The organism is Duganella sp. FT27W (assembly GCF_009295655.1).
GTDB classification, from domain to species: domain Bacteria; phylum Pseudomonadota; class Gammaproteobacteria; order Burkholderiales; family Burkholderiaceae_D; genus Rugamonas; species Rugamonas zoogloeoides.
This window is the reverse complement of record NZ_WHIV01000003.1, coordinates 749,139-864,481: the sequence shown is the minus strand read 5'-3', so window position 1 is coordinate 864,481 and position 115,343 is coordinate 749,139. Positions and strand designations below refer to the sequence as shown.

100 protein-coding genes and 2 riboswitches (2 of these 102 cut by a window edge) are annotated in these 115,343 nt (G+C 64.0%); of the genes, 52 read left to right on the top strand and 48 right to left on the bottom strand.

Annotated features, from left to right (window positions below):
• Positions 1-773 carry the 3' portion of a diacylglycerol kinase family protein gene (locus F8197_RS15640; RefSeq protein ID WP_152882648.1) on the top strand. The gene continues 217 nt to the left of window position 1, outside the view, so only the last 773 of its 990 coding nucleotides appear in the window; its start codon lies off the left edge, out of view; its stop codon occupies positions 771-773.
• Positions 774-778: 5 nt separating this feature from the next.
• Here the strand turns inward: F8197_RS15640 and F8197_RS29185 are convergent, their stop codons facing one another.
• The 7 genes from F8197_RS29185 to F8197_RS15610 form a co-directional block, all read right to left on the bottom strand.
• The gene (locus tag F8197_RS29185; RefSeq protein WP_255472977.1) at positions 779-910 is read right to left on the bottom strand and encodes a hypothetical protein; all 132 of its coding nucleotides are present in this window, start codon (positions 908-910) and stop codon (positions 779-781) included.
• Between the two features lie 8 nt (positions 911-918).
• Entirely contained in the window at positions 919-1,164 is a 246-nt protein-coding gene (locus tag F8197_RS15635) for a type II toxin-antitoxin system prevent-host-death family antitoxin (protein ID WP_373996903.1), read from the bottom strand.
• Between the two features lie 186 nt (positions 1,165-1,350).
• On the bottom strand, positions 1,351-1,824 hold the full coding sequence (locus F8197_RS15630; RefSeq protein WP_019920306.1) for a hypothetical protein: 474 nt from the start codon (positions 1,822-1,824) through the stop codon (positions 1,351-1,353).
• Between the two features lie 92 nt (positions 1,825-1,916).
• A complete protein-coding gene (locus F8197_RS15625; protein WP_152882647.1) occupies positions 1,917-2,921 on the bottom strand; it encodes an FHA domain-containing protein in 1,005 nt (334 codons plus the stop codon).
• Positions 2,918-4,402 carry a serine protease gene (locus F8197_RS15620; RefSeq protein WP_152882646.1) on the bottom strand — a complete coding sequence of 495 codons (1,485 nt, stop codon included), beginning with the start codon at positions 4,400-4,402 and terminating at the stop codon, positions 2,918-2,920. The genes F8197_RS15625 and F8197_RS15620 overlap by 4 nt, the downstream gene beginning before the upstream one ends.
• 28 nt (positions 4,403-4,430) lie before the next feature.
• A complete protein-coding gene (ribA, locus tag F8197_RS15615) occupies positions 4,431-5,084 on the bottom strand; it encodes a GTP cyclohydrolase II (protein WP_056143739.1) in 654 nt (217 codons plus the stop codon).
• A gap of 121 nt (positions 5,085-5,205) precedes the next feature.
• A complete protein-coding gene (locus F8197_RS15610; RefSeq protein WP_152882645.1) occupies positions 5,206-5,907 on the bottom strand; it encodes a pirin family protein in 702 nt (233 codons plus the stop codon).
• 160 nt (positions 5,908-6,067) lie between these two features.
• On the opposite strand from F8197_RS15610, the gene F8197_RS15605 reads away from it, so the two are divergent.
• The 3 genes from F8197_RS15605 to F8197_RS15595 all read left to right on the top strand — a co-directional run bounded on the left by F8197_RS15605 (position 6,068) and on the right by F8197_RS15595 (position 8,162).
• Entirely contained in the window at positions 6,068-7,000 is a 933-nt protein-coding gene (locus F8197_RS15605) for a LysR family transcriptional regulator (protein WP_152882644.1), read from the top strand.
• A gap of 136 nt (positions 7,001-7,136) precedes the next feature.
• Positions 7,137-7,733: a YSC84-related protein gene (locus F8197_RS15600; RefSeq protein ID WP_152882643.1), complete on the top strand. Its 597-nt coding sequence runs from the start codon at positions 7,137-7,139 to the stop codon at positions 7,731-7,733.
• 63 nt (positions 7,734-7,796) lie between these two features.
• Positions 7,797-8,162: a glutaredoxin gene (locus F8197_RS15595; protein ID WP_152882642.1), complete on the top strand. Its 366-nt coding sequence runs from the start codon at positions 7,797-7,799 to the stop codon at positions 8,160-8,162.
• 4 nt (positions 8,163-8,166) lie between these two features.
• Here F8197_RS15595 and F8197_RS15590 read toward each other — a convergent pair whose 3' ends face one another.
• Entirely contained in the window at positions 8,167-8,379 is a 213-nt protein-coding gene (locus F8197_RS15590; protein WP_026636996.1) for a DUF3820 family protein, read from the bottom strand.
• A 29-nt stretch (positions 8,380-8,408) separates the two neighbouring features.
• On the bottom strand, positions 8,409-10,568 hold the full coding sequence (locus tag F8197_RS15585) for a TonB-dependent siderophore receptor (protein WP_152882641.1): 2,160 nt from the start codon (positions 10,566-10,568) through the stop codon (positions 8,409-8,411).
• A gap of 210 nt (positions 10,569-10,778) precedes the next feature.
• Between F8197_RS15585 and F8197_RS15580 the strand changes: the two genes are divergently transcribed.
• Complete coding sequence (locus tag F8197_RS15580) at positions 10,779-11,990, top strand: MFS transporter (protein WP_152882640.1); 1,212 nt, start codon at positions 10,779-10,781, stop codon at positions 11,988-11,990.
• Positions 11,991-12,073: 83 nt separating this feature from the next.
• Positions 12,074-13,708, top strand: a complete 1,635-nt coding sequence (locus tag F8197_RS15575; protein WP_152882639.1) for an ATP-binding domain-containing protein — start codon at positions 12,074-12,076, stop codon at positions 13,706-13,708.
• Positions 13,709-13,739: 31 nt separating this feature from the next.
• On the opposite strand, the gene F8197_RS15570 is transcribed toward F8197_RS15575, so the two are convergent.
• The 6 genes from F8197_RS15570 to F8197_RS15540 all read right to left on the bottom strand — a co-directional run bounded on the left by F8197_RS15570 (position 13,740) and on the right by F8197_RS15540 (position 22,852).
• A complete protein-coding gene (locus tag F8197_RS15570) occupies positions 13,740-15,056 on the bottom strand; it encodes a hypothetical protein (RefSeq protein WP_193333446.1) in 1,317 nt (438 codons plus the stop codon).
• Positions 15,057-15,223: 167 nt separating this feature from the next.
• Positions 15,224-15,430 carry a hypothetical protein gene (locus F8197_RS28605; protein ID WP_193333445.1) on the bottom strand — a complete coding sequence of 69 codons (207 nt, stop codon included), beginning with the start codon at positions 15,428-15,430 and terminating at the stop codon, positions 15,224-15,226.
• Positions 15,431-15,569: 139 nt separating this feature from the next.
• Positions 15,570-19,379, bottom strand: a complete 3,810-nt coding sequence (locus tag F8197_RS15555; RefSeq protein WP_152882637.1) for a tubulin-like doman-containing protein — start codon at positions 19,377-19,379, stop codon at positions 15,570-15,572.
• Positions 19,380-19,412: 33 nt separating this feature from the next.
• Complete coding sequence (locus F8197_RS15550) at positions 19,413-19,850, bottom strand: hypothetical protein (RefSeq protein WP_152882636.1); 438 nt, start codon at positions 19,848-19,850, stop codon at positions 19,413-19,415.
• 39 nt (positions 19,851-19,889) lie between these two features.
• A complete protein-coding gene (locus F8197_RS15545; protein ID WP_227012267.1) occupies positions 19,890-21,377 on the bottom strand; it encodes a hypothetical protein in 1,488 nt (495 codons plus the stop codon).
• On the bottom strand, positions 21,374-22,852 hold the full coding sequence (locus F8197_RS15540; protein ID WP_152882635.1) for a hypothetical protein: 1,479 nt from the start codon (positions 22,850-22,852) through the stop codon (positions 21,374-21,376). The genes F8197_RS15545 and F8197_RS15540 overlap by 4 nt, the downstream gene beginning before the upstream one ends.
• Before the next feature lie 385 nt (positions 22,853-23,237).
• Between F8197_RS15540 and F8197_RS15535 the strand changes: the two genes are divergently transcribed.
• The 6 genes from F8197_RS15535 (at position 23,238) to sppA (ending at position 31,505) form a co-directional block, all read left to right on the top strand.
• Positions 23,238-26,336 carry a TonB-dependent receptor gene (locus F8197_RS15535; protein ID WP_152882634.1) on the top strand — a complete coding sequence of 1,033 codons (3,099 nt, stop codon included), beginning with the start codon at positions 23,238-23,240 and terminating at the stop codon, positions 26,334-26,336.
• Between the two features lie 69 nt (positions 26,337-26,405).
• Positions 26,406-27,002 (top strand): DUF6088 family protein, encoded by a 597-nt coding sequence (locus F8197_RS15530; protein WP_152882633.1) that lies wholly within the window; start codon positions 26,406-26,408, stop codon positions 27,000-27,002.
• The gene (locus F8197_RS29180) at positions 26,980-27,597 is read left to right on the top strand and encodes a nucleotidyl transferase AbiEii/AbiGii toxin family protein (RefSeq protein ID WP_373996889.1); all 618 of its coding nucleotides are present in this window, start codon (positions 26,980-26,982) and stop codon (positions 27,595-27,597) included. The genes F8197_RS15530 and F8197_RS29180 overlap by 23 nt, the downstream gene beginning before the upstream one ends.
• A complete protein-coding gene (locus F8197_RS29175) occupies positions 27,597-28,007 on the top strand; it encodes a nucleotidyl transferase AbiEii/AbiGii toxin family protein (RefSeq protein ID WP_255472974.1) in 411 nt (136 codons plus the stop codon). Before F8197_RS29180 ends, F8197_RS29175 begins: the two co-directional genes overlap by 1 nt.
• A 117-nt stretch (positions 28,008-28,124) precedes the next feature.
• On the top strand, positions 28,125-29,597 hold the full coding sequence (locus F8197_RS15520) for a sodium:solute symporter (protein WP_152882632.1): 1,473 nt from the start codon (positions 28,125-28,127) through the stop codon (positions 29,595-29,597).
• A 24-nt stretch (positions 29,598-29,621) separates the two neighbouring features.
• Positions 29,622-31,505: a signal peptide peptidase SppA gene (sppA, locus tag F8197_RS15515; protein ID WP_152882631.1), complete on the top strand. Its 1,884-nt coding sequence runs from the start codon at positions 29,622-29,624 to the stop codon at positions 31,503-31,505.
• A gap of 3 nt (positions 31,506-31,508) precedes the next feature.
• Here sppA and F8197_RS15510 read toward each other — a convergent pair whose 3' ends face one another.
• Both F8197_RS15510 and F8197_RS15505 read right to left on the bottom strand, forming a co-directional pair.
• A complete protein-coding gene (locus F8197_RS15510) occupies positions 31,509-32,810 on the bottom strand; it encodes a HAMP domain-containing sensor histidine kinase (RefSeq protein WP_152882630.1) in 1,302 nt (433 codons plus the stop codon).
• Complete coding sequence (locus F8197_RS15505; protein WP_019920285.1) at positions 32,807-33,550, bottom strand: response regulator; 744 nt, start codon at positions 33,548-33,550, stop codon at positions 32,807-32,809. Before F8197_RS15505 ends, F8197_RS15510 begins: the two co-directional genes overlap by 4 nt.
• Before the next feature lie 247 nt (positions 33,551-33,797).
• On the opposite strand from F8197_RS15505, the gene F8197_RS15500 reads away from it, so the two are divergent.
• From F8197_RS15500 to F8197_RS15460, 9 genes are all read left to right on the top strand, one after another.
• Positions 33,798-35,123, top strand: a complete 1,326-nt coding sequence (locus tag F8197_RS15500) for an MdtA/MuxA family multidrug efflux RND transporter periplasmic adaptor subunit (RefSeq protein ID WP_152882629.1) — start codon at positions 33,798-33,800, stop codon at positions 35,121-35,123.
• A gap of 10 nt (positions 35,124-35,133) precedes the next feature.
• A complete protein-coding gene (locus tag F8197_RS15495; RefSeq protein ID WP_152882628.1) occupies positions 35,134-38,265 on the top strand; it encodes an efflux RND transporter permease subunit in 3,132 nt (1,043 codons plus the stop codon).
• Entirely contained in the window at positions 38,262-41,558 is a 3,297-nt protein-coding gene (locus F8197_RS15490; RefSeq protein ID WP_373996888.1) for an efflux RND transporter permease subunit, read from the top strand. The genes F8197_RS15495 and F8197_RS15490 overlap by 4 nt, the downstream gene beginning before the upstream one ends.
• Entirely contained in the window at positions 41,555-42,991 is a 1,437-nt protein-coding gene (locus F8197_RS15485; protein ID WP_152882627.1) for an efflux transporter outer membrane subunit, read from the top strand. Before F8197_RS15490 ends, F8197_RS15485 begins: the two co-directional genes overlap by 4 nt.
• Positions 42,992-43,113: 122 nt before the next feature.
• Positions 43,114-45,699 (top strand): CheR family methyltransferase, encoded by a 2,586-nt coding sequence (locus tag F8197_RS15480; RefSeq protein ID WP_152882626.1) that lies wholly within the window; start codon positions 43,114-43,116, stop codon positions 45,697-45,699.
• The gene (locus F8197_RS15475) at positions 45,686-47,455 is read left to right on the top strand and encodes a PAS domain S-box protein (protein WP_152882625.1); all 1,770 of its coding nucleotides are present in this window, start codon (positions 45,686-45,688) and stop codon (positions 47,453-47,455) included. The genes F8197_RS15480 and F8197_RS15475 overlap by 14 nt, the downstream gene beginning before the upstream one ends.
• Before the next feature lie 67 nt (positions 47,456-47,522).
• Positions 47,523-49,655 (top strand): S46 family peptidase, encoded by a 2,133-nt coding sequence (locus tag F8197_RS15470; protein ID WP_227012266.1) that lies wholly within the window; start codon positions 47,523-47,525, stop codon positions 49,653-49,655.
• A 33-nt stretch (positions 49,656-49,688) separates the two neighbouring features.
• On the top strand, positions 49,689-50,333 hold the full coding sequence (pnuC, locus tag F8197_RS15465; RefSeq protein WP_152882920.1) for a nicotinamide riboside transporter PnuC: 645 nt from the start codon (positions 49,689-49,691) through the stop codon (positions 50,331-50,333).
• Positions 50,330-50,869, top strand: a complete 540-nt coding sequence (locus tag F8197_RS15460) for an AAA family ATPase (RefSeq protein ID WP_373996887.1) — start codon at positions 50,330-50,332, stop codon at positions 50,867-50,869. Before pnuC ends, F8197_RS15460 begins: the two co-directional genes overlap by 4 nt.
• Here the strand turns inward: F8197_RS15460 and F8197_RS15455 are convergent.
• Positions 50,866-53,001: a TonB-dependent siderophore receptor gene (locus F8197_RS15455; protein WP_152882624.1), complete on the bottom strand. Its 2,136-nt coding sequence runs from the start codon at positions 52,999-53,001 to the stop codon at positions 50,866-50,868. The genes F8197_RS15460 and F8197_RS15455 overlap by 4 nt on opposite strands.
• Before the next feature lie 58 nt (positions 53,002-53,059).
• A riboswitch (TPP riboswitch) is annotated at positions 53,060-53,156 on the bottom strand.
• A 149-nt stretch (positions 53,157-53,305) separates the two neighbouring features.
• On the opposite strand from F8197_RS15455, the gene F8197_RS15450 reads away from it, so the two are divergent.
• Complete coding sequence (locus F8197_RS15450; protein WP_227012265.1) at positions 53,306-53,839, top strand: immunity 26/phosphotriesterase HocA family protein; 534 nt, start codon at positions 53,306-53,308, stop codon at positions 53,837-53,839.
• A gap of 13 nt (positions 53,840-53,852) precedes the next feature.
• On the opposite strand, the gene F8197_RS15445 is transcribed toward F8197_RS15450, so the two are convergent.
• The 3 genes from F8197_RS15445 to ompR are packed head-to-tail and all read right to left on the bottom strand — an operon-like array spanning position 53,853 to position 56,652.
• Entirely contained in the window at positions 53,853-54,560 is a 708-nt protein-coding gene (locus F8197_RS15445; RefSeq protein WP_227012264.1) for a hypothetical protein, read from the bottom strand.
• On the bottom strand, positions 54,557-55,936 hold the full coding sequence (locus F8197_RS15440) for a sensor histidine kinase (RefSeq protein WP_152882622.1): 1,380 nt from the start codon (positions 55,934-55,936) through the stop codon (positions 54,557-54,559). Before F8197_RS15440 ends, F8197_RS15445 begins: the two co-directional genes overlap by 4 nt.
• Before the next feature lie 14 nt (positions 55,937-55,950).
• Positions 55,951-56,652: a two-component system response regulator OmpR gene (ompR, locus tag F8197_RS15435; RefSeq protein WP_227012300.1), complete on the bottom strand. Its 702-nt coding sequence runs from the start codon at positions 56,650-56,652 to the stop codon at positions 55,951-55,953.
• A gap of 246 nt (positions 56,653-56,898) precedes the next feature.
• On the opposite strand from ompR, the gene F8197_RS15430 reads away from it, so the two are divergent.
• The 3 genes from F8197_RS15430 (at position 56,899) to F8197_RS15420 (ending at position 61,380) form a co-directional block, all read left to right on the top strand.
• On the top strand, positions 56,899-57,300 hold the full coding sequence (locus F8197_RS15430; protein WP_156368669.1) for a hypothetical protein: 402 nt from the start codon (positions 56,899-56,901) through the stop codon (positions 57,298-57,300).
• A 215-nt stretch (positions 57,301-57,515) separates the two neighbouring features.
• A complete protein-coding gene (locus F8197_RS15425) occupies positions 57,516-59,447 on the top strand; it encodes a flagellar assembly protein A (protein ID WP_373996886.1) in 1,932 nt (643 codons plus the stop codon).
• An 85-nt stretch (positions 59,448-59,532) separates the two neighbouring features.
• Positions 59,533-61,380, top strand: coding sequence for a flagellar assembly protein A (locus F8197_RS15420; protein WP_152882620.1), 1,848 nt, complete (start codon positions 59,533-59,535; stop codon positions 61,378-61,380).
• Here F8197_RS15420 and F8197_RS15415 read toward each other — a convergent pair.
• On the bottom strand, positions 61,377-62,300 hold the full coding sequence (locus tag F8197_RS15415) for a LysR substrate-binding domain-containing protein (RefSeq protein ID WP_152882618.1): 924 nt from the start codon (positions 62,298-62,300) through the stop codon (positions 61,377-61,379). The two genes, F8197_RS15420 and F8197_RS15415, sit on opposite strands and share 4 nt — an antisense overlap.
• 71 nt (positions 62,301-62,371) lie before the next feature.
• Here F8197_RS15415 and F8197_RS15410 point away from each other — a divergent pair, with 71 nt between their 5' ends.
• Positions 62,372-63,148 carry a sulfite exporter TauE/SafE family protein gene (locus F8197_RS15410; RefSeq protein WP_152882617.1) on the top strand — a complete coding sequence of 259 codons (777 nt, stop codon included), beginning with the start codon at positions 62,372-62,374 and terminating at the stop codon, positions 63,146-63,148.
• A 2-nt stretch (positions 63,149-63,150) separates the two neighbouring features.
• Here F8197_RS15410 and arfB read toward each other — a convergent pair whose 3' ends face one another.
• On the bottom strand, positions 63,151-63,552 hold the full coding sequence (arfB, locus tag F8197_RS15405; RefSeq protein WP_152882615.1) for an alternative ribosome rescue aminoacyl-tRNA hydrolase ArfB: 402 nt from the start codon (positions 63,550-63,552) through the stop codon (positions 63,151-63,153).
• A gap of 127 nt (positions 63,553-63,679) precedes the next feature.
• On the opposite strand from arfB, the gene F8197_RS15400 reads away from it, so the two are divergent.
• On the top strand, positions 63,680-64,180 hold the full coding sequence (locus tag F8197_RS15400) for a chemotaxis protein CheW (RefSeq protein ID WP_152882614.1): 501 nt from the start codon (positions 63,680-63,682) through the stop codon (positions 64,178-64,180).
• Between the two features lie 21 nt (positions 64,181-64,201).
• Here F8197_RS15400 and F8197_RS15395 read toward each other — a convergent pair whose 3' ends face one another.
• The 8 genes from F8197_RS15395 to dapC all read right to left on the bottom strand — a co-directional run bounded on the left by F8197_RS15395 (position 64,202) and on the right by dapC (position 72,487).
• Positions 64,202-66,196, bottom strand: a complete 1,995-nt coding sequence (locus tag F8197_RS15395; RefSeq protein WP_152882612.1) for an ATP-binding cassette domain-containing protein — start codon at positions 66,194-66,196, stop codon at positions 64,202-64,204.
• A gap of 9 nt (positions 66,197-66,205) precedes the next feature.
• On the bottom strand, positions 66,206-67,093 hold the full coding sequence (prmB, locus tag F8197_RS15390; protein ID WP_152882610.1) for a 50S ribosomal protein L3 N(5)-glutamine methyltransferase: 888 nt from the start codon (positions 67,091-67,093) through the stop codon (positions 66,206-66,208).
• Positions 67,094-67,140: 47 nt separating this feature from the next.
• Complete coding sequence (dapE, locus tag F8197_RS15385) at positions 67,141-68,274, bottom strand: succinyl-diaminopimelate desuccinylase (protein WP_152882608.1); 1,134 nt, start codon at positions 68,272-68,274, stop codon at positions 67,141-67,143.
• 1 nt (position 68,275) lies between these two features.
• Positions 68,276-68,629, bottom strand: a complete 354-nt coding sequence (locus tag F8197_RS15380; protein ID WP_056143839.1) for an ArsC family reductase — start codon at positions 68,627-68,629, stop codon at positions 68,276-68,278.
• 81 nt (positions 68,630-68,710) lie between these two features.
• Complete coding sequence (locus F8197_RS15375) at positions 68,711-69,262, bottom strand: glutathione peroxidase (RefSeq protein ID WP_152882607.1); 552 nt, start codon at positions 69,260-69,262, stop codon at positions 68,711-68,713.
• Positions 69,263-69,269: 7 nt separating this feature from the next.
• Positions 69,270-70,406: a PilT/PilU family type 4a pilus ATPase gene (locus F8197_RS15370; RefSeq protein ID WP_152882606.1), complete on the bottom strand. Its 1,137-nt coding sequence runs from the start codon at positions 70,404-70,406 to the stop codon at positions 69,270-69,272.
• Positions 70,407-70,432: 26 nt separating this feature from the next.
• Complete coding sequence (gene dapD / locus F8197_RS15365; protein ID WP_019920257.1) at positions 70,433-71,260, bottom strand: 2,3,4,5-tetrahydropyridine-2,6-dicarboxylate N-succinyltransferase; 828 nt, start codon at positions 71,258-71,260, stop codon at positions 70,433-70,435.
• Between the two features lie 12 nt (positions 71,261-71,272).
• On the bottom strand, positions 71,273-72,487 hold the full coding sequence (gene dapC / locus F8197_RS15360) for a succinyldiaminopimelate transaminase (RefSeq protein WP_056144681.1): 1,215 nt from the start codon (positions 72,485-72,487) through the stop codon (positions 71,273-71,275).
• A 142-nt stretch (positions 72,488-72,629) separates the two neighbouring features.
• Here dapC and F8197_RS15355 point away from each other — a divergent pair, with 142 nt between their 5' ends.
• Complete coding sequence (locus tag F8197_RS15355) at positions 72,630-74,447, top strand: DUF4153 domain-containing protein (RefSeq protein WP_152882602.1); 1,818 nt, start codon at positions 72,630-72,632, stop codon at positions 74,445-74,447.
• Here F8197_RS15355 and F8197_RS15350 read toward each other — a convergent pair.
• On the bottom strand, positions 74,431-74,802 hold the full coding sequence (locus F8197_RS15350) for a MerR family transcriptional regulator (protein WP_152882600.1): 372 nt from the start codon (positions 74,800-74,802) through the stop codon (positions 74,431-74,433). The two genes, F8197_RS15355 and F8197_RS15350, sit on opposite strands and share 17 nt — an antisense overlap.
• A gap of 78 nt (positions 74,803-74,880) precedes the next feature.
• Between F8197_RS15350 and F8197_RS15345 the strand changes: the two genes are divergently transcribed.
• Positions 74,881-75,282 carry a hypothetical protein gene (locus F8197_RS15345; RefSeq protein WP_152882598.1) on the top strand — a complete coding sequence of 134 codons (402 nt, stop codon included), beginning with the start codon at positions 74,881-74,883 and terminating at the stop codon, positions 75,280-75,282.
• A gap of 58 nt (positions 75,283-75,340) precedes the next feature.
• Positions 75,341-76,582 carry a DEAD/DEAH box helicase gene (locus tag F8197_RS15340; protein ID WP_056143849.1) on the top strand — a complete coding sequence of 414 codons (1,242 nt, stop codon included), beginning with the start codon at positions 75,341-75,343 and terminating at the stop codon, positions 76,580-76,582.
• Positions 76,583-76,715: 133 nt separating this feature from the next.
• Here F8197_RS15340 and F8197_RS15335 read toward each other — a convergent pair whose 3' ends face one another.
• Genes F8197_RS15335 through F8197_RS15305 form a run of 7 tightly spaced genes read right to left on the bottom strand, consistent with a single transcriptional unit; the run spans position 76,716 to position 81,968 of the window.
• Entirely contained in the window at positions 76,716-77,066 is a 351-nt protein-coding gene (locus F8197_RS15335) for a translation initiation factor Sui1 (protein WP_152882596.1), read from the bottom strand.
• On the bottom strand, positions 77,063-78,046 hold the full coding sequence (locus F8197_RS15330; protein ID WP_227012263.1) for a nucleoside hydrolase: 984 nt from the start codon (positions 78,044-78,046) through the stop codon (positions 77,063-77,065). The genes F8197_RS15335 and F8197_RS15330 overlap by 4 nt, the downstream gene beginning before the upstream one ends.
• 57 nt (positions 78,047-78,103) lie before the next feature.
• Positions 78,104-78,601 carry a DUF2867 domain-containing protein gene (locus F8197_RS15325; RefSeq protein WP_152882594.1) on the bottom strand — a complete coding sequence of 166 codons (498 nt, stop codon included), beginning with the start codon at positions 78,599-78,601 and terminating at the stop codon, positions 78,104-78,106.
• A complete protein-coding gene (locus tag F8197_RS15320) occupies positions 78,598-79,263 on the bottom strand; it encodes a hypothetical protein (protein WP_152882592.1) in 666 nt (221 codons plus the stop codon). Before F8197_RS15320 ends, F8197_RS15325 begins: the two co-directional genes overlap by 4 nt.
• The gene (locus tag F8197_RS15315) at positions 79,260-80,240 is read right to left on the bottom strand and encodes an MlaD family protein (protein ID WP_152882591.1); all 981 of its coding nucleotides are present in this window, start codon (positions 80,238-80,240) and stop codon (positions 79,260-79,262) included. Before F8197_RS15315 ends, F8197_RS15320 begins: the two co-directional genes overlap by 4 nt.
• A gap of 8 nt (positions 80,241-80,248) precedes the next feature.
• A complete protein-coding gene (locus tag F8197_RS15310; RefSeq protein WP_193333444.1) occupies positions 80,249-81,049 on the bottom strand; it encodes an ABC transporter permease in 801 nt (266 codons plus the stop codon).
• Between the two features lie 52 nt (positions 81,050-81,101).
• Positions 81,102-81,968, bottom strand: coding sequence for a LysR family transcriptional regulator (locus F8197_RS15305; protein ID WP_152882589.1), 867 nt, complete (start codon positions 81,966-81,968; stop codon positions 81,102-81,104).
• A 109-nt stretch (positions 81,969-82,077) separates the two neighbouring features.
• Here F8197_RS15305 and F8197_RS15300 point away from each other — a divergent pair, with 109 nt between their 5' ends.
• On the top strand, positions 82,078-83,463 hold the full coding sequence (locus tag F8197_RS15300; RefSeq protein WP_152882588.1) for an MFS transporter: 1,386 nt from the start codon (positions 82,078-82,080) through the stop codon (positions 83,461-83,463).
• Here F8197_RS15300 and ribB read toward each other — a convergent pair.
• Positions 83,460-84,128 carry a 3,4-dihydroxy-2-butanone-4-phosphate synthase gene (ribB, locus tag F8197_RS15295; RefSeq protein WP_152882586.1) on the bottom strand — a complete coding sequence of 223 codons (669 nt, stop codon included), beginning with the start codon at positions 84,126-84,128 and terminating at the stop codon, positions 83,460-83,462. The genes F8197_RS15300 and ribB overlap by 4 nt on opposite strands.
• A 104-nt stretch (positions 84,129-84,232) precedes the next feature.
• Positions 84,233-84,383, bottom strand: a riboswitch (FMN riboswitch).
• 96 nt (positions 84,384-84,479) lie between these two features.
• On the opposite strand from ribB, the gene F8197_RS15290 reads away from it, so the two are divergent.
• Together F8197_RS15290 and F8197_RS15285 are read left to right on the top strand one after the other, a co-directional pair.
• Positions 84,480-87,302 carry a pitrilysin family protein gene (locus F8197_RS15290; RefSeq protein ID WP_152882584.1) on the top strand — a complete coding sequence of 941 codons (2,823 nt, stop codon included), beginning with the start codon at positions 84,480-84,482 and terminating at the stop codon, positions 87,300-87,302.
• Positions 87,303-87,369: 67 nt separating this feature from the next.
• Positions 87,370-87,570 carry a hypothetical protein gene (locus F8197_RS15285; RefSeq protein WP_056143877.1) on the top strand — a complete coding sequence of 67 codons (201 nt, stop codon included), beginning with the start codon at positions 87,370-87,372 and terminating at the stop codon, positions 87,568-87,570.
• 11 nt (positions 87,571-87,581) lie between these two features.
• Here F8197_RS15285 and F8197_RS15280 read toward each other — a convergent pair whose 3' ends face one another.
• The 4 genes from F8197_RS15280 to F8197_RS15265 form a co-directional block, all read right to left on the bottom strand.
• Positions 87,582-88,940, bottom strand: a complete 1,359-nt coding sequence (locus F8197_RS15280) for a diguanylate cyclase domain-containing protein (protein ID WP_152882583.1) — start codon at positions 88,938-88,940, stop codon at positions 87,582-87,584.
• A 340-nt stretch (positions 88,941-89,280) separates the two neighbouring features.
• On the bottom strand, positions 89,281-90,474 hold the full coding sequence (locus F8197_RS15275; protein WP_152882581.1) for a PLP-dependent aminotransferase family protein: 1,194 nt from the start codon (positions 90,472-90,474) through the stop codon (positions 89,281-89,283).
• 60 nt (positions 90,475-90,534) lie between these two features.
• Positions 90,535-91,005, bottom strand: a complete 471-nt coding sequence (locus F8197_RS15270; RefSeq protein WP_019920238.1) for a RidA family protein — start codon at positions 91,003-91,005, stop codon at positions 90,535-90,537.
• Between the two features lie 95 nt (positions 91,006-91,100).
• A complete protein-coding gene (locus F8197_RS15265; RefSeq protein ID WP_193333443.1) occupies positions 91,101-92,036 on the bottom strand; it encodes a DMT family transporter in 936 nt (311 codons plus the stop codon).
• 97 nt (positions 92,037-92,133) lie between these two features.
• Between F8197_RS15265 and F8197_RS15260 the strand changes: the two genes are divergently transcribed.
• The 4 genes from F8197_RS15260 (at position 92,134) to htpG (ending at position 96,559) form a co-directional block, all read left to right on the top strand.
• Positions 92,134-93,870 carry a PLP-dependent aminotransferase family protein gene (locus F8197_RS15260; RefSeq protein ID WP_193333442.1) on the top strand — a complete coding sequence of 579 codons (1,737 nt, stop codon included), beginning with the start codon at positions 92,134-92,136 and terminating at the stop codon, positions 93,868-93,870.
• A 57-nt stretch (positions 93,871-93,927) separates the two neighbouring features.
• A complete protein-coding gene (locus tag F8197_RS28910; protein WP_227012262.1) occupies positions 93,928-94,284 on the top strand; it encodes a DUF1016 N-terminal domain-containing protein in 357 nt (118 codons plus the stop codon).
• Positions 94,268-94,495 (top strand): PDDEXK nuclease domain-containing protein, encoded by a 228-nt coding sequence (locus tag F8197_RS28905; RefSeq protein WP_227012261.1) that lies wholly within the window; start codon positions 94,268-94,270, stop codon positions 94,493-94,495. Before F8197_RS28910 ends, F8197_RS28905 begins: the two co-directional genes overlap by 17 nt.
• Before the next feature lie 150 nt (positions 94,496-94,645).
• Positions 94,646-96,559 (top strand): molecular chaperone HtpG, encoded by a 1,914-nt coding sequence (gene htpG, locus F8197_RS15250; protein ID WP_152882579.1) that lies wholly within the window; start codon positions 94,646-94,648, stop codon positions 96,557-96,559.
• Between the two features lie 74 nt (positions 96,560-96,633).
• Here htpG and F8197_RS15245 read toward each other — a convergent pair whose 3' ends face one another.
• Positions 96,634-98,730: a toxin-antitoxin system YwqK family antitoxin gene (locus tag F8197_RS15245; RefSeq protein WP_152882577.1), complete on the bottom strand. Its 2,097-nt coding sequence runs from the start codon at positions 98,728-98,730 to the stop codon at positions 96,634-96,636.
• Entirely contained in the window at positions 98,731-99,279 is a 549-nt protein-coding gene (locus F8197_RS15240; protein WP_152882575.1) for an alpha/beta hydrolase, read from the bottom strand.
• Between the two features lie 575 nt (positions 99,280-99,854).
• Here F8197_RS15240 and flhD point away from each other — a divergent pair.
• The 15 genes from flhD to F8197_RS15165 all read left to right on the top strand — a co-directional run bounded on the left by flhD (position 99,855) and on the right by F8197_RS15165 (position 113,714).
• Complete coding sequence (gene flhD, locus F8197_RS15235; protein ID WP_026636987.1) at positions 99,855-100,172, top strand: flagellar transcriptional regulator FlhD; 318 nt, start codon at positions 99,855-99,857, stop codon at positions 100,170-100,172.
• A gap of 42 nt (positions 100,173-100,214) precedes the next feature.
• The gene (gene flhC / locus F8197_RS15230) at positions 100,215-100,784 is read left to right on the top strand and encodes a flagellar transcriptional regulator FlhC (protein WP_152882574.1); all 570 of its coding nucleotides are present in this window, start codon (positions 100,215-100,217) and stop codon (positions 100,782-100,784) included.
• A gap of 34 nt (positions 100,785-100,818) precedes the next feature.
• The gene (locus tag F8197_RS15225; protein WP_227012260.1) at positions 100,819-101,619 is read left to right on the top strand and encodes a bifunctional 2-polyprenyl-6-hydroxyphenol methylase/3-demethylubiquinol 3-O-methyltransferase UbiG; all 801 of its coding nucleotides are present in this window, start codon (positions 100,819-100,821) and stop codon (positions 101,617-101,619) included.
• Positions 101,620-101,748: 129 nt separating this feature from the next.
• The gene (motA, locus tag F8197_RS15220; protein ID WP_019920228.1) at positions 101,749-102,609 is read left to right on the top strand and encodes a flagellar motor stator protein MotA; all 861 of its coding nucleotides are present in this window, start codon (positions 101,749-101,751) and stop codon (positions 102,607-102,609) included.
• Between the two features lie 36 nt (positions 102,610-102,645).
• Positions 102,646-103,602 (top strand): flagellar motor protein MotB, encoded by a 957-nt coding sequence (motB, locus tag F8197_RS15215; RefSeq protein ID WP_056143903.1) that lies wholly within the window; start codon positions 102,646-102,648, stop codon positions 103,600-103,602.
• 56 nt (positions 103,603-103,658) lie between these two features.
• Positions 103,659-104,207 carry a hypothetical protein gene (locus F8197_RS15210; RefSeq protein WP_026636985.1) on the top strand — a complete coding sequence of 183 codons (549 nt, stop codon included), beginning with the start codon at positions 103,659-103,661 and terminating at the stop codon, positions 104,205-104,207.
• A gap of 74 nt (positions 104,208-104,281) precedes the next feature.
• Positions 104,282-104,647, top strand: a complete 366-nt coding sequence (locus F8197_RS15205; protein ID WP_026636984.1) for a response regulator — start codon at positions 104,282-104,284, stop codon at positions 104,645-104,647.
• Positions 104,648-104,692: 45 nt separating this feature from the next.
• Complete coding sequence (cheA, locus tag F8197_RS15200) at positions 104,693-106,906, top strand: chemotaxis protein CheA (RefSeq protein ID WP_152882572.1); 2,214 nt, start codon at positions 104,693-104,695, stop codon at positions 106,904-106,906.
• A 12-nt stretch (positions 106,907-106,918) separates the two neighbouring features.
• A complete protein-coding gene (locus F8197_RS15195; RefSeq protein WP_019920223.1) occupies positions 106,919-107,407 on the top strand; it encodes a chemotaxis protein CheW in 489 nt (162 codons plus the stop codon).
• Between the two features lie 130 nt (positions 107,408-107,537).
• Positions 107,538-109,307 (top strand): methyl-accepting chemotaxis protein, encoded by a 1,770-nt coding sequence (locus F8197_RS15190; RefSeq protein WP_152882570.1) that lies wholly within the window; start codon positions 107,538-107,540, stop codon positions 109,305-109,307.
• 32 nt (positions 109,308-109,339) lie between these two features.
• The gene (locus F8197_RS15185) at positions 109,340-110,206 is read left to right on the top strand and encodes a CheR family methyltransferase (protein WP_152882569.1); all 867 of its coding nucleotides are present in this window, start codon (positions 109,340-109,342) and stop codon (positions 110,204-110,206) included.
• A 9-nt stretch (positions 110,207-110,215) separates the two neighbouring features.
• Complete coding sequence (cheD, locus tag F8197_RS15180) at positions 110,216-110,812, top strand: chemoreceptor glutamine deamidase CheD (RefSeq protein WP_019920220.1); 597 nt, start codon at positions 110,216-110,218, stop codon at positions 110,810-110,812.
• Between the two features lie 18 nt (positions 110,813-110,830).
• On the top strand, positions 110,831-111,907 hold the full coding sequence (locus F8197_RS15175; RefSeq protein ID WP_152882567.1) for a chemotaxis response regulator protein-glutamate methylesterase: 1,077 nt from the start codon (positions 110,831-110,833) through the stop codon (positions 111,905-111,907).
• Positions 111,908-112,041: 134 nt separating this feature from the next.
• Positions 112,042-112,431 (top strand): chemotaxis response regulator CheY, encoded by a 390-nt coding sequence (gene cheY, locus F8197_RS15170; RefSeq protein ID WP_008450066.1) that lies wholly within the window; start codon positions 112,042-112,044, stop codon positions 112,429-112,431.
• Positions 112,432-112,487: 56 nt separating this feature from the next.
• Positions 112,488-113,714, top strand: coding sequence for an EAL and HDOD domain-containing protein (locus F8197_RS15165; protein ID WP_152882565.1), 1,227 nt, complete (start codon positions 112,488-112,490; stop codon positions 113,712-113,714).
• 17 nt (positions 113,715-113,731) lie between these two features.
• Here F8197_RS15165 and panC read toward each other — a convergent pair whose 3' ends face one another.
• Together panC and F8197_RS15155 are read right to left on the bottom strand one after the other, a co-directional pair.
• Entirely contained in the window at positions 113,732-114,571 is an 840-nt protein-coding gene (gene panC / locus F8197_RS15160; protein WP_019920216.1) for a pantoate--beta-alanine ligase, read from the bottom strand.
• Positions 114,572-114,591: 20 nt separating this feature from the next.
• Positions 114,592-115,343 carry the 3' portion of a ScpA family protein gene (locus tag F8197_RS15155; protein WP_152882563.1) on the bottom strand. Its footprint extends 103 nt past the window's final position, so only the last 752 of its 855 coding nucleotides appear in the window; its start codon lies off the right edge, out of view; it ends in the stop codon at positions 114,592-114,594.

Here is a 115,343-nt window from a genome sequence, read left to right as displayed (position 1 = left end):
CCGACAGTGGCGGCGTGCTGGTGGCAGCCGGCGGAGATGGGACGATCAACGCGGTGGCGCGGCAGGCGGTGGCGCATGGTTGCCAGTTCGGCGTGCTGCCGCAGGGGACCTTCAATTATTTTGGCCGCACCCATGGCATACCCGAAGACTTGAGCGAGGCGGTGCACGCGCTGCTGGCCGCGCGCGTGCATCCGGTGCAGGTAGGGGTGATCAACGACCGCGTGTTCCTGGTCAACGCCAGCATCGGCTTGTATCCGAAAATGCTGGAAGAACGCGAGGCGGACAAGAAGCAGTTCGGCCGCAGCCGGCTGGTAGCGGCGCTCTCGGCCCTGAAGACGCTGCTCAGTCCTCATCAACGATTGCGCCTGGTGCTGCAGATCGACGGCAAGCCGCAACGCCTGCGTACCGCCACTTTTTTCGTCGGTAACAACCGCCTGCAAATGGAGCAGATCGGTATTCCCCCGCTGAGCGATGCGCTCGAAGATGGCCGCCTGGCGGCTGTGGCGCCGCGTACCAAGGGCAAGCTGGGCATGTTGTGGCTGATGCTGCACGGCGCGCTGGGCCGGATGGGGCGGCTGAACCAGGCCGACGAGCTGACCACCTTCAGTTTCAAACAGATGGAAGTGCAAGTGCGCAGCCTGTCGCGGCGGCGCCAGGTCAAGGTCGCCACCGACGGCGAGATCACCATGATGGACAACCCTCTGGAAATCCACGTGATGGATGAGCAGTTGCTGTTGTTAAAGCCCGAGCCCAAGCCGGCCGCCGCCGACTAAGCGTCTCAGGCGATCCCTGCCAGGTCGTTGCCGAGCAGGCGGTGCAGTTCGGCGATCAACACGTCGGGTCCGTGGTACAGCGCGCCGCTGCTGACCGGCACCACGGCGTCGCCGACACGCACGATCAGTTGCGGCACGCCGCGCACTACGAGAAATCAGCGGGCCGAGCTTTGATAACCGCGCGGTTGGCTTCGAACTCGATGTCGGTGGCATCGGGCATTGCCAACGCCTCGGCAATATTGCGCCGCTGTTTAGTCAGCCGCTGGTAGTGCTCAAAGCTCATCAGTACATAGGCAGGGCGGCCGTTAAGCGTAATGAATACCGGCTGCTTATTAGCAGCGCGTTGTGCTTTGCCCACATGCCGGGTGAACGCGCGGTTAGAGATGACAATAGTCACGGGGCAACCTCGACAAATTTACCCGGGAATTCTTCTCTCAGCGCCTGGGCCAACTGGACACGCTGTTGCGTGCTTTGTGCTGAATCCAGAGATTGACCGTTTGCCCATTCTCGACCACCGACAGGCGATACGACGAACGGCAGAACAGCGGCCGGCCGGCGCTGGCTTCCGACGCTCCGCTTATTCCTTGTTGGAACTTGTCGCCAGCGCCACGATCGCAATTCCCGCTGCGACAATCAGCGCATCTTCGATCAGGCCGCTGCGGGTCTGGCCGATGCGCGCCATGCCTTGTTTGCGGCCGGCAAGCGTCAGGTAGGCCATCGGCACGGCGGTGGCGACGGCCACTGCGGCGCCCGCGCCTTCGCGGCCCTTGGGAGCGAGGGCGGCGCCGGCGATGCCGGCACTGGCGACGCGGGCGATCAGGCCCAGGGCGACGGTGCGGTCGGGGGCGGTTTTCATTTTGTCGCCGTACAGTTCGCCGGCGCCCATGGCCAGCGCGCCGAATTTGAAGATGGGGCGGTCAAGCAGGAACAGCTCGCCCGGGGTGCGGCGGCCGGCCAGGCGGGCGGCGGCGATGGTGGCCATCGGGGTCATCGAACGGGCGCTGGCGACAGCGCCGATCAGGACGGAGGAGAGCAGGCTGCGGATAGTCATGTGGTTTCCCGGTGAGTTAAATGATGGTCGAATCGACATCAATATAGCCCACCGCTCACACAAGCGCCGTCTCCTTGCCTTGCCGACACTGATTAGTCGGTCACCTCGCCATCGCTGTCGTCATCGCCGTCGCCAAAACCGTCCCTGACCGAACGCGCCCGCGCTGCATCGGCGCCTTCCTTGAGCTTGGCAGCATTGGTGAGGAATTGCTCGAGGTTGCGATCCGGGCTTTGCCGTACTTCGGGCGGCAGCAGCACCGACATGTACAGCTCGTCGGACGTGCGGCCCGTCGATTGCGCATTGTTGAGCAGCGACAGCGCCGAACCGACCACCAGCATCACCCACGCCGTGATGGCGAAGCGGCGCGGGTGGTGCGGCTTGATCGTAATGAGGTGGAAGAACAGCATCGCACACACGATGGCCAGCGTGACCAGGCTGCCGTAACGGGTGAACACTTCGGCCGACCAGGCGTAGGCGATGACGTTGCTGAGCGCGCGCCAGATGAACACGGCTGCCATGCCGCTGCCGAGGATGAACAGGTGGCGGCCCATGCGCGCATGGCTGCCGAACAAGCGGTTGGCCAGGCCCCAGGCGCCGGCCCACAGCAGGCCCAGGCCCAGGCTCGACGCCAGCACCAGCAGGTAGCGGATCAGGGCGAATGGTTCGATGTCGGAAATCCACGTACCGAGGCAGCTGAACACGGCGATCAGCGCCAGGCCGATGGACGCCGGCACCGTGCCTTCCCAGCCGTGCATGGTGGTGTCGGCCACTTCGGCCGGCACCGGGAAGTCGGCCGAACGGATGCGCAGGCGCGTATGGCCCAGGCGCACCACGGTATTGCCCTCGACGACGATGCCAGCACCATCGGCGCGCTTGCCGTGGGCGAAGGTGCCGTTCTTGCTGCCGAGGTCGCGCAGCAGCAGCTTGCCGTTCTCGTCCAGGTCCACGATCGCGTGCGACGCGGCGCTGTGGGCATCGTCGAGGATGACGTCGTTGTCGTAGCCACGACCGATGCGGATCGGCAGCGATTGCACCTTGTGCCGGTTCAGCACGTCGCCGTTGCGCGCCAGGATTTCGATGAAGTACGGGGAGGTCATCGTGCACCTCCTGCTGCCGGTTTGGCCGGCACGGCTTTCTTGGGCGCCACAGGTGGGGAAATCGAGAAGGAATTGAGGAATACTTGCGTGAGGCGCATGCCGTTGTCGTAGGAGACGCCGCGCGCGTCGAGCCGGCTTTGCAGGCTCATCGCGCCCTGGTCGGTAGCGGCGGTGAGCAGGGCGAAGTCGTACAGGCCGGCAAACTTGCGGTAGGCGCGCACGCACAGCACCGCGCGCAGCGGCACGTCCTTGCTCTTGACGAAGTCTTCTGTGCAGTTGGGGCCGGTCAGGCGGCTGTCCTTGAAGCTGCCGAAGTGCTCGTTCTTGAACGACGCGGAAGCCAGCTGCGAAAAGCGCAACTGGTCGAGGCCGTTACTGCGCATGAACTGGTGACGGATGTTGATCTGGCCGGTCTGCAAGGAGCCGCTGATGAAAATCGCCGACTCCATCGCGCAACTGGCGTCATCCACCGTGAACGGTTTGTCGGCCTTCACGCTCGAACGGCCCCAGCAACGCATCTGTTCGGACTCGCGCACCGGCACCATGTACGGCCCCATCGGTTTCAGGCTCAGCGGAGTGGCCAGCAATTGATCGACCATGGCGCGCTGATGGCTGAGCAACTGGCTTGCCACCACGGCGTTGAAGTCGGCCGGCGGCTTCGGCTGCTGCTCGACCTTTCTCAGCAGGTCCTGGGCGAAGCGGGCCGGCACCAGAAAGCTGACCAGCTCGCCGTCGAGGCGCTTGGACACGTTGATGCCGGCCACCGAGCCATCCACCGTCACGCTGGGACCGCCGCTCATGCCGGAGTTGATCGGGCCGGTAAACATCAGCTGGTCGTAAAAGCTGCGGGCGATCACGCCGTTGTAGGCGCCTTCCGAAATGGCAAAGCCGAGGTCGAGCGGATTGCCCATCGAATACAGGTACTGGCCCTGGGTCAGGCCGGCCAGTTTTTCGGGCATCTTGAAGAAGCCGGTGCCGTTGCGGCTCACGCGCAGCACGGCCAGGTCATGCAGCACATCGACCGCCAGCAATTCGACATTGCCGCGTTTGCCGCTGGTATCGACCCATTCGCCGACATAGGTGTCCGGATCAAGCGCGAATTGCGAGACCACGTGGTAGTTGGTCACCACCAGATTGCTGGTGCCGATAAGGAATCCCGAGCCCACCGACGACTGCGTGCGGCCGCTTTTGAGCAGCGAGCGCACTTGCAGGATGTCGTTCTTGGCGGAGGCGTACAGGTGCTGGGCAGCAGAGGAGGGCGGCGGCAGCGGCGCGGAGTCGGCAGTGGCGGCGACCTCGCCGGGGGCACTCGGCTTGCCAGCAGCACCCGCCGTGAGCGGCGCCGCCGGGGCGGCTTTCGCAGCAGGAGCAGCGGCGGGAGCATTCGCCGGCGCAGCCGCTGGCGTATTGGCTGGCGCTGCCAGCGCGCCGGCGCTGGCCCAGGTCATGGCAAGTGAAGCAACAATTACGGTGAATTTCATGCAGTTCCTGGACGGTTGATACTTGATGCTACAGCGCGCCGTCTTCCACCGGCGCCGGTGTGAGCGGCTTCATCATGTGTCCGAGCTTGGCGGCCTTGGTGTCCAGGTAATGCTGGTTGAAGGCATTGCGGTTCACCAGCAGCGGCACGCGTTCGGCCACTTCGATGCCGAGCTTGGTCATGGCGTCGATCTTACGCGGATTATTGGTCATCAGGCGCAGGCTTTTCACGTCGAACTGGTCCAGCATCGGCTTGACCAGGCCATAGGTGCGCTGGTCGGGTTTGAAGCCCAGTTGCTCGTTCGCCTGCACGGTGTCGGCGCCGGCTTCTTGCAGGCGGTAGGCGCGGATCTTGTTGACCAGGCCGATGCCGCGGCCTTCCTGGCGCAGGTACAGCAACACGCCACGGCCTTCGTCGGCGATGCGCTTGAGCGCGCCTTCAAGCTGGGCGCCGCAATCGCAGCGCTGCGAATACAGCACGTCGCCGGTCAGGCATTCGGAATGCACGCGCGCCAGCACCGGCGCGCCGTTGCTGATGTCGCCCAGTACCATGGCCAGGTGTTCCTTGCCCGTTGCCTTCTCCACAAAAGCGTGCAAGGTGAACTGCGCCCACGGGGTAGGGAGCGCGCACGAGGTCATGTAGTCCAGTTCATCCTGGACCGGGATTTCTGCGCTCTGCGACATAGCTATGCTCAATTCTTATTCAAATAACGTAAAAAAGGCGCGCCGGGCTGTTCTGACAGACCCGGCGCGCCCTTCATCATACCAAAACTGGCGGAAAATTATTTCTGCCCCTCGGTATCCCTTAGTTAGGCAAATCGAAGACCAGTACTTCGGCATCGGTGGCGTTACCGAGCGTGACCAGTTCCTCAGCCGTGAGCTTGAGGGCGTCGCCGCCTTTGAGCGCAGTGCCATTCACCGTCACGTCGCCACGGATCACGTGGACATACGCAATGCGACCGGCTGCCAGCTTGTGCTCCACGGCGTCGCCGCTGCGCAGGATGGTGGCGAAGATCGAGGCATCCTGGTGGATCAGCACCGAGCCTTCGCGGCCATCGTTGGAAGCGATCAGGCGCAGGTTGCCCAGTTTGCTCTCGACGGTAAAGTTCTTTTCCTCGTAGCTCGGTGGAATGCCTACCTGGTTGGGCTGGATCCAGATTTGCAGGAAATGCACTTTCTCGTCAGCGTTGTGATTGAACTCGCTGTGGCGCACCCCGGTGCCGGCGCTCATGCGCTGGACGTCGCCGTAGTGCAGGACCGAACCGGTGCCCATGCTGTCCTTATGCTCGAGCGCGCCGCTCAGCACGTACGAGATGATTTCCATGTCGCGGTGACCGTGGGTACCGAAGCCCTGGCTGCCTTGCACGCGGTCTTCGTTGATCACCAGCAGGGGACCGAAGCCGACGTGATCGGGATCATGGTAGCTGCCGAACGAGAAGCTGTGTTTGGAATCGAGCCAACCATGGTTGGCGGCACCGCGGGCTTCACTTTTACGAATTTGCAACATGATAGGGCTCCATTTCTTGTGTAGTTGATTAATGTGCGATAATTTTGAACGCTGTTTTGCTGGTTCGTTTCGTTATCGCCGCATCCATGAATCAAAGTATAGACCTCGGAAGCGGATTTAAAAAACGGAAAAATTACCCCTCTATTATCGAAAAAATCGAATGCTCAGATTAAGCCTGGAAGCCCTGCAAATCGTCGATGCCATCGACCGCCGTGGTTCGTTTTCCGCCGCGGGCAAGGAACTGCACCGCGTACCATCGACCATCTCGTACACGGTTGGCAAGCTCGAGGATGATCTGGGCGTGCAGGTGTTCGAGCGCAACGGCCCGCGCGTGGTGCTCACCGCTGCCGGCGCCGAGCTGCTCAAGGAAGGGCGCTACCTGCTCAAGGCCGCGCAAGACCTCGAACACCGGGTGCGGCGGGTGGCGTCGGGTTGGGAAACCGAGCTGGCCATCGGCAGCGATTCGATGTTCTCGGCCTGCATGTTCTTCGAGGATGTGAAGGCGTTCTACGAGGTGGCCCAGCAGACCCGGCTGCGCGTGGTGCAGGAAGCGTTATCGGGTACCTGGGAAGCGCTGCTCGACCGCCGCGCCGACTTGCTGGTCGGCGTGGCCGGCGATGGGCCGGCCGGCGGCGGTTATGTGTCCGAGCCGATCTGCAAGATCGGCTTCGTGTTCGCGGTGGCGCCCTCGCACCCGCTGGCCGCCATCGACGAAAAGCTCGACCGCTCGCACTTGCAGCAGTACCGCGCCGTGAGCGTGGCCGATTCGGCCCGGCGCATGGCGGCGCGCACCGTCGGCCTGCTGCTGGGGCAGGATACCCTGAGCGTGCCGGACATGAAAACCAAGCTGCAATACCAGTTGTCGGGCGTGGGTTTCGGCTTCCTGCCCGAGCCGTGCGCGCGCGCGGCGATTGCTGCCGGTTTGCTGGTGGAAAAACAGGTGGCCGAACCGAAGCCGGACGAAACGTTCTACCTGGCCTGGCGCACCGGCGAGAACGGCGCCGCCCTCAACTGGTGGATCGCGCGCATGCGCGCCGCCAGGCTGGCCGAGCGCCTGGTGCAACATCTGCCCCACCACGCCTTGTCGGTCTGACAGGGCATGGCCCGCAAGCCGTCGCGTCATTGGTACGCACCGCTGCGGCACAGTTTGTGTGCTTCTGGCGTGGGCGCGGCAAAGGTGACAGAATCGGCAGGCACTGTTGCAGTATTGCCTACCCGAGGAGACTACCATGCAAAAATCGAGCTTTCTGAGGCGCGCGACCGCTACCGCCACGCTGGCGCTGGCCGGCCTGGCGCTGAGCGGTTGCACCACCACCACGCAAACGGGCGGCGCCGTCCGCACCGAGCCGGCGGCCGTCAAGACCGAGATCGAACGCGGCGCCTACGATACGCTCGAGCGCCTGTACAAGGAAGTCAAAGGCTCGCGCGAGCTGGTGCGCAAGGCCAACGGCGTGCTGGTCTTCCCCAACGTGCTGGCGGCCGGGCTGGTGGTGGGCGGCGAATATGGTCGCGGCGTGCTGCGCACGGGCGGCCAGACCGTCAACTACTATAGCCTGACGACCTTGTCGGTCGGCTTCCAGGCCGGGGCCCAGTCGAAGGCGGTTGTGATCCTGTTCATGAGCCGCGATGCGCTCGACAAGTTCCGCAACAGCAAAGGCTGGACCGCCGGTGTCGACGGCTCGGTGGCGGTGATCAACGTGGGTGCCAATGGCGAGGTGGCCACCAACAGCATCAACAGCCCGGTACAGGCGCTGGTGCTGACCAATGCGGGATTGATGGCCAATTTGAGCCTGGAAGGCACCAAGATCAGCAAGCTCGATCTATAACACTTGGCGAGACTGCGTGTTGCGGCTACCCTGTGGTCCCGAACCACTACCGAGGTAGCCGCGATGAGCCGTCACATCCTGGACCAAGCCCGCATCCATCCCGCCATCCGTGGCACGGTGGGCAATTATCACCGCGAACTGGTCGCCGAAGTGGAGGCTGCCGTGGCTGCCCACAAGATCGTGGTGGTCGGCATGGGCTTCAATCCGTTTCCGCGCAAGGCGCGCAAGATCCTCGATGGCCTCGGTGTGCCGTACCAGTACCTGAGCTATGGCAATTATTTCTCGCAGTGGCGGCCGCGCTTGGCGCTCAAGCTGTGGAGCGGCTGGACCACGTTTCCGCTGGTGTTCATCAACGGCGTGCTGATCGGCGGGGCCAGCGAGCTGCAAGCGCTGGTGGCCAGCGGAGAGTTCGCGCGGCTGACTACCTGATCAGCTAGCGCGGGCGCAGGGGATCGAGCAGGCTGCGCAAGTCGTTGTGATCGAGCTCGTACATCAAGGCAAGCAACGCTCCCAATTCCCCGGCAGGAAATCCCTCGCGCGCAAACCAGCCCAGATAATGCCCCGGCAAGTCCGCCAGCTTGCGCCCCTTGTATTTCCCATACGGCATTTCACGCGTGACCAGCAAAGCAAGTTTTTCAGAGTTCATGCCGCATGATACAGGGGTAACAGCGAAGGTCAGAAGTTGGTGACGACGCGCAGCATCACGGTGCGGGGATCGCCCAGCGGCAGCACGTTGTTGTTCAGTACGCCCGCATAATAGTCGCGGTCGAACAGGTTCTTGATGCTGAGGCTGACCCGGTAGGCCTTGGCTTCATAGCTGAGGTAGGCGTCCACGGCGGTGTAGCCGGGGACCGTGTACGACACGGCCGGTCCCGTCTTCTGCGCTTCGTAGCGCACACCCAAGCCGCCACCCAGGCCGGTCAGGGCGCCGTCGCGCACGCGGTAGTTGGCCAGCACGCTGGCGCTCTGACGCGGCACGTTGAGCAGGCGCTTGCCGACGTTGCCGCCGTTATCTTGCGTGATCACGCCGTTGATCAGCGACAGCGCCGTTTGCACGTTCCAGCCGTTGCGCAGGTCGGCGTTCAGTTCGGCTTCGAAACCCTTGGTGCGTTCCTCGCCGGTCTGCACTTGCGCGCCGGGCAAGACGGCGATGTGGTCCGGGTCGGGATCGGCCGTGGTGACGTTGCGGCGTTTCAGGTCGTACAGCGCCAGTGCGCCGGTGATGCGGCCGTTCAGGTATTCGAACTTGGCCCCCACCTCCGCCTGCTTGCCTTCTTCCGGCTTGAACTGCACGCCGAAGAAATCGGTGCCGCTCACCGGCAGGAACGACGTCGCATAGCTGACGTACGGCGAGATATTGGGCGTAGCGCGGTAGAGCAGGGCGGCGCTGCCGGTGGTCTTGTTGTTCTTGAGTTTGGTCGTGGTGTCGCGCAGTTCGTTGTACGACTTGTTGCTGCTGCGGTCGTGGCGGGCGGCCAGGCTCAGGTTCAACCGGTCGGTCAGCGCGATCTGGTCGCGCAGGTACAGGGCGGCGTATTCGACGGTGGCAGTGGTCAGGCTGCCCGGCGTGGCGTTGCAGCTGTAGGGCTGGTGGTACACGGGATTGAAGATGTCGAGCGAGGCGATGCGGCAGGCGGTGGAGCCGTTGCGGATCTTGTCGCTGTTGAGGTCGATACCGGCCATGATGGTGTGGCGCTGGCCGCCCAGGTCGAACGCGCGTTCGGCATAGGTGTCGAGCGCGCGGTTGTTGCCTTGCACGTCCTGGATCGAGCCGCTGCGCGCCTGCAGGCGGTCATTGGTCAGCGCGCCCAGCGAAACGAAACGCCCGTCCATGTCCAGCTTCTGGAAACGGAAATTCTGCGCCAGCTTCCAGCCGTTGTCGAAGCGGTGCGTCAGGCTGTAGCCCACCGCCGCCTGGCGCGAGTGGTACGGGCCGAAGCCGGGCTCGCCGGTGAATTCGTCGCGGTTGAAGGTCCCGTTGCGGTTGGGCAGGATGGTGCCCCGCGTGGGGGCACCCTGGCTGCGCAGGTATTCGCGCTCCATGTACGACGACAGGATGGTGAAGTCGGTGCGCGGGCCGAAGTCCAGCGTGACCGACGGCGCGATATAGCGCTTCTTGAAATACACGAAGTCGATCGGATCGTCCTGGTCCGACCACATGCCGTTGATGCGGAACGCGGCTTTACCATTGTCCGAGATCGGCCGTCCCAGGTCGAAGTCCACCTGCTTGAAATCGTTGCTGCCATAGGTGGCGCCGATGGTGTTGAAGGCCTGCGCGCGCGGACGCTTCGAGACCATGTTGACCAGTCCGCCCGGCTGCACCATGCCGAAGTTGATCGATGCCGGCCCTTTCAATACCTCGATGCGTTCCACGCCGGACACGTCCTGGCTCACGTACTGGTTCTGGCCGCGCTTCAGGCCGTCGATGTACAGCGACTCGGACGCGCGCTGGCCGCGAATGATGAAGTCGTCCCAGCCGCGCCGGCCCCAGCTGCCCGAGGCGACACCGGCGGTGGTTTGCAGCGCTTCGTTGAGGTTGGTGACGGCGCGTGCATCGAGCAGGTCGCGCGTGAGCACGGTGACCGATTGCGGCGTTTCCAGCAGCGACAGGTCCGACTTGGTGCTGCTGCCGGCGCGGCGGGCAGCAAAGCCTGCATCGTCGCTGCGGGCGCCGGTAATTTCCACCACCTGCGGCGCAGCTTCTGCAACGGCGGCCTCGGCAGCGGCGGACGTGTCGGCATGCGCAGACGGCAGCAGGGCGCCCGAACAGACGATGAGCGAGCACAGGCGGGCAATCAGCGTGCGGCGGGGAAGGGCAAAGGCGGACTCGGTCATTGATCAATCTTTTGATTGTTGATAATGATTCTCATTATACTTGTCAGGCAACTGACCTGCCCACCCTAAAAGTCCAGTATCTACTGCGTAAAAACACGTAAATTTTGCTTATATTTGCTTTTGCGGCAAATATGTTGTGCCGATTCGTGTCTTTTTCTCAGCAAGCGTAGCCGCGATACTGCATGCCATCAACCTTCATGGAGTTATGTCATGCCTATTGCCCTGCTTGCGCTGACCATCAGCGCGTTTGCCATCGGTACTACCGAGTTTGTCATCGTCGGGCTGCTGCCCACCATTGCCGCCGACCTCGGCGTGAACCTGCCTTCGGCCGGGCTGCTGGTGAGCCTGTACGCGCTGGGCGTGGCGATCGGCGCGCCGGTCCTCACCGCCTTGACCGGCAAGTTGCCGCGCAAGGCGCTGCTGCTGTCGCTGATGGTGTTGTTCACGCTTGGTAACCTGCTGGCCTGGCAGGCGCCCGGCTACACGTCGCTGGTGGTGGCGCGCATTCTGACCGGCCTGGCGCACGGCGTGTTCTTCTCGATCGGTTCCACCATCGCCACGTCGCTGGTGCCGCGCGAAAAAGCGGCCAGTGCGATCGCCATCATGTTCACCGGCCTGACCGTGGCGCTGGTGACCGGTGTGCCGCTGGGGACCTTCATCGGCCAGCACTTCGGCTGGCGCGAAACCTTCCTGGCCGTCTCCGCGCTGGGCCTGGTGGCCTTTATCGGCAGCCTGTTGTACGTGCCGAAAAATATCGCCCACAGCGCGCCGGCCTCGCTGCTGCAACAGGTCAAGGTGTTGGGCGAGCCGCGCCTGCTGCTGGTCTATGCGATGACGGCGGTCGGCTACGGCGGCAGCTTTATCGCCTTTACGTTCCTGGCGCCGCTGCTGCAACAGGTGTCGGGCTTTACTGCCGGCGCAGTGGGGCTGGTGATGCTGGTGTATGGTGTGTCGGTCGCGGTGGGCAATATCTGGGGCGGCAAGCTGGCCGACCGTAGCGGCCCGGTCGGTGCGCTCAAGATCATTTTTATGGGGCTGGCCGTGGTGCTGCTGGCGGTGACCTTTGCGGCGCCGTTCAAGTGGCTGATGCTGGCGGTGGTGCTGGCGTGGGGTGCGTTTGCCTTCGGTAACGTGGCCGGCTTGCAGGTGTACGTCGTGCAGCAGGCCGAGCACTACACGCCGCGCGCGGTCGATGTGGCCTCGGGCCTTAACATTGCCGCCTTCAACCTCGGCATTGCCGGTGGCGCGTGGGGTGGCGGCCTGATCGTCGAGCACCTGGGCCTGGTGCACACGGGCTGGATCGGTGCGCTGGTGGTGCTCGGTGCGTTCGGCCTGACCGTGCTGAGCGGCCAGCTCGACGCCCGCAACCCGCGCCCGGTGGCAGCGGGCGCCGAGAAGCGGACGCGTGTGGCAGCGCACTGATAGGGCGGATTTTTTGCAGGGGAGCGGGCCGTTGCCAGCCACAGGCTGGCATACAATAAGTTTTTCCCTACACCGCTCCCACCATGGCCCACATCCACCCGACCGGCTGGCAGGAAATGTCCGTCACCGGCACCGCCGCGCGCGAAATCGAAACCCTCACCTATCTCGAAGCCACGCTGGCCGACCTGCCGTACCGGGTCTATCACGGCGTGCACTGGACCAACGTGGAGCAGGGCTTTTCGGTGTACGGCGAGATCGACTTCATCCTGGTGGCGCCCAATGGCCGGCTGCTGCTGATCGAACAGAAGTCGGGCTTCCTCAGCGAAACGCCGGACGGCTTGATCCGCAATTACGAAGGCAAGCCGCGCAAGGTGGCCAACCACATCATGCGCTCGATCAAAGGACTCTCCGAGCGCTTCGGCAGCGAGCTGTCGATCGATTACCTGCTGTACTGCCCCGACTACACGGTACGCAACCCTAACCAGGCCGGCATCGACCCGCGCCACATCATCGATGCCGGCAACAAGGGCAAGCTGGCGCAGGTGATCCGCGAAACCTTGCCGGTCGATGGCGCGCCGCCCGGCGACAAGTTCGACAAGGTCACGCGCTTCCTCTCCAACATGCTCAGCCTGCGGCCCGACCCCAGTTCGATGATCGGCAATGCCGCCGGCCTGGTGGCGCGCCTGTCGGGCGGCCTGTCCACCTGGGCGCGGCGGCTGGACTTCTCGCCGTTCCGCCTGCACGTAAAGGGCACGGCCGGCAGCGGCAAAACCCAGCTGGCGCTGGCCGAATACAGCGACGCCATCGACGCCGGCTTGAAATCCCTGTACGTCTGCTACAACCGGCCGCTGTCGGACCACATCGAAAAACTGGTGCCGTCCGGCGGTCGGGTGACATCGTTCCACATGCTCAGCGACGCGTTCGCGCGGGCCCAGGGCCAGATTCCCGACTATACCGCGCCCGACGTCTGGGACAAGATCGAAGCGCACATGACCACGTCCGAGCTGCCGCCCGAGTGGCAGTACGACGTGCTGATCGTGGACGAGGGCCAGGATTTTTCGCCGGCCTGGCGCGACATCCTGCTGCGCATGCTCAAGCCCGAGGGCCGCGCCATCTGGCTGGAAGACCCCAACCAGAACCTGTACGGCCGCGAACCGGTGCCGCTGCCGGGCTGGGTGACACTGCATTCGGACACCAACTACCGCAGCCCGCGCCAGATCATCGACATGCTGACGTCGATCGGCGCCGTGCGCGAGCCGGTGGAGGCGGGCAGCCCGTTCCGTGGCGCCGACATCGAGGAACTGATCTACCCGGACGGCGACACCGACGCCATGCTGGCGCAAACCCGGCGCGCGGTGACCAGCTGCCTGGCGGCCGGCTTCGCCCGCCACGATATCGCGATTGCCTCGTTCCGGGGCCGCGACAACTCGGTGATCCTGCACATGGACCAGTTGAGCGATGCCCATACCCTGAAGTCTTTCACCGGCGAATACGACCTGTTCGGCACCCCCGAGTACCGGCCTGGCGGCTTGCTGGCCGAGACCGTGTACCGCTTCAAGGGCCAGTCCGCGCCGGCCATCATTTTTACGGAAATCGATTTCGAGCGCATCGACGAACGAGTGCTGCGCAAGCTGTTCGTGGGCATGACGCGGGCGCGGCTGAAGCTGGTGCTGGTGCTCAGTGAGCGGGCCGAGCAGCAGTTGCTGGACCGGATGTAGAGGCTGACCCGCTCAGCCCCGGCTGCGTGGGTCAGCGGATCGTGGTTTCCTGCTGCATCATTTGCCTTTCGCGGTCTCGGATCTGGCGCCCTACGGTATCCAGGCGCGGGCTGTTCGGGTCCATGCGGCGGGCGCTGTCGAGATAGGTGCGGGCAGCGTCGAAGCGGCTTTGCGACAGCGCCGTTTCCGCATCCTGGATAAAGCTCACCGCCATCTCTGCCTTGGCGTTGTGGACTTCCTGGCGGACGGCTGGCGCTGGCTGCGACCGGGCCAGGGTGCTTGCCGCTGGCGTGGCTATCTGCGGCGTGGTACTAGTCACCTGGGGGGCTGGCGTTGTTGCACGGGTGAGCGCTGGCGTCGTCGCCCGCGTTGCCGCTGACGTTTGTAGCGGCGCAGAGACTTGCGCCGATGCCGGAGTTTGTGCCTGGGCCTGTCCGGGGGACTGAACCTGTGCTGGTGCTTTGACCTGTGCGGCTGCACGTGCAGATTCAGGTGCCGGCGCAGCGGCCACTGCAGCAGCCTGCTCGGCCTGCAACGACGCCAGCATCGCGCGCAAGCCGGGCAGGTCGGCCGAGTCGCGGTTCAGTCCGGTCAGGCGATCGAGGGCCTTGGCGGCGGCGCCGGCATCGCGCTGGTTCAGCGCGCGCCGTACCGCGTCGGTGGCGCTGTTGGCGGCGCTTTGCGCGGTGGACAGGCGCTGGCGCAGTTTTTTGGCGCCGGCATCGGCGGCGCACTTCTTGTCGAGCTTGTCGAGGCGGTTGCGGGCGCTGTCGAGTTGATGGTTGTCGAGCAGACCGTCGATGGTCTTGAGCGCGCGCGAGCAGGCTGTACCGGAGTTTTCCGCCTTGGTCACCGCCGTCTGCAATTCTTCCGCCTTGGCGCGCGTGTCGCCACGGCAGTACGCGTTGGCATTGGCGCTCTGGATGCCGGCACCGGCCACGTCGCCCCTGGCCAGCAGCTTGTTGCCCTGGCCGAGCGCGGTCAGGCACGCCTTTTTATCCTCGGGCGAACCGCCGCCGCAGCGCGACAGGATGACCAGCAGCCCGATCAAGATCAGCAGCACCTTGAACCATCCCAACTTGAATTTGGGCTTGCCCCGGCCTCGCGGCGCACCTGCGCCTGGCGGTGGGCTACCGGTATTGCCAGCACGCGGGTTGGCGGGGGCGGACACCGGCGCCGGCCGCGCAGCAGCTTTCGCAGCCGGAGCTTGCGTGGAAGAGGCTGCACTGCCGCCAGCCGTATAGCCAGCCGCAGCCGCGTTGCCGCCAGCACCGGAGCCGGCACCAGCCGTCGCAGCACCAGCCCCAGCCGCGTTGCGGCCAGCACCGGAACCGGCACCAGCAGCCATAGCGCCAGCCCCGGCCGCGTTGCCGCCAGCACTGGCATCAACTGCCGCAGCGCCGGCCCCCGCCACGTTTCCGTGAGCGGCGTTGCCGACAGCGCCAACACCGGCACTGGACGACGCCGCAGAATCAGCGTGGTAAGCAGAAGCACTGGCAGCCGCCGGTGCCGGAGTTAAGTTTTTAGCAAGCACCGGCCCGACGCCCGGCGTCGGCGCGGAAGCGGCCGCAGCCGACGGCGATACTTGCGCAGCACCAGCACCAGCACCAGCACCAGCACCAGCACCAGCACCAGCACCAGCACCAGCACCAGCACCAGCACCAGCACCAGCACCAGCACCAGCACCATGAGCGCTACCCGGCGCACCGACAGCAGCCGCACCCGCAACTATCGCTGGACCAGCACCTGCCGCTGGCCCAGGCACAACACTACCGGCCACCGCCACGCCACAAAACGGGCAGTGCGGCACCAGCGTAAATAACGGCTTCTGACAACTCTTGCAATTCATTGCTGCATGTCCTTAATCGGGTGGCATGGCCGACGACTGCTGCGCCGGTGACGCCAGCACGTGCGCCAGTTCCAGCATCAACGGCATCGCGACCCAGTCCGTCATGCCGGCGCGCCAGACTTGCGTGTGGGCCGGCTGCAGTTGCTGCGCCTGCGCCATCTGGCCCACTTGCAGGGCGGTGAAGGGGCCGAATTTTTGGCCGTTTACCTTCAGGTGGTACTCGTGGACGACCGGCGCTTCCGCCTTGGCCAGGCCCACACCGCCGATCGGCGCGCCGCCGAGCATGGTGCCCGGAGCGGGCATGGCTGCCGACGTTGGCGTACCCATGGCAGCCTGCACGCCATGCACGCCATGCGCGCCCGGCGCGGCAAACTCACCGCCAGCCGTGGATGCCGAAGCATAAAACCCGCCGCCAGCCGTGCCTGCCGACGCCGCAGCGCCAGTGCCCAGCAAGGCATCGATACGGCCGGCAACCAGCATCTCCGGCTTGAGGGCATACTTCAAACGCGGCAGGCCTTCGCCCGGTTCGCGCACTTCCCAGTCGTAGGCGTCTTCGTCGGAATCGGGCACCACGTTGGCCCAGGTCTTGTGCTGGGCCAGCAGCTGGGTGGTGAACTTGTCGATTTCGCTGTCGGTCAGGCCCTTGCGGCGCGCTTTTTCGATCAGTTCGCGCTTCGCTTCGCCGGCCAGCGCGCTGGCAAAGCCTTTTCGCTCGTGCTGGTTGCCGGTGGCGTCGTCGACCAGCTTGGACGTATACACGGCGCTCTCGTAGTAGCTGGCCAGGGCGGCCAGCGCCACGGTCTGCATGGCGTCCAGTTCGGCCAGGCGCTCCTGCACACGGGCCACGATGGCGTCGCGGTAATTCGCCGGCAAGCCGTTCTGGCGCATCGCCCGTTCGTTGCCGATGCGGCGCAAGTCGCCTGCCGCCACCGCGAACTGGTACTGGCCCGGCGGCACGATACGCTGGCTCGAGCGCGTGAGCACGCCCAGCATTACCGCCAGCAGGAATTGCTTGAAGTCTTCGGCCAAGCGATTGAGTTCATCGGTGGTGGGCACCATCGGGTGGCTGAACTGGGTGGAATCGATGTGGGTGTGGGTAGGACTTTTTTCCGCTTCCTTGCGGTAGCTGGTGCGCCAGCCTTCGAGCCCGCGCAGCACGGTCATCGGCACGCCCGACAGCTCGCAGTAGCACACCGCGCGGCCCGGGATGCCGGTCTCCACGATCGACAATTGGCCGGCCGTGATGCCGGCCTGGGTGGGCACGCACGATTCGAGCTCGGCGCGGAACTTGCGGCTGAACAGTTCGGCATTGGCCACGCCGATAAAGCACTTGAACTGGTCGGCGCGCACCGTGAAGTCCCCCGACAGGTTGGCGTCGATCCACGGCATGGCGCAGGCCAGCAGCTTGCGGAAGCGGTCGAGCCGCTCGGTGATCGACATTTGCTCGAGCGACTCGATCAGCGGATCGGTGCGCATGGCTTCGCCTTCGACGGCGGTAGCGAGCGACAGCTGGCGCTCGGCCATGCGCTTGACCTTGACCAGGATGACGGTGCGCTCGCCGGCATCGGACAGCATCGGGAACAGGGTCTTGGAGCCGCCCAGGTCGCGGAACGCCTCGTCGGCCCACTCGCGCAGTTGCAGCGCACCGGGCAGCGGTTGGTTGGGCGTATTGCTGGGGATGGCGATCAGGGTGGCATGGTCGCTATTGAGATCCTGCTGCAGGATGGTATTGGCCAGTTGCAGTTGCGACAGCATGTCGAGCACCGCCTCGCGGCCGGCCTGCAGCTCACCGACCAGTCCGCTCCAGACGGCGCGGCCCTGGGCATCGACGCCGGTCTTGCGGCCCAGCCAGTGTGACAGGTCCTGCATCAGGATCACGGCTTCCTCGGCCGCCTTGGCGCGCAGGTGGAATTTCAGGGCGTTGGCGATTTCCACGCGCAGGTGGTCCATCACGGCCACCGCCTGCTTTTCGCCGCCGCCGAACAGGCCGCCACGCGTCTGTTCGAGGTTGTTGAGCAGGCGTTCGTACTCGCGGGTGCGCACGGCTTCCTTGATTTCGCGGTAGCGTTCGCCATTGACGGCCAGCGCCGGCATCAGGCCCGAGCCTGGCGCTTCCAGCCGGTCCTTGATCTGCTCGACCAGCGACAGCACGTATTCGAGGCCGCCGAATTCCTTGTTGTCGAGGTAGGCGTACAACTGGTCGCGCACGCTCTGTTTGATTTTTTCCAGCAGCTCGCGGCGGCGCTTGGCCACGCGGTCTTCGGTGGTGTCGGCGGTGGAGTCCTGGTCGCGCACGGCATCGCGCTCCATCAGTTTGACCGCATCGCGCACCTGCTGCGGCCATTCCTTGCGGTCGAAACCGCCGCGGATGGCGTCGATGCGGGCGTTGACGCGCTGCTCCACGCCGGCCAGCAGCAGGCCGCTCTTGTCTTGCAGCAGGTCTTCCACGACCTGGTAGTCAAGGAAGTCGCCGTTCGAGCGGCGCAGTTCCACGCCGCGGTCGGAAAACTGCGGGAAATCGCTGAACGTGAACGGGCGCAGCGCCATGTGCGCGCCCATGAATTCGTCACGCTGGCGGTCGGTGGCGCGATTGACGCCGAGGTCGTTGCCGCCCACGCCGAAAAAGGCCTTGAGCATGGCGCCCGCCCAGCGGTGAGCCTGCTCATCGTGACGCGCTTCCTGGCGCGTATCAAGCGTGGCCTGGCCGAAGGCGGAATAGCGCCGCGCGTACGACAGCCGCATGTCGGCAAAGCGGGCCTTGGGCACCAGCGCGTCGAACAGGTAATTCTTGTGCTGGGCCTGGTTGACGGCCACCGAGCGCTTGCGGCGGGCAAAGTCGCCGGACGCGAAGTCTTCGAACAGGGCGTCGGCCACCATGTGGTAGACGTCCTTGATGTCCTTGGTGTGCTGCTGCGCCAGGTTGCCCGAGTCGATCAGGTACACCTCGTTGTACGGCTCGCGCGGCAGTTCGGGCTGGTCGTGGGTATCCCAGCGGCCCACGTAGCCCTTGTTGCCGAGCATGGCCGATTCCAGTTCCATCAGCGCGGCGTAGCCGTTGGCCTCGGTGCGGTCCTTGTTGGCGCCCGAGTAGCCGGTCGGCAGGAACAGCATCAGTTCGACGTCGGCATTACCTACCTCGTTCTTGGCCAGCCAGCGCGCCAGCAAGCCCATGTCGAGGAAGGCGCCGGAACCGGTGCCGCCCGCCACCGAGCCGACCACCACGATGCGGAATTTGCTGGTTTCCATTTTCAGACCCAGCTGGCTCAGTTGCTGCTCGTGCGACAGGCTGGCCTTGAGGGTCTTGAGTTTCAGGCGGATCTTGTCGCGGACCTTGGCATACTTGTCGAACAGGTACAGGCGCGAGACGGCGCGGATCTGGCCGGCGCCCTTGGACGGATCGATGCCAAGCTCGCGGATTTTCTTGGGCGTGAGCGACAGCCATTCCTTGATGTGCGGATAGCGTTCCAGCGCATCGTCGTCACGGCTGTACTTGTCCATGTCGAACGGTTCGACGATCTTGTCTTCGTCGGTGAACCTGACCTGCTCGAATTGCAGGTCTTCGGCCTGGGCGCGGCCGCTGTCGATCACGGCGCCGGTGTCGAGGTCGAACTGGATGAACTGCGCCACCGGAAAGTCGACCAGGCTGTCCACCCGGGTGCGCGCGCCATTGCCGCCCCACATGGTGTTGAGGATGCGGCGGCGCACGCGCATCAGCACTTCCATGCCGGTGCCGCCGATGCCGATGAACAGCGTGGGACGCAGCTCTATGGTCTGTTCCTGCTTGCGCTCGCCGGCGCCCGGTGCCTGGTGAATATTTTCCATGATCGACTCTCGTTGTGTGCTTCTGTACCTGTTTTACCTGCGGCCCGACACGAACGTCAGCACCAGCGCCAGCAGCGCAACGGCCAGGATCGGGCCGATGATCAGCGGCGCCATGAACTTGGCGGCGTTGACGGCAGCCAGCACCACGCCGGTGGAAATACTGGCCAGGAACACGAACAGCCACCAGCCGGCGGCGTTGGCCTTGTTTGGCGGCACGCGCTTGACCACCAGCGCGTTGGCATAAGCGCCCCGGGCGAAGAAGAAGGCGATGAACAGCACCAGCAGGATGCCGCCGCCCACCAGCAGGTCGCGCGACGAGGTGTCGGCAGCGCCGGCCAGCACCGGCATCTCGGTGGTGGTGGTGTCAGTGGTGGCGGCCGGGGTTGCCGGGTGTTCCGTTGCGGCTGGCGGCGTCTTGCCGGCGTCCGGCGCGGGCAGTGCGAAGCCGGTGTCTTTGTTATCCTGGGCCATCTGGTGTGCCTCCTTGGCGGGTAAAGTAAAAATGAAAAATCAGGCCAGGCGCAAGCTGTGGCCTTCGGCCACGCGCGCCACGACCGGCTTGCCGAGGCCGCGCCGCAGCGTGCCCACCACGTTGCCGTCGAGGTCGCGCACCTCGGTGGTCTGGTACGGCTTGATGACCACGTGGCGCAGCGCGCCATCGACCTGCACCGCGTAGCGCTTGCTGCGCGTGGCCAGCACGGCAAATGCCGCGCCGCCGCCGAGCAGCGCCAGCACCGAGCCCATGATCACCAGCACCGGCAGCAGCGGATATTGCACGCGCACCAGTAGCGGCACCACGGCGCGCGAGCTGTTGACACTCTCGGGCGGCAGCAGCACTTCGGAAATCGGGTCGCCCGGGAACAGCGCCTGCATGTCGGCGTTGAACGAGTCCGGCAAGGTCAGCTTCTGGCGCTCGAGGACGAGCGTGACGCGCATCGGCAGCAGCACCTGCTTGCCCATGGCGGCAATGGCCTGGCTCGACCACGGCGATGGCACTTGCTCGACCGGCAGGCGGAACTGCACGTCCACCGCCTGGCGCGCACCGGGCGCCAGGTTGGCAATCGCGTCCGGCGCCACCTGCACCGGCACGCTGTGCTTGCCGGCGGACAGGGTGGCGCCGACGTCGGCGCGGGCGATCACGTACGGGTAAAACAGGTTTTGCAGCGACGCCTTCAGGTGCACGGTGGGCGCCAGCGCGGCGGCATCGACGTCGAGCACCAGGGTGCGGCCATCGCTGCCCAGGCTGGCGCGCATATTGGGCGCGTCAAGCAGGCGCTCGGGCACGATGCGCAGCGCGTCCTGGTCCACCGGTTTCAAACGCAGCGGCGGGCGGGTGAGCACTTTCTGCAGGCGGTCGTTGGCGAGGATGCGGGTGAGGGCGTCGGCAGCCGGCTGGCCGTAGGCCAGCGCATACACCATCAAGCCCTTGGCCGCGTACAGCTTGCCCTGCACCGGCATCTTGAGCGGGAACACCACGGTCTTGGTGATCGACGGTTCCAGGTGCAGCAGGCGATAAAAATCGCGGTTGCGGGCGGCGGTGGCCGGGTCGTTGCCGGGGCTGTTCTTGTTGTTGGTGAAAATCCAGACGATGCCGGGCGCGGCCTTGAACGAACCAGTGATGGTTTTCGTGACCGCTTCCTGGAAGTCGGTATCGGCCAGCGCCGCGCCCGGCGCCGTGGTTTTGCGCGCCAGCGTCAGTGGGGCGAGCAATTGCGCGACGTTGGCCGCGCCACGCGAGGTGCCCAATACGCGCGGCGAGACGTTGCCCACCGTGCCCTGGCTGAATGCCAGCAAGTGGACCGTATCGTCGGATTCGGCCGCCGCCTGCGCCACGGCTGCGACCAAGGGTTTGAGTTGCGAGGCTGGATCGAGGTAAAACGGTTCCATCCAGCCCGAGTTTTGCACCAGGAAAGCTTGCTGGATGGCGGCATGGGCTGGCGCCGCCAACAACGCAGCAAGCAACAGCGCCATGGCGGCCAGGAGTCGGGTGGAATTCATGCTGCCAGGTTCCAGCCGAGGATGTCTTTGAGCTCGGGGTGGTAGGCCCACACCTTGCCGTCGTGGGTAAACAGGCGCAAGGTCCACGGTTGCGGCAGCACGCTGGTGTTGAACGTGGTTTCGCCGTCGTGGTCGTCCCACACCAGCTGGAAGCGCAGGCGGTCGGTGGAGGCCAGCGTTTGCGCTACCGCCACCGTGCTGGCCAGCTTGATGCCGATGGTGCTGCGCGGGCCCACCTCGAGCAGCGGAATCACCACCGCGTTGGTGGCGCCGTCGTCGCCGTGCTCGGGTTCGGTCCACGGCGCCTGGTGGTGCTTGGTGGCGAAACGGTAGTTCATGGCGCCGGACGACAGGCGCGGGCCCAGCGCCGGTTCGATCTCGGGCAAGGGTTTGCCCAGCGCCACGTAAGCGTAACTATGGTTGTTGCTGTCAAAGCACAGCTGCCACAGGTCGCCGTCCTTGGCCAGGTACGGACTGCCGAACGCGAACTGCGGCGCCAGACCGGCCGGCCACGGGAAAAATTGCGCAGCAAAACCGCCGTCCGGCTTGCGCTGCAAGACCAGCTGGCCGGTCATGCACGGCCAGATTGCCGTGCGGCCATAGCCGACCGGTGCACCCATGCCGAACAGCGGTGGCGCGTCATTGAGCAGCACGGGCGCACCGGGCTGGCCGTTGGCGTCCAGGCTCACCAGCGCCACCTGACCGGGGCCCTGTTGCACCGGCGCCCACACCAGGCCCTGGAAGGTCAGCGGGGCGCCGACGGCCGGGCCGTCGCCGGCATAACGCACCTCGTATTGCAGTGCCGCCAGGTCCGGCGTGACGCAGGCCAGGCCCGCATCGGTGGCGACAAACACGCGGCTGTTGAAGTTGTAGTGCAGCTCGGCGCGCCAGGCGGCGTAGGGCAGGTTCGATTCCGCCAAGAACACGCCACCGACGCCATGCAGCGGCGCCCAGCGCGCGCTGGCCGGCAGCCACGCGAACAGGCCGCCTTTTTCGGGATTCAGCGCCAGCAGCGCGTTGGCGTGGGTGCCGAACGGGGCGGAGATGAACTGGTAGTCGCCGCTGGGCGGCAGCTTGATGCGCGCGGCCGGCTCGCTCTCGGCGTGGAAACCGGCCTTGTCCTGCAAGTGCAGGGGGACCGAAGTCTGGCGCAGACCCACCACGTGGCCTTGCGTCACCTGGCGCACCGGGTAGGCGCCGGCCGGCGGCACCCACGGCGCGCCGGACGCGGGCGGCGCCGCCAGCCTGGTGCCGTTGACGGGCGAGTAGTGGAACTCCGGCGGATAGAGCGCAGCCGCGCCATCGGCGGCGCGCGCCTGCATCAGGCTGGCGATATCGGCAGGCAGCAGGTCGGGCGCGATGTCGTGGCCCAGGCGCGTGCGCACCAGTTGTGGACCGTGGTTGCGGTCGGCAAGATCCTGGACCTGCCAGGTGCCCGACCCCAGATGCCATTCCCCAGTCTTTTCTAAAGTCATTGTATTTCCAACGCGTTGCTGCGGATTGCTACTGTTGATGGCATGTTTGATGCAAATTATCGCGGCTATATTAGCGATTTTTTAGCCTTGTGGAAACACCACCATTGCAAGCACTGCCGCGCAATACCATTAGGGCGAAGGATTGCACCAGCAATCTATCGAATTGTCACGATGTTTATCTTATTAACTTGTCACAGATGCGGACAGAATAACACCAAAGCCCGGGTGCGACCGGCGCGTTTCATGTTGCATGCTCCCAACGTGCAGCTTTTCAAAAAGTCATGTCGATGACTGTTTGCAAGGTTTAGGATTTTTAGAAAGTTTCTTCTCCTAAGATGATCAGGCAGGTCAAATATCCAAAACAACAACGATTTTGGGAGACATCATGCCTTTGCCCCGTTCCACCGTCATTTCCGCCGCAGTCGCCGGCGCGCTTGCCCTCCTGGTCACTCCAATCGTATTGGCCCAAACCAAACCCGCCAACGCCGAACCCGACAACGTGGTGGTGGTGTCCGGCACCCGCCAATCGGTGGCCGGCGCCATCGACCGCAAGAAAAATGCGTCCACCGTGGTCGATTCCATCGTCGCCGAGGATATCGGCGAATTCCCCGACAAGAACGTGGGCGAAGCGCTGTCGCGCGTGACCGGCGTCCAGCTCTCGCGCGATTTCGGCGAGGGTTCGCAAGTCAATATCCGTGGCGTGGAGGCCAACCTCAACCGCATCGAGATCAACGGCCTGTCAGTGCTCAGCACCAACGGCACGGCCGGTCGCGGCGCCGAGCTGCGCGAGCTGCCGGCCGAGCTGATCAAGTCGATCGACGTGTACAAGGGCGTGACCGCCGACCAGACCGAGGGCGGCATCGGCGGCACCGTCAGCATCAAGACCAACCTGCCGCTCGATTTCAAAACCCGCACGGTGGTGGTCAAGCTCGAAGGTGAACAGAGCAGCAGCCGGGGCGGCGCCCAACCGCGCGGCAGCCTGCTGCTGGCCGACAAATTCCTTGACGGCCGGCTGGGCCTGATGGCCAACCTGGTGTACGACAAGGTGTATACCCAAAACGATTACGTGCGCAACAGTAACTGGCGTTACTTCCGCGACTGGGACCTGTCGCCAGAGAAGACCAATACCAGCCTCAACCCGCGCGCGGCGGCCGTCACCGCCAAGGGCGGTTGCGCGGCCCTGTCCGGTGCCGACAAGACCGCCTGCGACAGCCAGTGGTTCGACTATTCTCCCGGCGTGCCACGCTATGGCATCTGGACCCGCGACCACAACCGTTCCAGCGCCGAGCTCACTGCCCAGTACAAGATCGACAATAATCTCAATGTCTGGGGCCGCTACAACAAGAATAACCAGAAGCAGATGCTCAACGACCGCAATTACGTGACCGATTTCGGTTCCATCAAGCGGTTCTCGACCTCGGGCGTGGCGCCCGTCTACGGCGCCAACGGCGCGCCGCTGACCACCCCGGCGGCATCGTGCGCGGAGCCAACCGCCGGCGTGACCCCGGCCGGCATGAGTTTCACCAACCACGTGATGACGTCGTTCACGTCCGGTACCTGCCAGAACGTGCCGGGAGAGGGCGCCTCGTACAACTTCAGCACGGCCGCGCGCGACTTTGCGCTCAACATCAAGTCCGACTACCGCTCTGGCGGTTTCAACTGGAAAAGCGGCGACTGGTCGGCCGAAGGCCTGGTGGCCAAGACCAGCTCGTACTACGAGCTCAATACCAATAACATCGTGATGGAAGCCAATATCCCCGGCTTGAAGGTCAATTTCGACCAGCAGGGTTTGCCCAAGTTCACCTTCCCGGCCGGCTTCGATCCGAACAACAGCAACGTCTATACCCGCATCATCTCGCAGTACCAGCCATCGTTTACCGACAACGGCGAGGACCAGGTCAAGCTCGACCTCAAGTACCGTCCCGACATGCCGTTGTTGACCACCTTGCACTTCGGCGGCCAGGGCCGCAAGTCCACGTCCGAGCAATACCGCTGGACCGGCTACCTGGCCGGCGGCGACCCTAGTACCACGGCCGACGATGTCACCGTGCGCAGCCCCGAAGTGCGCCACGAAATCATTTTCGATCCGCTCAACACGTCCGGCGTGCTGCGCAACGGCGGCAACACCGTCTATGGCACCGGCCTGACCGCGAACAACACCACGCGTTACGTCAGCGGCACCCAGATGCAGCAACTGGTCGATGCGATCCGCACCAACACGCCGGGCTCGTTCCTGAGCGGCTACGACGGCCTGTCCGGCTACCCGAACGGCTGGACCGCGCCCAGCTTTGCCAACTCGGCCCAGTATTTCGACCTGACCCGCTACAATCACGACCTGCTGCGTAACTCGATCGGCAGCGACGGCAAGTCTTACCCGATGCCGCCGCAGTTTGCTGTCGAAGAAAAAATCAAGGCGTTCTACCTGCGCGCCGACTTCGAGCACGAACTGTACGGCGTGGCGCTGGACGGCAATATCGGCCTGCGCTACGCCGGCACCGAAACCCGCGCCACCGGCTTGCGTTCATACCGCGCCTATTCTGCCAACCCCACCACCAACGCCCGCGTGGAAACCGTGCTGGCCAACGACATTGTCACCGTGCGCAACAAGTACAGCGACACGCTGCCAAGCTTCAACCTGGCCGCCTGGTTCGTGCCCAACACGCTGGTCGCCCGCCTGGGCTGGGGCAAGGTGATGGCGCGGCCGTTCATCGACCGCCTGACGCCCACCGTCAACTGCATCGCCAACAGCGGCCAGTCGCAGTTCGGCGGCGACGGCAGCGCTGATGATTGCGTTGGCGGCAACGTCAACCTGAAACCGTTCCGCGCCACCAACAAGGACGTCAGTGTGGAATGGTATCCGTCACGCGACTCGCAGTTGTCGCTGGCGTTCTTCCGCAAGGACATCAGCAGCTACATCCAGAACGACGTCATCCTGCCAGGCGTGGACGTGTTCAACAACGGCCAGCGCTGGGACTTGAAAACCTCGATCAACAGCGAGGGCGCAGTGACCAAGGGCTGGGAACTGGCCGGCCGCACCGCGCTGACCATGCTGCCGGGCGCCTTCGGCGGCCTGGGCCTGGACGCCAACTACACCCGCATGACGTTCTCGTACGCCACCGGCAAGGAACTGCTCAACCCGCTCGACAACACCGTACTGCCCTACCCGGGCATGTCGCGCAACAGCTACAACGTGGGCGTGTGGTACGACCTGGGCAAATGGAACGCCCGCCTGGCCTACAACTACCGCGACAGCTACTACACCGGCACAGTGGACGCCAACGCCTCGCTGCCCGTGTACGCTGAAGCGGTCGGCTACCTGGACGCCAAGCTGCAATTGCGCGTGACCGAGAATCTGACCTTGTCGGTGGAAGGCAAGAACCTGACCGACGAGGCGCAGTACCTGAACTCGGGCTCGAAGGAGCGCAGGAATGAGCTGGCCTGGTCGGGGCGGCGGTATTTTGTGGGGGCGACGTATAAATTCTAATTAGGTAACGTGGGCGTCTTTTGAAAACTGTCAGAAAACAGTCTATACTTCTGACACTCAGGAGCGCCCATGTCTACCCTAGCCGAACAAATTCTCAAGTACGCAGCCGAGTTGCCAGAAGGTACGCCAATCGTCGCCAAAGATCTGCTGCATCTTGGCACGCGCGCCGCAGTTGACCAGGTGCTGTCACGTCTCGTGCGGCGCAGTGCGCTGCTGCGCGTCGGTCGTGGTATCTATGCTCTGCCCGTGGAGAGCCGTTTCGGCGCCCGGGCGCCTTCTACGTCAAAAATGGTCGAAGGGCTGGCCAGTCAGCGTGGAGAAATCATCGTTTCGCACGGCGCTGCGGCTGCCAATGCCTTGGGTTTGACCACCCAGGTGCCGATGCGTGCCATTTACCTGACGTCCGGGCGCAGTCGCCACCTGAAACTGGGGGCGCAGACTATCGAGCTTCGCCACGCCCCTTTCTGGCAGTTGATGTTCCCGGGGCGCGCGGCGGGGGATGTGGTGCGTGCACTGGCATGGCTGGGGCCCGAGAAGATCGAGGCGGCAGTGCGCAAGCTTGCTATCAAATTGCCGCCCTCGGCACTCAAGGAGGTCGTCTCGGCACGCTCGCGCTTGCCAACATGGATGGCACAGGAGCTCAGTGCCTTTGTCGGCAATGCCTGAGTTTTTCGATCTCTCGGCAAAAGATCGTCTCGATGCCTTGAGCATCGTGGCCGATGCATCGGGACGGCCACTCCATCTTCTGGAAAAAGACATTTGGGTCGTCTGGGCGTTGCGCCATCTTTTCTCAGGCCCGTACGCAGAACACCTTGTGTTCAAGGGTGGGACATCCTTGTCGAAGGCTTACGGCGTTATCCGGCGTTTCTCTGAGGATGTGGATCTTACCTATGACATTCGTGCCATTGCTGCTGACCTGGTGGGCAATTCAGAAGCGCCGCTGCCAGCGACCAAAAGCCAGGAGAAGAAATGGACCAGGGAGATTCATGTTCGCCTTGATCATTGGGTTGCAACCGAAGTCGTACCACGACTGGAAGCCGAGCTCGTAGATGCTAATTTACCCGCAACCGTAAGAGCAGAGGGCGCGAAGGCCTACATCGAATACACACGAGTTGCGGCAGGCACTGGTTATGTGGCGCCAGCGGTGTTGTTGGAGTTTGGCGCGCGTTCAACCGGAGAACCTAATAGGTGCGCAAGATTACCTGCGATGCAGCGGCTTATCTCCCGGAGGTGGCGTTTCCTGGTGCGCTGCCCCAGGTAATGCGTGCCGAACGTACCTTCTGGGAAAAATGCACGGCAATTCATGTGTTTTGCGCGCAGGGCGCATTCCGTGGCGGCGACCGCTTCGCACGGCATTGGCACGATATCACGCGGCTCGATAGTGCCGGATACGCTGATGCTGCGATCGCGGACAAAGAGCTTGCTCGCGCCGTTGCGGAACACAAAAGCGTGTTTTTTGCCGAGAAAAGCGCGCAGGGCGTAATCGTTGATTATCACGCAGCGGTAGCTGGCCGGTTGCAACTGGTACCAGGCGACGACTTGATGCCGATATTGGCCGCCGATTATCAACATATGATCGACGATGGCTTGTTTCTCGACGATGCCGAGCCTTTCGCGGCGTTAGTGGCGCGGTGCAGATCGATTGAGCGGAAAGCCAATGCCGGGAGCTGACAGGGGCTGTCAAAATTCGTAGGCTTACGACCTGGCTCGGACAACCGAGGGCGCCTGATACCTCCAATAGAACCGCAGTGTATATTGTCGCCCTGTCGAATTTTGCTGGATGTCTCCATGTCTGCCGTATCCCTGTTCTGCCTGGTGTTTGCGTATTTCGCCCTGCTGCTGGCCGTGGCGTGGCGCACCTCGCGTCACGCGAACAATGCCAGCTTCTTCATCGGTAACAAGCGCAGCAACTGGATGGTGGTGGCGTTTGGCATGGTGGGGACCACGCTGTCGGGTGTGACCTTCATCAGCGTGCCGGGGGCAGTGGGGGCCGGTGGGTTTGGCTATTTGCAGGTGATTCTCGGCTACGTGCTTGGCTATGTCGCCGTGGCCTACATTTTGCTGCCGCTGTATTATCGCCTGAAACTGACCTCGATCTACCATTACCTCGACGTGCGGCTCGGTGGCGGTGCGTATCGCAGCGGGGCGGCGTTCTTCATTCTTTCGCGCCTGCTCAGCGCTTCGGCGCGGCTGTACCTGGTGGTCAATATCCTGCAAATCACCATTCTCGATAGCCTCGGCGTGCCGTTCTGGCTGACCACCGTCGTGATCCTGGCGATGATCCTGCTGTACACCTACGAAGGGGGCGTGAAAACCATCGTCTGGACCGACACCCTGCAAACGGCCGGCATGGTCATCGGCCTGCTGGCGTGCGTGGGCTGGCTGCTGCATGAAATGGAGATCGGGCCGCTCGAGAGCCTGGTGCGCCTGCACGACGCGGGTCTGACGCGCTGGATCACCAGCGACATCGACAGCCCGGCCAACTTCTGGAAGCAGGTGCTGGCGGGCTTCTTCATCGTGCTGGCCATGACCGGCATGGACCAGGAGACCATGCAGAAGAATATCTCGATCAAGACCCTGCGCGACTCGCAAAAGAACATGCTGGTGCTGACCGTGATCCTCACGGCGGTGCTGGTGCTGTTCATGTTCCTCGGCGGCTTGCTGTCGCTGTATGCGCCGACCGTGGGCGTTGCCGCCACCGGCGACAAGCTGTTCCCGGCGGTGGTGATGGGCCACATGCCCGCCGCGCTGCAACTGCTGTTCTTCATCGGCCTGGTATCGGCACTGTTCCCCAGCGCGGACGGCGCCATGACCGCGCTCACGGCCACGTTCAGCCTTGACATCCTCGGCATCGAACGCCGCGCGGACCTGGTCGAGGCGGACCGGGTGCGCATCCGCCACCGCGTGCACCTCGGTTTTTGTGCGCTGTTCCTGGTGCTGGTGCTGCTGTTCAAATGGATCGACAACGCCAGCATGGTGGGCCTGGTGCTCAAGCTCACCGGCTATACCTATGGGCCGCTGCTGGGTCTTTTCGCCTTCGGGCTGCTGACGCAGCGTGCGGTGCGCAACCGCTGGGTGCCGTGGGTGGCGCTGGCCGGCCCGGCGCTTTGCTACGCTGTCGATGTCAACCAGGCGGCGTTGTTCGAACATTATCGTTTGGGGCTCGAACTGCTGGTATTGAACGGCGTCCTGGTATTTATCGGGCTGCTGATGATTTCCACCCCTCGGCAAGCGCCCGAACTTGCAGTATCATCCTTGTAAATTTCGCAATCACATGGAGTCTTGATGACCCGTTCACCGCTTTCCTATATTCGTAGTGGCTTCGGCTTTTTCTGGCGCGCGCTCGACGCCGGCCGCCGCACGATCCTCAACCTGCTGTTCCTGGCGCTGCTGATCGTGCTGGCGATTGCCATCTTCGGCGGCGGCGCCAAGCCGCTCGCAGCCAAGACCACGCTGGTGCTGGACCTCAAGGGCCAGTTGGTCGAGCAGACCAGTCTCAACCCGCGCGACGCGCTGCTCACCAGCGCGCAAGGCGGCGAAACGCTGCGCATGCTGCAGCTGCGCGACGTGCTCAAGGTGCTCGACGCTGCCGCCAAGGATGCCAACATCAGCGGCGCCGTGCTGCTCACCGACGAAATGCAGGGTGGCGGACCCGCCATGCTGCGCGAAGTGGCGTCCGCCATCGACCGCTTCAAGGCGTCCGGCAAAACCGTGGTTGCCTGGGGCACCAACTATGACCAGAACCAGTACCTGGTGGCGGCCCACGCCAACGAGGTGTACGTGCACCCGATGGGCGTGGTGATGATCGAAGGTTACGGCCGCTATCGTAATTACTACCGCGACGCGCTCGATAAACTGGGCGTGACCGTCAACCTGATGCGCGTGGGTACCTACAAGAGCTTTGCCGAGCCATACATCGCCAACGGCCCGTCGCCAGCGGCAGCCGAGGCGGACGCCTACCTGAACAACGCCCTGTGGACGTCCTACACCGACAACGTGGAAAAGGCGCGCAAGCTGCCCAAGGGCCAGATCATGAAGTCGATCGACGAACTGCCGGCCAAGGTGGTCGAGTTCAACGGCGACCTGGCGAAAATCACGCTGGCGGCCAAGTTGGTGGACGGCCTGAAAACCCGCGATGAAATCCGCGACCTGATGATCAAGCGCGGCGCCGCCGACGACGAAGGCAAGAGCTTCCGCCAGGTCGGCTTCGAAGACTACCTGGCGCGCCAGTCCGAACCGATGACCGGCGACGCCATCGGCGTGGTCATCGCCCAGGGTTCGATCAGCGACGGCACGGCCGGTCCGGGCAGCATCGGCGGCGATTCGACCTCCAAGCTGATTCGCGCCGCGCGCGAAGACAAGAACATCAAGGCCGTGGTGCTGCGCGTCGATTCGCCGGGCGGCAGCGCGTTCGCCTCGGAGTTGATCCGCCGCGAACTGGAACTCACGCGCGCTGCCGGCAAGCCGGTGGTGGTCTCGATGGGCAACGTGGCCGCGTCGGGCGGTTACTGGATTTCGATGTCGGCCGACGAAGTGATCGCCGAACCTAACACGATTACCGGTTCGATCGGCGTGTTTGCCATCTTGCCTACCGCCGAGAAAGTGGCTGACAAGCTGGGCATCCATTCCGCAGGCCAGCCTACCACGTGGCTCGGCGACGCCTACAATCCACTGCGCCCGCTCGATCCGCGCTTCGTGCAGGTAATGCAGGGCAGCGTCAACCACATCTACGCCGACTTTACCGCGCGCGCGGCAAAGGCCCGTAAAACCACGCCAGAGAAAATCGACGCCGTGGCGCAAGGCCGCGTCTGGACCGGCGCCCAGGCCAAGGAGCGTGGGCTGGTGGATACCCTGGGCAGCTACGGCGACGCCCTGGCCTCGGCCGCCAAGCGCGCCAAGCTGACCGGTTATCGCACCGTGTACATCGAACGCGAGATCAGCAAGTTCGAGCGGGTGCTGGGCATGGTCGGTGGCACGGCGGCGCAGGCAGTCGGTCAGTCGATCGCCAACGCGGTGTCGGCCAAGTTGAACCTCGGAGTGACGGCGGCGACCGGCCTGCCGCCTGGCGCGGCCAACGGCGTGGCGCAGGATATGGCGTGGCTGGCCGATATCAAGGCATCACGCAAGCCATTTACCGTGATTACGCACTGCCTGTGCGAGGTGCCGTGAGTTTTACGCGGGCAGCGGCAACGTAATCTCGAAGCAGCTGCCCCCGTCACCACGCAGCACACAGCGCGCCTCGCCACCATGGCGGCGCGCGATTTGCCTGATCAACGCCAGGCCCAACCCCGCGCCACTGTTGTCGCGGGTGTTGCGGCGGCGGTAGAACGGTTCGAACACGCGTTCGAATTCCTCTTCCGGTATTCCCGGCCCCTGGTCCCACACCAACAAGCGCGCCATGCCTGTTTCGGCAGCGATGGTCACGTGCACCGGCGGCACGCCGTGGCGATAGGCGTTTTCCAGCAGGTTGCGCAGCAGGCGGCGCAGCAGGCGCGGGTCGCCTTGCAGCACGGCCGATTGGCCGTCAAGCAGCGCCTCGTCGTAGCGCGCGCATTCTTCGGCGGCCAGCGCCAGCAGGTCGATCTCTTCGTACTGGGTAGTGTCGGTGAGCGCACCGAGGCGGCTGGCCAGCAGGATTTCGTCGAGCAGGTCGTTCAGCTCCGCGATGTCCTGTTCCAGGCCGGCGCGGCGCTTGGGATCGACATTGTCCTTCACCAGTTCCAGCGCCAGGCGGATGCGCGCCAGCGGCGTGCGCAGCTCGTGCGAGGCGTTGGCCAGCAGGGTTTTATGGGCGCCCACCAGCTGTTCGATCTTGTCGGCGGCGCCATTAAAACTTTGCGCCAGGCGCGCCACTTCGTCATTGCCTTCCACTTTCACGCGCGCCGTCAGGTCGCCGGCGCCCAGCGATTCCACGCCTTGCTGCAGGCGTTCGAGGCGCTTGGTCAGTCGCCGCACCAGCGGAAACGCCGCCACACCGATCACCAGCGCCAGCATCAGCATGGTGTTTTGCAGCGCCGCCTTAGGGCGGATGAAGCCGAGCGGTTCGCTCGACAGCAGCCGGCGGCCGTCGGGCAGGCGCACATACGATTCCGGCGGCGGGCCGGTGATGCCGCGCTGGCGCCAGTGGCGCGCCGGAATCAGGTCGCCGACCACGGCCAGCGGCCGCCAGTCGCGCGTGTAGAGCGTCATGTGGGCGTTCAGGCCGGCCGCCACCTTTTCCAGCGCAGCCTGCTGCTGGGCGTGCGGTGCATCTAGCGGCGCCAGCACGTTCATCATCACCCGCGACAGCGTGGCGTTGGAGCGCTCCAGCGGCCCGCCCGAGCGGCCCCACGATTGCAGCACCGCCATGGCGAACAGCAGCAGCACGACCAGCAGCGCCACGTAAAAGCTGAAGTACAGGCGCGGCAGACCGCGCGAAAAGCGCTGGAGCAGTCCAGCTTTGGGCGCCGCAGGCGCAGGCTGTATTGCGCTCAATCCTGCACCTTGGCGAACAGGTAGCCGGCGCCGCGCACGGTGATGATGCGGCGCGGCTTTTTGGGGTCGTCCTCGACGGCGGCGCGGATGCGCGACATGTGGACGTCGATCGAGCGGTCGAACGCTTCGATCGGTTCGCCCTTGAGCAGTTCCATCAGGCTGTCGCGCGAGAGTACGCGGCCGGCGTGGCGGGCCAGCACCAGCAGCAGGTCGAACTGGTAAGCGGTGAGTTCGCACGGCACGCCGTCGAGTTTTGCCGAATGCGAGGCCGAATCGATTTCGAGCCGGCCGAAGCGCAGGAAGTCGTCGGACCCGGACGGGCCGCCGCGCTGGTCGGCACGGCCCAGGCCGACGTCCACGCGGCGGCGCAGGATGGCGCGCAGGCGGGCCAGCAGCTCGCGCGGTTCGAACGGCTTGGGCAGGTAGTCGTCGGCGCCCATTTCCAGGCCGACGATGCGGTCGATGGCGTCGCCGCGCGCGGTGAGCATCAGCACCGGCACGTCGGAGACGGCGCGCGCCTGGCGGCACACGTCGAGGCCGTCCATGTCGGGGAGCATCAGGTCGAGGATCACGGCGTCGGCCTGGCCGGCGGCGATGTGCACCACGGCCTCGCGGCCGTTGGGGGCGTGGGTGACGCGAAAACCGGCCTGGGTCAGGTATTCGGTGAGCATGTCTGCCAGGCGGGGATCGTCTTCCACCAGCAGGATGCGGTTGGAAATGTGGGCAAGGTCGGTAGTCATCAGAACATTTTACAGCGTTGCCGCCGCAGTTTAAGCGATGGGGGAGATTGTCGCGGGCGGCGGTATCGGGCCGATGTCACGCCGGTAAAGAAATGTAAAGCTAGTTGAAGGAAGTGTGGCTGAAGTCCTTGATTGTCCACGACTTTGTAGCGAGTTTGTATCGGCTGTGCATGGGCAACTGACAGGGCAGGGGCCTTGTGCTAGAGTCCACGCATTCTGATTCGCCAGCATACAAATAGGGACAATAATGGAAACACCAGCCAAGCCAAATTCGAATCTCAACCGCCCCAAAAGCCGCCGTTCAAAAATCATCGGTGGCGTGATCGCCGTCGCGGCGATGGCAGGGCTGGGAGGGCTGGCCTGGTATCTGACGCACCAGCCGGCGGCGCCCGTGCCTGGTGCTCCGGGCGCTGCCGGTCCCGGTGGCCCTGGCCCCGGCGGCCCCGGTGGCGGCAACCGGCGCGGCATGCCCGCCACCACGGTGGGCGTGGCCACAGCGGAAAAGGCCGACATCCCGGTCACGCTCGAAGCGCTTGGCACGGTCACCGCTGCAGCCACCACCACGGTGCGCCCGCAAGTGACCGGCATCCTGCAAAAAGTGCTGTTCAAGGAAGGCCAGATGGTCAAGGCCGGCCAGGTGCTGGCGCAGATCGATCCGCGCCAGTTCGAAATGTCGCTGCTGCAGGCCAGCGGCCAGCGCCAGCGCGACGAGGCGCAGCTGGAAAACGCCAAGCTCACGCTCGAACGCTATAACACCCTGTTGAAACAGGACTCGATCGCGCGCCAGGACGTCGATACCCAGGCCGCGCTGGTCAAGCAGCTCGAAGGCACCGTCATGACCGACCGCGCAGCCGAAGGCACGGCCAAGCTCAATCTCGGCTACACCAAGGTAATCGCGCCGATCACCGGCCGCGTGGGCTTGCGCGTGGTCGATATCGGTAACCTGGTCAGTTCCGGCGACTCCACCGGCATTGCCGTGATCACGCAGATGTCGCCGATCGACGTCGAGTTCTCGATCCCGCAGGACAGCGTGCCGAACCTGATGCAGCGCATTAACGAGAATGCCGCGCTGCCGGCGCTGGCGCTCGACCGCACCCGCACCAACACGCTCGACAGCGGCAAGTTCGCGGCGCTGGACAACCAGGTCGATACCCAGACCGGCACCGTCAAGGCCAAGGCCCGCTTTGCCAACGACAAATCGACGCTGTTCCCGAGCCAGTTCGTCAACGTGCGGCTGGAACTGCGCACTATCAAGGACGCCATCATGGTGCCGGTGAACGCCGTGCGCCACGGCGCCAAGGGCGATTTTGTCTGGGTGCTCAAGGAAGACAAGACCGTCACCATGCGCAGCATTACGCGCGGCGAAGCGACGGTAGACAAGGTGCAGATCTCCAGCGGCCTGCAGGCCGGCGAAAAAGTCATCACCGAAGGCGCCGACCGTCTGAAAGAAGGCGCCAAGGTCACGTTGCCTGGTTCCGGCAACCACCAGGGTGCTGCCGGCGCCAAGGCCGCCGACGGCGCCGCGCCGGCCGGCGAGCAGCGCCGCCGCAAAGATCAGGCCGCGGCGCAGTGAGGGACCATTCATGAGTCCATCCGCTCCCTTTATCCAGCGGCCGGTAGCGACCTCGCTGCTGATGCTGGCGATCGTGCTGGCCGGCCTGGTAGGCTTCAAGTTCCTGCCGCTGTCGGCGCTGCCGCAAGTCGATTTTCCCACCATCCAGGTGCAAACGCTGTACCCGGGCGGCAGCCCGGAGGTAATGGGCCAGACCGTGACCGCGCCGCTGGAACGCCAGTTCGGCCAGATGTCGGGCTTGCAGCGCATGAGTTCCACCAGCGCCGCCGGCGTGTCCATCATCACCCTGCAGTTCGGCCTGGGCCAGACGCTGGAAGTGGCCGAGCAGGAAGTGCAGGCCGCCATCAACGCCGGCACGTCGCTGCTGCCTACCGATTTGCCGGCGCCGCCCGTGTACGCCAAGGTCAACCCGGCCGACGCGCCGGTACTCACCTTGGCGATCACGTCCGACACCATGCCGCTGACGGAAGTGCAGAACATCGTCAACACCCGCCTGGCGCTGAAAATCTCGCAGGTCTCGGGCGTGGGCCTGGTGACCCTGTCCGGCGGCCAGCGCCCGGCCGTGCGCATCCAGGCCGATACGAACCTGCTGGCATCGTACGGGCTGGGGCTCGATACGCTGCGCACGGTGATCACGTCGTCCAACTCCAACGGCGCCAAGGGCAGTTTCGACGGCCCCACGCGCGCCTACACCATCAACGCCAACGACCAGCTGGTCACCGCCAAGGACTACCGCGACCTGGTGCTGACTTATAAGAACGGCGCCCCGGTGCGCCTGTCCGACGTGGCGCAGGTGGTCGATAGCGCCGAGAACGTGGAACTGGGCGCCTGGGCCGGCTCGCAGAACGACCTCAAACAGGCCATCATCCTCAACGTCCAGCGCCAGCCCGGCGCCAACGTGATCGCCACCGTGGACGCCATCAAGGCACGCCTGCCGGAACTGGAAGCGGGCCTGCCGGGCGCGATCAAGGTCGAGGTGCTGAGCGACCGCACCACCGGCATCCGCGCCTCGGTCAAGCACGTGGGCATGGAGCTGCTGCTGGCCGTGGTGCTGGTGGTGCTGGTGATCTTCGCCTTCCTGCACAGCATGCGCGCGACCATCATCGCCAGCCTGTCGGTGCCGATCTCGCTGATCGGCACCTGCGGCGTGATGTACTTGCTCGGCTACAGCCTGAATAACCTGTCGCTGATGGCGCTCACCATTGCCACCGGCTTCGTGGTCGATGACGCCATCGTCATGATCGAAAACATCGCCCGCTACATCGAAGAGGGCGACGCGCCGATGCCGGCCGCGCTGCGCGGCGCCAAGCAGATCGGCTTTACCATCATCTCGCTGACCGTGTCGCTGATCGCGGTGCTGATTCCGCTGCTGTTCATGGGCGACGTGGTGGGCCGCCTGTTCCGCGAGTTCGCGATGGCGCTGGCAATCACCATCCTGATTTCGGCCGTGGTGTCGCTGACGCTGGTGCCGATGATGTCGGCGCGCTGGCTGAAACCGCACGGCGAGGAAAAGCCGAGCCGTTTCGCCATCAAGTTCCAGCATTTCTTCGACTGGGTGGTGGGCCACTACGACCGTTCGCTCACCTGGGTGATCGCGCGCAGCGGCCTGACCTTGCTGGTCGCCTTGGGCACCATGCTGCTCACCGTGCTGCTGTACATCGCCATCCCGAAAGGCCTGTTCCCGACGCAGGACACGGGCCAGTTGCAGGCGCGCCTGGAAACCGGCAAGGCCGTCTCGTATGCGCGCATGGCGGAACTGCAGCAGCAGGCTGCGCGCGCCATCCTCGACGATCCGGCCGTGGGCACGCTCAGCTCCGTGGTCGGCGTGGACGCGGCCAACAACAGCATGCTCCACACCGGCAGCATGCTGATCAACCTGAAACACGACCGCTCCGGCAACCAGCAGGACATCATGGACCGCCTGCGTTCACGCGTGGCGCAGATTCCGGGCATGACCTTGTACCTGCAACCCACCCAGGATCTGACCATCGACGCCGAATCAGGACCTACCCAGTTCCGCGTGTCGATCGAGGGGGCCGATAACGCCACCGTCAACGAGTGGGCCACCAAGCTGGCCGACCAGATGCGTACCAAGAAGGAGCTGCGCAACGTGGTGTCCGACGTGGGCGCCAGCGCCAACGCCGCGTACATCTCGATCGACCGTGATACGGCTTCGCGCCTGTCGGTGACTGCCGCGTCGATCGACGATGCGCTGTACAGCGCCTTCGGCCAGCGCATCGTTTCCACTATCTTCACCGAGACCAACCAGTACCGCGTGATCCTGGAAGCGAAGAACGATTCCATCACGTCGCCGCAGGATCTGATCAACCTGCAATTGCGCACCGGCTCGGGCAAGGCTACGCCGCTGTCGGCGGTGGCCACCATCAGCGAGCGTCCGGCGCCGTTGCAGGTCACGCACGTGGCGCAGTATCCGGCCACCACGCTCGGTTTCGACACCGCCAGCGGCGTCTCGCTCGGTACCGCCGTGGATGCGATCCGCCAGGCTGCCGTGGAAATCAAGTTCCCGCAGTCGGTCACGCTGACCTTCCTCGGCGCTTCGGGCGCGTACCAGAATTCGCTGTCCAACCAGCTGTGGCTGATCCTGGCGGCGGTGGTGTGCGTGTACATCGTGCTCGGCGTGCTGTACGAGAGCTATGTGCATCCGCTGACCATCCTGTCCACCTTGCCGTCGGCCGGCGTGGGCGCGCTGCTGGCGCTGATGATCACGGGCCAGGACCTGGGGGTGATCGGCATTATCGGCATCATCCTCCTGATCGGCATTGTCAAGAAGAACGCCATCATGATGATCGACTTTGCCATCGAGGCCGAGCGCGAAGGCGGCAAGTCGCCGCGCGACGCGATCCACCAGGCCGCGCTGCTGCGCTTCCGCCCCATCATCATGACCACGCTGGCGGCGCTGTTTGCGGCGGTACCGCTGATGCTGGGCTGGGGCGAGGGCGCCGAGCTGCGCCGGCCACTGGGCCTGGCCATCTTCGGTGGCCTGATCGTCAGCCAGTTGCTCACGCTGTTTACCACGCCGGTGATCTATCTTGCCTTCGACAGCCTGGGACGCCGCTTTGGCGGTGGCCAAGCCGCCCGCAAGCACGGTGATGCGTATCCGGTCGAAGGCGGTGCGCTGTGAACCTGTCGTCGCCCTTCGTCAAGCGGCCGATCGCCACCGTCCTGCTGACGATCGGCCTGGCGCTGGCCGGCATCGGCGCGTTCTTCGTGCTGCCGGTGGCGCCGCTGCCGCAGGTGGATTTCCCGGTCATCTCGGTGTCGGCCAGCCTGCCGGGCGCCAGCCCCTCGACCATGGCGTCGAGCGTGGCCACGCCGCTCGAACGGCACCTGGGCGTCATCGCCGGGGTCAACGAAATGACCTCGAGCTCGAACACGGGCAGCGCCAACGTCACCTTGCAGTTCGATCTCAATCGTAACGTCGATGCGGTGGCGCGCGAGGTGCAGGCGGCAATCAACGCCAGCCGGGTCGATCTGCCGGCCACGCTGCGCAGCAACCCCACCTACCGCAAGGCCAATACGTCCGGCTCGCCGGTGATGATCCTGGCGCTGACGTCCAAGACGCGCACGCCGGGCCAGATCTACGATGCCGTCTCCAACGTGGTGGTGCAGCGCCTGTCGCAGGTGGACGGCATCGGCGACGTGGAGCTGGGCGGCGGTTCGCTGCCGGCGGTGCGGGTGGAACTGAACCCGTACACGCTCAACAAGGTGGGCCTGTCGATGGAGGACGTACGCGCCGCCATCCAGGCAACCAACGCCAACCGCCCGCGCGGCGCCCTGCAGGGCGACGGCCGCCGGCTGCAAATCTATACCGAATCGGTGAACGGGGAGGGTGGCCGCAGTGCAGCCAACTACCGCAACCTGGTGGTGGGCTGGCGCGACGGCACCGCCATCCGCCTGCAGGATGTGGCCGAAGTGGTCGATGGCGTGGAAGACCAGAACAACCTGGGCCTGTTCAACGGCCAGCCGGCCATCGTCGTGCTGCTGCGGCCCCAGGCCGGCGCCAACGTGATCGAGACCGTGGACAGCGTGCGCGCGCAACTGCCTGCCTTGCAGGCGCAGTTGCCGCCCGATGTGACGGTGTCGGTTGCCAGCGACAGCACCAATTCCATCCGCTCCTCGCTGCACGAAATCGAAATCACGCTGATCATCTCGATCCTGCTGGTGGTGCTGGTGGTGAGCGCCTTCCTGCGCAACCTGCGCGCCACCATCATTCCGGCCGTGGCCACCATCGTCTCGCTGCTCGGCACTTTCGGTGTGATGTATTTGCTCGGCTTTTCACTCAACAACCTGTCGCTGATGGCGCTGACGGTGGCCACCGGCTTCGTGGTCGATGACGCCATCGTGGTGCTGGAAAATACCACGCGCCACATCGAGGCCGGCATGGACCGCATGACAGCGGCATTGCTCGGTGCGCGCGAGGTGGGTTTTACCGTGCTGTCCATCAGCCTGTCGCTGATTGCCGTGTTCATTCCGCTCTTGTTCATGGGCGGCCAGTTCGGCGCGCTGTTCAAGGAGTTTGCCGTCACCCTGTCGGCGGCGGTGATGATTTCGCTGGTCGTCTCGCTCACCACCACGCCGATGATGTGCGCGTGGCTGCTCAAGGCCGACCAGCACACGGCCAAGCCGGGCCGCATTGCGCGCGTGTTCGAGCGCGGTTTCGACCGCATCCTGAAAGGTTACGAGCATGGCCTGGACTGGGCCTTGTCGAGCGTATGGCTGGTGATGCTGGGATTGCTGTTCGTGGTGGGCCTGAATTTTTACCTGTTTGCGGCGATACCGAAGGGCGGCTTCCCGCAGCAGGATACGGGCCAGATCAACGGCGGCATCCGCGCCGACCAGAGCATCTCGTTCCAGGCCATGCAGGGCAAGTTGCGCCAGCTGGTGAACATCATCAAGGACGATCCCGATGTCGCCACGGTGGTGGGCTTTACCGGCGGGCGGCGTGCCGGCGGCGGCTTCATGTTCATCAACCTCAAACCCGCCAACGAGCGCACCGTGGCCGGCAACGCCGTACTGGCGCGCCTGCGGCCGAAACTGGCCAAGGTGACCGGCGTGAGCCTGTTCCTGAGTCCCGTGCAGGATTTGCGTTCGGGCGGCCGTTCGGCCAACGCCAACTACCAGTACACGCTCAAGAGCGACAACGAGGCCGACCTGAAAAAATGGGCCACGCGCCTGGCCGAGGCCATGAAAGGCCAGCCCGGCATGATCGACGTGGATAGCGACCAGGCCGAGAATGGCGTGGAAACCTATGTCACGGTGGACAAGGACAGCGCCTCGCGGCTGGGCATCACGTCCAGGGACATCGACAATGCGCTGTACAACAGCTTTGGCCAGCGCCAGGTCGCCACCATCTACGATGAGGTCAACCAGTACCACGTGATCATGGAAGTGGCGCGCGAGTACAGCCGCAGTCCCGACTCGCTCAAGGATGTGTATGTGCCGTCGAAGGGGCTGCCGTCGCCCACGGCGTCCAATCCGAGCGGCGCGCCCGCTGCGACCACCACCACGACCACCGCCAGCGGCACCACCACCACGGCCAGCAGCACCGGCCTGGCGGCCAACGTGTCGGCGCCGGCGGTGCGCGACGCCTCGTCCGGCTCCGCCTTGAGCACGTCGGCCACCACCATGGTGCCGCTGTCGGCGGTGGCCACGTTTGCCGAAAGTTCCACGGCCACCTCGATCAACCACCAGGACGGCGAACTGGCCACCACCATCGCCTTCAACCTGGTGGAGGGCGTGAGCCTGTCCGACGCAACGGTGCAGATTACCGCTGCCGAAGCGGCGATCGGCCTGCCGAACAATGTGCGCGGCAGCTTCCAGGGCTCGGCCAAGAACGCCCAGGACAGCAACAAGGCACTGCCGCTGCTGATCCTGGCCGCCATCGTGGTGATCTACATCGTGCTGGGCATTCTGTATGAAAGCCTGGTACACCCGGTGACCGTGCTGACCACCTTGCCGTCGGCAGGCGTGGGCGCCGTGCTGGCGCTGCTGCTGTTCAAGATGGAGTTCTCGACCATCGCCCTGATCGGGATTTTCCTGTTGATCGGCATCGTCAAGAAGAACGCCATTCTGATCATCGACTTCGCGCTGGAGGCCGAACGTTCGCGCGGGCTGTCACCGCTGGAGGCAGTGCGCGAGGCATGCCTGCTGCGCTTCCGGCCGATCCTGATGACCACCGTGGCTGCCGCGCTGGGCGCGCTGCCGCTGGCGATCGGCTTTGGCGAAGGTTCCGAATTGCGCCGCCCGCTGGGCGTGACCATCGTCGGCGGCCTGATCGCCAGCCAGCTGCTGACCCTTTTCACCACGCCGGTGGTGTACATCCTGATGGACAAGCTGCGTCGCCGCAGCCCGTCCGAACAACAACTGAGCAGAATCCACGGCGAGCAGGCAACTGCGGCGCCGACCACACCATGAGCACACAAGTACCTGTTTTCCGTCCTGCGACCATTGTCCTGACCCTGGCATCTGCGCTGCTGGCGAGCGGTTGTGCAGTCGGTCCCGCCTACCAAGTGCCGGCCACCCCAAGCCCCGCCGCCTTCAAGGAAGCCGCGCCCGCCGCCGAGAAAGTGGCCGCCGGCTGGACCGAGGCCGCGCCGGCCGACACGCTCGAGCGCGGCCCGTGGTGGCAGCTGTTCGGTGACGAGCAGCTGAACCAGATGGCCGCCAGCCTGGAAGTGACCAACCAGAACGTGGCGGTGGCCGCTGCCAACTACGCGCAGGCCCGGGCGCTGGTGGCCGAGCAGCGCGCGGCGCTGTTCCCGGTGGTCGATTTGTCCGCCACCGCCAACCGCTCCGGCGGTGGCGGCGACACCCGTGCCACCAATGCCTACCGCACCAGCATCGGCGCCAGCTGGGAGCCGGACGTGTGGGGCAAGCTGCGCGCCGGCGCCAACAGCGCCGAGGCCAGCTTGCAGGCCAGCGCTGCCGACCTGGCCGCCGCGCGCCTGTCCGCGCAAGGTGAATTAGCCACCAATTACCTGTCGCTGCGCATGACCGACGCCCAGAAGGAACTGCTTGACGCGACCACCGAGGGCTACGAGCGGGTACTGCAAATTACCCAGAACCGTTTTGATGCCGGCGTCACCGCCAAGTCGGACCTGCTGCAGGCGCAAACCCAGCTGGCCAATGCCCGTATCGACCAAGTGAGCCTGGTGCGCCAGCGCGCCGTGCTCGAACATGCGATCGCGGTCCTGCTGGGCCGCGCCGCCAGCGACTTTGCCATCGCCCCGGCCAAGTGGGCGGTGGTGGTGCCCGATGTGCCGACCGGCGTGCCTTCGACCTTGCTGCAACGCCGGCCCGACATTGCTACCGCCGAGCGCCGGGTGGCGGTGGCCAATGCGCAGATCGGCATTGCGCGCGCCGCTTACTTCCCGAGCCTGACCCTGAGCGGCTCGTACGGCTTCGGCTCCAGCGCCACCGGCGGCCTGTTCAACGCATCGAACAACCTGTGGTCGCTGGGGTTGTCGGCGGCGCAAACGCTGTTCGACGCCGGCGCCATCAAGGCCCGCGTGGCCGGCGCGGAGGCCTCGCGCGACGCCGCCATTGCCAGCTATCGCCAGACCGTGCTGACCGCGTTTGCGGACGTGGAAAACCAGCTGTCGGCCACGCGCGCGCTGGCGCTGCAGCTCGAACTGCGCCGCACGGCGTCGGAAGCGGCCGACCAGGTGGAAGCGCAAATGCTCAACCGCTACCGCGCCGGCCAGGTCAACTACACCGAGGTGGTGACCGCCCAGACCACCGCGCTCAACGCGCGCCGCGCTTTGATCCAGGCCCAGGGCGACCGCCAGACCACGGCGGTGGCGCTGATTCAGTCGCTCGGCGGCGGCTGGCACGTGGCGGCGCAGTAGCGGCCGGCCAGCGTTGCGGGCGCGGCGACTGCCGTAGGGCAGGGGTGGAAAAGCAAGACGCTTTGCTATAATAATCTGGCAAGCTATCCTTTTTCGCCACGCCACCGCGCCCGGACGCCACCATGAATACCTCCAGCGCTTCCCCCGAAGTCCCGGCTGTACCAGACAGCGGGCAGGGGTGCGTTCAAGCCGGACAGGTGCCGGTCGTGGGCATCGGCGCTTCTGCCGGCGGTTTCGATCCCATCTGCGAATTCCTGGCCAGCGTGGCGCCTGCCAGCGGCTTTGCCTACGTGGTGGTGCAGCACCGCGATCCGTCGCAGCAGTCGATCCTGCCGCAGTTGCTGCAACGCGTGACGCGCATGCCGGTAGTCGAGCTGGCGCATGGTACGGCGGTGGAAGCCGACCATGTGTACGTGGCGCCGGCCAGCGGCGTTTGCGGTTTCGACCGCGGTTGCTTTACCGTCCGGCCGGCCGACGGGCGCCATCCGATCGACAGTTTTTTCCGCGCGCTCGCCGCTTGCTGCGGTGATCATGCCGTGGGCATTACGCTGTCCGGCGCCGGCGCCGACGGCACCATCGGCCTGGCAGCGATCCGCGATGCCGGCGGCCTCACCATGGCGCAGTTGCCGGCATCGGCGCGCTTCGACCCCATGCCGGCCAGCGCGATTGCCGCGCACGCGGTGGACATCGTGGCGCTGCCGGCCGAGATGGCGGCGCAAGTGGCCAACTGGCGCCGCCGCCGCGCGAACGACCAGGCAGGCACGCTGCTGATGCAGGCCGACGACCAGCGCGCGGCCTTGCAGCAGATGTACCAGCTGCTGCTCCAGCACACCGGCGCCAACTTTGCCGATTACAAGCTCAGTACCGTAATGCGCCGCATCGACCGCCGCATGAAGCTGCGCCAGTGCGCCACCTTGCCCGATTACGTGCGCTGGATGGAGGACAACCCGGAGGAAATCGAGTTGCTGTTCAAGGAGCTGCTGATCGGCGTGACCAGCTTTTTTCGCGATGCTGCCGTGTGGGATTACCTCGGCAGTCAGGCGCTGCCACGCTTGCTGGCCGAGCACCCGGACGGCGCTGCGTTCAAGGCCTGGGTACCGGCCTGCTCCACCGGCGAGGAGGCGTATTCGCTGGCCATTGTCTTCGACGAAGTGCTCGAACGGTTACGCCCGACCACGCGCTTCACGCTGCAAATCTTCGCCACCGACCTCGATGGCGACGCCATCGACCGCGCGCGCCAGGGGCAGTTCCATGCCGCTATTGCCGACAACATCGCGCCCGAACGGCTGCGCCGTTATTTCACGCCGGCCGACAACGGCGGCTACCGTATCCGCAAGGACTTGCGCAGTTCCATCATCTTCGCGCGCCAGAACCTGATTTCCGATCCGCCGTTTACCAAGCTCGATATCCTGTGCTGCCGCAACCTGCTGATCTATTTCACGCCGCGTCTGCAGGCGCAACTGATTCCGCTATTTCATTACGCGCTCAAGCGCAACGCCCTGCTGGTGCTGGGCAGTGCCGATACGCCAGGCCGCTTCCACGAGCTGTTCGCACCGCTGCCCGGCACCAGCCGCGTGTACCGCCGGCTCGATGCAGAACCCGGGCGCGTTTCCAGCTACTTCCCTACGCGGGCCACCAATGCGGCACTGCCCGCCACACCTCAGATCGGCCAGGCCATCATGAAAGAAAACCTGCAATCCCAGGTCGAGCAACAGCTGTTGCGCAAGCACTCGCCGGCAGCCGTGCTGCTTAATGCAGACGGCGATATTCTTTATATCCACGGGCGTACCGGCGAGTTCCTGGAGCCGGCGGCCGGCAAGGCCAACTGGAATATTCACGCCATGGCGCGCGATGGCCTGCGCCACGAATTGGCGGCGCTGGTGCAAAACGCCACGCAGGCCGAGCAGATGGTGGAAACGCGCGGCCTGATCCAGCAGGACGCCAACGGCCGCCCTGCGCGTTCGCTCGACATCACGGCGGAAGCGATGCCGCGCAGCGGGCCGCTGGCCGGTACCGTCATGGTCACTTTCACCAGTTGCGCGCTGCCGCCGCAAAAACGCCGTCCGCGTCCAGCCCAGCCGCTGGTGCTGGAACTGGAGCAGCAACTGGCGCAGGCGCGGCTGGAAATCCAGGCCGTGCGCGACGAAATGCAGGCCTCGCGCGAGGAGCTCAAGTCCGCCAACGAGGAACTGCAATCGACCAACGAGGAGCTGCAATCGACCAACGAGGAACTGACCACCTCCAAGGAGGAAATGCAGTCGCTCAACGAGGAGCTGTACACGGTCAACGCCGAACTGCAGTCGAAGGTGGACGACCTGTCGCTGATCAACGGCGACATGAAGAACCTGCTCAACAGCACCGACATCGCCACCATCTTCCTTGACAACGCCTTGCGTATCCGCCGCTACACCGACCAGGCCACGCGCATCTACAAACTGATTCCCGGCGATGTGCAGCGCCTGCTCAGCGACATCGCCAGCGACCTCGATTACCCCGGCCTGGAAGCGGATGCCGAAGGCGTGCTGCGCACGCTGGTGGTGTGCGAGAAGCACGTGCCTACCCGCAGCGGCGGCTGGTACACGGTGCGCATCATGCCTTACCGTACGGTGGACAACGTGATCGACGGCGTGGTGGTCACCTTCATCAACATCACCGAGGCGAAGCAACTGGAGGCGCAGTTGCGGTCGATGCAAAATGGCGCGGCGTGACCTGAAAAGATCGCCGCGCCAGCCGCTGGCGGCCGACCAGTTGCGCGAAGCTGCCGAGCAGGCGGTGGCGGCGATGGCATCGAGCGGCGTGCAGGCGCCGCCGGGCGCCGACAGCGACGCACTGCGCCACTGGCACGAGCTGCAGGTGAGCCAGATCGAGCTTGACATGCAAACCCTTGCCCTGGCCGAGCTGCAGTCGGAACGCGACGAGGCCGAAGAAGGGCGCGAGCGCTATGCCGTGCTGTACGACCAGGCCCCGGTGGGCTACCTGTCGCTCGATGCCGAAGGCGGCATCACGCGCGCCAATGTCGCGGCCGGCGAGCTGCTCGGACTGCCGCGCGATGCGCTGCCGGGCCGGCGCTTCGAGCAGTTCGTGGCGGCATCGGCGCAGGCCGTCCTGCGGCGGTTCCTGGCCGGGGTGCTCGAACACAGCCAGCGCGGCACCCTGGAGCTGCCGCTGTTCGATCCGCGCAAGCCCGGTAACGGCGGCGGGGAGGGCCGCCAGGTCCACCTGGACGTCAACCTCGATCCCGGCGCCCGCAAGTTCCGCGTGATCCTCACTGACATCGGCAGCGACCGCGCGCGCGAGGCAGCGCGCCAGCGCGCGTTCCAGGTGCTTGACCACATGGGCGAGGGCGTCCTGGTGTGCGATGCCAATTGCGATATCGTCGCCGTCAACCGCGCCTTTACCGCAATTACCGGCTATGCGGTGGAAGAAGCGCTGGGGCGCAATCCGCGTTTCCTCGGCCACCCCGGCGCCCATGCTCCCGGCTATCACGCGGACGCGATGCAGCGCTTGCGCACGGAAGGCAAGTGGGAAGGCGACGTGCACAACCGCCGGCGCGACGGTACGCCGTGGGTGGCCAGCATGTCGCTCACCGTGATCCACGACGAGCAGGGCGCCATCAGCCGCTACATTGGCGTGTTTTCCGATGTGACGGCGCGGCGGCGCGCCGATGCCGACTTGCTGGCGCTGTCGCGCGACCTCGATGCGCGGGTGGCGGCGCGCACTGCCGAGCTGACCGCCGCCAACCGTCTGCTGACCATGGAAATCGCCGAGCGCAAGCGCACCGAGGCCGCGCTGTTCCAGTCGCGCGAACAGCTACGCAAGCTCGCCGCGCACCTGGAGTCGGTCAAGGAGGAGGAGCGCAAGCGCATTGCGCGCGACGTTCACGACGAGCTGGGACAGAACCTGCTGGCGCTGCGCATCGACATCTCGCTGCTGGCCGTGCGTACCGGCAGCCGCCATCCGCGCCTGCACCGGCGCACCCAGTGCGCGCTCGACCAGGTGGATACCACCATCCGCAGCGTGCGCGGCATCATGAACGACCTGCGCCCGGCCGTGCTGGACCTGGGCTTGCAGGCAGCGCTCGAATGGCAGGCGGCCGAGTTCCGCAAGCGCAGCGGCATTGCCTGCGACCTGTCGTTGCCGCCCGAAGCCGAATTTGCGGCCATCGGTCCGGAAGTGGAGATCGTGCTGTTCCGCAGCCTGCAGGAGGCGCTGACCAACGTGCGGCGCCACGCCAAGGCCACCCATGTGGCGATTGCGCTCACGGTGCGCGAAGGGCGGCTCACTTTCACCGTGGCCGACAACGGCATCGGCCTGGCGCCGGAAGAACGCGCCAAGAGCGACTCGTTCGGCCTGATCGGCATGGCGCAGCGGGTGCAGGCGCTGGGCGGCCACCTCGAGGTGGCGCCATACCTGGCCGGCGGCGGTTGCCGGCTCACGTTGTGCATCGACCTGGTATGGAGCTGACGCGGGAAAAGGAATATACTGCCGCTGACTTTCAACCAGGGGCTCAATCTTGTTAAAAAAACTCGCAATGTCTGTCGCCATGATCTGCGCGGCAGCCACGTCGGCGCGGGCCGACGAAGGCCAATGGCAGCCATACCAGCTGCCGCAGCTGAAATCCGAACTCAAAAAGATCGGTATCGCCATCCCCGCCGAAAAACTGGCCGACCTGTCGAAGCACCCGATGAGCGCCATCGTTTCGCTGGGCGGCTGCTCGGCATCGTTCGTCTCCAGCGCCGGCCTGGTGGTCACCAACCACCACTGCGCGTATGGCGCCATCCAGCGCAACTCGAGTCCCGAACACAATTACATCGAAAACGGCTTCCTGGCCAAGACCCGCGCGGAAGAGTTGCCGGGCGGTCCGAACACGCTCGTTTACGTCACCGACAAGGTGGAAAACGTCACCGCGCGCGTACTGAAAAACGTCACGCCGGCCATGACCGGCAAGCAGCGCCACGATGCGGTTGAAAAAGCCATCAAGGTCTTGATCGCCGAATGCGAAAGCGATAAAGCTTATCGCTGCTCGGTGCCGGCCTTCCATCGCGGCCTCGAATACTATCGCATCCGCCAGATGATGATCCGCGACGTGCGCCTGGTGTACGCGCCGGCCGACATGATCGGCAATTTCGGCGGCGACATCGACAACTACGAATGGCCGCGCCAGGGCGGCGACTACTCGTTCCTGCGCGCCTACGTGGGCAAGGATGGCCGCCCGGCCGATCCGTCGCCGGACAACGTGCCTTACCAGTCGAAGGACTTCCTGGTGGTGTCGGCCGCCGGCCTGAAAAACGGCGACCCGGTGCTGCTGGCCGGCTACCCGGGCCGCACCAGCCGCTACAAGCTGCCGTCCGAAGTGCGCGCCGCGCGCGACGTGACGTTCCCGCAGCGCGTGGCCGAAATCCAGGCCGACCTCGACGTGATTGCCGCATCGACCAAAGGCAGCCCGGCCAACGAAGTGCGCTACGCCAGCGTGGCCAAGAGCCTCAACAACGTGATGAAGAAGGCGCAGGGCCTGTCCGACGGTTTCGCGCGCAAGGACATCGCTGCCATCAAGGATGCGCAGGATGCCGAGTTCCGCGCCTGGTACGCCAAACAGCCGGGCAAGTCGCCGCAACTGCTGGCCGAACTCGATAGCGTGATCGCTGCCGACATCGCCTTGTCCGACGAAGAATTCGGCCACGGCGTGGCGTTCACCAGCGACCTGCTGAAAAGCGCTACCACCCTGGTACGCCTGGCCAACGAAGGCGCCAAACCCGATGCCGAGCGCGAAGTGGGTTACCAGCAGCGCGACCAGAACATGATCCGCGCGCGCCTGAACCGTCTCGAGCAATCGTACGTGGCCGGCGTGGACCAGGCGCGCTTCACCGCTGCCCTGCAACGCTACGCCAAGCTGCCAAAATCCCTGCACGTGCAGGGCCTGGACGCCTTGCTGCCGGCGCCGGACGCCGTGGCCGCGCTGTACGCCAACACCGAGTTGGGCGACACCGCCAAGCGGGTGGGCTGGATGGGCAAGGACGCCGCTGCCGTAAAGGCCTCGAACGACGCCTTCCTGCAACTGGCGTTAAAGCTCGACGGCGTGACGCAGTCGCTCAAGGATCGCCGCGCTGAACTGGACGGCAATCTCGAACGCGTGATCCCGCAATACATGGCGGCCGTCATCGCGTGGAAGAAATCGCAGGGCAAGCCGGTGTACCCGGACGCCAACTCCACGCTGCGCGTGACCTACGGTACCGTGGCGCCATACTCGCCGGCCGACGGCATCACCAAGGGGCCGTTTACCACGGTGGAAGGCATCGTCCAGAAGCACACGGGCAAGGATCCGTTCAATGCGCCGCAAAAGCTGCTCGACGCGATCAAGGCCAAGCGCTACGGCCAGTTCAAGGATCCGGTGCTGGGCACGGTGCCGGTGGACTTCCTCACCAGCGCCGACACCACGGGTGGCAATTCCGGCTCGGCGGTGATGAACCGCAACGGTGAGCTGATCGGTCTGAACTTCGACTCCACCTACGAGTCGATCACCAAGGACTGGTACTTCGATACGGAGATCACCCGCGCCATCCACATGGATATCCGGTATATGCTGTGGATCATGACGGAGGTGGACCATGCCGACAACCTGCTGCAGGAAATGACCATCAAGTATCCAACCAAGGCCGCGAAGTAAACCATGCACGCACTGACAGACCTGCTCGTGTATATGAACCTGCCATTGCACCTGGCGGTGTTCGTCACGACGCCGCTCGAGCTGCTGTCGTTCGTGCTGGCGGTGGTTACGGTGTGGCTCAACATCCGCCAGAGCCACTGGGCCTGGCTGTTCGCGATCGTCTCGTCGGCCACTTACGCGATGGTGTTCTTCGGTTCGCGCCTGTACGGCGACATGGGCTTGCAGTTCGTGTTCATCGCGGTATCGATCTACGGCTGGCGCCAGTGGCTGCGTGGCGATGGCCATCATGCCGCATTGCCGGTCACCGCGCTCGATGCGCGCGGGCGCTGGCTGGCGGTCGGCGGCTGGTTTGCCGGTTTCGTGCTGCTGGCCATGTTCCTCAAGACGTGGACCGATACCGACGTGCCGCACTCGGACGGTTTTCTTACCGCCGGCAGCCTGGTAGGACAGCTTCTGCTGTCGCGCAAAAAGGTGGAAAACTGGCACGTGTGGATCATTGTCGATGTGCTGTACGTGGGCCTGTACCTGCACAAGAACCTGATGCTCACCGCCATCCTGTACGCGATCTTCGTGGGCATGGCAATCGTGGGACTGCGCACCTGGCAGCAGTCGGCCGGCATGCCCACCGGCGGCGGGGGCAATGATGGCGGCGGCGGACGCCGGCTGGTGCTGGAGTGAATGTCGGCCTGGGGGAGCAAGCGTTGCCGGTGAAAGTGGCCATCCTGGGCACGGCATCGTCGGGCAAGACCACGCTGGCGGCGGCCCTGGCGCGCGACTACGGCACCGTGTGGGTGCCGGAATACCTGCGGGAGTTTGTCGATACCGAGCAGCGCATTCCGGTCGCGCAGGACCAGATCCATATCGCCCGCACCCAGCTGGCGCGCGAGGCCATCGCGGCGCCGCTGGCGCACCGTTACCTGTTCTGCGACACCACGCCGTTGATGACGGCCGTGTACAGCCGCCATTATTTTCAAGGGATCGACGCCGAACTGGCGCTGCTGGCCGACCGCCACCAGCGCGACTACGCTGTTACGCTGGTGACCGCGTCCGATATTCCGTGGGAAGCGGACGGCCTGCAACGCGAATCGGAGCAGGTGAGCGTGACCATCAACGCGATGTTGATGGAAGAATTGAAAAGGCGTGCCATTCACTACCTGCTGGTCACGGGCACGCCCGAAGCGCGCCTGGTACAGGCCAGGCGCTACTTACCTTAGAAGTCGAACTGCGCCGACACACGCCCGGTGCGCGACGCGCCCGGGATCAGGTAGCCGCCCAGGTCGGGCGTGACATCGCGCCAGTAGAACTTGTCGAAGGCGTTGTCGATGCCGGCGCGCAGGGTAGTGGCCACGCCGCCGATGCGGGTGGAGTACGCTGCTGCAAAGTTCACCAGGTGGTACTTGGGCACGAACACCGTGTTCTCGGCATCGAAGGCCTTCTTGCCCGAATACTGCCAGTTGGCGCTCACATTGAGTCCCTGTACCTGCGGCACCGCGTAGTCGGCATACACCGACGACTTGAACGCCACCACGTTGGTCACGCGCTTTCCGTCCAGGCTGGCCGAGCCGGTGCCGCTTTGCCTGGTGCTCAGCCCCGTGGCGGTGATACCGACGGTGAGTTCGCGCGAGGCGCGGCCGTTGAGGCCCATTTCCAGGCCACGGTTTTCTGCCTCGCCGTTACGCACGAACATATTGGACGCGTTGTCGACGTATTCCAGGCCCTTGCGGATCTGGAACAGCGCCAGCGTGGCACTGAGGTCGGTGCGGATGTCGGCCTTGACACCGAGCTCCACCTGTTTCGACTTTGCCGGTTCCAGCGCCTGCCGTTCATTCAATGATCCCTTGGGCGCCACGCCGCCATGCTCGAGGCCTTGCGCATACGAGGTGTAGAGTGAGACGTTCGGACGCAGGCTGTACACCAGCGCCACGCTGGGCAGCCAGAAGCCGGCATCGGTCAGGGCGTTGGGCTGGATCACGCCGGCCTCGTTTTCGCCGACGTACTGGTTGCGGCGCACCTGCACGTAGCGCGCACCGGCATGCAGCTTCAGTTGTTCGGTGAGGCTGACGATATCCTGGGCGAACAGCGAGCGTTCATTGGTGTAGCGGCGCTCGGACACCGGGCCGCTGGTGCCCGGTGCTGGCGGCACGATCACCGGGTGGTAGATATTGCTGGTGCCCGAGTAATCGTACAGGTCGTCGCCCCATTTTTCGCGGTTGCGCATCAGCGAGCTGCCGAACGTGACCTCGTGTTCGATCGCGCCGGCGGCAAAGCGGCCCTGCAACAGCGCCTGCACCGTCAACGGCGACTTCTTCTCGCCTTCGCTGATGTAGTTATATACGTCGTAGTCGCCATTGCCGCAGAAGCCGGGGTACAGGTCCTGCGCGCCGCAACCGTAAGGGAAGGCCGTGTAGTCGTCGCGCTTGAAGGTGTTCTGGTTGGCGCTGACGGTGGCTTTCCACTCGGGCGAGAACGTGTACTCGAAGCGGGCGCCGATATTGCTGCTGATGGTTTCGACCGGTCGCGCCCACGGCTGGTCGTTGAGCATGGTGTCGGCATCGATTGCCGGCAGCGTGGTGTTGTTGAGCAGTTGGAAGCCGGGTGCGGTCAGCTGCGACTTGCGCTGGTAGTCGGCGTCGATTTGCAGCAGCGCCTGCGGCGAGATGCGCCAGTCGAATGCGCCCGAGATGAACTTGCGATTGCCGTCGGCGCCCTTGACGATCGAGCGCAGGCGCTCGGCAGCGACGTTGACGCGATAGCCGAAGCGGGTGTCCTCGAAGCGGCCGCCGACATCGGCAGCGCCGTACAGCGTGCCGCGCTCGCGGGTTTCGAGCACCACCATGCGGATCGGGTTGTCGGTGGGGCGCTTGGTCACGTAGTTGAGCACACCGCCGGGCGCGGACACGCCGGCCTGCAGGCCGGACAGGCCTTTCAGTACTTCGAGTCGTTCCTTGTTTTCCAGCGCGATCTGGGTATCGCCGGCAATCGTCATGCCGTCCTTGCGGTAGCTGGTGCCGTTATCGAGCTTGAAGCCGCGGATCGAGAACTGCTCGGCATACCCGACCGCGTTGTAGGCGTCGGACAGGCTGGCGTCGTAGCGCGCGGCGTCGGTGGTCGAGCGGATCTGCAGGTCCAGCATCTGCTGCGACGTGATCACGTTGAGCGAGGCCGGGGTGCTCAGCAGCGGCGCATTGGAAAAGCCGCCGATCGAGGCGGTGCTGGCGCGGGTCTTGGTGGCACTGACGACGACTTCGGGCAGCGCCTGGTCGGCTTCCTCGGCCATGGCGGCGCCGGCAAAGGAGTTGAACACCGCTACGGCGATGACGGATACGGCAAGGTTGGGTTTGTACATGTCTGCTCTCTACTTGTTCGGCCGGAAGCCGCGAAGAGAGCCATCAAAGGAGGGGAGGAGACCGACTTTTGCGCTTTCCTTCGCTGGCATTATCCAGATCAGGTACGAAGGGTATCTCTCACCCGGAAACAATTCCAGGACCCCTAGCGAACCGCGAGTGTAACACAAACGTCATCATTGAACGGCCGCATCGTGGGACCGCCAGCGCGATTGTGACGCCTGCGTCACGCGTGCGCCACAATCGGCGCCGCCTCGCTACACTGCCACTTTTGCGCCGCAAGGCGCCAGCGAGGCGGGCCCGGCAATGCAAGCAAGACCGTCCGCAACGTGCAGTGAAAGGATGGGAATGAGGCAGTCGTATCAAGAAGGTAGTTTTTTCGCCGTGCCATTGCTCGATGGTGGTTACGGCGCCGGCCTGGTGGCGCGTTTGTCGCCGGGCAGCAAGATCATGCTGGCCTATTTGTTCGGTCCCCGGCAAGATGGTTTGCCCGACCTGGCGCAGCTTGCCTCGTTGACCGCGCAAGACGCGGTCAAGGTACTGCGGGTTGGCGACATGGCGCTGGTCAGTGGCCACTGGCGCGTGCTGGGCGAACTCGAAGCTTTCGATCCCGCCCAGTGGCCGATGCCGCAGTTCCTGCGCCGGGCCGACGCTCTCAAGCGCGCCTGGCGCGTCACCTACTCCAGCAACGATCCGGCCCGCTCCGAGCGCGAGGAGTCGGTGCCTTACGAAACCGTCGGCTTCGAGGCCGATTCGCTGTACGGCTACGGTTCGGCCGAGCTGCTGCTGACCAAGCTGCTGGTTGGCGCCGACCACCCGCTCAACCGCAAATCAGTCTGATCCGGCTGCTCACTCAGCTGCAGCCGACATTCCACGCCGTGTATTCGCCACGGCTTTTGCGCACCGCCACCCGCGCCACGGTATCGCGGTCGCTCTCGAACACCATGCCCAGCATCAGCGGCGCGCCGGCGACGGGCGCCGCCGGCTCGAGCGCGGCCAGCCGGTACGTCAGAGCGCGATACGGCGCGCATTGCGAATTGCCGGCAAACAGCAGGCGCGCGCGGCCCAGCAAATCACGGTGCTGGCGCAGCAGCGCCACGGCGTCCACGTCCGCCACCTTCGGGTCCTGCAAGGTGGTGTAGCGCGCTGCCGCGCAGGGCACGGTGGGCGTGGCCAGCCATATGTACCAGCGCGGCGTCTCGGCTGCATCCTGCCAGCGCTCGCCCACGGGGGCCTTGGCGTCATAAATAAAACTCGAGCGGATTTGCCGGCACAGGTCCGGGTGCGAGCGGCGCGGTGACGAGTCCACGCGCGCGATCACGCGCCACGGCTGTTTGTTGCCATGGCGTTCTACCTCGAAAGCGGGGGCGAACAACGGCGGCGTGGCCCACGGTCCTTGCGGCGCGGCCGCCTGGCGGGTGCTGAAAAATGCCTCGAACGACGTGCGCTCTTCGGTGGTCGGCTCGCGTTGCTGCAGCGGCATGGCGGGTTTTGCTGCCCAGGCTGGCGTGGCGAGTGCGCCGGCAAGCAGCGCGGCGGTCATCAAGGTCGAATGTCTCATGCTGCTTTCATCAGGATCTGGATCGCCAGGCCGCCGCCGTCGCGATTGCGTACCCTCAGTTCGGCGCCATGGCGCTGCAATACGCGGTCCACGATGGCCAGCCCCAGGCCGGCGCCATTGGCCTGGCCGCGCGCCGTATCGAGCCGGGTGAAGGGCTTGAGCAGTTGGCCGATCTGGTCGTCGGGCACGCCGGCGCCGTGGTCCTGCACCTCGATCACCACCCGGCTGGCTGCACCCACGCCCTTGATGCTGCAGCCGATATCGATCTCGGTGATGTCCTGGTCGGGTGTCTTGCCGTAGCGGCGCGCGTTTTCCACCAGGTTGTTGATCACGCGTTTAAGGTCGGTGGCGTTGCCCATCGCGTGCAAGCCAGGTGCGATGTCGGTCTTGACGCGCACATCGGGAATGCGCGCGGCGTCGTGCGCGACATCGGCCAGCAGTTCGCTGATATCGACGTTGATGAAGCTCGACGCTTCGGTGGGCCTGGCGTAATCGAGGAACTGGCCGATGATGGCGTCCATCTGGCCGATGTCGGACTGGATGCCTTCGCGCGCTTCGTCCGACAGATGGGCCATTTCCACTTCGAGCTGCATGCGCGCCAGCGGGGTGCGCAGGTCGTGCGAAATGCCGGCCAGGATCACCGCGCGGTCCGACTCCACCTGCTGCAACTGCAGCACCATCTGGTTGAACGAGCGGTTCGCTTCGAGGATTTCGTTCGGGCCTTTTTCAGGCAGCGGATCGGGGCGCATGCCTTGGGCAAAAGCGCGCGTAGCCTTGGTCAGGCGCCGCAGCGGCAGGTTGACCAGGCTGGAAATGAAGGCTGCGCCCAGCAGCGAAATGAGCGACACCACGCTGGCCCAGCCCAGCCACTGGATGCCGGTCAGGCCGCGAATGCGCTCGCGTTCGAGCATCAGCCAGTACTGGTCGTCGTCGATCTTGAACGACACCCAGAAGCCGGAGACGCCGTTGACCTTGGACGAAAAGCGCGTGTCCTGTCCAAGCTTGGCGCGCACCAGCTTCTGGATGTCGGGCATGAGCGCGTTGTCGGGCGGGGGATCAACCTGGTCGTCGGCTTCCAGCGTGAACACCCGGATGCCTTCGTTGGATACCAGGTCGAACAGCAGTTCGCGCCGCAGTTCGGGCGCCGAGTGGGTGAGGGCGGCATGGGTGATGGTGACCACCGACACCACCTGCGCCGAGATCTGCTGCACCTGCGGATCGTGCTGGACCACGCTGATCATGCCCACCCAGGCTGTCATGCTGGTGGTGGTAAGGGCGCCCAGCAGGATGAAGGTACGCCAGAACAAACCGCTTTTCAGGCTGGCGAGACGGAGCGTGAACAACCATTTGAGCGGTGACTTCGACTTGGACTTCATGCGCTAGCCCGCGCTTAGCGCGGCTGACCCTCCGGAATGAACACATAGCCCAGGCCCCAGACGGTCTGGATGTACAGCGGGCTCGATGGATCGGGTTCGATCAGCTTGCGCAGGCGCGAAATCTGCACGTCGAGGCTGCGGTCGAACACTTCGTATTCGCGCCCGCGCGCCAGTTCCATCAGTTTTTCGCGCGACAGCGGCTGGCGTGCATGGCGGGCGAATACTTTCAGTACCGAGAATTCGCCGGTGGTGAGCGGCACGGTTTCGCCGGCTTTTTTCAGGGTGCGCGTGCCCAAATCCAGTACGAACTGGCCGAACTCGAAGGTTTGCGGGGTTTCGGACGGTGCGCCCGGAATTTCGTCGGGACCCCGGCGGCGCAGCACAGCGCCGATGCGCGCCACCAGCTCGCGCGGGTTGAACGGCTTGGGCAGGTAGTCGTCGGCGCCCATCTCGAGGCCGACGATGCGGTCCACGTCTTCGCCCTTGGCGGTGAGCATGATGATGGGGGTCTGGTCGCCGGCGCCGCGCAGGCGGCGGCAGATCGACAGGCCGTCCTCGCCGGGCAGCATCAGGTCAAGCACGAGCAGGTCGTAGCGCTCGCGCAGCCACAGCTTGTTCATGGCGGTGGCGCTTTCGGCGGTGAAGACGTTGAAGCCTTGTTCGGTGAGATAACGGCGCAACAGATCGCGCAGGCGCACGTCGTCGTCCACTACCATAATCTTGGCCTGATGGCCATGCTGATTGACGGTATTACTGCCGCCAGTGTTGTTGGAATCAAGCGTAGTCGTCGTCATTTCTTTGCCAAGTTGTCTTATTGATGTTGCTATGGTAACGTCATATTCGCGTCACGAAAACGTCTGTTTTTACCCATTACAAAGTGTTACAAACTTTACCCGATTGGTCTTACTCCCTCGTGCAAACCATCATACACTGCGGGCATGGAATCACCTCTTAGGAACGCCATGTTCATCGACCTCAAAAAAATACACGCGGCAGCAAGCGCATCTTTTTGCGTTCGATCCACCCTGGCTTCCGTCGTGGTGTGCTGCGGTGTGCTGTCGGCACTGCCCGCGCATTCCGCCGGCCAGGATCGCCGTGACGACAATCGTGACAATCGCAGCCAGCAAAGCGCCCCGCGCCAGCAGGACATGCGGCAAGACCTGCGCCAGGACCAGTCGCGCCAGCTCGATCCGCGCAGCTACGAGTCGCGTGCCGAGGAACAGCGTCGCGCCATGCAGGAGAACAACCGCAATGCCGAGATGAGCCGCCGCGTGGGCCGCATGACCGCCGACGAACGGCGCGACCTGCGGCGCCAGATCAACGAAGCCGGCGCCGAAGTCTACGCCCTGCCGCCGCGCCGCTGACCTCCGCCTGCATCGCTACCGACAGTTACCGTTATTCCGACGCCCGCCGTGTTCTGCACGGCGGGCGTTTTTGCATGGATGACATTAATGTGTGGCAATTGCATCACATTGGCGATTACTCAACATGATAATCGTTCTCTTTTGGTTGATCATGTGTAATATTAGTTTATTACACGCAATGCCCGTCGGCCGCGTGTTCCCCTTGGAGGAAGATCGTGGTCCCAGACGTTGCACCCGCAGCGCTATCGGTCGTGTCCGCGCTACCCGCGCCTGACGCGAGCCTGCCCATTGGTTTGATCCTGCACCCGGACGGCATTTATATCGATCTTGGCCTGCCGCCACCGGCGCGTGCCGCCGCCATCAACCAGGTGTTCGGCGCCGGATTTTGCCTGGCCGGTTTGTCCTACCCGGTGTTGATCAAGGCGCTGTACGACGTGGGGCCCGACCTGGGCGCCGCGCAGGCCGTGCGCCTGGCTGATGCGGTGCGGCTGATCGACGCCAGCCGCCTGCCGCTTTACAAGACGCCCAAGCCGGGCCGCGGCTACGCCGAGTACTACTTCGAGCCGCTGTACCTCGATGCGGAAGTGCTGGCCGACGGCACCGAGCTGCCCGAGCGCGTGGCGCGGCTCGACATCGACGAATTTGTCGCCGCCATGTGGAGCCACGGCATCCGCTTCGGCATCGACGTGGCGGCCGTGGCCAATGCCATCAAGGCTCCCAAGGCCGAGCGCATCACCTTTGCCACCGACCTCGAACCGGAGCCGGGCTGTAACGCCACGGTGCTCGAGGTGTCGCACGCACTGCACCGCAGCGACGCACCGAAGGAACGCGCCGACGGCCGCATCGACCTGCACAGTTTCGAGAACCGTTTCCCGCAAATCAAGGCCGGTGTGCGGCTGTTGAAAAAAGTGCCGGCCACGCCCGGCTTGCCCGGCTTCGACCTGGCCGGGCGCATGACCGCGCCGGCGCCGCCGGCCGACCTGGCGCTGCGGCACCTGGCCGGCGACGGCACCGAGGTGCAGGAACTCGATGATGGTGAATACATCGTCTCCATCCGCGAAGGTTTTCTTGCCGTCGATTCCAAGTCCAACCGTGTATCCGTCACCGACAAGATCGTCAGCCTCGATGGCGTGAGCGGGCGCACCACCGGCAACCTGGAACTGACCGGCGCCTACGAAGAATACGGCGACGTGCAGGAACAGCGCGATGTCACCGGCGGCGACATCACTGTGCACGGCAACGTGTATGGCAACATCCACTCGCGCGGCGGCGCCGTGGTGCTGGACCGGAACCTCGTCGGCGGCAGCATCCGCAATGCCAATGGGCCGATCACCATCGCCGGCGTGGCCTCCAGCGCGGTAATCCACACCGGCAGCGGTGCGGTCACCGTGGCGCGCGCCGAGAACTGCATCATCTCCGGCAGCAGCGTGACCATCGGCGAAGCCTCCAACTGCGAGATCGTCGCCGACCTGCTGCGGATCACCGTTGCCGAAGGCTGCGCCGTCGCCGGGCGCGACGTGGAAATCGAATCGGCCGGCCCGCGCCGCCGCACCGAGATGGTGATCTATGTGTTGCTGCGCGACGTGACCCGCTTCGACCAGGAGATCGGCGAACTCGATGTGCGCCTGGCCGAACTGGCGCGGGTGCTGGCGGGCCACGAGGAAGAGGCGGCACGCCTGTCGGCGCTGCCCGACGTGCGGCGTTACCTGGCGCTGGCGCTCAAGCTGCGCAACCAGGAGTTGACGGTGTCGCCCGAACAGGCGCACATCCTGCGCAAGATCGCTGCCGGCGTGGCCGAACCGATGCAGACGCTCGATCGTCTCAAGAAGGACGGGCAGATTGCGTTGACCCAGCAAAAGCTGCTGCGCGACCGGCGCGACGCCGTGAGAGCCGAGCAGGTGGCGGCGGCAGGCACCGCGCGCTGCGGCTTGCACATGGTAAGCGGCGAAACCGTGGTGCGCACCATGCCCTATGGCGGCGCGGGCGACAGCGCCGCGCCGCTGCTGGCCCGGCAGCCGTCCAAGGACATCAAGCAGCGCCTGCGCGGCACCCCGGCCGGCGGCGCGGTGCTGTTCTGGGAAAGCGAGGGGGCGCTGAACTGGCACCTCGACCCTCGGCAAGTACACAATAATGGCGGTTCATGCTAGGCTATAGGGCATATTAAAAAAAGTGAAGGGGCGCTCCGCTCCGACGTACATCTTCGTGGGGATTACCGTGTCAAACGCAACGACGTTGAATTCAGGCGCCGGGGGCGAACTGCCCGCAGCGCTCGTCAAGCGTGATGATGGCATCTACTTCGACGTTGCCGCCACGCCCGTGGCGCGCCTGGCCGCCGTCGGCCAGATCTTCCTTGGCGGCGCCTGTTTCGTGGGCCTGCATTACGCCATCTTTACCAAGATGGTCTATAACGCCGGTCCCGATCTGCCGCCCGCGCTGGCCGAACGCCCGCTGCTGCGCTTTGCCGACCGCATCGAACCGTTTCATCCGGCGCGCCGCCAGCTGTACAAGAACGTCAAGGTCATCGGCGGCGAGGCCGAATACTATTTCGAGCAGGTGTATTTCGACGTACCCGGCCTGCCGCCGCAGCCCGCGCGGCTGACCTTCGACGAATTTGTCGCGGACATGTGGGCCAAGGGCATCCGCTTCGGCATCGATGCGCCGGCGGTGCGCGACGTGATCGCCACCGGCCGCGTGGCGCGCATCACGGTCGCGCGGCGCCTGAACGCCATGCCGGGACGCGATGCCGCCATCGTGGAAGTCTCGCGCGACATCCATCGCAGCGACGCCCCGCGCGAAAAATCGGATGGCCGCCTCGATTTGCAGACCTTCCAGAACCGCTTCCCGCAGGTGAAACCGCATGTCAAGCTGCTGCGCAAGGTGCCGTCCGCACCGGGTGTGCGCGGCTTCGAGATGTCGGGCGCGGTGATCGACCCGCCAGCCCCCAAGGACCTGGAGCTGGCGTCGGTGGCCGGCGAAGGCACCATGATCGAAAACTTCCGCGACGGCGAATACCTGGTGTCGTCGGTCGAAGGTTTTCTCAGCGTGGACCCCAAGACCCGCCGCATCTCGATCGGCCCCAAGATCATCAGCCGCGAGGGCGTGAGCGCGCGCACCACGGGCAATTTGCAGCTCACCGGGGAGTACGAGGAGTTCGGCGCAGTGCAGGAGCAGCGCCGCGTCGAAGGCGGCAATATCACCATCCACGGCGATGTGTACGGCAGTATCGAATCGCGCGGCGGCGACATTGCCCTCAACAGCAACCTGATGGGCGGCTCGGCTGTCAATGCCGACGGCGCCATCCGCGTGCGCGGGGTGGCCGCCGGCGCCGTGCTGCAAACCAAAAAAGGGGAGGTCGCGCTCACCCGCGCCGAAAACTGCATCATCTCCGGCACCCGGGTGGTGATCGGGGAGGCCAGCAACTGCGAGATCATGGCCGACGAGGTGGTGATCAAGGTGGCCGAAGGCTGCGCCATCGCTGCGCGCCGCATCGAGATCGTCCATGCCGGTCCGCGCAAGCAGAACGAGATGTTGTTGTACGTGCTGGTGCCCGATACCGCCGGCTACGACAAGCGCGTGGCCGACCTGCTGCCGAGAGTGGCGGCGGCGCAGCGCGAGGCGGTCCAGTACAAGGAAGAGATGGACGCCATCACCAGCCAGGCCGAGGTACGCAACTACCTCACGCTGGCCACCCGCGTGCGCAAGCGCGAAGTGGTGCTCACACCCGAACAGGAGCCGCTGTTCCACCGCATGGCGACCGCCGTGGGTCCGGCATTGAAGTCGGTGGGACGCATCTCGCTCGCCCTCAAGGCGGCGCAGATACAGGAAGAGCAGGCGCGCGCCGAAGTGGCGCAGGTCGAGCGCAAAAAGCGCGAATTGATCCACAAGTCCCAATGCTCGGTCCAGTTGCTGACCGGCGAAGTGCAGTTGCGCCCGATGACCTATGTGCCGGACGGCGTGGCGCCTTACGACTATGCGCCCAAGGAACTCAAGGCCAAGGTGCGTACCTCGGCCGCTGGTCTCCCTACGCTGTTTTTCGGCAGTGTCGGGCCGATATACTGGGCGCCCCCGCAGGACAATTAGTCTCCGCGAGCGCTCTGGGGCGGAGTGGCGCCGCGCAGTGCGGCGACCAGTTCGCGCGCAGGGGCGGGCAGGGTGCGCAGGTCGCGCACGCACACCAGCAGCTTGCGCGCAGCCCAGTCGTCGGTCAATTTCACGATTCTCAGCAGACGTTCACCATCGTGGCGGCGCGCCGCCGTCGCCGGCAGCAGCGCTATGCCCGCGCCATTGGCGCACATGCGGCAGACGGCCTCGAAGCTGCGCAGCCGGATCTTGCAGTGCATGCGCCGCCCCAGCCGCGCGGCCTGGCCAGCCGCGTACTGCTGCAGCGCGCTGTCGCCGGCCAGGCCGATGAAATCATGGTCGAGCGCATCGGCAAACGCCATGCCCCGGCGCTGTCCCAGTTGCCGCGCCAGCGGATGGCTGCGCGCCATGGCCAGCACCAGGGTGTCGTCGCAGACCGGGAAGGTGTGCAGCGCGGCGCTGTCCACGGCGTCGGTGATGATGCCGATGTCGGCCGCGCCATCCGCCACCGCCTGCACGATGTCGCGGCTTTGGCGCTCTTCCAGGTCCACGCCCAGGCGCGGGTGGGCGGCCAGGAAGGCGGCCAGCGCATCGGGCAGGAATTCGGTCATGGCCGAGGTATTGCACAGCAGCCGGATTTGACCCTTCAGGCCGGAAGCGAATTGCGCCAGGTCGCCGCGCAGATCGTCCACCTGGCGGCCGATGATGCGCGCGTGGCGCAGCAGTGCCAGTCCGGCTTCGGTCGGCTCCACGCCGCGCCGGCCGCGTTGCAGCAGCGGCACGCCCAGCGTTTCTTCGAGGCCGCGCACGCGGGCGCTGGCCGAGGGCAGCGCCAGGTGCGCCAGCCGGGCGCCAGCGGTGATGCTGCCGCTGTCGGCGATGTGGGCAAATAAACGCAGGTCGGTGAGGTCGAAACGCATGGCAGCCTATGTCAATGACGAAGTCTGGCTCAGTATATTCCACATTTGCAGCGCTGCTCCGGAAGAGGACAATGGCAGTCATGGATACCATGACTCTCTTTATTGCGCTGGTCTTCGTGCTGGCAGGCCTGGTCAAGGGTGTGACCGGCATGGGGCTGCCCACGGTGGCCGTGGCCTTGCTGTCGTTGAAGATGGCGCCACTGGAAGCGGCAGCTTTATTGATCGTGCCTTCGGCGCTGACGAATGTGTGGCAACTGGCCACGGGACCGGCACTGTACCCGCTGTGGCGCCGGTTGCGGCCGATGTTGCTGGCCACCTGCGTGGGCACCGCCATCGGCGGCTGGCTGCTGCTCGCACCAGGCGGTACCGGCACAGGTGCGGAAGCGGCGGTATGGACGCCAGCCGTGCTGGGTGTGCTGCTGGCCGGCTACGGCGTGCTGGGTTTGTCCGGCTGGCGTGGCAAGGTGCCGGCAGCGGCACAGCGCTGGGCGGGGCCGCTGGCCGGCGTGGCGACCGGCGCCATCGCCAGCACTACCGGCGTATTCATCATGCCGTCCGCGCCGTACCTGCAGGCGCTGGACCTGAACCGCGAGGACCTGGTACAGGCGCTGGGCCTGAGTTTTACGGTATCCACGCTGGCGCTGGCAGCCATGCTGGCCTGGCGCGGCGGCTGGCATGCAAATGCTGCCACTGGTTCGCTGCTCGCGCTGCTGCCGGCGGCGCTGGGCATCGTGGCGGGCCAGTGGCTGCGCCAGCGCATGTCGGCCGAGGTGTTCCGCCGCTGCTTTTTTTTCGCACTGATCGGGCTGGGCGTGCACCAGTGCGTGCGGGCAGCGATGGCTGGCTGAGGCTAGGTTCTTAGTACCTTGCCGCGCAATTGTTTGCGCTCGCCGTCTTTCGCCTTGCCGTCGAGCCGGCGGCGCTGCGAGCCGCGCGTTGGCTTGGTGGGCCGGCGCACCGTGGGTAGTATGGCCACGCTGTCCACCAGCTCCTGCAGGCGCCGCAGCGCGTCTTCCTTGTTGGCTTCCTGGCTGCGCGATTGCTGGGCCTTGATCACTACCACGCCGTCGCGCGTGATGCGGCTGTCGCGTAGGGCCAGCAGGCGTTCCTTGATATGTTCGGGCAGCGATGACGGCGTGATGGCAAAGCGCAGGTGCACCGCGCTGGAAACCTTGTTGACGTTCTGGCCGCCCGGTCCCTGCGCGCGAATGGCGTTCAACTCCACGTCGTTGATGTCGATCTGCTGGTTCATCGGCGCATTGTAGCAAACGCGCTGCGCTGCACCCGGCAAAAATTGACGGTAGTCAACATCTGGCGCAGGGTGGGCGGTTACGATGGTTCATGCCTGTTACCGCACGTCCCAGGACGAAAGGATCATCATGTCTCCCATTTTCCACTCAGCGACGCAAACGTCCACCGCGCGGCAGTACCTGGTGTTCCGGCTCGGCGGCCTCGATTACGCGCTCGATTTCAGCAAGGTGCAGGAACTGCGTCCGCTCAAGGAACTCGAACGTTTTTCGTCGGACGGGGAAATCATCAGCGGGGTAGCGGTGTCGCGCGGCGTGATCATGCCCATCGTCGATATGCGCATCGCGTTCGGCCCACGGCCGCCGAAACACGATCCGCTGACGGACGTGATCATTTTAAAGCTGTCGAGCTGCGTGATGGGGATGGTGGTCGATGGCGTGACCGACATCGTGTCGCTCACGGTGGAGCAGTTGCAGCCGGTACCGGTGGTGGAAACACCGGCGGCGGTTGCGCCACAGGTTGATTACCTGCTCGGCATCGGCGTGGTGGATGACCGCCGCCTGATCGTGGTCGATATCGACAAGCTGATGTCGATCCGCAAGGTGCCTTGCGCGCCACGCCAGGCGGCGTAATACTTCTTTGCTGGCGAGCGTTTAAGCCAGCGCTTCCAGTTCTTCCTGCAACTGCAACCACTGGGCTTCCAGCTCGCCCAGGTCCTTGGTGAAGAAGGTCTGGTCGGCCAGGGCCTGCTTCAACTTGGCCTTGTTGGCGGCTTCGTAGATCGTCGCATCGGCCAGGCGGCCATCGACTTCCGCTTTCTGGGCGCTGCGCTTGGCGATTTGATCGTCGAGGCGCTTGATCTTCTGTTCCAGCGGCTTGCGCAGCGTGGCCAGGCGCTGGCGGTCTTCCGCTTCCTTGCGTTTCTGGTCCTTGGTGTTCACTACCGGCGCCGAAGGCGCGGCCACTGGAGAGGCCACAGGGAAGTCGGTCTTGTTGGCCTTGCCCGCTGCCGGCAGCACGTCGGTGCCTTTACCCAGCTTGGTCTTGAACAGCCAGTCCTTGTAGTCGTCCAGGTCGCCGTCGAACGGTTGCAACTTGCCGTCGGCGACGATGATGAATTCGTCGGTGGTGGCGCGCAGCAGGTGGCGATCGTGGGAGACCACAACCAGCGTGCCTTCGAACTGCGCCAGCGCCTCGGTCAGCGCTTCGCGCGTTTCCAGGTCCAGGTGATTGGTCGGTTCATCGAGCAGCAGCAAATTCGGACGCTGCCACACGATCAGCGCCAGTGCCAGTCGTGCTTTTTCGCCGCCGGAGAACGGTGCGATCGAGCTGGTGACCATGGTGCCCGGGAAGTTGAAGCCGCCGAGGAAGTTGCGCAGTTCCTGCTCGCGCACGGTCGGCGCGATTTTGGCCAGATGCCACAGCGGCGATTCGTCGTGACGCAGCATCTCCACCTGGTGCTGGGCGAAGTAGCCGATATTGAGGCCCTTGCCGATGGTGGCGTCGCCGGTCAGCGGCGCCAGTTCACCGGCGATGGTCTTGATCAGCGTGGATTTACCGGCGCCGTTCACACCCAGGAGGCCGATGCGTTGGCCGATCTGCAGCGAGAACTTGATGTTGTTGACGATGGTCTTGGTGGTGACTTCGCCGGTTTTTTCGTTCTCGATCTTGTAGCCGGCATCCACGTCTTCCATGACCAGCAGCGGATTCGGAGCGCTGAGCGGCTCGCGGAACTCGAACGAGAATTCGGCAGCAGCGCGCAGCGGCGCCAGTTCTTCCATCTTGGCCAGCGCCTTCATGCGGCTTTGCGCCTGGCGGGCCTTGGAGGCTTGCGCCTTGAAGCGGTTGACGAACGATTCCAGGTGGGCGCGCTTGCGCTGCTGCTTTTCCAGCGCGCCGGCGGCCAGGATCATTTGCGCCGCGCGTTGGCGCTCGAACGACGAGTAGTTGCCCGAGTAGCGTTTCAGCTTGCGTTCGTCGATGTGCACGACCACGTTCACCACTTCGTCGAGGAAGTCGCGATCGTGGGAGATGATCAACAGGGTGCCCGGATAGCGCTTGAGCCAGTCCTCGAGCCAGATGATCGCATCCAGATCCAGGTGATTGGTCGGTTCATCGAGCAGCAGCAGGTCCGATGGGCACATCAGCGCCTGCGCCAGGTTCAGGCGCATGCGCCAGCCGCCCGAAAAACTCGAGACGGGACGCTGCATCTGTTCGATGGTGAAGCCCAGGCCCAGCAGCAGCTGCTCGCCGCGCGACTGCACGGTGTAGGCGTCGGCGTCGGCCAGCGCGCTGTAGATGTTGCCGATGGCGATACCGTTTTCGCTCGACTCGGGCGCCGCTTCCAGGCGTGCCAGTTCGGCTTCGAGCTTGCGCAGTCCGACGTCGCCGTCGATGGCGTAATCGAGCGCGGCGCGTTCGAGCGGCGGGGTTTCCTGGGCCACGTGGGCCACGCGCCACTTGGCCGGGAAGTCGATCTCGCCCTGGTCGGGATGGAGCTCGCCGCGCATCATGGCGAACAGGCTCGATTTGCCGGCGCCATTGGCGCCGATCAGGCCGATCTTGTCGCCCGGATTGAGGGTAACGTCGACTTGTTCCAGCAGCGGCTTGGTGCCGCGCATCAGGCTTACTTGTATGAAGCGGATCATGTTGTTCTTTTACAGTTTGAGCTGGTCGGCGGTCAGCAGGAATACCATGTCGTCGCCGTTGCTTGTGGTGAGCCAGGTCAGGCCCATCTCGCCGAAGGCAGCTTCGGCGAATTCTTTTTCGTTGCCGATTTCGACGATCAGGATACCGTCGTCGGTCAGGCGTTCGGCAGCGCCAGCGACGATGCGGCGCACGATGTCCATGCCATCCTTGCCGCCGTCGAGCGCCAGTTCCGGCTCGGCGCGGTATTCCATCGGCAGCTTGCTCATCGAGGACGAGTTCACGTACGGCGGATTGGTGATGATCAGGTCATATTTTTTGGCCGGCACGTTGGCGTACAGGTCCGACTCGATCAGGGTCAGGCGGTCTTGCAGCTCGTAGGTGGCGACGTTTTTCTTTGCCACTTCCAGTGCGTCGGCCGAGATATCCACGGCATCGACTTGCGCGTCCGGGAAGGCGTCGGCCATCATGATCGCCAGGCAGCCGGAGCCCGTGCACAGTTCCAGGATGTTTTCGATATTGTCGGGCGAGTTGACCCACGGCGCGAAGTATTCGGGTATCAGCTCGGCGATGAACGAGCGCGGCACGATGGTGCGCTCATCGACATAGAAGCTGTAGGTGCCGAGCCACGCCTCGTTGGTGATGTAGGCGGCGGGCACGCGTTCGTCCGTGCGGCGCGCGATCACGGCCAGCACCGACGCCACTTCTTCCGGCAGCAGTTTCGCATCGAGGAAGGGCTCGAGGCGATCGAGCGGCAGCTTGAGCGTGTGCAGGATCAGGTAAGCGGCTTCGTCGAAAGCTTCTACGCTGCCGTGGCCGAAGAACAGCTTGGCCGTATTGAAACGGGTGACGGCGTAGCGCAGCAGGTCGCGCGGCGTGGTGAAAGGCGTGGTGTTCATGGCTATCTCGTTCGGTAAAGTGCCGGGCAAACGCCCGGCGCACTGCGTCAGGCCAGCAGGTTTTCCAGCGTGCGGCGGTAAATATTCTTGAGCGGATCGACGAAACGCAGCTCGATATGCTCGTCGATCTTGTGGATGCTGGCGTTGGGAGGGCCGAATTCTATCACCTGGGGGCAGATCTGGGCGATAAAGCGCCCGTCCGAGGTGCCGCCGGTGGTCGAGAGTTCGGTGTCCACGCCGGTTTCCGACTTGATCGCCTTTGACAATGCATCGCTCAGCGTGCCGCGCGGGGTGAGGAACGGCAGGCCGCTCAGCGCCCATTTCAGTTCGTAGTGCAGCCCGTGTTTATCGAGGATCGCATGCACGCGGCGCTTGAGTTCTTCGTGCGTGCTGGCGGTGGAAAAGCGGAAGTTGAAGTCGATGATCATCTCGCCCGGAATCACGTTGTTGGCGCCCGTGCCGGCGTTGATGTTCGACATTTGCCACGACGTGGGCAGGTAGTACTCGTTACCCTCGTCCCACACCTCGGCCACCAGTTCGGCCAGCGCGGGCGCGGCCAGGTGGATCGGGTTGCGCGCCAGTTGCGGGTAGGCGATGTGGCCCTGCACACCCTTGATCGTCAGTTTGCCCGACAGTGAGCCACGGCGGCCATTCTTGATGATGTCGCCCAGCGTTTCATCCGAAGTCGGTTCGCCCACGATGCAGTAGTCGATGGTTTCGCCGCGCTCCTTGAGCAGGTTGCAGACGATGACGGTGCCGTCGGTGGCCGGGCCTTCCTCGTCGCTGGTGATCAAAAACGCGATCGAACCCTGGTGGTCGGCGTGTTCGGCGACGAATTCCTCGACCGCCACCACGAACGCGGCGATCGACGTCTTCATGTCGGCCGCGCCCCGGCCATACAGCTTGCCGTCGCGGTGGGTGGGGTTGAAGGGCAGCGACTGCCATTTATCGACCGGACCAGTGGGCACCACGTCGGTGTGACCGGCGAATACCAGCACCGGCGCGGTCGTGCCACGACGCGCCCACAGGTTGGTCACGTCGTTGGAGATGATGGTCTCGCACACGAAGCCCAGCGGGGTGAGCAGGTCGATCAGGTGCTGCTGGCAGCCCTTGTCGTCGGGGGTGACGGAGGACAGGGAAATCAGCTTTTCGGTCAGCGCCAGGGTTTTCGAAGGTGTCATGTCAGGTATTGAAAATTTGTTGGTATTGCGCGTCGCTGAAGCCGACGCTGTAGGCGCCATCCTTGTCCAGCACCGGGCGCTTGATGATCGACGGATTTTCCAGCATCAGGGCGATCGCCGCTTCGTCATCGACGATGGCCGCCTTGCGTTCATCGGACAGCGCGCGCCACGTCGTGCCTTTTTTATTCACCAGCACATCGCGCGACAGCTGCGTGAGCCAGCCGGCCACGGTCTCGCGCGCGAGGCCCTGTTTCTTGAAGTCGTGGAACGTAAACTCGTGCTGCTGGTCGGCCAGCCAGGTGCGCGCCTTTTTGACGGTGTCGCAATTGGGGATGCCGTAGAGGGTGGTGGTCATGTGTGGTCGCAAGCAGGTAAAACGAAAGGGCGACAGGATACCATGCTGTAGCTGGCGCCCAGGTATGGGGGGCAGGATCGCTCAGGCGCGCAGTTCGCGCTCGATCGCATCCTTGAGCAGCGCGTCGTCGGCGGTGGTGTCGGGCGCGAAGCGGCCGACGACTTTGCCTTCTTTGCTGACCAGGAATTTCTCGAAGTTCCACAGCACGTCGGTCGGGTTATCCTGCTTGATACCGTAGCCGGCCAGCTTGGCGCGGAAGTCGCTGTCCGGCTTTTCCTGGGCTTGCGGCTGTTCTTCGATCAGGCGCTGGTACAGCGGGTGCAGGCCCGGGCCCTTGACCACGATCTTTTCGAACATCGGGAATTTGATGGCGAATTTGCTGGTGCAAAATTCGGCGATTTCTTCGTTGCTGCCCGGTTCCTGGGCGCCGAATTCGTTGGCCGGGAAACCCGCCACCACCAGGCCGTCGGCCTGCTTGTCTTCGTACAGTTTTTCCAGTCCCTCGTATTGCGGCGTCAGGCCGCAGGCCGAGGCGACGTTGACCAGCAGGAGTACCTTGCCGCGATACGCGCCAAGGGTGACATCCTCGCCGTTGATGCGGCGCAGGGGAATATCGTAGATCGATTGTGTCATGGTGTCCTCAGGTGTTCAGGGTGAAGCCGGTGAAGGAAGCCGATGCTGCGGCATTGCCGCTGGCGGCATCGGCAGCGGGTTGCTCTTTGGCGTTATTCAGTTGCCAGAGCAGGTTGGTGGCCGAATCGGCATTGGCCAGTGCCTCGTCGGCACTGATCGCGCCGTCGCGCACCAGTTTCACCAGGGCCTGCTCGAACGATTGCGAGCCCGGTGACATGCTGTTGTCCATCGCGTCCTTGATCTCGCCGATGCGGCCGGTATCGATCAACTCGGCCACGGCGCGCGAATTGACCATCACTTCCACGGCTGCCGCGCGGGCGCCGCCGGACAGGGCGGGCACCAGCCGCTGCGAGACGATCGCCTTGACCGCCGACGACAGATCCTGCATCAGCGCCATGCGGCTTTCGATCGGATAAAAACCGATGATGCGATTGAGCGCGTTGTAGCTGTTATTGGCGTGCAGCGTGGCCACCACCAGGTGGCCCGACTGCGCGTACGCGATGGCTGCAGCCATGGCTTCCTTGTCGCGTATTTCGCCGATCAGGATGCAGTCCGGCGCCTGGCGCATCGAGTTGCGCAGGGCGGTGGCAAAGCTGGTGGCGTCGCTGCCGATCTCGCGCTGGTTGACGATCGACTGCTTGTTCGTAAACAGGAACTCGATCGGGTCTTCGAGCGTGAGGATGTGGCCCGCCGAATTAGCGTTGCGGTGGTCGAGCATTGCCGCGATGGTGGTCGATTTGCCGGAACCGGTGGAGCCGACCACCAGCAGCAGTCCGCGCTTGGCCATGATCAGGTCTGCCAGCACGGGCGGCATCTTCAGATCCTGCAGGGCGGGGATGTTGCCGGGCACATAGCGGAATACGGCGGACACACTGCCGCGCTGGCGGAAAGCGGAGAGCCGGAAGCGCCCCACGCCGGTCAGCGAGATGCCCATATTGAGTTCGTTGGTGGTGGCCAGTTCGGCCATTTGCGCCGGGGAGGCGACTTGTGCCAGCAGCGCCTCGATGTTCTCGGGCGTCAGCAATTGCTGGTTGACCGGCAGCAGCTTGCCGCCGATCTTGAAATGCACGGGAGAGTTCGCGGCGAAGAACATATCCGACGCATGCTTTTCCTGCATCAGCTGGAACAGGCGTTCCATGGCCATCGCGATTCTCCCGAAGTGATGACTTCTTAGATACCGCGCAGCAGTTCGTTGATGCCGGTCTTGGCGCGGGTTTTGGCATCCACGCGCTTGACGATCACGGCGCAGTACAGCGAGTATTTGCCGTCTTCCGATGGCAGGCTGCCCGATACCACCACCGAACCCGAAGGTACGCGGCCGTAGGTGACTTCGCCGGTAGCGCGGTCGTAGATCTTGGTCGACTGGCCGATGTACACGCCCATCGAGATCACCGAGTTTTCTTCGACGATCACGCCTTCGACGATTTCCGAACGGGCGCCGATGAAGCAGTTGTCTTCGATGATGGTCGGATTGGCCTGCATAGGTTCCAGCACGCCGCCGATGCCCACGCCACCCGACAGGTGGACGTTCTTGCCGATCTGCGCGCACGAACCGACGGTGGCCCAGGTATCGACCATCGCGCCTTCATCGACGTAAGCGCCGATGTTGACGTACGAAGGCATCAGCACCACGTTCTTGGCGATGAACGAACCGCGGCGGGCAACGGCCGGCGGCACCACGCGGAAACCGCCCTTGGCGAAATCGGCTTCGGTGTAGTTGGCGAACTTGGTTGGGACCTTGTCGTAGAACTGCATGGTGCCGTCCGACGGCATGGCCACGTTGTTCTCGAGGCGGAACGACAGCAGCACGGCCTTCTTGACCCACTGGTTCACTACCCAGTCGCCGGTGGTTTTTTCGGCCACCCGGATGGTGCCCGCGTCCAGGCCGGCGATCACGTGCGAGACGGCGTCACGCAGTTCGGCGGCGCCGTTGGCCGGGTTGATGTTGGCGCGGTCTTCCCATGCCTGGTCGATGATTTGCTGGAGTTGTTGGGTCATGATGGTCTATCTTTATTTAACGAGGGTTTTGCAGAATTGGACGATGCGCTGCGCAGCTTCCAGGCCTTCGGACGTTTCCGCCACGAGCGCCATGCGGATGCGGTTGCGGCCCGGATTGACGCCGTGCGCGTCGCGCGCCAGGTAGCTGCCCGGCAGGACCGTGACATTATATTCGGCATACAGGCGCTGGGCGAACTCGGTGTCCGACAGGCCGGTACGGGTGACATCGGCCCACAGGTAGAAGCCGGCGTCGGGCAGTTCCACGTCCAGCACCTCTTGCAGCAGCGGCGTGATGGCGTTGAACTTGGCGCGGTATTGTTCGCGGTTGTCTTCGACATGGGTTTCGTCGTTCCAGGCCGCGATGGACGCAGCCTGCACGACGGAGCTCATGGCGCTGCCGTGGTAGGTGCGGTACAACAGGAATTTTTTCAGGACGTCGGCGTCGCCGGCCACGAAGCCAGAGCGCATGCCGGGCACGTTGGACCGCTTGGACAGGCTGGAAAACACCACCAGCCGCGCATACGGCTTCTCGACCGACGACAGGCCCAGGATGTGGGCTGCCTGCAGCGCGCCGAGGGGCGCTTCTGCACCGTGGTAAATCTCGGAGTAGCACTCGTCGGCAGCGATGACGAAGTTGTAGCGCTCCGACAGCGCGAACAGGTTTTCCCAGTCGGTGAGCGTGAGCACGGCGCCGGTAGGGTTACCCGGAGAGCACAGGAACAGCAGCGATACGCGCTCCCACACCGAGGCGGGAATGCTGTCGTAGTCGCAGCCGAAATTGCGCGCCGGGTCGGAGTTGACGAAATACGGCTCGGCGCCGGCCAGGTAGGCCGCGCCTTCGTAGATCTGGTAAAACGGGTTGGGGCACACCACCAGCGATTTGGCGGCCGGGTCGATCACGGTTTGCGCGAACGCGAACAGCGCCTCGCGCGAGCCGTTCACCGGCAGCACCTGGGTGGCCGGGTTGATCGCGGGCAGGCCGTAGCGGCGCTCGAGCCAGCCGGCAATCGCGCCGCGCAGCGCTTCGGTGCCGATGGTGGTGGGGTAGATGGCCAGGCCTGCGACATTGTCGATCAGCGCCTGGGCGATGAACGGCGGCGTCGGATGCTTGGGTTCTCCCATGCCGAGGCTGATCGCCTTGAACTGGGCATTGGCGGTCACCTGCGCGAACAGCTGGCGCAGTTTTTCAAACGGGTACGGTTGCAGCTGGTCGAGATGTGGATTCACGGGGATGCTAACGTTGTTGACGATGTTGGGAAAAAAGCAGCGTGGACCGAACATTATAGCGCCTCCGTCCGGGCGTGGTACGCCCGCAGTGCTCCATGCGATACTACGCCGATATCAAAGCATCAAGGGAGCAGGGATCGCCATGCAGGTAGAACAATACGATGAAGTGCTCGGCGCGGAAGTCAGCCGCCGTATGATGCTGCTACGCCTGGCCACAGGGCTGGTGCAGGGCGTGCTGCTGTACTTGTTGTACCGCGCAGCGGTCATCAATATGTGGCCTGCCACCCAGCCGTTCCTGTTCATGCCGCTATTCATGCTCGTACTGCTGCTGCCGGTTGTGTTCATTTCCAGTCTCGGTCACATGACGTCCCGCAGCGTGGCGCTGTGGACAACGGCCGCCGGTGCGGCACTGGTAGTGCTGGCACTGCACGAGGCGTGGCGCAACGCGGGGGCGGCGCACCTCAACTACGACTTCATGGGACGGCCGTCGCAGCGCGTGCCCTCGATGCTGCTGATCGTTTTCTCGAGCGTGTTCCTGTACATCGCCCATGCGCTGGTCATGGCCGCCACCACCGACGGCAAGCGCATCGCCAGCTATGGCAGCTACTTCGAAGTCGCATGGAAGCTGGCGGTGCAACTGCTGTTCTCCGCTTTCTTCGTGGGCGCCCTGTGGTCGGTGCTCTGGATGGGCGCCGGTCTGTTCGACATGGTCAAGCTCGATTTCCTCAAGCGCCTGTTGGGCAAGTCGTGGTTCGTGGCGCCGGTGATCTGCTTTGCCTTCTCGTGCGCGCTGCACATCACCGATGTGCGCCCGTCCATCGTGCGTGGTATCCGCTCGCTGCTGCTGGTGCTGGCGTCCTGGATATTGCCGGTGGCCGTGGTGATCATCGGCGGCTTCCTGTGTACGTTGCCGTTCACCGGCCTCGATGGCCTGTGGAAGACGCGCTTTGCGACGTCGCTGCTGCTTACCACCGTCGCCGTGCTGGTCATGCTGATCAATTGCGCCTTCCAGAATGGTCAGACCGCCGCCAGCCTGGCGATCCGCATTGCCGCCCGCATGGCCGCCATCCTGCTGCTGCCGTTGACCGGCATCGCGATCTATGCGCTGGGGGTGCGGGTACACGAATATGGCTGGACGGCCGACCGCGTGGTCGCTGCCGCCTGCCTGCTGGTGGCGTCCTGCTACGCGATCGGCTACCAGTGGGCCGCGCACCGCTACGAAACCTGGCTGGTCGAGATCGCGCCGGTCAATGTCGGCGCGGCGTTCCTGGTGCTGGCAGTGCTGCTGGCGCTATTCACCCCGATCGCCGATCCGGCCCGCATTGCGGTGGCCAACCAGGTTTTGCGCCTGGAGCGAGGGCTGGTCAAGGCCGACAAGTTCGACTACCGCTACCTGCGTTTCGAAGGCCAGCGCTATGGCCAGCAAGCTTTGCAACGGCTGGCGCAGCAGGGCGTGGGCGCCGATGCCAAAGTGGTGAGCGAGCGGGCGGCGGCAGCACTGAAACAGACGGAGCGCTGGAATCCGAACGGCGGCAAGGCGACAGCAACCACCATCGCGGCAAATATCACGGTGGTGCCGGCAAGCGAGGTCCTGCCGGCGAGCTTTATCGCGCAGGAATGGAAAGAGGCGCCCGGCCAGATGTTGCCCCACTGCCTGACGAACGATGTACAGCAATGCACCGCGCTGCTGCTCGACGCGAACGGCGACGGCAAGCGCGACATCCTGTTGGTCAACCAGAGCTACGGCGGCGGCTATCTATACGTGGAGCAGCCGGACGGACAATGGCTGCTGGCGGCACGCCTCGACATCGGCTGCCGGCCGATGCTCGACGCGCTGCGCGCCGGCCGCTATACGCTGGTCGAGCCGAACCTGAAAGCACTGGTAGTCGGCGGCCTGCAGCTCCAGTTCGAACCGGTCTACCCTGACGAAAACTGCAAGGCGATCAATCCGGCAGGCTAGGCCTCAACGGGCATTCTTCCATATCCGGCCCCAGGCGCCGCGCCAGTTCGCCGCGCAGCGCCTGCAAGCCGTCGATGCGGCGGTCGATGTCCTGGAGCTTGCGCGCCAGCGCGCTGCGCAGCTGCTCGCCGGATGCATCGGGGTTGGCCAGCAGCGGCAGGTCGGCCTCGATTTCCACCAGCGTAAAACCGAGCGACTGCGCCAGGCGGATGTAGCGCAGCCAATCGACCGCCTCGGGCGGATAGTCGCGGTAGCCATTGGCGCTGCGCCGGGCGCGCAGCAGGCCGCGCTTCTCGTAAAACCGCAAGGTATCGCGCGAGAGGCCGGTGGCGTCGGCCATTTCTCCAATTTGCATGGTGCATCCTGTTTTTGCTTGACCCTGGAGTGTACTCCAGGCTTTAGCATGCGTTCTCGTTCGACAACAGGAGACGCTATGCAGTTTTCAGCTTTGACCTTCCGCCGCATCGTGCGCGCCAGCGGCGTGTACGACCTCTTGGTGACAGCGCCGTTTGCCACGCCGTGGACGTTTGCACTGGCCCACAGCCAGCTCAGTGCCATCAATCAGGCGCTGGGCGGCGCCGCGCTGCCGGCGTTCGCGCCATTCCACGTCTTGTTCGCCTGCCTGCTGGGCAGCGTGGTGCTGGTGTGGTCGGTGCTGCGCATCGCCGACCCGCAGCAGCGGTTCGGCCGCTACGACGGCGCGGCGCGCATGTTGTTTGGCACCTGGATGATGTGGGCGCTGAACGCCACCGGCGAGCCGCTGTTATGGCTGTTCATCGTGCCGGAACTGGCGTGGGGCGTGGTGCAGTGGTGGCCGGTGCGCAAGCCCGCGTAGGGCAGGAGCGGCGCATGGCGTATACTGTCGGCCAACTTACCTACACTCTCAGGCCAACATGTCATTTTCTTCGCTGGGCCTCGCTCCCTCGCTCGTCAACGCTGTCGCCGCCATCGGGTACCAGGAACCCACCGCCATCCAGCGTGAGGCGATTCCTGCCATCCTGCGCGGCGAGGACGTACTGGGTGCGGCCCAAACCGGCTCGGGCAAGACCGCCGCTTTCGTGCTGCCGCTGCTGCAATCGCTGCTCGACAACCGCGATGGTCCGCGCCAGCTGCACGGCCTGATCCTGGTGCCCACGCGCGAGCTGGCGGCACAGGTGGGCGAATCGGTGCGCAAGCTGGTCGCGCAGTTGACCATGCCGGTCAAGGTGGCTATCGTGTTCGGCGGCGTGTCGATCAATCCGCAGATGATGGCGCTGCGCGGCGGCGCCGACATCGTGGTGGCCACGCCGGGACGCCTGCTCGACCTGATCGACCATAACGCCCTGAAAATTTCGCGCGTGGCAATGCTGGTGCTCGACGAAGCCGACCGCCTGCTGGACCTGGGCTTTGCCGACGAACTGGCGCGCATCCTGGAACTGCTGCCCAGGCAGCGCCAGAACCTGTTCTTTTCCGCGACCTTCCCGCCGGCGGTGCAAACGCTGGCCGACGCCATGCTGCACCTGCCCACGCGGGTCGAAGTGCTGGCCGAGCCGGCGACGAAACCGGATATCGCCCAGCGCGCCATCCTGGTCGATGTGCCGCGTCGTACCATGCTGCTGCGCTACCTGATTTTGCAATACCAGTGGGACCGGGTGCTGGTGTTCGTGGCCACCAAGTACGCGGCCGAACACGTGGCCGACAAGCTCAATCGCAACGGCATCAAGGCCGGCGCCTTCCACGGAGAATTCAGCCAGGGTGCGCGCACCGAGGTGCTGGGCGACTTCAAGGCCGGCCGCCTGCAGGTGCTGGTAGCCACGGACGTGGCCGCGCGCGGCATCGATATCGCCCGTTTGCCGGCCGTGGTCAACTACGATTTGCCGCGATCGGCCGTGGACTACACCCACCGCATCGGCCGCACCGGGCGCGCCGGCGAGAGCGGCGTGGCGATCAGCTTTGTCAGCGCGGAGACCGAGCAGCATTTCCACCTGATCGAAAAACGCCAGGACATCCGCCTGCCGCTGGAAACGGTGGCCGGGTTCGAGGCAGTGGAGACGGCGCCGCCGGTGAGCGCAGCGACCGATACCGTCAATGGCGGCATCAAGGGCAAGCGCAAGAGCAAGAAGGACAAGTTGCGCGAGGCTGCGGCAAAATCTTAGCACTTGGATCCCCGTCTGCGCGGCGGTCCGCCGATGCGGGATGACGAATCAGCTTTCCGCCATGATGAACGCGGGACGCGGTGCCACCATCCGAAGATCCGTCATTCCCGCGAACGCGGGAACCCAGTTTCGTCTAGCCGCCCGTGCGTTTCGGGTTATGCCCGAGTTTTTTCAAATTTTCTATCACCAGGTCGCAATGATCGCCCTGGATTTCGATTACGCCATCCTTGACGGTGCCGCCCGAGCCGCAGGCGCTGCGCAGTTGCTTGCCCAGCGCTGCCAGCGCCACGGCATCGAGCGCCAAACCGCGCACCAGCGTGACGGTCTTGCCGCCGCGTCCCTTCGATTCGCGCGCAACCTTGACATTGCCGTCGCCTTGCGGCTTGGACCTGGCCGCTGCCTTGCAGACGCAGGCGGCCAACGGTTTGCCGCAGTCGGGACACAGGCGGCCGGCTTCGGTGGAGTAGACCAGGCGGCTGCTCATGGCTGGTCCGCCAGCAGGCGCCCCATGAAGATATCGAAGAAGCGCGACTGGTTCGATGCCAGGCAGACGGCGGCATTCGGCTTGCCGGCGACCTCGCGCGTGTAGCCGTCATCGGTGACCGCAATGCGCAGCGGGGTGGTATTGCATACACTGGAGTCGAGCAGCCACGCCACCGGCACCACGTCGAACAACGATGGCATGTTGCTGGACCAGGGCTGGTAGGCGTTGATCCACTGGTGGTACATCAGCGCCAGCGCGTCGGTCACGGGCGAACCATGGCCGAGCAAGGCGTTGCGTTCGACTTCGTCGAGGCGGATCTGGGTGGAATCGACCGGCATCATCACGATTGGCACGCCGGATGTAAACAGCCGCTGCGCGCCTTTGACCTCGGACGCGATGTTGTACTCCTTGTCGGCCGGGCGCGCCGGCACGTACTGCGACTTGCGGTAACCGCTGCGCACCGAGCCGCCCATCATCACCACCTGTTTCAACTTGCCGAAGGTGGCGGCATCGCGTTCGATGGCTGCCCCCACGTTGGTCAGCGGCCCCAGTGCGAGCAAGGTGATCTTGCCGGGCTGGCGCCTGATGTGCTCGAGCAGGAAATCGACTGCCGGCAGGGTTGGCACCGGCTGCCCGCGCTGCGCATACCGCGCTTGCGTAAATGGCTGGGGATTGCCGGTGGTGGCGATGCCGGTAGCGATCGGGATGCCGCTATGGCCCGTCTCGCGCAGCATGCGCTCGACCATGCTGGCGCGTAGTGCGGTGTCGCCCCAGGCGGTGGTGATGCCGACGATCTCGATTTCCGGGCTTTGCAGCAGCAGCGCCAGCGCGAACGAATCATCGATGTCGTCGCCGATATCCATGTCGACGATGACTTGCTGGCGTTCAGGGGCGGCGCTGGCCGATACAGTCAGCATGGCGCAGGACAGCGCGAGCGTGGACAAGGCCACGCGCAGAGGGCGGAAATGAGGGTAGGCCATGAACAATCTCGACACGACAAAAGCGCGATTTTATCAGAGGGCCGGGTAGGCGAACCGCTAGAACTTCGCCCGGCGCAGCGTAGCCGGCACGATGCGCCGGTGCAGCGGCTTGACGACCAGCATGTAGCAGCGCCCCAACAGGTTCCTGGTATGCACCACGGTGCTGATCGACACCTTGTGCGGATGCTTGCGCACCGACAGCTCCACCTTCAGGTGGTGGTCAATATCGGTCAGGATCACTTCCTCGTCGGCCAGGTGGATGATGGAAAAGATACCCACCCGGTCCCCAACCCGGTAGTCGCCAGCCGGCTTGCGGGCATCGACATCGCCCAGGTGACCGAGGTTTTTCAGGCCCACCAGCCGCACCGTGCGATTGCGCAGCGCCATCAGCGCGTTGACCCAGCCCGGCGTGTCGGCCACCACTTGAAGGTACAGCGCCAGTGCGGATTTGTCGGTGGGGGGAATGTCCATCGCGTGGCAGTCGTAAAAGCTGGCGCCGTGCAGGCGCTGATAAATCACGCTGTCCGGCGGTACGGTGGAAATCGTCGGGATCATGATTTTTTACCGGTTGCCAAGTCGATCCGGCGCTGCAAGCGCTGCGCCTCCGCAGTATCCCCCGCTTGCTGCGCGCGCATGGCCTGTACGCCGAGCCACGCCATCAGCGGCCGGCGCCAGCCCTGGGTGGAGGCGACATCGACCGCGTCGGCCAGGGTTTGCGGCGTGGCTTTACCGGCGCGCATCAGCACACCCGACGCCACCAGTTTCGACAACGGATCGGCAATCGCCTGCACTGCGGCAGCCGCTGCGGTGTCACTGGTTGCCGACGCTGCGGCGCGGTGCTGCTCGGGCAGCAGCGCGGCGTCGGCAGACGTGGCGCGGCCGGCCAGATAGGCGGCGTAGGCGCGATCGGCCGGGCTGGCGTCCTGCGCCAGCTGCTCGAAGCCGGCGCAGTCCTCGAACACCAGCGCGGCCACGCGCGTGGCGCAGCGGGTCAGCTCGGCGCGCAGCACCATGCTGGCCTGGCCGGTGCTGGCCAGGGCGTCGCGAGCGCGCCTGAAATCGGCGTCTTCCACCCGGCTGTTGCCGGTCAGGTAAGCGTTGGTAAAGCGTTCGACCGAGCTTTGCGCGGTCAGTTGCCAGTCTGGCGCGGGCGGCGTGTTGCCGCAGCCGGCCAACAGGGCGGCTGCAAGCACGAGCAGGGAGCGGTTGATTGTCATGGCAGTTTGATCTCCGGGTCGCGCTTGAACGGCCATTTGCGGTTGATGTCGTTGACCAGTTGTTCCACCCGGCGCAAGCTGCTTTCCACCTCGTTGCGCAGCGCGCCCAGGTCTGCCGTGGCTTCCTTGGCGTTGGCGCCGACGGCCTGCGCTTCTACCAGCACCGCGTCCATTTTCTTCAAGCTGTTGCGGGCGTCGGCCAGCAGGCCGTTGAGCTGGACGATGGTGGCCTGGGCGTCGGTCACCACGCCCTGCGGGCCGAACACCTGCTTGTCGGCGTTGCCCACCAGGCTGTCGGCCTTGGTGGCCAGGGCGTTCACGGTGCTCAAGAGCTGGTTGGCGCGCTCGGTCAGCTGCTGTGCGCTCTTGTCGTCGCCAGCGATCAGGCCCATGGCGCCAGCCGGGCCATTGAGCTTGCCGGTCACGCCCTGGACATTTGTCAGGGCGGCGGCCAGCGCCGAATTTTCGGCCGTGAGGTCGTTGAGGTTTTGCAGCAGGTCGCGTGCTGAAGACAGCAGGCGCGGAATTTCGGCACCGGGGTCGCCGACGAGCAGGGTGCGTGCCGCGCCATCGGGCAGCGGCGGATCGGTGGGAATGCCGGTAAAGGCGCGCAGCTTGGCGCCGCCGACCAGCCCCCGTTCGAGCGTGAAGATGCTCGACGTGCGCAGCCAGTGCGCGTCGTCCTCAGGTACATCGACCAGCACGCGCGCCTTGCCTTCCTTGCTCAACTCGATGCGGCGCACGCGGCCGATGGGGAAACCGGCAAACGTCACATCCATGCCGACCACCACGCCTTCGGAATCGTCGGCCTCGAGCACCAGGCGCTGGGTCGATTCGAAGGCGCCGCGCGCGTACATCAAATACACGGCAGCGCCGGCCACCAGCAGCACCATCAGCACCAGCAGCACGGCGGCCTTGAATTCGGCATTGCGCACCGGCGTTTCGTGCGCGGTTTCCTGCGTTATTTGTTCTGTCATCGTTACACCTAGTAGTAATTACCCATCAGCGACGCCACCTCGATCAGCAGGATCACGGCAAACAGCCGCACCATGTCGGACAAGCCGTGCGTGACCTTGGCCCGGTAGCTGGCGCCGTAATAGAACGACGAAGCCATCGGGATCAGGCCCACCGCAAAACTGAAAAACACGATTTTCAACACCAGGATCATGGCGACGGCCGGATTGAATACCTGGCCCACTACGCGCGTATAGCCGGGCAGGGCATACGGCGTAAAGCCATACAGCGTCAGGTACGCCAGCACCAGCGTGAGCACGCACGAGACGGCGGCCAGCATCCAGACTGCAAAAATGCCGGCGGCCACGCGCGGGAAAAACGCGCTGCGCAGTTCGGCCAATGTAGCGACGGCGCCTGCCTTGCGGCCTTGCGAAAATTCCAGGCCTGTCGGCAGCGTGGTGCGCAACGCCACGAAGGCGGCGGCGGTCAGGGGGATCAGTTCGAGCGTGAGTACCCGCACCACCAGGTCGAGCGCGTAACGCGTGAGGCCGTAACTTTGCGAAGTGACGACGACAATGCGGATCAGCACCAGGCTTACCAGCGCCGACAGCACACCGAACCAGACCAGGTTGGGCACCGTGTCGCGCACCAGGTGGTGGGCCAGGATGCGGCGGTTGTCCTTGCGATAGGTGGCCGGCATCACGCCCACGGTGAGCATCAGCACCGAGAAGTTGAGCAGCCGCCACCAGCTCAGTATCCACGACACGGCGCCCCGGTGCAGCCGGCGCACGATATTGGGATGTGATGGGGAAGCATTGATCTTGGCACTCATTTTGCCATATTAGCATTGGCGCTGCGCGGCAGGGTGTCCGGATGCGCGGGCTTCACGCCGGAGGAAAACTGTCGATGATGGCGTCGGCAGCAGCGCGCACGCGGGCGCTGCGACTCAGGTCGCTATGCATCACCAGCCACACATCGTAATGGTCCACGCGGTCGGGCCACACGCGCACGAGCAGCGGGTCGTCATCGGCCATGTGGCACGGCAGTTCGGCCACACCCATGCCCTTGCGCGCGGCGTCCAGCAGCATCAGGCCGCTATTGACTTCGATGGCCACGCGGGCGTTGGTGACCGGCTCGCGGCAGATCTTGTCGCGGTGGCGCGGCGCCACGCTGGACTGGTACACCACGATGTCGTGACCGGCCAGCCCCAGCCCCGGTTGCGGTATGCCGCGCATGGCGAGATACGACGGCGCCGCGTACAAGCCCATGCTGCGCCTGACCAGGTGGCGCGAGATCAGGTCGGGGCTGGTGGGTTTCAGTGTGCGCACCGCCAGGTCGGCTTCGCGCCGCGTGAGGCTGGTGATTTCGGTGCCGGTGGTGAGCACGATGCGAATTTCCGGGTGGGCCTGGTGCAGGCGGCGCATGGCGTCCACCACGAAGTGCGCGGCCATGGTGTCGGACGTGGTCACCCGCACCACGCCGGACAGGCGATTGTCGATGCCCTGCATCTCGCGCTGGAATTGCAGCGCCGCCGCTTCCATCGCCTGGGCGGCGTGGACGGCCAGTTCGCCGGCCGGTGTGGCCAGGTAGCCGGATGGCGTGCGCAGGAACAGCCGCGCACCCAGCGAGTCTTCCAGCGCATTGAGGCGGCGCCCCACGGTAGCCTGGTCGATACCCAGCTGGCCGGCAGCGGCGCGCAGCGTGCCTTCGCGATAGATGGCGAGAAAAATCCGGGCGTTGTCCCAGTCCATGGCATCTCTCGTAAACGTAATGCATTTTTGCATCGGGGTGCCGATGTTATGCGTATTTACCGCATCACGCAAGCTGCCTAAGATGAGGGCCTCTCTACAAGGATTTCTCATGACTAGCCCCGTTCTGCCGGCCGCCGCGCCGGTCCGCGAATTTGCGCCGCTGCTGGTGCTCACCACCTTGGCCATCGGTTTTGTGATGGCGATGATCGACGTCACCGCCGTCAACACCGCGCTCACCGATATCGCCGCCAGCCTGGACGTGCCGCTGGCCGGCCTGGTGTGGGTGGTGGACGGTTACACGCTCACCTTTGCCGCGCTCCTGATGGCCGGCGGCGCGCTGGCCGACCGTTTCGGTCCCAAGAGCGTCTACCAGGGCGGTCTGGCCGTGTTCATCCTCGGCTCGGTGCTGTGCGCGCTGGCGCCGAGCGGCGCGGCGCTGGTGGCTGCGCGCCTGCTGCAGGGCGCGGGCGCGGCGCTGTTCATGCCCAGCTCCCTCAGCCTGCTCACCCACGCCTATGACGACCCGGCCACGCGCACGCGCATGCTGGCCACTTGGTCGGCCATCGTCGGCTGTTCGTCGGCGGCAGGTCCGCTGGTCGGGGGCTTGCTGGTCCACGAATTCGGCTGGCGCAGCGTGTTCTGGGTGAACGTGCCGATCGGCCTGGCCGGCATCGCGCTCACGCACCTGGTGGCGCCGGCTACCCGTGCCAACCGGCGCGCGCTGTCGTTGTGGACCCACGCGCTGGGCGTCGCCATGCTCGCTGGCCTGAGTTTCGTGCTGATCGAAGGACCGGTGCTTGGTTGGACTTCCAGCCCGGTGCTGGCGGCGGCGCTGGCCACGTTGGCCGTGGGCGCGTGGCTGGTGCTGCGCGAGAGGACCGGCGCGCATCCGCTGATTCCGCGTGCGCTGTTCGCCACGCCGGCTTTTGCCGCCGCCAATGGCGTGGGCTTCATGATCAACTTTGCTGTCTTTGGCCAGCTGTTTTTACTGAGCTTGTTCTTGCAGGAGCGCGGCGCCGATGCGCTGGAGACGGGCGTGCGATTGATCCCGATGATGGCCGCTTTTGCGGTCGGTAACCTGGTGTCGGGCCGGATTTCGGCGCGAACCGGTCCGCGGGTGCCGATGCTGTATGGCTTGCTGGTGGGGCTGGTGGCGGCGCTGTTCATGCTGCCGACCATGGCGCCGCACACGCCGTACTGGCTGCTGGTGGCGGCAACGACGGTGATGAATCTCGCCATCGGCATCGCGATTCCCGGCATGACCGCCACCGTGATGCTGGTGGCGGGCCGCGAATATGCCAACAGCGCCGCCGCCGCGCTCAACGCCAACCGCCAGGTCGGCGCGCTGGTGGGCGTGGCTGCCATCGGCGCGGTGCTGCACATGGCGCCCGGCTGGGCGGTGCGGCTGCCGTGGGCGTTCGGGCTGATTGCCGCCGCGTATGCGACGGCGTGCTACCTGGTCTACCGGTTTATCCGGACAGGCAAACTAGCTTAAACCCCGTGCTTCTGGCGCCAGGCGATCATTTCTGCAATCGTCAGGATCGGCATCGCGTGCAGCGCGGCAAACGCTTCGATGTCGGCGCCGCGCATCATGGTGCCGTCTGGGTTCATCAGTTCGCACAGCACCGCCGCCGGTTGCAGGCCGGCCATGGTGGACAGGTCCACCGAGCCTTCGGTGTGGCCTTTGCGGGCCAGCACGCCGCCAGGCGTGGCGCGCAGCGGGAACACGTGGCCCGGGTGGACCAGGTCGTGCGGCTTCGCGTCTGCGGCGATGGCGGCGCGGATGGTGGTCACGCGGTCGGCGGCGGAGACGCCGGTGGTGACGCCGTCGCGCGCCTCGATCGAAACCGTGAACGGCGTGCCGTAACGGCTGCCGTTGTCGAGCGCCATGGGCGGCAGTCCCAGCTCGCGCACCTTGTCGGCGGAGAGGCACAGGCACACGATGCCGCTGCATTCGCGGATCAGGGTAGCCATGGTAGGCACGGTGATTTTCTCGGCGGCGACGATCAGGTCCGCTTCGTTCTCGCGGTCGAAATCATCGAGCAGGATCACCGGCACGCCGGCGCGCATGGCGTCCAGCGCCGCAGCGATACGGCCTTCGAGGTCGTCGGAGACCAGGGTGTAGGTGGTGAGGGGTACTACGGATTGCGGGTCGAACATGGAAAACGCTCCTCGCTGTTAGCGAAAAACGCGACAGGGCAAGCAGATACGCGCAGCCGTCCACGCCCATACAAAACACATGGACATGGCGAGGCTACGTTACCGCACATCTTCTTTCATCCGGACTATACCGTCGGCCCTGGAGTCGCACCAGGTCTGCTGACCCCTGGCGATGAACCGCCAGGGCGCTCGCGGGCTCTGACCGTTGCCGGTCTTACCGCCGGTGGGGAATCGCACCCCGCCCCGAAGACGTTGTTGGCGCCTGCCGGATGGCAGGCGCGCGACGATTCTAGCCCAATTTCGGCAATTCGGTGTAAGGTAGCTTGTTCTCTTAATTTAAATGCATCTCGAATGAAGATCAGAATCATCCTGGCCGCCGCGCTGTTGTCGTGCTCTTTCCTTGCGCAGGCCGAATCCACGGTTCCGCCACCGCTTTCCCTCACCAGCAATCTGCCCGTCAGCCCCCTGGTCAACACCGGCAAGCTGGCCAACGGCCTCACTTACTACATCCATAAAAACCCGCGCCCTGAAAACAAGCTCGAATTGCGGCTGGTGGTCAAAGCCGGATCCATGCTCGAAGACGACGACCAGCAGGGCCTCGCCCACTTCACCGAGCACATGGCCTTCAACGGCTCCACCAATTTCAAACGCAACGAGCTGGTATCGTACCTGCAGTCGATCGGCGTCAAGTTCGGCGCCGACCTCAATGCCTATACCACCTTCGACGAGACGGTGTACATCCTGCCCATCCCCACCGACAACCCGAAAGTGGTGGAGCAGGGCTTCCAGGTTCTGGAAGACTGGGCCCACGGCCTGTCGATGAACGACGCCGACATCGACAGCGAGCGCGGGATCGTGCTCGAGGAGCTGCGCATCGGCAAAGGCGTCGATGACCGCGTCAACAAGGTGCTGCTGCCCAAGGTGCTCAACGGTTCGCGCTATGCCGAGCGCCTGCCGATCGGCAAAGAGCAGATCATCCGCAACTTCAAGTACGACGCCCTCAAGCGCTTTTACCGTGACTGGTACCGCCCCGACCTGATGGCGGTGGTGGCGGTGGGCGATATCGACCCGGACCAGGCGCAAAAACTGATCGAGCGCCATTTCGGCAAGCTGAAAAATCCGGCCAATCCACGCCCACGCGTGTACGCCACCATCCCCGAACGGCAGGAATCCGAGGGCATCGTCGTTACCGACAAGGAGATGAGCACCAATACCATCTACATCCGCTACCCGATCCAGCCCTGGCCGGCCGAGAACACGCTGCGCGACTACCGCCAGAAGCTGATCGAGGCCATCGGCGCTTTCATCCTCAGCCAGCGCATGTATGAACTGACGCAGCAGGCCAACCCGCCGTTCCTGCAGGGTGGCAGCGGCATGAGCAAGATCGTGCGCGGCTACCGTTCGTTCGGTGCCGGTGCGGTGCTGGGCAAGGGCGGCGTGGCGCCCGCCATCAATGCGTTGGTGGCCGAGGACGAGCGCGCGCGCCAGTTCGGCTTTACCGCGTCGGAACTGGACCGCGCCAAGAAGGGCATGCTGCGCACCTACGAGAATATGTACCAGGAGCGCGACAAGTCCGATTCGGCCGGCTATGCGGCAGAATACATCCGCAACTTCCTCGAGGGCGAGTCGATCCCCGGCGTGGTGGCCGAGTACCAGTACGCCCAGCAGCTGATCCCCGGCATCACGCTCGATGAAGTGAACGCGTCGATACGCGCGGCGATCCCCGACAACCAGAGCAAGCTGGTGATCTACACCGGCATCGACAAGCCGGGCGCCCCCGCGCCCAAGCCCGCCGAGCTGCTGGCGCTGGCCACCGCCGCCGAGAAGATCAGCGTCAAGGCCAATGAAGACAAGGCGTACGGCAGCCAGCTGATGCCGGCCAAGCCCACGGCCGGCACCATCGTCAAGCAAACCACCAACGACAAGCTGGGCACCACCGACCTGGTGCTCAGCAACGGCGTGCGCGTGGTGCTGCGGCCCACCGACTTCAATAACGACGAAGTGCTGATGGGCGGGGTGCGCTATGGCGGCTGGTCGCTGTTCGACGACCGCGACATCTTTGCCGCGCACTACGCCAGCAGCATCGTCAACCAGATGGGCGTGCTCGATTATTCGCCCAACGACCTGGTGAAAATCTTGGCCGGCAAGAGCGTCAGTAGCAGCGCCCGCGTCAGCGCCCTCAATGAAGCGGTGCGCGGCGAATCGGGCAGCGACGACATCGAATCGATGCTGCAACTGACGTACCTGCAAATGACCCACCCGCGCAAAGATGTCACCATCTACAACGCCTTTGTCGACCGCCAGCGCGAACTGGCGCAGAACAACCTGGTGCGGCCGGAGTCGGTGTTCTACGATACCGTCAGCCGCACGCTTTACAACGACAGCCCGCGCGTGCGGCGCCTGGCCAGGCCGGCCGACTTCGACCAGCTCTCGCTCGACCGCGTGTTCGACCTGTACACCAGCCGCATGGCCAGTGCGCGCGACTTCACGTTCTTCATCGTCGGCAGCTTCGACGTCGAGCAGATCAAGCCGCTGATCGCCACCTACCTGGCCAGCCTGCCCACCGGGCCGATTGACACCGCCTTCCGCGACGAAGGCATCCGCCCGGTGCGCGGCGTGGTCAAGAAAGAGGTGCGCGCCGGTTCCGAGCAAAAGAGCGTGATCTCGCTGTCATTTACCGGCGAGGCGCCGTATTCTCGCGACGAGGCGCTGCGCATGCGGGTGCTCACCGAAGTTCTCAACATCAAGCTGATCGAAGTGCTGCGCGAGAAAATGGGCGCGATCTACAGCGCCGACTTGAGCGGCTCGCTCAACCGCCAGCCGTACGCCAGCTATGCGATCAACGCCAATCTGCCGTGCGCACCCGAAAACGTGGACAAGGTGCTGGCCGCCACGTTTGCCGAGATCGACCGCGTCAAGCAGCACGGCGCACTGGTGGCGGACCTGGACAAGGTCAAGGCATCGATGCTGCGCGCCTACCGCAAGGGGCTGCGCGAAAACGGCTACTGGATGGGCTCCCTGCAGAACGCCTTTGTCAACAGCACCGATCCCGAGGAAATCCTCAACTTCGAGCAGCGCCTGGCGGCGGTCACGCCGGCCGACGTGGCACAGGCGGCACAGCGCTACTTCGACCTGCAAAACTATGTGCAGGTGGTGCTGTATCCGGAAAAGTGAGCGAGCAGTCGGCGGGGCGCCTGTTACACTGGCGCCTTGCATTCACTACACGTAGCAGAGGCTTATCATGGCAAAGAAAAAAGAAGAACTGGACGAGGAAACCCTGGCGCTGATCCACTGGTGCATCGAGGTCGAAGGATTCCTGGTCGCCGGCGGCGCCACCCAGGACCAGGCGCAGGAACATATCGAGGAACAGATCGAGTGGTTCACCGACCAGTTTTACGATGGACTCACTCCCGAAGAAGCAGCCAAGGAGGCCTTGGCTTAATTGGCCAACCTTCAACGCACCATCAGCGCTTTCACCGCATCGAGCGCCGCGCTGCCGGTGCTGGTGCACCGCACCTGGTTGCGGCCACCTTCCTTGGCCACGTACATGGCGCGGTCGGCAGCGACGAACAGCGACTCGGTGTTATCGAGCTGGTGCGGCAGAATGGTGGCCACGCCGATGCTCACCGTCAGCCATGGCGACGTGGTCGAACGCGGATGCGGAATCTGCAGCGCTTCGATGTGGGCGCGGATCGCTTCGGCCAGGGTGCGCGCCGCGTCGGCCGGGGTTTCAGCAAACAGCAGCACGAACTCCTCGCCGCCGTAGCGCGCCGCCAGGTCGGTGGTGCGCATCGCGTGCGAAGCGATGGCCTGCGCTACCTGCTGCAGACAGGCGTCGCCTGCCGGGTGGCCCAAGGTGTCGTTATACAGCTTGAAGTGATCGACATCGAGCACCACCAGCGACAATGGCAGGCCGCTGCGCATGGAGCGCTGCCATTCCTTTTCCAGAAAACTGTCGAAATGGCGGCGGTTGGCGATCTTGGTCAGCGGATCGACCATGGCCGCGCGTTGCAGCGCATCTTCCGATTGCTTGTGGTGGGTGATGTCGTGCAGCAGGCCGATGAACAGCGGCTGGCGCAGGTACATCGGCGTGAGCGTCAAGTCCATGCACACCGAGCTGCCGTTGCGGTGACGGATGATCACCTCGCGCGTGCCATGGTGGTGGGCGGCGCCGGGCGCGCCGGCGTAGCGGCTGAAATAATCGAGGTATTCCTGCGCCACCAGGGGATTGAGCAGGTCCGAGATATGGCTGCCGGCTAGCGCGTTCTCTCGGTAGCCCAGGTACTTGTCGCAGGCCGGATTGGTGAACTGGATGCGGCCGTCGGCTTCGATGATCAGCAAGCCCTCGGCCATGTTGTTGACGATGGTGCGCAGGCGCTCGGCCTGTTCTTCCTGCGATTCCACGGTCACGCGGATCTGTAACTGGGTACGCACGCGCGCACACACTTCGGCCATGCGCAGCGGCTTGGCGATGTAATCGACCGCGCCGAGATCGAAGCCGGCCACCACGTCCTCGGTGCCGGTGCGCGCACTCATGAAAATCACCGGGATGCGCGCGGTGGAAGCGTTGGCCTTCAACTGGCGGCAGGTTTCAAAGCCATCCATGCCCGGCATCATCACATCGAGCAGCACCAGGTCGGGATGGACGCGGCGCGCGATCTTGAGCGCGCGTTCGCCCGAGGTGGCGACAAAGGTCTGGTAACCCTGTTCGACCATCAGCTTGCGCAGTACGGCGAGGTTTTCGGGCGCGTCATCGACGATCAGCACGGCGGCGTCGCGCCGGCCCGTCATACCGAGGTCCTTGGGAGTCATGCCGCATCCTTACCCGTCGGGTGGACAGGGATGAATTGTGCACAGATAGACAATGTATTGCCTTGATGTAATAGTGGGGTTTACTTTAAATAATACAACTTTGAATGCCGTAAAGGTAGGAATTAGCTTCCGGTATTCTTCCCGGAGACGTGGCGATGCCGCCAGTCGCCCGGGTTTCATCGGGTGCCTTCATTAACGCTGCCGATTGGTTAATGTTTTGGTCGGTTTGGCGACTGTTTGGCCTGAACCGATACCGATATGGAATCGGCAAGTGTTGTATTTCTGCGTGGAAATACGGGCGGCGAGCGCCGCCCGGGAGGGGGCTAATCCGCTAAAGCGTTCAGATCTTGGCGGCGATCAGCTTGCCGAGAATTTCGATGCCGCTGCGGATGCGCTCCGGCGCCACCGTCACGAACGACAGGCGCAGGGTGTTGGTGGCGGCATCGTTGGCGTAGAACGGCGCACCCGGTACGAATGCCACTTTCTGCGCGATCGCTTCATCGAGCAGGGCGATGGCATTGATATGCTTGGGCAGGGTCACCCAGATGAACATGCCGCCCTCGGGTTTGGTCCACTCCACGCCGGCCGGGAAGTACTGGGTCATGGCGTCGAGCATGACCTGGCACTGGTTGCCGTACAGGCTGCGGATTTTCGGGATGTGCTGTTGCAGGAAACCGTCCTTGATCACCTCGTGCACGACCATCTGGGTCAGTTGCGAGGTGTGCAGGTCGGCGGCCTGCTTGGCCAGTTCCAGGCGGCGCACCAGCGGCAGCGGCGCCACCACGTAGCCGAGGCGGATGCCCGGGGTCAGCACCTTGGAGAACGAGCCCATGTAGATGACGCCGTCCGGGTTCATCGCCACCATCTTCGGCAGCGGCTCGCCCTTGTAGCTGAGCGCGCCGTACGGATCATCTTCGATCAGCGGCAGGCCCAGGCGGGCGCAGGTTTCGACCAGTTCCACGCGGCGCTCCACCGACAGCGTGCGGCCGGTAGGATTCTGGAAGTTAGGCAGCGCGTACAGCAGGCGCGCACCTTCGGCGACCGGCGCCAGCGACGACGGCACCAGGCCGTTTTCGTCGGTGTCCACCGATTTGAACTCGGGACGGTACACCGAGAACGCCTGCAGCGCGCCCAGGTACGACGGCGTTTCCACCAGCACGCGGCTGCCTTCGTCGATCAGTACCTTGCCCAGCAGGTCCAGCGCTTGTTGCGAACCGGACGTCATCAGCACCTGTTCCGGGATGATTTTCGCGCCTTCGGTGGACAGCGAATCGGCGATCCACTGGCGCAGCGGCAGGTAGCCGTCGGTCGGGCCGTATTGCAGCGCCACTTTGCCGTTTTCGCGCAGCACCTTGTCGTAGGCGACCTGCATTTCTTCGACCGGGAAGGTCAGCGGCGACGGCAGGCCGCCCGCAAACGAAATGATTTCCGGCTGCTGCGTGATCTTGAGGATCTCGCGAATGAACGACGCTTGCAGCTGGTCCGCGCGTTCGGCGAAGCGCCACTGGATCGGATTCGGGTTTTCGATTTTCATACGGGTCTCGCTATGGTGGGTTCAACGAGCGCGCTGGCGGCGCGCTTTTATAGATATATATCAGGCAGCGTCCGACACTTCGGCGATCAGTTCGATTTCGACGCAGGCGCCCAGCGGGATTTGGGCCACGCCGAAAGCCGAGCGGGCGTGCTTGCCAGCGTCGCCGAAGACTTCGCCCAGCAGCTCGGAAGCGCCGTTGGTGACCAGGTGCTGCTCGGTGAAGTCGCCGGTGGAGTTAACCAGGCTCATCACCTTGACGATGCGCTTGACGCGGGTAAGGTCGCCGCCGACGGCCGCTTGCAGCGTGCCGATCAGGTCGATGGCAATGGCGCGCGCGGCCTGCTTGCCTTCGGCGGTATCGATGTTCTTGCCCAGCTGGCCGGTCCATACGCTGCCGTCGGCGCGCTTGGCGATGTGACCCGACAGGAACACCAGGTTGCCGGTCTGCGCGTACATGACGTAGGCGGCGGCCGGCGTTGCAGGTGCGGCCAGGGTGATATCGAGCGCTTTCAGTTTTTCGTATACAGACATGGGCTTATCCAAAAAAATTTGATCGGTGGTCCGTTATTGTACTCTTGACGCAGGCTGTGCCTGCAAACGGGGCAAAAACCAGATAGTCCACGGTTTCAACGCCGTTTTACCCCCATTTTGCGCCCGGCGCCCACCGTGGCGATCACGGCGATTGCGAAAACCACTGTTTGCCAGTCCAGCGCTTCCCCCAGGAACACGGCCGCGCCCAGCAAGCTCAAAAACGGCTGCACCAGTTGCACCTGGCCCACCCGGGCCACGCCACCCAGCGCCATGCCGCGATACCAGAAGAAGAAGCCGATAAACATCGAGAATACGCAGGTATAGGCAAACCCGGCCCAGGCGGCGGGATCGGCAGCCCCGATCTGGGCGGCGTCGCGCCAGCACAGCCAGGCCACCACCGGCAACAGCAGCGGAGCCGACAGCACCAGCGCCCAGCAGATGGTTTGCTGGCCACCGAGGCTTTGCGACAGCCGGCCGCCGGCCGCGTAACCCATGGCCGCCAGCAGCACGGCGGCAAAAATCGCCAGGTCGGCTGCATGCAGTCCGCCGCCGCCCTGGCGCAGGGCAAAGCCCGCCACCAGCGCCGAGCCGAACAAGGCCATGATCCAGAAGCCGCGCGACGGCTTTTCGCCGCCCAGCAATGCGGCAAACACGGCGGTGGCCAGCGGCAGGATGCCGACCAGCACGGCGCCATGGACGGCGGGCAGGGTGCGCATGGCGATCGAGGTCAACCACGGAAAGCCGATCACGCAGCCGAGCGCCACCAGCGCCAGTGGCCGCCACGCACTGCGCGGCGGCAGCGGCGCCCGTTTCCAGAACAGCCAGGCGCCAGCCAGCACGGCCGCGCCGAGTGCGCGCGCCAGCGCCACGAACATCGGCGACAGGCCGTTGGGCGCGAATTCGGTGCCGCCGACCGCCAGCCGGGTGAAGGGCAAGGTCAGGCTGAAGATGGCCACGCCGATCAGGCCCAGCAGCATGCCCCTGGTATCGTTGCTGGTGGTGACCGACGGGGTGAGGGTGTGCGTAGTCATATGGGTACCTGTGTTTGTGCAGTCCTCATGCTACGTGACAAAACCAGTACAGTGCCGGTACACTTGAGAACATAATGACTTGCACTGTGATGGCGAAATGACCAATACAAAAAACCTGCCCTCGATGCTGGGCGCGGCTGCCTCCCGCGCAGCGGAAGCCGTGGCCGAGGCGCTGGCGGCACAAATGGAGCGCGCAGCCGGAAACGTGGCGATAGCGGAAGCACGCGCCAGCGCGCCGCCGGTCGGGAAGCAGCTGGCGCCGACAACGACGGCGGCAGACGCAGCAGGCACAGGCACAGGCGCAGGCGCAGGCACAGGTACGGCAGGCACAGGCACAGCAGGCACAGGCACAGGCGCAGCAGCCCCGGCCATGCGGCCGACTTCAGGCGCCATGATCGGCCTGTTGTCGCGCGACTCGGGCGAAACCCTGATCGACCAGATCGTCCGCTCGGTCGCGACCCGCATCGACGAGCGGCTGTTGCGCGGCGGCGCGCGCATGCCGTCGATCCGTTCGTTTGCGGCCACCCATGGCGTGTCGCCGTTCACGGTGGTGGCCAGTTACGACAAGCTGGTGGCCGCCGGCTACCTGGAATCGCGGCGCGGCGCCGGCTTTTTCGTGCGCGAGCGCTTGCCGATGGCGCTCAACGCCGTCGAGCCTGGCATTACGAGCGCCGGCGCAGCGGACGCAGCGCTGGCAACCAAGCCGATCGACGTGGTGTGGCTGGTGCGCAATATGTTCCGCCAGATGCCGCACCAGCAGATGCCCGGTACCGGCGTGCTGCCGTCCGACTGGCTCGATGGCGCGGCGATTGCCAACGCGCTGCGCGCAGTCAGCCGCCAGAACGCCAATTTATTGCTCAGCTACGGCGTGCCGCAGGGTTTCCTGCCGCTGCGCCAGCAGTTGCAGCACAAGCTGGCCGAGCTGGAAATTGCCGCAGCACCCGAGCAAATTCTCACCACCGCCGGAGTCACCCAGGCGCTGGACCTGGTCGCCCGCGAGTTCACCCGCCCCGGCGACACGATCTTTGTCGATGACCCGGCCTGGTTCCTGATGTTCGGCTCGTTTGCGGCGCTGGGCGCCAAGGTGATCGGCATCCCTCGCCTGGGCGACGGCCCGGACGTGGCCCGGCTGGCGGAGCTGGCGGCCATCCACAAGCCCAAGCTGTACGTGATCAACTCGGTGCTGCACAACCCAAGCTCCACGTCGCTGTCGGCCGCCAAGGCGTTCCAGGTACTGAAACTGGCGGAAGAGCACGACTTCATCCTGGTCGAGGACGATATTTATTGCGACCTGCACCCGGGCAGTGCGGTGCAGCCGGCCACGCGGCTGGCCGCCCTGGACCAGTTGCAGCGCGTGATCTACCTCGGCGGGTTCTCGAAGACCATGGCAGCCAACCTGCGCGTGGGCTTTATCGCCACCTCGCCCGAACGAGCCGAGCGGCTGGCCGACCGCAAGATGCTTTCGACGCTCACCACCAGCGACATCGGCGAGCGGGTGGTCTATAAAGTGCTGTCGGAAGGCTCGTACCGCAAGCATGCCGACCGCGTGAGAGCAAGGCTCGACAGCGCGCGCGCCAAGACCCTGCGCCAGATGGAGCGGGTAGGCCTGAAAGTGCTGCACGCGGCCCCGGCCGGCATGTTCGTGTGGGCCGACGCCGGCTGCGACACCAACGCCCTGGCCGAACGCGCCATGGCCGAACACCTGCTGCTCGCGCCCGGCAGCCTGTTCTCGCCCGCCCAGCTGCCATCGACCTTCATGCGGTTCAATGTGGCGGCGATGCAGGAGCCGGCGGTGTGGCGTTTTCTTGAACGGGCACTGGGAGCGGTAAAGTAGTCCTGAGCCTGCATCGCTACTGATAAACGGTATACTTCACATAGGGAAATTGCGCGAATGAGTGATCCTGGTCTTGTACCCGGGCCGGAACAAGAAATCCCGGCGCTATTAATTACGCTTGGTGAGTTAATTCGCCAGGCACGCCAGCGCGCCCTACGTGCGGTGGATACCGTTCAGGTGCAAACCTGTTGGGAATTGGGTCGGCATATCGTTGAGTTCGAGCAGGGCGGTGCCACCCGCGCAGCGTACGGCAAGCGCTTGTTGTCGGAACTGGCCAGGGCATTAACTATCGAGTTTGGCAAGGGCTTCGATGCCTCTAACCTGCGCTACATGCGCCTGTTTTATCAGGCATTTCCAAAGTGTGACGCACTGCGTCACGAATTGAGCTGGACACCGCATGTACGACGAGCTTAAACGTGGGCCGGACGATAACCCTACCGTTGGCATCATATTGTGCACCCATAAGGATGCCTCGGTGGTTCGCTATTCTGTCTTGCACGGTCATGAGCAATTGTTCGCTAGCAAATACAAACTTATCTTGCCGAGCGAGGACGAACTGCGCGCCGAACTCGACCGTGAGCGCGCCCAACTGCAACTGGCGCAACAGCACAATGGCGACAGCTAACATAGGTTCTCGGCATCGCGCAGCCGGGCTTTGCGCCCAAGGCGATACAGGCGTTATCATTCTGGCGCCCATGGTGCAGGGGTGGCCTTGAAATTCTTGTGGGCAGCCCCATAACCGGGACACCAACAAACATTTTCCAACGAGGACATAATGACGGCACCAGAAAAACAAACCCTTGGCTTTCAAGCGGAAGTAAAACAGCTGCTGCAGCTGATGATCCACTCGCTGTACTCGAACAAGGAAATCTTCCTGCGCGAGCTGATCTCCAACGCCTCCGACGCCTCGGACAAGCTGCGCTTTGAAGCGATCAACAACGACGCCCTGTATGGCAACGACCACGAGCTGAAAATCAAGGTCGGCTTCGACAAGGCTGCGCGCACCATCACCATCTCGGACAACGGCATCGGCATGAGCCGCGACGAGACCATCTCGCACCTGGGCACCATCGCCAAGTCGGGTACCAAGGAATTCTTCGGCAAGCTGTCGGGCGACCAGCAGAAAGACGCGGCCCTGATCGGCCAGTTCGGCGTGGGCTTCTATTCCGGCTTCATCATTGCCGACAAGATCACCGTGGAAACCCGCCGTGCCGGCCTCGACGCTTCGGAAGGCGTGCGCTGGGAATCGGGCGGCGAGGGCGACTATTCGATCGAGCAGATCGAGAAAGCCGGCCGTGGCACCGACATCATCCTGCACCTGCGCGAAGGCGAGGACGAGTTCCTGTCGTCGTGGAAACTCAAATCGATCATCCGCAAGTACTCGGACCACATCTCGCTGCCGATCGTGATGCAGAAGGAAGAGTACGACGAAGAGCAGAAAGAAACCGTGCTCAAGGATGAGACCGAAACCGTCAACCAGGCCAGCGCCCTGTGGGCCCGCAGCAAGTCCGACATCACGCCGGAACAGTACGACGAGTTCTACAAGCACGTCTCGCACGACTTCCAGTCGCCGCTGACCCACACCCACAACCGCGTGGAAGGCCGCAGCGAATACACCCAGCTGCTGTACATCCCGGCCAAGGCGCCGTTCGACCTGTGGGACCGCAACAAGCGTGGCGGTCTCAAGCTGTACGTCAAGCGCGTGTTCATCATGGACGACGCCGAGCAGCTGATGCCGACGTACCTGCGCATGGTCAAGGGCGTGATCGACTCGGCCGACCTGCCGCTGAACGTCTCGCGTGAAATCCTGCAGGAGTCGCGCGACGTGCGCGTGATCCGCGAAGGCTCGACCAAGCGCGTGATCGGCATGCTGGAAGAACTGGCCAACTCGGACGAGCAAGAGAAGAAAGACAAGTACACGACTTTCTGGACCGAGTTCGGCCAGGTGCTGAAAGAAGGCATCGGCGAGGACGCGGCCAACAAGGACCGCCTGGCCAAGCTGTTGCGCTTTGCCTCGACCTCCAACGACAACGACGAACAGACCGTCTCGCTGGAACAGTACCTGGCGCGTGCGAAAGAAGGCCAGGACAAGATTTATTACGTCACCGCCGACAACTACGTCGCGGCCAAGAACAGCCCGCACCTGGAAATCTTCCGCAAGAAGGGCGTGGAAGTGCTGCTGCTGACCGACCGCGTCGATGAATGGATGTTGTCGTTCCTGACCGAGTTCGATGGCAAGGAACTGGTGTCGGTGGCCAAGGGCGGCCTGGACCTGGGCGCGCTGGAAGACGAAGCGGAGAAGAAAGAGCACGAAGAAACCCAGACTTCGTACCAGGACCTGGTCGGCAAGATGAAGGAAGCGCTGGCGGACAAGGCCAAGGACGTGCGCGTCACGTTCCGCCTGACCGACTCGCCAGCCTGCCTGGTGGCGGACGAAAATGAGCTGTCGGGCAACTTGCTGCGCATGTTGAAAGCTGCCGGCCAGAACGCGCCGGAATCGAAGCCTATCCTGGAAATCAACCCGGATCACCCCTTGGTCCAGCGGTTGAAGGCGGAAGATGTGGCCAGTTCGTTCAACGATTGGGCCAACATCTTGTTCGACCAGGCCCTGCTGGCCGAAGGCGGCTCGCTGGCCGACCCGGCGTCGTTCGTCAAACGCTTGAATGAATTGCTGCTGAGCGCGAAGTAAGTTGCATTAATCTTGCCGCGCAAGCGGCAATCCGGTTGCTCCGAAAGGCCCGTCAGGTTCGACGGGCCTTTTTTTCATTCACCGAAGATAAAGTGCGGCTTCTTCGGTGGTGGGCAGCCTTCCGGTCCCGGCGAGGTCTGTTTGCCGGTGTCGTCGAACTTCTTGCCGCAATCGGTGGCTTTGCCGTTGCGGAAGGTAAAGCTGCTGGCCACCTTGCCGTTCGGGTGGTAGCAGATATTGTCACCTTCGCGGTTGGCAAAGCCGTAGCTAATCAAAGGCTGACCGTTGACAGTGCGCTTGCTGTAGCCCTGGCGCGGCTCGGTGCACTTGAGCTGGCCATTCTCGTAATAGGTGTTCTTGACCGAAATGCCGGTGGCGCGGTCCACCAGCAGCTCGTCCTCGACGTTGCCGTTGGCATACCAGCTGCGACCTTCCTGGCGTTCGCCGAACTGGAACAGGTAATCGTAGCGCGGCTTGCCTTCGCTGGACCAGGTGCGGTGGTACTCGCACACGTCATCGCGTTCCCGGTCAGCTTCGCGGAAAGTGCAGCGATGGATGTCGTTGACCAGTTGGCCGCTTTCCGCGTAGTTGCGCAGGTGCGTTTCCAGTTGCCCCTGGATCACCGCCAGCCGCTCCGGCTTGCCGTTAAGGTAATAGTGGGCGTCGAGGCCATCCTTTTTGCCCAGCTGCCATTGGGTGTCGAGCCGCAGGATCTTGCCGCTGTCGTCGAAAGCGCGCTCGCGGCCGTCCAGCAGGCCCTTGCGGTACGTGGCCGAGTAGATCAAGGCGCCGTCTGGCGCGTAGCGCGTGCGTTCGCCGTCGAGCACGTCCATCGTGTAGTGGTCGCGCAGGCGCAGCTTGCCGTCAGCCGTGACCGCCGTGGCGACACCGTGCTTCTTGCCTTTGACAAAATTCACGCGCATGGTCGTGGCAACCTCGCCATCCCGGTAGGGCAGTGTCCAGGGTCCGTTGCGCAGGTTGGCGGCGAACGCGCCCTGGCCGTCGTCGGTCAACCACGGACCATCGCGGTTGCCGTTGAGATAGTTGCCCCGTTCGATCACCTTGCCGGCCATGGTGCGCTCGTAAGGCCCGTTGAGCTGGCCCCCAACATAGGTGTCAAAGCCGGTGATGTTGTCGTCGCCGTCGTGGTGGATGATGGTCCAGCGGCCTTCGCGCTTGCCGGCACGGTAGACGCCGTCTTCGCTGTAGCGGGCACCTGCGTAATGCCAGGGGCCATCGGCCACGCCACCGACGTAAGCGCCCTTGCTTTCCCCCTCATGCATGCCGCTGCGCACCCAAATGCCGTGGCGCTTGCCGTTGACATAGTTGCCGCGTTCGATCACGGCATTGTCGTCCCACGCCAGGCTGTAGAGGACGGAGGCGCCGTGCGGCTTGCCGTCGAACTCTTGCGGCGCGGTTTCCCAGGTCAGTTGCCAGAGCCGGAAGTTGGGCAGTTCGCCGGCGCCGATGTCGCTGTAGCGGGCATAGGTGGCGGTCAGAAAACGGCCATCTTTTTTCTGAAACACCTTCTTGTAGATGGCCGCAGTCTGGTCGTCGGGCGCCGCCCGCTTGCCGTCCAGGGTGTAGTAACCCATGACCGTGCCGGTAGTATGGTCGATCGCGTCAAAGTCGGCATTGCCGCTTTTGCCACCGACTCTACCGTTGACGCTGTAGTCGAGCGGCGCCAGTCCTGCCAGCGCCGCTTTTACGCGGGCGGCGTTGAGTGGCGTGCTGGTCCTGGCGATGCGGTCAAGCGCCGGCTGCAAGCCATCGAGCCGTAGATACTTGCCGGAGTTGTCGTTGTAGCGGTACGCGCGCAGGCCCGGCTTGCCGTTCAGGCGCAGCAGGACCAGCATGGTCTGGTGTTCCGGCGCGTTGTCGCGGTCGAGCGCGGCGTAGAACACCGAGCGGATTTCAGCCTTGCCGAAGGTATCGAGCTTGAGGGTTTTGGTGTTCGGGGCAGGCTTGTTGTCGGGCCCCAGGCAGACGCAGTAATAGCCGGTGACGCCGCCGGCCTCCTTGATAAAGGCGATATCGGCGCCGCTGTCCTGCGAGGAAGTGATAACTGGGTGAGCCAGTGACTTGCCCTCGTAGAATGGTGCGGCGTGGACCAGGCAAGCAGGAGAAACCAGCGCTGCAGCCAGCAGCGCGGTAAGACATGCATGCCGCATTCAGTCCCCTGCCGGCGTCAGGCTGGCGCAAAACTCGGCCAGCAGCTGCGCACCTTCGGGCCACGCGCCGTAGCCGGCGTCGCCATTGATGTGGCCGGCGTCGCCGATCTCCTTGAAGTCGCTGCCCCAGGCCTGGGCGAACTGGCGCGCGCGGGCGATATCCACGTAGGGATCGTTGTTACTGGCAATCACCAGGGTAGGGAAGGGCAGCGGCGCCAGTTGCATCGGCTGGAAGCCGGTGGTGCAGTCCGGGTAGGACGGTGCGTCGGTGTCGGACGGCGCTACCAGGAAGGCGCCGGCCACCTTGTGTGGTGAGCCTGACGCGGCCCAGCGCGTGACCAGGGCACACGCCAGGCTGTGGGCGACCAGGACCGGCGGCGTGGCGCAACGGGCGATGGCAGCGTCCAGTTCGGCCACCCACTCGTCGCCATCAGGCGTTTCCCAGTCGCGGTGGGGAACCCGCACCCAGTCCGGGTGCTGTTGTTCCCAGTGGCTTTGCCAGTGCGCGGGGCCAGAGTTCCACAGGCCGGCCAGTACCAATATCGCCATACATGCTCCCGATTAAGTGATCTATAGAAACACGATTCTACCTAAACATTGCATTTCCAGCATCAAACCCAGCCAAAAAGCCCTGTACGAAAACTTTTTCGAACTTTTTTCAAAAAAAATTCAAAAAAACCCTAAAGTTCCCCCGAACGCTGCCGTTACCAGATTCAAGATGCGGGAAAAAGTAGGTAAAGACCCCATCGGGTTGCAGAAAGGTAGTCGAAAATAATTAAAAATTTTTTCGTGGAAACCCTAAAGTTCTCCAAAACACTGCCGTAACCGGGTTAGATGTAGCAAAAAAGCGTCGCTCGCATGAAGTTTTTCGGTCTGGTTTCAGTACTTTTCCAGGACTTTTTTGAACACTGCCAGCCACCAAAAATCTACGCCGCAAGGGCGTAGAGCCTCGATTCGCGAGTGTTTGTAAGACAAACACCGACGGATCGCGTTCGCTATTTCCCGACGGAAAATACGGAAGAACACCTCTACTCGTATTTTTGTTGCTCCCGCAGAATGTATCTCACTGGAAACGTAATTCCACAGTGAAATATACGAAGCACACGAACTACTGGGAGATGGAAATGACCGCAAACGATATGATGGCTGAGATTCGCGATGCTAACCTGAGCTACCTGATGCTCGCGCAGCAAATGATTCGCGCTGACAAAGTCACCGCGATCTTCCGTCTCGGCATCGCTGCCGAAATCGCCGAACTGATCGAAGGCATGAGCAATGCCCAGATCCTCAAACTGGCAGGCGGCAACATGATGCTGGCCCGCTTCCGCTTCGACGACAGCGCCATCCTGTCGATGCTGACCAACTACAATAAAGACCGCAACCTGGCACAGTCGCACGCCGCCATCCTGATGGCCGGCCAGGCCGTTGAAGAAATCGCGTAATTCGCTTTATTACTTATCTATCAGCAGCCGGGAGCCAAGATCATGACCAAGAAAAGCGTAGTCTCCGAAGCCCAGGAAATCCAGCTGGCAATCGAACTGATCCAACTGGGCGCACGCCTGCAGTTGCTCGAGTCGGAAGTATCGCTGTCCCGCGAGCGCCTGCTCAAGCTCTATAAAGAGCTGCGCGGTGTGTCGCCACCGAAAGGCATGCTGCCGTTTTCGACCGACTGGTTCCTGACTTGGCAGCCGAACATTCATTCCTCGCTGTTCATCAACATCCACCAGTTCCTGGTCATCCACGCTGGCGCTTCCGGCATCCAGGCCGTGATGAAGGCTTACCAGCTGTACCTCGAACAAATGCCGCCGGCCCCGGGCGAAGAGCCGTTGCTGTCGCTCACCCGCGCCTGGACCCTGGTGCGCTTCTTCAGCAGCAAGATGCTGGAAACCGCGCCGTGCAACAAGTGCCAGGGCAAGTTCGTGGTCAACGCCATGGATCTGCACGGCAGCTACGTCTGCGGCCTGTGCCACATGCCTTCCCGCGCCGGCAAGACCAAGGCCGCGCAAAAAGCGCGCGATGCCGAGCTGGCCGACGCCGACGCTTTGGCCGCCTGATCCGGCAGCCAGCCTTTACTGTCGCATTCATTACTTGCCCACCCCGTCCTACCTCTCCCGACTGGCCCGCACGCCTGCCGTGCGGGCCTTGCTGGTCCAATGCGGCGCCGCGCCGCTCACGCTGGCGCTGGTGTACCTGCTGGCCTCGCTGCGCCTCCCCTGGTTTTATCCCGTTAATTATCTGACCGTCGCCGTCATCCACGGCCTGGTTGCGGCTGCCATTACCCGGCGCGTCGGACTCGCGCCGTGGTGGCGCGTGATCGAATTCCTGTTTCCGCTGGCAGTGCTGGCAGCGCTGGCACTGCAATTGCCGTCGTGGATCTTCCTGCTGGTGTTTGTGATCCTGCTGGGCTGGTACTGGTCCACCTTCCGTACCCAGGTGCCTTATTACCCGTCCAATCCCGCCGTGTGGGATGCGGTGCGCCAGCAACTGCCGCCGCCATCGACCAGTGGCAAGCCGCTGCGCGTGATCGATATCGGCAGCGGTCTCGGTGGTTTCGTGTTGTACCTGGCCAGGGTACGGCCCGATATCGAGGTGGTCGGTATCGAGCTAGCGCCGTTTCCCTGGTTGTACAGCTGGCTGCGCGCGCGGCTATCGGGCAGCCGGGCCCGGTTTATCCGGGGCGATTACGAACAGCTTGATTTCGGCCAGTTCAACCTGGTATTTGCCTACCTGTCGCCGGCGGTGATGGGGGCTTTATGGCGCAAGGCCGAAGCGGAAATGTGTCCTGGTGACACTTTAATAAGCTATGAGTTTGCAATTGAGGGCCGCATGCCCGAACTCGTCATTCACACCACAAACGGGTCAACTCCCCTCTATAAATGGTGCTTTTAAGCATCATTAGGCGTTATTCGCTTGCCCGGGGGCACTCAGACACGCTATTGTAGTTCTACACGTAAATTTTATGAAATCGGGCCGCCGCAAGTTAATGTTTTGGCCCTTTTTCTTTTTCGGGAGTCTTACTTGTTTGTCATCATCGGTTATGTAGTCATCATGGTCGGCGTCTTTGGCGGTTACGCCATGGCGGGCGGGCACCTGGCTGCGCTGTTCCAGCCGCTCGAACTGGTGATGATCGGCGGCGGCGCCTTTGGCGCCTTCATTGCCGGTAACAATGCCAAGACCATCAAGGCAACCATGGGCGCCTTGCCCAAGCTGCTCAAGGGTTCGCGCTTCAATAAAGACCTGTACATGGAGCTCATGTCGCTGATGTTCGACGTGCTGTCCAAGGTCCGCAAAGAGGGCCTGATGTCGATCGAAGGCGATATCGACAGCCCCGAACAAAGCCCTGTCTTCTCCAAGTACCCGAGCGTGCTGGCCGACCATCACATCGTCGAATTCATTACCGATTACCTGCGCCTGATGGTGTCCGGGAATATGGATGCGTTCCAGATCGAAAACCTGATGGACAACGAGATCGATACCCACCACCACGAGGGCGCCGCACCGGCCCACGCGATTGCCCGCCTGGGCGACGGCATGCCGGCTTTCGGTATCGTGGCGGCGGTGATGGGCGTGGTCCACACCATGGAAAACGTCGGTTTGCCACCGGCCGAGCTGGGCATCCTGATCGCCCATGCGCTGGTCGGTACCTTCCTCGGTATTTTGCTCGCGTACGGCTTCGTGGCGCCGCTGGCCAGCCTGCACGAACAAAAGCTGGAAGAAGAAACCAAGATGTACCAGTGCGTCAAAGTCATCCTGCTGGCCAGCCTGAACGGCTATGCGCCGGCGCTGGCCGTGGAATTCGGCCGCAAGGTGCTGTACTCGACCGAGCGGCCGTCGTTCAGCGAGCTGGAAGACCACATCAAGAAATCGAAATCGAAGTGATGAATTTTCTGATGTTGGTCCAATTAAGGAACTGCCATGGCTGAAGAAGGCTTACGGCCCATTATTGTCAAACGGATCAAGAAGCACGGCGGCGGTCATCACGGCGGCGCGTGGAAGATCGCCTATGCCGACTTCGTGACGGCAATGATGGCGTTCTTCCTCTTGATGTGGCTGCTCGGCTCCACCACCAAGGGCGACCTGAACGGTATCTCCGAGTACTTCAAGACGCCATTAAAGGTGGCGATGCAGGGCGGCTCGGGCAGCGGCGACAGCAGCTCGGTGATCCAGGGCGGCGGCACCGACCTGACCCGCAAGACCGGCCAGGTCAAGGCCAGCGACAACCCGACCGAACAGAAAACCTACAACCTTAACGCGGCCAAGAAGGCGCTCGAGGCCGAGGAAAAAGAGCGCCTGAAAAACCTCAAGCAAAAGATCGAGCAAAAGATCGACGCCAACCCGGTGCTGACCAAGTTCAAGAACCAGCTGCTGCTCGACATCACCAGCGAAGGCTTGCGGATCCAGATTGTCGACGAGCAGAACCGGCCGATGTTCAACTCGGCGCGCGCCGAGCTGCAACCGTATTTCAAGGAAATCCTGCACGAGATCGGCTTCGTCCTGAACGACGTACCGAACCGCATCGGCTTGACCGGTCACACCGATTCCACGCCGTACATGAGCGAGACCGGTTACAGCAACTGGGAATTGTCGGCCGACCGCGCCAATGCCTCGCGCCGCGAGCTGATCGTCGGCGGCATGGCCGATGCGAAAGTGCTGCGCGTGGTGGGGCTCGCTTCAGCCGCCAATCTCGACAAGGCCGATCCGTTCAACCCGATCAACCGCCGCATCAGCATCCTGGTGATGAACAAGCGCACCGAGGAAAGCGTGATCCGCGATGGCGGCCGCCAGATCGAGGTGGGCGCGGAGGAGGGTACGGTCGAGGAGGCCCCGGCCGCGCCGGCAGCGCCGCCCTCGGGTCCGCCGGTACGCAAGTAAAACCAAAGTAACGACAATGTAGCTACAACGCAGCAAGCAGTAATCACGAGACTTATATGACGAGAAAAAAAATCCTGGGGTCGCATGTCAAACGCCTGATGTCGGGCGTGTCCGACCACGGGCGCAAGCATCTGACCGAGGTCGAGACCGACCTGATCCAGACCCGGCTGCTGCTGGAGGAAGCGATCGACAAGCTCTCCTTCAACTTCATGGCCATCCACCAGGCGGTGGCGGGCGAACAGCCCACCATCCAGAAGCTGCTCGACGGCGCCGACATCACGGCCGAGCAGCGCACCCAGCTGGAAGCGCTGCCCAGCCAGGTGGGCGGTTACGTGAACGCGGCCGTGGTCAGCCTGCAATTCCAGGACATGACCAGCCAGTTGATCGACCGTACCCTGAAACGGGTGACCGGCCTGCGCGAGTTTCTCGGCACGCTGGGCGAACATGGCGCCGAAATGGTGCCCGAGAGCGATAACGAACAGATCGTCGAATTGCTCGGCAAGGTGAGCATGGCGCTGGCCATCCAGAGCCTGGAATTGCGCAGCGTGCTGCGCAAGGCCGTACACCAGCAACACATGGAGAGCGGCGACATCGAACTGTTCTAAGGGCCCCCGGCCCGGAACACCGCCGATACGATAGCAACAAGCCGGAGCTCCGGCAACACACAGTGAGAACCAAGATGGCCAAGACAATACTTGCAGTTGATGATTCCAGTTCCCAGCGCCAGATGGTGGCCTTCAGCCTGAAGGCGGCCGGCTACGACGTGGTCGAAGCCGTGGACGGCATGGACGGACTGGAAAAAGCCAAGCTGCAACAGGTCGACATGGTGTTGACCGACCAGAATATGCCGCGCATGGACGGCCTGGAACTGATCAAGATGCTGCGCCAGCTGCCCAGCTACGCCAAGACCCCGATCCTGATGCTGACCACGGAGTCGTCGGACGAAATGAAAAACAAGGGCCGCGCTGCCGGCGCCAATGGCTGGCTGGTCAAGCCGTTCGATCCGCAGCGGCTCAACGAGGTGGTGAAGAAAGTCATCGGCTGATCGGGCGCATGCAATGATGCTGAGCGAACTTTACGGAGTATCACCATGACCATCGATATAAGCCAGTTTTTCCAGGTCTTTTTCGATGAGGCCGAGGAACTCCTGGCTGAAATGGAAAGGTTGTTGCTGGCCGTCGATATCGATGCCCCCGACGCCGAGGATCTCAACGCCATCTTCCGCACCGCCCACTCGGTCAAGGGCGGCGCCTCCACGTTCGGCGTGACCGACATGACGGAAGTGACGCACATCCTGGAGACCCTGCTCGACCGTATCCGCAAGGGCGAAATGGCGCTCACGTCCGAACACGTCGATGCCTTCCTGGCCGCCAAGGACATCCTCAAGATGCAGCTGGATGGCCATCGCCACGGCAGCGAGGTGGACCAGGACGCGGTCGGCAATATCCGCATGGTGCTGCATTCGCTGACGGAAAATGTGCCGGTGGCGGCACTGGCCCACGTCGTCGTGCCGTCGTTTGGCGCGGCCGAGGCACAGGTGGTCGATCACAGCGGCGGCCGCCGCTATCGGCTGGAGTTGCCGGTGATGGATCACCGCGAGGTGACCGCGCTCGGGGCCGAGCTCGGTTTGATGGGGCACGTCTCCATCACGCCGCTCGACAAGGACCGCAACGCCATGGTGGTGACCACCCACGAGAGCCTCGACGATATCATCGCCATCTGCTCGTTCGTGCTCAACCCCGAAGACATGAAAGTGACCGAGCTGCCGGCGCTCGACGCCGCCCAGCAGCAGCTGGAAGACGCGGCCCGCAACAAGGTCGAGAGCGAGCTCGGCTACGGCTTCTTCGATGCCGTGCCGCTGCACCCTGGCAATGCAGCCACCAGCAGTGGCAGCGCCGGCGAAGGCTACGGCTTCTTCCAGCCGCTCGAGGAAATTCGCGCCAACGCGCAAGCTGCCAGCGACGACGCGCGCGGCTACGGTTTCTTCCAGCCACTGGAACAGATCCGCGCCGCTGCCGGCATCGTCAGCGATCCGGCGCAGGTGCTCGAAGACGAAAAGAAAGCCGCGAAGAAGGAAGAGAAGGAAAAAGAAAAGGCGGCCCACGGGCCGGGCGCGGAATCGTCGTCGATCCGCGTGTCGATCGAAAAAGTGGACCAGCTGATCAACCTGGTGGGCGAACTGGTGATCACGCAGGCCATGATCGAGCAGCGCGTCGATACGCTCGACCCGATGAAGCACGAGCGCCTGCTCAATAGCGTCAGCCAGCTGACCCGCAACACGCGCGACCTGCAGGAAGCGGTGATGTCGATCCGCATGATGCCGATGGACTTCGTGTTCTCGCGCTTCCCGCGCATGGTGCGCGACCTGGCCGCCAAGCTTGGTAAAAAAGTCGATTTCATCACCAACGGCGCTGCCACCGAACTCGATAAAGGCTTGATCGAACGGATCGTCGATCCATTGACGCACCTGGTGCGCAACTCGATCGACCACGGCATCGAAATGCCGGACGTGCGCCGCGCCGCCGGTAAAAGCGATGCCGGCCGCCTGTTCCTGTCAGCGTCGCACCAGGGCGGCAACATCATCATTGAAGTGTCCGATGACGGTGGCGGCTTGAACCGTGAAAAAATCCTGGCCAAGGCCGCGCAAAACGGCCTGGCCGTGAGCGACACCATGACCGATCCGGAAGTGTGGCAGCTGATCTTCGCGCCCGGTTTTTCCACCGCTGAAACCGTCACCGATGTGTCCGGACGCGGCGTGGGCATGGACGTGGTCAAACGCAACATCACCGCCATGGGCGGCGTGGTCGATATCCGCTCGGCCAAGGGATTCGGTACCACGATCTCGATCTCGCTGCCGCTGACGTTGGCGATTTTGGATGGCATGTCGATCAAGGTGGGCGAGGAGGTGTACATCCTGCCGCTGGGCTTTGTGATCGAATCGCTGCAGCCGACGCCGGAAGACGTGAAAGAAATCAGCGGCAAGGGCCGTGTGATCAAGGTGCGCGGCGAGTACCTGCCGCTGGTGCCGTTGTACCAGATGTTCGACATTGTGCCGCGCTTTACCAACCCCAGCGAGGGCATCGTGGTCATCATCGAAACCGAGGGCCGCAAAGCCGGGCTGTTCATCGACGACCTGGTGGGCCAGCAGCAGGTGGTGGTTAAGAACCTGGAATCGAATTACCGCAAGGTGGCCGGCATTTCCGGCGCCACCATTTTGGGCGACGGCGGCGTCTCCCTGATTCTCGACGTTGCCGCCCTGATACGCTCGTCGCGCCAGCTGGCCGACGAACAGATTTTTTCGTAGAGAGGAATTACCATGTCCGACGCATTGACCACAGGCGCCAACGAGATCGCCGGCCACGAATACCTGGCGTTCAAGCTGGGTACCGAAGAATACGGTATCGACATTTTGAAGGTGCAGGAAATCCGTGGCTACGAGGCGGTCACCCGCATCGCCAACGCGCCCGAGTTCATCAAGGGCGTGATCAACCTGCGCGGCATCATCATCCCGGTGGTGGACATGCGCATCAAGTTCAACCTGGGCGAGCCGATCTACGACCAGTTCACCGTGGTGATCATCTTGAACATCAACGGCCGCATCGTTGGCATGGTGGTCGATTCGGTGTCCGACGTGACCACGCTGACGCCGGAGCAGGTCAAGCCGGCGCCCGAGATGGGCACGGCGTTCAGCTCCGACTACATGATCGGTCTCGGCACCATCGACGAGCGAATGCTGATTTTGGTAAATATCGACAAATTGATGTTGAGCCCCGACATGGGCTTGATGGAACAAGTGGCGGCCTAAACCCAGCCCCAAAGCGGTACGCGTCCCTGCCCGCGGCGCTCCCCACAGAGGGCGCGCCAGAAGAATATCTATCACCACCGCGTGGACGTCTCCGGTGGCGTAAAACAATGCAGCACACGGGGGAACAGAGATGAATTTACGCGATGTAACGATCGGTACGCGCCTGCGTATCGGCTTTGGGGCCATACTGGCCATCCTGGTGGCCATGGTCTTGCTGACCAACTACCTGAACTACAACAACAGCAAACGCCTGGAAGACGGCCTGACTGTCGCCAGCGCCAAGAACCTGCAAGCGAGCACCATGAAAAGTGCGATGCTGGAGACCGGCATCGCCATGCGCAATATCGGCCTGCAATCGGACGTCAGCCTGATGCAGAAGGAAGAGCAAAAGGTCAAGGACCAGCGCGCGCTGTACGAAAAAGCACTGAACGACCTCAAAGCGCTGGGCTTGTCCAGCGAAGAGCAGGGCGTGCTGGCCGAGATCAGCAAGCTCGACGGCCAAACCGACAGCGCCTTCAAGGAAGCGCTGGCGCAAATCCTGGCGTTCAACACCGAAGGCGCGGCCAAGATCCTGTCGGGCCGCATCGACCCGCTGAACCAGCAGACGCTGGCCCAGATCAACAAGCTGGTCAACCTGCAACTGGCCAGCTCGAACGACGTGATCGGCAGTTCGGAAGGCGCCGTGCGCTCGCTGATGTATTTGCTGTTCGGCCTTGGCGCCGTGGCCGTCGCCCTGGGCGTGGTGTGCGCGGTGGTGATTACCCGTTCGATCACGGTGCCGCTGGCCGGCGCGGTGGTGGTGGCGCAGCGTGTCGCCTCCGGCGAACTGAGCTCGGAAGTGGTGGTCGTGGGCCGCGACGAAACCAGCGAACTGCTGCAAGCACTGCACGACATGAACCACAGCCTGGCCACCACGGTGGGCGAGGTGCGCGCCGGTTCCGAACTGATTACGACAGCCGCGCATGAAATTGCCGCCGGCAATGCCGACCTGTCGGCCCGTACCGAGACGCAAGCGAGCTCGCTCGAAGAAACCGCGTCGTCGATGGAAGAGCTGACCTCGACCGTCAAGCAGAACGCCGACAACGCGCGCCAGGCCAACCAGCTGGCGGTCTCGGCGTCGTCGGTGGCGGAAAAGGGCGGCAATGTCGTCTCGCAAGTGGTCTCCACCATGGGCTCGATCAAGGAAAGCTCGAGCCGCATCGTGGACATCATCGGCGTGATCGACGGCATCGCCTTCCAGACCAATATCCTGGCCTTGAATGCCGCCGTGGAAGCAGCCCGTGCCGGCGAACAGGGCCGCGGCTTTGCCGTGGTGGCGTCCGAAGTGCGCAACCTGGCGCAGCGCTCCGCTGGTGCCGCACGCGAGATCAAGGAACTGATCAGCGATTCGGTGGACAAGGTCGATGCGGGCAGCCGCCTCGTCGATGAAGCGGGCCAGACCATGGACCTGGTGGTGACGTCGATCCGGCAGGTGGCCGACATCATGGGAGAAATTACCGCCGCCACCCAGGAGCAAAGCAACGGCATCGAGGAAGTCAACCAGGCCATCACGCAGATGGACGAGATGACCCAGCAAAATGCCGCGCTGGTGGAAGAAGCGGCCGCTGCCGCCGAGAGCATGCAGGAGCAGGCCGAGATCCTGGCGCGCGCCGTCAGCATCTTCAAGCTCGCTGATAATGGTGGCCGCCGTGCCGCCTACGCGCCGGCTGTCGGGCCGCGCGCCGCCCCGGTTGCCGCTGCCAGCAAGCCGGCTGCCAAACCGGCGGCGCGCCTGGCTAACGCTGCTGCCACCAAGCCCGTCGCCAGGCCTGCGGCGCAGGAAGCGGCCCCCAAGGCCGCACCAAAAAGCACACCGAAACCCATCGCCAAGCCCCAGGCTGACGAGTGGGAAGAGTTTTAAAGCCAGCATCAACGCAACATCAAGGACACACCATGCCGCACAGTAAAGACACCGTTAAAGAGTTCGATTTCAATGCCCGGGACTTCGAGCGTGTGCGCGGCCTCATTTATAAACGCGCCGGTATTTCGCTGGCCGACAGCAAGCAGGAAATGGTGTACAGCCGCCTGGCCCGCCGTTTGCGCGCCACCGGCATCGCCTCGTTCGCCAAGTACCTGGACGACCTCGAAGCGGGCCGCCTGGGCGAGGAGTGGGAAGCGTTTACCAATGCGCTCACCACCAACCTGACGTCGTTCTTCCGCGAGGCGCACCACTTCCCGCTGCTGGCCGACCACATCAAGGGCAAGCGTGAGACGCTCAACATCTGGTGCTCGGCCGCGTCCACCGGCGAAGAGCCGTATTCGATCGCCATGACCGTGTGCGAAGCGTTCAATACGCTCACGCCCAACTGCCACATCATTGCCACCGACATCGATACCAATGTATTGGCCCACGCCGCCAACGGCGTGTACACGATGGACCGGCTCGACAAGATGAGCCCGGAACGCAGCCGGCGCTTTTTCTTGAAGGGCAAGGGCGAGCGCGAAGGCCAGGCCCGCGTGCGCCAGGAATTGCGCAACATGATCACCTTCAAACCGCTCAACCTGCTGGCCGACAGCTGGCCGGTGAGCGGCCAGTTCGACGTGATCTTCTGCCGCAACGTGATGATTTATTTTGACAAGGACACCCAGCGCAAGATCCTCTCGCGCTTCGTGCCCTTGATGAAGCCCGATGCGCTGCTGTTCGCGGGCCATTCCGAGAATTTCCTGTACGTCTCCGATGCGCTCAAGCTGCGCGGCAAGACGGTGTACGAGCTCGACGACAAACACCGGACCGCCGCCAAGGCGCCGCACCGTACCTAGAGAGCTGCCATGGACCTCGAACAATTTGCCACGAATCTGTACTACGACCGCACCTTCGACTGCGAAGCGGCCAAGATCCTGCCGGGCGAATACTATTTCACCAACAAGGACATGCTGATCGTGACCGTGCTGGGCTCGTGCGTGTCGGCCTGCATCCGCGACCGTACCACCGGTCTTGGCGGCATGAACCACTTCATGCTGCCCGACGGCGGCGGCGACGGCAGCCCGGTGTCGGCCTCGGCGCGCTACGGCACGTACGCGATGGAAATCCTGATCAACGATTTGCTCAAGGCCGGCGCCAAGCGCGAGAACCTGGAAGCGAAAGTGTTCGGCGGCGGCGCCGTGCTGAAAGGCTTTACGGCCATCAACGTTGGCGAGCGCAATGCGGCGTTCGTGCTCAGCTTCCTCAAGACCGAGCGCATTCGCGTGGTGGCCGAGGATCTGAACGACATCCACCCGCGCAAGGTGTATTTCTTCCCGCGTACCGGCAAGGTGCTGGTGAAAAAACTGATGCAGACCCATAACGATACGCTGGTCAAGCGCGAAGTGGAGTACGCGAGCCGCTTGAAGAAAGCGCCGGTGGGTGGCGAAATCGATTTGTTTTAATGTGTAGAAAGCAACCGTATGAAGATCAAAGTTCTCATCGTCGATGACTCCGCGCTGATCCGCAGTGTCATGAGCGAGATCATCAATAGTCAACCCGACATGGAGGTGGTGGCGACGGCACCCGATCCGCTGGTCGCGCGCGAATTGATCAAGCAGCACAACCCGGACGTGCTCACGCTCGACGTCGAGATGCCGAAAATGGACGGCCTCGACTTCCTGGAAAAACTGATGCGCCTGCGGCCGATGCCGGTCGTGATGGTGTCGTCGCTGACCGAGCGCGGCTCCGAGATCACCATGCGCGCGCTGGAACTGGGCGCGGTCGATTTCGTCACCAAGCCGAAAATCTCGATCCAGGCTGGCATGCGCGAATACACGGACCTCATCTCCGACAAGATCCGCGCTGCCGCCAAGGCCCGCGTGCGCGCCCGTACTCTGCCGGCTGCCGGCGCCTCAGCGCAAGGCAGCACGCCGTTGTCGGCACTGCGCAACCCGCTGTTGTCGTCGGAAAAGCTGATCATCGTCGGCGCCTCCACCGGCGGCACCGAGGCGATCCGCGAATTCCTGATGCAGATGCCGTCGGACTGCCCCGGCATCCTGATCACCCAGCACATGCCCGAAGGCTTTACCCGCTCGTTTGCCAAGCGGCTCGACTCGCTGTGCAAGATCTCGGTGCAGGAAGCGCAGGGCAACGAACGCGTACTGCCCGGCCACGCTTATATTGCGCCGGGCCACTCGCACCTGTACCTGACCCGCAGCGGCGCCAACTACATGACCAGGATCGACCAGGCCGAGCCGGTCAATCGCCACCGGCCATCGGTGGACGTCTTGTTCCGCTCGGCAGCGCAGGCGGCCGGCAAAAACGCGGTGGGCGTGATCCTGACCGGCATGGGCAAGGATGGCGCGGCCGGCATGCTGGAGATGAAGAATGCCGGAGCGTATAATTTCGCCCAGGACGAGGCCAGTTGCGTGGTGTTCGGCATGCCGCGCGAAGCGATTGCGATCGGCGCCGCGCACGAGGTAGGCGCCCTGACGGCGCTGCCCGGCATGGTGCTCGGTTACCTGGCGCAGCACGGCATGCGCGCATTGCGGGTGTAAAAGGCGTAATTGTGGTTGCAGTGACGTTTTACTGCGACTTTGTTCGCCTTGGAGCAACGAAAATGCTATCCTACAACTTGCTTGGAGTTTGTAGGCAATATTAACAACCGCGTAAAGAAACAACGGAGTAATTCATGGCTGATCCAAAGATGAAATTTTTAGTTGTTGACGATTTTTCGACGATGCGTCGCATCGTCCGAAATCTGTTAAAAGAACTGGGTTATGCCAATGTCGATGAGGCGGAAGACGGCGTCATGGCGCTGGCCAAGCTGCGCGCCGAGTCGTTCGACTTCGTCGTCTCGGACTGGAACATGCCAAACATGGACGGCCTGACGATGTTGCAAAACATTCGTGCCGACCCCGCACTGGCCAAGCTGCCGGTACTGATGGTGACCGCCGAAGCCAAGAAGGAAAACATCATCGCTGCCGCGCAAGCTGGCGCCAATGGTTATGTGGTCAAGCCGTTCACCGCCGCCACCCTGGACGAAAAGCTGAACAAGATTTTCGAAAAGCTGGGCGCGTAATACCTTAGTGGTCGGGCCCGGCCCGGCTACGCTCGACAGCCTGCCCACGGACGGCCATGCACCACACTCATTTCCTGGTTCGCGAGCCGTTGCTCGACCCGCAGCAGCGGGTGGTCGGGTATGAGTTGACCTGGCAGCAGCCTGCGCAGGCCAGTGGCGCTTCTGCTGCGCCTGTCGTTGCCCTCGAGTCCCTGCTGAACTTTGTCGCCAGCCACGTGATCGGTGGCGAAGACGGCGAGACCTGGCTTCTGCTCGATAAAATCCTGTTCCTCGAAGCCGTGCCCGAGATGCTCTCGGCCGATGCCTTGCACCGCATGCCGCCCGCGTGCACGGTGCTCTCCTTGCCCGCCGCTACGCTGGCCAATCCCGATACCTTGCAAGCCGTGCACGCGTTGCGCGCCGGTGGCGTGGGCATCTTGCTGCGCAACTTTGCCCGCGCCCCGGCCGGCCTGCGCCTGGCCTCGCTGGCGTCGTTCGTGGAAGTGCGGTTCAGTGGCGCCAACGTGGCCACCCAGGCGCGCGCGTATGCGGCGCTCAAGCAGTCGGGACTGACCATGGTGGCGCGCCCGGTCAGCAACTGGGCCGACTTCGACGCCTGCGCCGCGCTGGGCCTGAATGCCTTTGTCGGCAAGCTGCACCTGACACCGCGTCCGGGCAACACCGCACGCGGCCTCAACCCGGCCCAGGCCATCATCCTGCAACTGATGCAGATGGTCAAAGAAAACGCCGACCTGGCCCAGATCGAAGCTGCACTCAAGCGCGACCCCACGCTGTCGTACAAGCTGCTGCGGTTTATTAATTCAGCCGGCTTCGGCGCCGGGCGCGAGGTGCAGTCGATGCGCCAGGCCCTGACCTTGCTCGGCTACGCGCCGCTGCACCGCTGGTTGACGTTATTGCTGGCAACGGCCAGCACCACCGGCTACTCGCCGGTGCTGCTGGAAACCGCCGTGGTGCGCGGCCGCCTGGCCGAACTGCTGGCGCGCGACACGCTGGGCAAGAGCGAGGCCGAACAGGTCTTCGTGGCAGGCATGTTCTCGCTGCTGGACCGCTTGCTGGGGATGACGATGGCGGAGGTGCTGGAGACCATCCAGCTGCCCGAGGGCGTGGTGGAAGCGCTGCTGACCCGCAGCGGGCGCTACGGGCCGTACCTGGCGCTGGCCGAGGCGTGCGAGCTGAACTCGGACCTGGTGGCAGCGCTGGCGATCGCGCTCAAGCTGCACCCGGAGGAAATCAACCAGGCCCATCTGCAGGCGCTGGCGTGGGCGCAGCAGATGGCGGTCTGAGGCCGCCATCTGCAGGATTAAATTTCCAGGTTGTCGATCAGGCGGGTAGTGCCGAGCTTGGCAGCAGCCAGCACCACCAGCGGCGCGCCTTGCGCCAGGTCGCCGGCCGACGGCGGCTGCAAATCGATACGCTTGCGGATCGACACATAATCGGGCTGCCAGCCGCGCTGCGCCAGGTTTTCCATCGCTTTGTGCTCGACCTGGAACACGTCCAGGTGGCCGGCGCGAATTTCTTCGGCCACGAAGTTCAGCGTCTGGTACAGCGCCGGCGCCTCGGCCCGCTCGTTTTCCGACAAATACATATTGCGCGACGACAGCGCCAGGCCGTCTTCGGCGCGGTAGGTTTCGGCGCCGATGATCTCGGTCGGCAGCGCGAACTGGCGGCTCATGTTACGCACCATCATCAGCTGCTGGTAATCCTTCTTGCCGAACACGGCCACCTTCGGCTGCACGCACGAGAACAGTTTCAGGACGATGGTGGTGACGCCGGTGAAGAAGCCGGGACGGAACTCGCCCTCGAGCGTGTTGCCCAGGTCGGCCGGTGGATTGACGCGGAATTCCTGCGGCTCCGGGTACAAATCCTTTTCGGTTGGCGCGAACAGCACATAGACGCCTTCCTTCTCCAGTTTTTCCACGTCGGCCTGGAAGGTGCGCGGGTACTTGTCGAAGTCTTCGTTGGGGCCGAACTGCAGGCGATTGACGAAGATGGACGCGACCACCGGATCGCCATGCTTGCGCGCCAGGCGCATCAGCGACAGGTGGCCCTCGTGCAGATTGCCCATGGTGGGAACAAAGGCGGTGCGCAGTTGACCGCTGAGCTGGTCGCGCAATTCTTCAATGGTGGTGATGATTTTCATGGGTCATTTCGGTAAACAATTCAGGCTGGCGCATATGCCAGCCGGACATAGATCGGTGCGAACGGTTCGGCCTGGGTGATCTCGATCAGCGTCTCCTTGGCCAGCTCGAGCAGGGCGACAAAGTTGACCACCACGACCGGCACGCCGCCGGCCACGTCGAACAGGTCCGCGAACTCGACAAAGCGCGTCGATTGCAGCCGGCGCAGGATGCCGGTCATGTGCTCGCGCACCGACAGTTCCTCGCGGCTGATCTTGTGGTGTTGCGTGAGCCGCGCGCGCTTCATCACGTCGAGCCAGGCCTGCTGCAAGTCGACCGCTGCCACGTCGGGCAGCACGGTTACCAGGCTTTGCTCGATGTGGATCTGGGTGCGCACGAAGTCACGGTCGAGCTGCGGCAGCGTGTTGAGGTCGTAGGCGGCCAGCTTGATCTGCTCGTAGTCGAGCAGGCGCCGCACCAGTTCAGCGCGCGGATCGTCCGCTTCGATGTCGAGGTCGGTCTGTCGCTGCGGCAGCAACATGCGCGACTTGATTTCGATGAGCATGGCCGCCATCAGCAGGTACTCGGCCGCCAGTTCCAGGTTGGACTTGCGGATCTGGTCCACGTACTTCAGGTATTGCAGCGTGAGCTGCGCCATGGGTATGTCGAGAATATTGAAATTCTGCTTGCGGATCAGGTACAGCAGCAAGTCCAGCGGGCCTTCGAATGCATCGAGAAATACTTCCAGCGCATCGGGCGGGATGTACAGGTCATTGGGCAGCTTGAGCAGCGGTT

Coding starts and splice junctions, on each gene's coding strand:
- F8197_RS15630 (WP_019920306.1), bottom strand. CDS start 1,824: ATGACTATCCGCAGCCTGCTCTCCTCCGTCCTGATCGGCGCTGTCGCC.
- F8197_RS15625 (WP_152882647.1), bottom strand. CDS start 2,921: ATGACCTCCCCGTACTTCATCGAAATCCTGGCGCGCAACGGCGACGTG.
- F8197_RS15620 (WP_152882646.1), bottom strand. CDS start 4,402: ATGAAATTCACCGTAATTGTTGCTTCACTTGCCATGACCTGGGCCAGC.
- ribA (WP_056143739.1), bottom strand. CDS start 5,084: ATGTCGCAGAGCGCAGAAATCCCGGTCCAGGATGAACTGGACTACATG.
- F8197_RS15610 (WP_152882645.1), bottom strand. CDS start 5,907: ATGTTGCAAATTCGTAAAAGTGAAGCCCGCGGTGCCGCCAACCATGGT.
- F8197_RS15605 (WP_152882644.1), top strand. CDS start 6,068: ATGCTCAGATTAAGCCTGGAAGCCCTGCAAATCGTCGATGCCATCGAC.
- F8197_RS15600 (WP_152882643.1), top strand. CDS start 7,137: ATGCAAAAATCGAGCTTTCTGAGGCGCGCGACCGCTACCGCCACGCTG.
- F8197_RS15595 (WP_152882642.1), top strand. CDS start 7,797: ATGAGCCGTCACATCCTGGACCAAGCCCGCATCCATCCCGCCATCCGT.
- F8197_RS15590 (WP_026636996.1), bottom strand. CDS start 8,379: ATGAACTCTGAAAAACTTGCTTTGCTGGTCACGCGTGAAATGCCGTAT.
- F8197_RS15585 (WP_152882641.1), bottom strand. CDS start 10,568: ATGACCGAGTCCGCCTTTGCCCTTCCCCGCCGCACGCTGATTGCCCGC.
- F8197_RS15580 (WP_152882640.1), top strand. CDS start 10,779: ATGCCTATTGCCCTGCTTGCGCTGACCATCAGCGCGTTTGCCATCGGT.
- F8197_RS15575 (WP_152882639.1), top strand. CDS start 12,074: ATGGCCCACATCCACCCGACCGGCTGGCAGGAAATGTCCGTCACCGGC.
- F8197_RS15570 (WP_193333446.1), bottom strand. CDS start 15,056: ATGGCTGCTGGTGCCGGTTCCGGTGCTGGCCGCAACGCGGCTGGGGCT.
- F8197_RS15555 (WP_152882637.1), bottom strand. CDS start 19,379: ATGGAAAATATTCACCAGGCACCGGGCGCCGGCGAGCGCAAGCAGGAA.
- F8197_RS15550 (WP_152882636.1), bottom strand. CDS start 19,850: ATGGCCCAGGATAACAAAGACACCGGCTTCGCACTGCCCGCGCCGGAC.
- F8197_RS15545 (WP_227012267.1), bottom strand. CDS start 21,377: ATGAATTCCACCCGACTCCTGGCCGCCATGGCGCTGTTGCTTGCTGCG.
- F8197_RS15540 (WP_152882635.1), bottom strand. CDS start 22,852: ATGACTTTAGAAAAGACTGGGGAATGGCATCTGGGGTCGGGCACCTGG.
- F8197_RS15535 (WP_152882634.1), top strand. CDS start 23,238: ATGCCTTTGCCCCGTTCCACCGTCATTTCCGCCGCAGTCGCCGGCGCG.
- F8197_RS15530 (WP_152882633.1), top strand. CDS start 26,406: ATGTCTACCCTAGCCGAACAAATTCTCAAGTACGCAGCCGAGTTGCCA.
- F8197_RS29175 (WP_255472974.1), top strand. CDS start 27,597: ATGCGTGCCGAACGTACCTTCTGGGAAAAATGCACGGCAATTCATGTG.
- F8197_RS15520 (WP_152882632.1), top strand. CDS start 28,125: ATGTCTGCCGTATCCCTGTTCTGCCTGGTGTTTGCGTATTTCGCCCTG.
- sppA (WP_152882631.1), top strand. CDS start 29,622: ATGACCCGTTCACCGCTTTCCTATATTCGTAGTGGCTTCGGCTTTTTC.
- F8197_RS15505 (WP_019920285.1), bottom strand. CDS start 33,550: ATGACTACCGACCTTGCCCACATTTCCAACCGCATCCTGCTGGTGGAA.
- F8197_RS15500 (WP_152882629.1), top strand. CDS start 33,798: ATGGAAACACCAGCCAAGCCAAATTCGAATCTCAACCGCCCCAAAAGC.
- F8197_RS15495 (WP_152882628.1), top strand. CDS start 35,134: ATGAGTCCATCCGCTCCCTTTATCCAGCGGCCGGTAGCGACCTCGCTG.
- F8197_RS15485 (WP_152882627.1), top strand. CDS start 41,555: ATGAGCACACAAGTACCTGTTTTCCGTCCTGCGACCATTGTCCTGACC.
- F8197_RS15480 (WP_152882626.1), top strand. CDS start 43,114: ATGAATACCTCCAGCGCTTCCCCCGAAGTCCCGGCTGTACCAGACAGC.
- F8197_RS15475 (WP_152882625.1), top strand. CDS start 45,686: ATGGCGCGGCGTGACCTGAAAAGATCGCCGCGCCAGCCGCTGGCGGCC.
- F8197_RS15470 (WP_227012266.1), top strand. CDS start 47,523: ATGTCTGTCGCCATGATCTGCGCGGCAGCCACGTCGGCGCGGGCCGAC.
- pnuC (WP_152882920.1), top strand. CDS start 49,689: ATGAACCTGCCATTGCACCTGGCGGTGTTCGTCACGACGCCGCTCGAG.
- F8197_RS15455 (WP_152882624.1), bottom strand. CDS start 53,001: ATGTACAAACCCAACCTTGCCGTATCCGTCATCGCCGTAGCGGTGTTC.
- F8197_RS15450 (WP_227012265.1), top strand. CDS start 53,306: ATGCAAGCAAGACCGTCCGCAACGTGCAGTGAAAGGATGGGAATGAGG.
- F8197_RS15445 (WP_227012264.1), bottom strand. CDS start 54,560: ATGAGACATTCGACCTTGATGACCGCCGCGCTGCTTGCCGGCGCACTC.
- F8197_RS15440 (WP_152882622.1), bottom strand. CDS start 55,936: ATGAAGTCCAAGTCGAAGTCACCGCTCAAATGGTTGTTCACGCTCCGT.
- ompR (WP_227012300.1), bottom strand. CDS start 56,652: ATGGTAGTGGACGACGACGTGCGCCTGCGCGATCTGTTGCGCCGTTAT.
- F8197_RS15430 (WP_156368669.1), top strand. CDS start 56,899: ATGTTCATCGACCTCAAAAAAATACACGCGGCAGCAAGCGCATCTTTT.
- F8197_RS15415 (WP_152882618.1), bottom strand. CDS start 62,300: ATGCGTTTCGACCTCACCGACCTGCGTTTATTTGCCCACATCGCCGAC.
- F8197_RS15410 (WP_152882617.1), top strand. CDS start 62,372: ATGGCAGTCATGGATACCATGACTCTCTTTATTGCGCTGGTCTTCGTG.
- arfB (WP_152882615.1), bottom strand. CDS start 63,552: ATGAACCAGCAGATCGACATCAACGACGTGGAGTTGAACGCCATTCGC.
- F8197_RS15400 (WP_152882614.1), top strand. CDS start 63,680: ATGTCTCCCATTTTCCACTCAGCGACGCAAACGTCCACCGCGCGGCAG.
- F8197_RS15395 (WP_152882612.1), bottom strand. CDS start 66,196: ATGATCCGCTTCATACAAGTAAGCCTGATGCGCGGCACCAAGCCGCTG.
- prmB (WP_152882610.1), bottom strand. CDS start 67,093: ATGAACACCACGCCTTTCACCACGCCGCGCGACCTGCTGCGCTACGCC.
- dapE (WP_152882608.1), bottom strand. CDS start 68,274: ATGACACCTTCGAAAACCCTGGCGCTGACCGAAAAGCTGATTTCCCTG.
- F8197_RS15380 (WP_056143839.1), bottom strand. CDS start 68,629: ATGACCACCACCCTCTACGGCATCCCCAATTGCGACACCGTCAAAAAG.
- F8197_RS15375 (WP_152882607.1), bottom strand. CDS start 69,262: ATGACACAATCGATCTACGATATTCCCCTGCGCCGCATCAACGGCGAG.
- F8197_RS15370 (WP_152882606.1), bottom strand. CDS start 70,406: ATGGCCATGGAACGCCTGTTCCAGCTGATGCAGGAAAAGCATGCGTCG.
- dapD (WP_019920257.1), bottom strand. CDS start 71,260: ATGACCCAACAACTCCAGCAAATCATCGACCAGGCATGGGAAGACCGC.
- F8197_RS15355 (WP_152882602.1), top strand. CDS start 72,630: ATGCAGGTAGAACAATACGATGAAGTGCTCGGCGCGGAAGTCAGCCGC.
- F8197_RS15350 (WP_152882600.1), bottom strand. CDS start 74,802: ATGCAAATTGGAGAAATGGCCGACGCCACCGGCCTCTCGCGCGATACC.
- F8197_RS15345 (WP_152882598.1), top strand. CDS start 74,881: ATGCAGTTTTCAGCTTTGACCTTCCGCCGCATCGTGCGCGCCAGCGGC.
- F8197_RS15340 (WP_056143849.1), top strand. CDS start 75,341: ATGTCATTTTCTTCGCTGGGCCTCGCTCCCTCGCTCGTCAACGCTGTC.
- F8197_RS15335 (WP_152882596.1), bottom strand. CDS start 77,066: ATGAGCAGCCGCCTGGTCTACTCCACCGAAGCCGGCCGCCTGTGTCCC.
- F8197_RS15330 (WP_227012263.1), bottom strand. CDS start 78,046: ATGGCCTACCCTCATTTCCGCCCTCTGCGCGTGGCCTTGTCCACGCTC.
- F8197_RS15325 (WP_152882594.1), bottom strand. CDS start 78,601: ATGATCCCGACGATTTCCACCGTACCGCCGGACAGCGTGATTTATCAG.
- F8197_RS15320 (WP_152882592.1), bottom strand. CDS start 79,263: ATGACAATCAACCGCTCCCTGCTCGTGCTTGCAGCCGCCCTGTTGGCC.
- F8197_RS15315 (WP_152882591.1), bottom strand. CDS start 80,240: ATGACAGAACAAATAACGCAGGAAACCGCGCACGAAACGCCGGTGCGC.
- F8197_RS15310 (WP_193333444.1), bottom strand. CDS start 81,049: ATGAGTGCCAAGATCAATGCTTCCCCATCACATCCCAATATCGTGCGC.
- F8197_RS15305 (WP_152882589.1), bottom strand. CDS start 81,968: ATGGACTGGGACAACGCCCGGATTTTTCTCGCCATCTATCGCGAAGGC.
- F8197_RS15300 (WP_152882588.1), top strand. CDS start 82,078: ATGACTAGCCCCGTTCTGCCGGCCGCCGCGCCGGTCCGCGAATTTGCG.
- ribB (WP_152882586.1), bottom strand. CDS start 84,128: ATGTTCGACCCGCAATCCGTAGTACCCCTCACCACCTACACCCTGGTC.
- F8197_RS15290 (WP_152882584.1), top strand. CDS start 84,480: ATGAAGATCAGAATCATCCTGGCCGCCGCGCTGTTGTCGTGCTCTTTC.
- F8197_RS15285 (WP_056143877.1), top strand. CDS start 87,370: ATGGCAAAGAAAAAAGAAGAACTGGACGAGGAAACCCTGGCGCTGATC.
- F8197_RS15280 (WP_152882583.1), bottom strand. CDS start 88,940: ATGACTCCCAAGGACCTCGGTATGACGGGCCGGCGCGACGCCGCCGTG.
- F8197_RS15275 (WP_152882581.1), bottom strand. CDS start 90,474: ATGAAAATCGAAAACCCGAATCCGATCCAGTGGCGCTTCGCCGAACGC.
- F8197_RS15270 (WP_019920238.1), bottom strand. CDS start 91,005: ATGTCTGTATACGAAAAACTGAAAGCGCTCGATATCACCCTGGCCGCA.
- F8197_RS15265 (WP_193333443.1), bottom strand. CDS start 92,036: ATGACTACGCACACCCTCACCCCGTCGGTCACCACCAGCAACGATACC.
- F8197_RS15260 (WP_193333442.1), top strand. CDS start 92,134: ATGACCAATACAAAAAACCTGCCCTCGATGCTGGGCGCGGCTGCCTCC.
- F8197_RS28910 (WP_227012262.1), top strand. CDS start 93,928: ATGAGTGATCCTGGTCTTGTACCCGGGCCGGAACAAGAAATCCCGGCG.
- F8197_RS28905 (WP_227012261.1), top strand. CDS start 94,268: ATGTACGACGAGCTTAAACGTGGGCCGGACGATAACCCTACCGTTGGC.
- htpG (WP_152882579.1), top strand. CDS start 94,646: ATGACGGCACCAGAAAAACAAACCCTTGGCTTTCAAGCGGAAGTAAAA.
- F8197_RS15245 (WP_152882577.1), bottom strand. CDS start 98,730: ATGCGGCATGCATGTCTTACCGCGCTGCTGGCTGCAGCGCTGGTTTCT.
- F8197_RS15240 (WP_152882575.1), bottom strand. CDS start 99,279: ATGGCGATATTGGTACTGGCCGGCCTGTGGAACTCTGGCCCCGCGCAC.
- flhD (WP_026636987.1), top strand. CDS start 99,855: ATGACCGCAAACGATATGATGGCTGAGATTCGCGATGCTAACCTGAGC.
- flhC (WP_152882574.1), top strand. CDS start 100,215: ATGACCAAGAAAAGCGTAGTCTCCGAAGCCCAGGAAATCCAGCTGGCA.
- motB (WP_056143903.1), top strand. CDS start 102,646: ATGGCTGAAGAAGGCTTACGGCCCATTATTGTCAAACGGATCAAGAAG.
- F8197_RS15210 (WP_026636985.1), top strand. CDS start 103,659: ATGACGAGAAAAAAAATCCTGGGGTCGCATGTCAAACGCCTGATGTCG.
- F8197_RS15205 (WP_026636984.1), top strand. CDS start 104,282: ATGGCCAAGACAATACTTGCAGTTGATGATTCCAGTTCCCAGCGCCAG.
- cheA (WP_152882572.1), top strand. CDS start 104,693: ATGACCATCGATATAAGCCAGTTTTTCCAGGTCTTTTTCGATGAGGCC.
- F8197_RS15195 (WP_019920223.1), top strand. CDS start 106,919: ATGTCCGACGCATTGACCACAGGCGCCAACGAGATCGCCGGCCACGAA.
- F8197_RS15190 (WP_152882570.1), top strand. CDS start 107,538: ATGAATTTACGCGATGTAACGATCGGTACGCGCCTGCGTATCGGCTTT.
- F8197_RS15185 (WP_152882569.1), top strand. CDS start 109,340: ATGCCGCACAGTAAAGACACCGTTAAAGAGTTCGATTTCAATGCCCGG.
- cheD (WP_019920220.1), top strand. CDS start 110,216: ATGGACCTCGAACAATTTGCCACGAATCTGTACTACGACCGCACCTTC.
- F8197_RS15175 (WP_152882567.1), top strand. CDS start 110,831: ATGAAGATCAAAGTTCTCATCGTCGATGACTCCGCGCTGATCCGCAGT.
- cheY (WP_008450066.1), top strand. CDS start 112,042: ATGGCTGATCCAAAGATGAAATTTTTAGTTGTTGACGATTTTTCGACG.
- F8197_RS15165 (WP_152882565.1), top strand. CDS start 112,488: ATGCACCACACTCATTTCCTGGTTCGCGAGCCGTTGCTCGACCCGCAG.
- panC (WP_019920216.1), bottom strand. CDS start 114,571: ATGAAAATCATCACCACCATTGAAGAATTGCGCGACCAGCTCAGCGGT.